The following is a 115,343-nucleotide window of genomic DNA, read 5'->3' on the forward strand; positions in this document are numbered from 1 at the left end:
ACTGTCCATTGATCTCAGTCAACAATTTCATAAGCTTGCGGAAGAACGGGGGCTGCAGCTCGATGCCGAGACTCCCGAAATCGTAGTCTCCATCGGCGGAGACGGCACCATGCTTCATGCCTTCCATACCTTTATCGACCGGATTCCCGAGCTCGCCTTCGTCGGCGTCCATACCGGCCATCTCGGTTTCTATGCGGACTGGCAGTGCGAGGAACTCTCCACTCTGGTCGATTATATGTGCGGAAAAGGCGATCCTTCGCCGCATAAGCCGCGAATCGTCAAATATCCGCTCGTTGAGCTGGAAATCCATAGGAAATCGGGGACTACTTCGCATATCGCCCTTAATGAGTTTACTCTTAAAGGGGTTGAAGGCACGGTGGTTCTTCAGATCGACATTAACGACGAGACCTTCGAGATGTTCCGCGGCGACGGCATCTGTATTTCTACCCCTTCCGGGAGCACAGCCTATAATAAAAGTCTCGGAGGCGCGATGGTTCATCCTTCGATTGAGGCGCTGCAGATTGCGGAAATCGCGTCAATTAACAATCGGGTGTTCCGGACGATGGGCTCCCCGCTGCTCCTGCCCAAACATCATCACTGCGATATTTTCTCCCGGAGAGAGCAGAGGCTGATGCTGACCGTTGACCATACCAACTATCCTATCGATGATTTGATCTCTGTCAGATGCCAGGTGTCGGAGAAAAAGGTCAGCTTCGCCCGTTACCGTCCGTTTCCGTTCTGGAAGCGCGTGCGTTCCTCATTCCTGGTGTAGCATTCTCGTACATACAGCCGGTGCCCGCCCGTGCCCCGGCTGCCGCCGCATGGGCTTTACTTTTGCTTATCGATCTAGCAGGCCCTTTATCAAATTGATAGACAGAGAGAGAAACGGAATGGTATAATGAGACTATTTTACAAATAGTTACATATAGAAGGGGAGAAATTTGTTGAAAAAATGGTTCATTATGCTGGGGGTCTTGTTATTGTCCCTGGCTCCTGCGGTCCCTGCGTTCGCCGCGCCCGTGACTGCTCCCGCGCCGATCAAGGTTTATATTGACGGTGTCAAGCTTTCCTTTTCCTCTGGCTCTCCCTATTTACAGAACGGCTCCGTCATGGTTCCATTCCGGGCCGTGTTCGAGAAGCTCGGCTTGAAGGTGGGCTGGGACCCCGTCGGCCGCGTAGTAACCGGTACAAGCCCGGAGCTAAGCTTGAAGCTGACCATCGGCAGCAGCCGCGCCGCAGTCAACAGCGTGGTCCGCAAGCTGCCGGCCGCTCCCGTCGAGTCCGGCGGAACCGCTTATGTGCCGCTGCGTTTTGTCGGCGAAGCCACCGGCGGCGGCGTAGTCTGGAACGCGTCCTCAAGAAGCGTTCAAATTACGAGACCTGTATCCAAGAGCCGGGATAAAGCGGACATTGTCTCCCTGATGAGCAAGCTGACGAGCTATTTTAACTCGGAGAATACAGCGGGGATTACCTCTTTGTCCCAGGCAGGCTCGGACTTTGCTCTGAGTATCAGCGCCCTTGAATTTTCATTCCGCAATTACGATTTGAAGAGCGAAATCAAAAGCGTCGATATCGTTAGCCTTGAGGCGAACGAAGCTACGGTGGCTACAGTAGAGACCTCCACCCGCATCGGAGGAGCCTATATTCCGGACACGCAGGACGAGTATATCTATACCCTTGTCCGTAACGGATCATGGAAGGTATCGAATATACAGAATCAGAAATCGACCCTTCTCTTGACGCGAGACCAAGGCATGAAGCCCGCTGAAATGCCGCAAAGTGCCGATACGGCCATTCAGGAATTGCTCAAGCGCTATTATCAGAGCCTGAACGACAAAAATGTGGCCGGAATGCTATCCACCTTAACTTTCCATGACGAGGATAATGACAAGGCGCAGAAAGCGGCCTTAGAGGATTTCTTCAAGACGTATAATCTAAGCTATGCCCTATCCGCTTCGAATGTCTTTTACTACAGCGACAATGAAGCAGCCGTCTATGTCGAGCAGCAGATTACCGATAAGAATGAATCGTCGTCTTCCAACAAGACTCTCATTCTGGTTCTGAACAAGTCAGCAGAAGGCACCTGGACCATCAGTAACAGCTACACCGTCTCCGATACAATGGAAGACGGATCAAATAATCCGTAAAGGATGTTTTTATGATGAGATCATTCAAAAAATTAACGGCCGCAGCCGCCGGAAGCTGTCTGGCTTTATCGCTGATTCTATCTCCCGCCGCTTTTGCCGCTGATAGCAGTGAGGCCGCCAGCAAGACTTCTTCGGAAACCGAATTGATTAATGAGGTTATGCAGTACATAGAGAGCTACAACTTGACCGGTGCTGACAGGGATGCCCTGATCCGCGCCGCGATCGACGGTATGGTAAACTCGCTTGACGATCCTTACAGCCAGTATTTCAGCGGCGAGGAGAGTAAAGAGCTGCAAAATCAGTTGGCCTTGGATTATGTGGGTATCGGGGTACAATTGGTCTATACGGGTAACGAGCTGTATATCGAACAGGTCATGCCCGGATCGCCTGCGGAAAGTGCAGGGCTAAAGCGCGGGGATACAATCCTAAAGATTAACGGTGTGAAAATCAGCGAGATCAAGAGCGATCCGATCAGCGGAAAAGCGGGGACCAAAGTCACGCTGCTCATCCAGCGCGGCGGCGCGGTCAAGACTTACACCGTAAAGCGCAGCGAGATCAATTATCCATCCGTTACCGGCAAAATCGTCGGGCCGAAGATCGCCTACATTTCGCTGAACGGCTTCACACAGGATTCGGATGAAGAATTTGCAGCCGTACTCAAAAATATGCGCGCGGCGGGAATGAAATCCATGGTCCTCGATCTCCGGAACAATGGGGGCGGGTACATGGATTCCGCCTATAACATCGCATCTCAATTCATCGACAAGGGAATCATGATGTACACTGCGGACAACACAGGCGAGCTTACTCCGGTAACGATTACGGACGGCTCCAAAATGAATGTGCCCGTGGTTATTCTAACGAACGAATATACCGCCAGCGCCTCCGAAGCACTGACCGGGGCGCTGCATGACAATCATCTGGCCACCGTTGTCGGTACCAAATCCTTCGGAAAAGCGCGGATTCAAAGCCTGCTGGACCTCTCCGACGGCGGCCTGCTCAAGCTGACCACGGAACGGTATCTGACTCCAAGCAAAGCCGATTTCAACCATATCGGGCTCTCGCCGGATATTGAGGTAAAAGGCGAGGCGGCTCAGATCATTACCGCCCTTCAGCTTGCGGGCATGAAATCGATTGAAGCCGCGGGCGACAATCACATTCTGGACGTTGGCGGCACCGCCTTTGCCGGTAATGTCGGTCTGGTGAAACAGGGCGGCAGAATCTACGCCTCAGCCCGCGTGCTCTCCGCACTTGTAGAAAGCGATCTGACATGGGACGCCAAAAATAAGAGAGTCATTGTAACCACCGGCTCCGGCAAAGCATCCAGCTTTACCGTTGCGTCCAAAGAAGCGCTCTCCCAAAACGGGGAAACCTTCATTGCACTGGGTGCCTTCAAGAAGAAATTTCCGGCCCTGGCCTGGACCTATAACCAGACGCAAAATCGTCTGACGCTATCCGTAAAATAAGGGCAATCATTATCCGCTATCTTGGCCTAAAACAATAAAGGTGCCGCCGACGTTCAGCCTGAACGTCGGCGGCACCTTTATTAATGGTATCGGCCCCTAAGCCGGTGGCTTCGATGGCGTTATTGCTGGCCCGCAGGACCTTGGGGCGGCTTCTGCCGAGTGTCCCTGGCTTTGGCTTCCCGGTTCTGGTAATCCCTGTTTTGGTTCCCCCGCGCCTGATTTTCCCGGCCCTGATTCTCCAAGCCCTGAGCTTCGCGCGCCTGAAACTCACGCGATCCGCTTTTTTTGCCCTGATATTCCTTGTTCCTGTTATCTCTGCTGCGTTCCTTGAACGGTCTCTCCTTGGGAGTAAATTCTTTAACCGGCTGCTCTCGGGAAACCGCCGTCTCCGCCTGGAACTTCCTGGAGGATAATTGCGGAATGGCTTCCTTCTTGACGGAAGTCTCCTGGGAAGCGGCCTCCTTGACAAAGACTTCCTTCGGAGCCTCGCCCGGCTCCTTGATCAGAATATCCTTGGCATTCGGGTCCTTCGGAGTATCCTTCAGCTTGCGGAGGACGAAATAGGCACAGCCGAAATTGCAATATTCATTGATATAATCGACCAATCCGCAAATCGCCGTGTCCCGGTTCACTTTTGGATGATTATCCCGGTAAAATCCTTTCAAACGCAGTTGGTTGTAGCCCCAATCGCCGACAATATAGTCGTAGCGGTCAAGCACCTCGCTGTACCTTCCACGGAAGCTTTCCGGATTCCAGCCTTCTTTATGATTCACCATGAGCTCATAGCTTTTGCCGCCTATAATGATCAAGCAAGACTCGCCTGCCTTTCACAAAAAATATGTTGCGCCGGCGGTCAGTTTGCCGCCATGCGATCCTCGCGGGTCTTCGCGGCCGATTCGACCTGCTCATGCGCATGATAAGAGCTGCGCACGAGCGGCCCAGACTCCACGTGGCTGAAGCCCCGCTTCAATCCCTCTTCCTTCAGCCGTACAAACTCCTCCGGCGTATAGTATTTAACGACGTCCAGATGCTGCGGAGAAGGCTGCAGATATTGGCCCATCGTGAGGATATCGCAGTCCGCCTCCCGCAAGTCGTCCATCGCCTGCAAAATCTCATCCCATTCCTCGCCAACGCCCAGCATAATACTGGACTTGGTCGGAATGTTCGGCTTCATTTCCTTAGCCCGGCGCAATAGCTCCAGGGAGCGGCGGTACCTCGCCTTAGCCCGCACCCGGTCGGACATGCGCTCGACGGTCTCGATATTATGATTCAGAATGTCGGGATTGCTGTCCATTACAATCTGGAGACTGCCCTGGTCGCCGAGGAAATCGGGAATGAGCACCTCCACGCTGCACAGCGGCAGGCGTCTGCGGATCGCGGCTACCGTCTCGGCAAAAATCTTCGCTCCGCCGTCCTTCAAATCGTCGCGTGCCACACTCGTTACGACACAGTGCCGCAGATTCATGCCTTCCGCAGCTTCGGCCACCCGTTCCGGCTCCTGAAGATCCAGTTCGGTAGGCATCCCGGTGTTAACCGCACAGAAGCGGCAGGCACGGGTGCAAATATCGCCCAGGATCATAAAAGTAGCGGTACGGTTCGCCCAACATTCGTAAATGTTCGGGCAGCGCGCCTCTTCGCAGACGGTATGTAAAGTTTTGGAACGCATCATTCCTTTAATATCCTGATAATTCTCGCCGGTCGTCAGCTTAATCCGAATCCAATCCGGCTTGGGTTGTTTGGCAATTTCTTTTCTAGTCATGGTAGTAAACCCCTCTTCCGACTGAATATGAAAAGCTTTAAAGTTACTGCCTTACATTATAACATGCACGGTAGGGAAATGCCTGCTTTTGTGAAAGAAGAGTGACAAAATCAATAGCGCGGCCGGAAACCTTCGGAATAAAATGCGCCGATTTGTTCAATCTAAGGTAAAACGTTAGTTCATACGGGAATGAAAGGAGAACTATTACTGTGCCGTTATGGAGCGTAAATACGAGACGGGCACTGCTGTCTCTGTCTGCGGCGGCCCTGCTGTGGGGAAGCCTTGACAATCCGGCGGCGAATGCCGGGCTTGCCGACCCCACGAATACGAAGACCACAGCTGCCCCGAAAAAAAAAGATAAGGCGGCGGGTAGACCGCAAGCCGCTAAAAGCGGCAGTCCTGCTGCCGGTTCACGGAACAACCTCCGTTCTGTCGGCGCCGGAAACGTCTTTGCCGTCCGCCAGGCGCTATACGATCAAATGAGCACGGTCACAGGCATTCCTTGGTTCCGTTTTGCCGCCATTGACCAATATGAGCGAACCCTTACCAAAAAAAGCAAAGACGGGAGCAGCGCGCCTGAGCGCCTCACCGGAATTCATATCCCGGCGCCGCTATGGTGCGGACCGCTGAATCCCAACCAGGAGGATACTTCCCCGGCTACGATCACCTTCTTTGGCGGCATTGGCCGCGACGGCTCAGGAGACGGCAAAGCCGATCCGGAGAACGATCTTGACGCGCTGTACACGATGGCCCGCCACCTGATGAAATACGGCCTTTCCGCCAGCGACTTCGGCATTGGCGTCTGGGAGTATTACCATAACCCCCGCGCCTCCCAGCGCATCGCCCAATTCGCAAAGCTGTACGATCATTTCGGCCGCCTGGATTTATCGGGCAGCGCCTTTCCGCTCCCGCTCGGCAGCACCTATTCCTACAACAGCACCTGGGGAAGCGGAAGAAGCTGGGGCGGCGCGCGGATACATGAAGGCACCGACCTGTTCACTCCCCACGGCGTTACTGTGCGAAGCACCTGCTACGGCATTATAGAGACCAAGGGCTGGAACCGATTTGGCGGCTGGCGGATCGGCATCCGCGACATCGAGAATCGCTACCATTATTATGCCCACCTGTCCGGCTTCGATAAATCGCTGTCCGCCGGCGATATCGTCATTCCCGGACAGCAGCTCGGCTGGGCCGGCAGCTCCGGGTACGGCAAGCCGGGCACTCAGGGGAAATTCCCGCCGCATCTGCATTACGGTATATATAAAGACCGCGGGCTCACAGAATGGGCCTTTGATCCTTATCCGCTGCTGAAGCAGTGGGAGAATGCCGAACGGAAGGCGCTGCATAAGAACAAAAAGGGCAGCTTTGGTAAGTCATGATTCATCTCTGCCAATGCCGTATTCCGCCAGTTTGCGGTACAAGGTCGACTTGCCGATATTCAGCATCCGGGCGGCCCCGACAACATTGCCGCCGCTTGCGGCCAGCGCGCGGCGGATGCTCTCTATCTCGCTCTGCTGCATACTCTTGACAATACAAGGATCGGCAGGTGCGGACGCATGGGCGAGCGTAGGTCGCGGGTCCGGGAGGCCGCTTTCCTTCTGCCCGGACGGAATCTGAACGGCATCCGATTCGGAAATACAATCCGAGCCGCATAGATAGTAGGCGCGCTGTACCGCGTTTTGCAGTTCACGCGCGTTCCCTCTCCACTGCCGGTCCTGCAGTCTTTCCAGAAATGCGGAGTCAAACCGTTTGGCCGGCCCGGGATTATCCCGGTTGCACTTGCGCAGGAAGAGCTGGGCGAGCGGCGCGAGATCCTCGGTACGCTCCCGCAGCGGCAGCAGCTTGAGGTTAATGACATTGAGCCGGTAATACAAATCGCTGCGGTAAGCCTTCTGCGAAATTTCCTCCAGCAGATCGCGGTTGGTGGCCGCAATGACCCTGACGTTAAGCTCGCGTTCATGCTTGCCGCCGATCCGCCGGACCTTGTGGTTATCGAGCACCCGCAGCAGTTTGGCTTGAATCTCCAGCGACAATTCCCCGATTTCGTCTAGAAATAGGGTTCCGCTATTCGCCAGCTCGAACTTTCCGGGATTGCCTTCACGCAGGGCACCGGTAAAAGAGCCTTTTTCATACCCGAACAGTTCACTTTCTACCAATTCTCTCGGAAGCGCCGCGCAATTAATAGCGATAAACGGTCCGTCCGCGCGCGAGCTGGCGTTATGAATGGACTGGGCAAACAGTTCCTTGCCGGTGCCGCTCTCTCCTTCGATCAGAACCGTGCAGTTCGTTCGGGCGATTTTCCTTGCAAAATCGATCTGTTCCCGCATATAAGGATTATGGGTTACGATATCCTCAAACCGGTAGTTCGCCTTGAAGCCGGCAAGCTGATTGACCTCTCTGCGCACCTGCCTGGCTTCCCGGATCGTAAGCGACGCCCCGATGACCCGATCGCCAAAGGAGTATGGAAAGATATTGGCCATGCAATCGATCTTTTTTCCATTTACTGTAAGCGTGCAATCCGCATAACTGATGCGCCGCTTGTTCCGGAACACGCCGTCCAGATCGACATCCTGCAGCAGTTCCTTAATATCCAGCCTCCGAACCTCATCCATCCCCAGCATAAAAATGGAGGCCAGCCGTTCATTAAACTGCCTGATTCGGTAATCCGTATCAATGACCAGCAGTCCGTCCTGCATCGACTGAAATACGGCATTCATCAGCTGGTTCGTCTCCAGTACGTTAAGCTGTTCTTCGATGCTGCTTACGGCCGATACGGCGATGCCGAAGGTGTGGGGATGCACATCCTCCGCTTTGCCCGACAGATCCAGACATCCGATCACTCTCCCGGAGCTATCATGAATAGGGGCTGCCGAGCAGGTCCACGCGTGATGCGATTCGCAGTAATGCTCGCCCCCGAGCACCTGCAAGGGCATGTCGATGGCCAACGCGGTTCCGACGGCGTTGGTGCCGACGCTGAGCTCATCCCATTTTGCCCCCTCGATAAAATTCACCTTCGCGCACTCCGGCTCAATCTCCTTGTTAAGCAGGGTGCTGAGCAGCACTCCGTCCTGGTCGGTCAGAACGATGGCGTAAACGGTATCCTTGATCACCTGATAGATGCTGTTCATAATCGGTTTGGCTACGGAAATGAGCAGGCTCTTCTCTTCCAGCCGCCGCGCCAGCTCCTCCTTGGATACCTGCACTCCTGTTCCCTGCTGAGGGTTAACCCCGGCCATCCGGCATCTCCTCCATGAAGCGAGTATAACAGGCCGTATTCCTTCTGGAATCTCCCCATGTGCTTCAAAAGCATCCCAGCTTCTCACCGTATTCGGATAACTGATCATAATTAGCCGCCTCCCCCTTGTCTTTGCATGCTTTTGACGCTTCCCGCGCAGTAGATACTCGCTTCCGCCCTTAAGAATCGGCGTTACCCGATTGCCAATACGTTCCCACCGCGCTGACGGCCGCGAATTTGTTTTGTATGCGCTTACACTTATGCTTTATTATAAGGGGCCAGTTGGAAGCTGATACATGCAAAAAAACGGATAAGGTGAACTTCTCATGACAATTTCCCAATATGGGAAAAGGCAGCGTCCGTTCATCTTATCCGCAGGCGGAAGCAGGGAGGCTTCGCTTAATGCGAATGGATCGCGCGGTGATTCACGGCAAGCGCCGCTTCGAGCAAAGCTTCGGATACGGTCGGATGCGCATGCACCGTCGTTTCGATCTCATCCACCGTCGCTTCCAGCCGAAGCGCCAGCGCGCCGGCCGCGATCATATCCGTGGCCCTTGGACCGGCAATATGAAGTCCGAGAACTTCACCGGTCCGCGCATCGGTTACATATTTGACCAAACCATTGGTTTCGCCCATAATCATGGATTTACCGTTGGCCTGAAGCGGAAAGCTTCCCGTCTTCACTTCCAATCCTTGTTCCCGGGCACCGTCTTCGGTCAACCCGACCGAAGCCAGCTCCGGCCTTGTGTACACGCAGGACGGCACCGTCCGGAAATCCACTGGGGCCTGCTTCCCCATGATATGCTCCACCGCAACAATGCCTTCCGCCGAGGCGACATGCGCCAGCATAATTCCGCCGACGCAGTCGCCGATAGCGTAAATGGACGGCACCGCTGTCTGCATGTTGCGGTCGACCTCTATGGCGTCCTTCTTCATAGACACGCCGAGAATCTCCAGCCCGAGCCCCGACGTCAGCGGACGGCGGCCAATGGATAGGAGCACTTTCTCCGCTTCGATGGTGATCGGGCCGGAAGGCGCGACCGCCGTTATGGACAGGCCCTTCGGCGTTTGTTCGATCCGCTCAACCCGGGTTTCCGTGTGAACGTCCACGCCGGCGGCAGCGAATTCTTTCCGCAGGCAATGGACGATGTCCCGGTCCATCACGGCGATCAGCTCCGGCAGCATCTCGATAATCGTTACCTTGCAGCCCAGGCTGCTGTATATGCTGGCGAACTCGCAGCCGATTACTCCTCCGCCGATAATGCAGAGGCTGCCTGGCACCTCAGGCAGCGACAGGGCCTCGTCGCTCGTAATCACGTCGGAAAGCTCCGTCCCTGGAATCGGCACCCTGGACGGCACCGAACCGGTAGCGACGATGGCGCGGTCAAAGCTGATCGTCTGCATGCTGCCGTCTTCCTTGCTTACTTCCAGCTCGTGCACGCCGGTAAATCGGCCGGTGCCGATAATTTTGGTCACTTTGTTCTTCTTCAGCAGCGCGTCGATTCCGCCGGTGTTGATCCGGATAACCTTGTCCTTACGCTTTTGCAGCCTCTTCCAGTCCACCGCAAGCTGCGGAACGTCAAGGCCGATTTCGGCTGATTCACGCTTAAGCGCCGTGTAGAGCTCCGATGTATGCAGCAGCACTTTGGTCGGAATACAGCCGACATTGAGGCAGGTTCCGCCCAAAGCTTTTTTTTCCACAAGGGTCACTTCGGCTCCCAACTGGGCAGCCCTTATCGCGGCAACGTAACCGCCCGGTCCGCCTCCCAGTACCACAATTTTCATCCCGCATTCTCCTTTCACAGCAGCAGCAGCGCCGGATTCTCCACGTACGCCTTGATTCTCTGCATAAACTGCGCCGCAACCGCGCCGTCCACCGCCCGGTGATCCGCCGTCAGGCTGAGATTCATCAGCGGCTTGATAATGACTTCGCCATTCACGGCAACCGGCGTATCAACGATGGCATTTACGCCGAGTATCGCCACTTCGGGCTGATTGATAATCGGGGAGAAGGATTCCATACCATACATCCCGAGATTGGTTATGGTAAAAGTGCCGCCGGTCATGTCTTCCGGGGTCAGACTATTGTTTCTCGCGCCTTCGGCAAGGAAGCGCACTTCATCCGAGATTTCGCCCAGACCTTTCAGATGGGCGTTACGGACAACCGGCACGACCAAACCGCTCTCCAGGCCGACAGCCACGCCAATGTGAACCGCGTTTCTCATAACGAGGTCGTTGCCTTCGATGGAGCAATTAAGCAGCGGGAATTCGAGCAGCGCTTTGGCGGTAATCGCGACCAGCAGATCGGTGTAAGTGATCTTCCGCAAATCTTTCAGCTGCCGTCTAAGGGCGGCGAGCGCGGAGGTATCCACCCGCATGTTGTAGGTGACGGTTGGTGAAATATCAACGCTTTCGCGCATCCGTTTGGCAATCACCTTCCGCATGGCGCTCATCGGAACCCGCGACACGGCCTGCTCCTCCGCAGCCGTATTCCGTGCCGAAGCCGCTGACCGGGAGCCGGATACGGAGGCGGGAGCCTGGCCTGCGCTTTCGGAGATAGCCTCTCCCGTAGCGGCAAAAGCGCGGACATCCGCCTTCATAATTCTGCCGTCCTTGTGGATGTCAGCGGGATTTACGCCAAGCGCCGCCGCTTCCTTCGCCGCAGCCGGGGAAATCTTGACCTTCGGCGACCCGTGCTTGCCGCTCTCGGCATAACGCCGCACGTCGCCGTCCGTTATCCGGCCCTGCGGCCCCGTACCTTTTACCGCAGACAGCTCCACGCCCAGTTCCTTCGCCGTCCGCCGCGCCAGCGGCGATGCCTTGATCCGGCCGCCGCTGTGCTGCGCCCATCCGTCCTCCGCAGCTGCGGCATCCGCATCGGAAGCGGCAAGGCCGGATGCTCCGTCGCCGGAAGACGCCGCTTCTCCTTCTGGCGGCTTGCCGGAGGCGCCCGCCGGGAGCAGCGCGGATATATCCTCGCCCGCGTCCGCAATAATCGCCAGCGGATGAAACACCTCCACCGTTCCTTCCTCGACCAGAATCTCCCTTAGTACTCCGCTGGTCTTGGCTTCGATTTCATTGGATATTTTATCGGTCTCCACATCGAACAGAATGTCACCCTGCTCTACGCGGTCTCCCTTGGCCTTTCGCCAATTGGAGACGGTTCCCTCCGTCATTGTCAGCCCGAGCTTGGGCAATACGACAAGTTCAGCCATGACACACCTCCATCATTTAGAACATCTCTTTGCAGCCTTTGACAATATCCGCCACACTTGGAAGCACCAGCGACTCTAATACCTGGGAGTATGGAACCGGAGAATCCAGCGCGCCGATCCGCACAACAGGAGCGTCCAGCTCATCGAAGCACTGCTCCGAAATGAGCGCCGACAGCTCGCCGCCATAGCCGCCGCGCTTCACTTCCTCCGTCACGACCAGCGCCCGGTGCGTCTTGGCGACGGACCCAAAGATCGTCTCTTTATCCAGCGGATAGAGCGACCGGAGGTCTATCACCTCGGCCTCGATGCCGTCTTTGGCGAGCGCGGCCGCCGCCTTCAGCGCGTCATGAACCTGCTTGCCATAGGTGATGATCGAGACATCGGCGCCTTCCCGCGCAATAGCCGCCGAGCCAAAAGGTACCTTGGTCACCTTATCCGGCACTTCACTTTTTTGCGAGTACAGCACCTTGCTCTCGATATAGACCACGGGATTGTCGTCGTCGATGGCGGTCAGCATCAGGCCCCACGCATCCGCAGCATTAGACGGATACACAACCTTGAGCCCGGGCACATGCGTCACCCACGCCTCAAGGGAACCGGAGTGCTGCGCTCCGGCGCTGATGCCGCCGCCTGCGGGGAGACGCAGCACGAGCGGAACGGAGATTTTGCCGCCGAACATATATCTCATCTTGGCCGCCTGGTTTACCAGCCCATCCATGCCGAAGGTTAGAAAATCAATGAACATCAGCTCCGCCACCGGCCGGAGTCCCGTTGCCGCAGCACCCACCGAAGCGCCGACAATAATCCCTTCCGAAATCGGTGTGTCGCGCACCCGCTCTTCGCCGAACTGCTCCCACAGCCCTTTCGTGACGCCGAAGGTGCCGCCGTAAGGGCCGACATCCTCGCCCAGCAGAACGACGTTCTTGTTCTCCAGCATTTTCTCCCGCAGGGCTTCGCGGATGCCCTCGCCATAGGTTATTTTTCTCATCTGATTCGCGCCTCCTCAATCAAATCGGAGTAAATGTCCTGCACGGAAGACTCCGGAGCGGGATGGGGGCTAGCATCGGCGAACTCCAGCGCTTCCCGGATTTCTTCATCCACCTCGCTGCGGACCGTCTCAAGCTCCTCCTCCGTCAGGATACCGCTTCCTAGCAGATGGCTTTCGAATCTTGGAATCGGGTCCTTTTGCAGCCATGCCTCTACTTCCTCCTTAGGCCGGTAAGCGCCCGGATCGCCTTCAAAATGGCCATGCTGTCTGTACGTTTTAAATTCCAGCAGCGTCGGTCCTTCGCCCGCACGCGCCCGGCTCACCGCTTCGCCCACCTGCTCATAGACCGTGAGCACATCGTTGCCGTCCGCCGAGAGCGCAGGCATGCCGTACCCGATCGCCCGCTGCGAAATGTCCTTAATATTCTGGTGTCTCGCCTGGCTGACGGAGATGCCATACAAATTGTTCTCGCAGACGAAAATAACCGGAAGCTTCCACAGACTGGCTAGATTCATCGCCTCGTGGAAGGTGCTTTGATTGGTGGAAGCGTCTCCAAAAAAGCATACGCTCACCTGGTCGGTGCCTCTGTACTGCGCGCTCCAGGCCGACCCCGTAGCGATCAGATGTCCGGCCCCGACGATGCCGTTAGCGCCAAGGATGCCCAGTTCCGCGTCGGCAATGTGCATGGACCCTCCTTTTCCTTTACAGTAACCCGTCTCTTTGCCGAACAATTCCGCCATCATGTACTTCAAATTGCCGCCTTTAGCGACGATATGCCCATGCCCCCGGTGGGTGCTGGTAATATAATCGTCGTCTCTTAAGTTCGCGCAAGCGCCGACCGCAATGGCCTCTTCACCGATATATAAATGCACAAAGCCCGGAATCTTGCCTTCCGCGAAGAACACCGAGGCCGTCTTTTCAAACTTGCGAATTCTCAGCATTTTCCGGTACATCTCACTCAACAATTCTTTTGAAATGCTCAAGTGAATCCCTCCCGTTTCTGAATGTACTGCCATGCTCCCCCCCAATGAAACCTCCTTCTGATTGATTTGCCTTTCACTTAAAATATAGTTGCAATTTCCGTGCCAATATTTAGCGCCTGTATAAGATGAACTTGAAAAATGACATCAGAGTAAGGAGTAACGGAGGGGGAAGCAACGAAATACCCGAAGCAAGAAGCGAAGTGCGAAAAAGCCCTTCCCATAATGGGAAAGACTTAGTGAAATTATTCCCATATCGGGAAGAGGCGGGAAAGATGGGAATCAGGAAGCGCCGCGGATGAATTGGAGAACCTCATCCATGACCTTGTCCTTCTCCTCGCAGTAGCACAGCATATGGCCGCTGCGTTCGACCAGCAGAACTTCCTTGACGGGAGAAGCGATATGCCGCTCCAAATAGGCCGCACTCTTGGTTTTGACGAGATGGTCTCTCGTTCCCTGCACAATGAGCGTCGGCGCCTCGATCTGCGGGAACAGGTCAAAGCTCTCCCGGACAATATGGTTAAATTCGCGGTTGGCATGAATCGGCGTCGAGCCGAACTTGCTCACATAATTCTTCAGCATCGAAAGGCTTCCTAGCGTCTTTACAATCTCGCCCGGATTCAGCGGGAAGACCGGCGCGGCGAGCAGGGTCAGCGATTGGACGAGGCTTTTGTAGCGGACGGCCAGACGGGAAGCGATTAACGCCCCCATCGAAAAGCCGATGATATGCACGCCCTCCCCGCTCTCCGCAAACTGCTCCAGCTCGCCCCCGGCCTGATGGTACCAATCCTCTCGGGTGGCCCGCCGCATATCGGCCCTTCGGCCGGTGTGCCCTTTTAGCGTGAACGTTCGGGTTAGATATTGATGCTGGTTCAAATATTCCGACAGAGGCTCGATTTCAAAAATACCCCCGGTAAATCCGTGGATAAACAGACAGCGTTCCATGATCATTCCTCTTTTCGCGGCGGTTCGGTGGTGCAATGCCTTCATTATACGCCTGCGGCGGAGGGGATACCAAATCTCTGAAACATAAAGCTGCGGCAAAAAACCTTTCCCATTCCGGGAAAGGCCAATAAGGACGCTCCCCATTTCGGGAAGGACAGGGAAAAATAGTCTCTCTTTTCCTGCCTTTGCATCATATCGCTACACTTTCAGCCGCTGCAGCCTGAGCGCGTTCAGCACGACGGAAATGGAGCTGAATGCCATCGCCGCCCCGGCAATCCATGGAGCGATGAGGCCTGCTGCGGCAACCGGTATGCCGAGCGTATTGTATCCAAGCGCCCAGAACAGGTTTTGCCGAATATTAAGCATCGTTTTGCGGCTCATAAATATAGCGTCGGGAATACTGGTGAACTCTCCCCCACTTAGCTTACACAAGAAGTGGGGGCTTCTGTTGGCATCGATACAGGGTTGCACACGCTGTGAGCTTCATAATTGAAGGCTCAACGCCTGTTGCACCCTAATGAGGGAAGCCAACGTCCAATACGTTCGTTTTGCCAATGAAGGGTCTTTTGCCTCCAAGGACAACCACATCTTTTCAGATGTGGCTTTGTGTATATTGCGCAGCACGTATCGTGCGCCGATGTTATATGAGGCATTAAGGTCCGCGTGATACGTTTTGCCTGTTTGGAATACAGCAACATCCCGCTTCGTGTTGCGTTGTACAAATCCACTGCCGTCAAAAGCAAGTGCGCTGGTATTTGCAGGGTTGACCATGGAAACCCGCATCCCCAGGAAATGCGCCATTTCGATCACTTTCGTCTGGATGCGCCGTTTGGCCCAAAACTGGAGTTTGGCACGAAGCCGCTTGGCTCCCCATGTTCCTTTAGGCAGACGCATCTTGCCTAAATACTCCATGACAATAACATCTGCGCGGTGCTTTTGGGCAAAGGCGAGGATTTGATGTGCGGTATCGTGGACGATATGCGTCTGTAAGCCGTTCATCCGCCGCCAGAAATTCGGTTTTACGCCTATACCGGATTGACGCTGGGCTTGTTTCAGTTTGCCTGTGATTTGACGCATCCGATCTTTTTCTTTGGCTTGGTTGATAAAGGTCCTCGCCAAGACAGTGCCGCTTGCGTCCATCACGGAACAGACTGCGGAATTCGTTAATCCCAAATCCACGGCACACATCCGCTGCTTGGAATGTTCCGCCTGAGTTAACTTCACTTCCCCCTCATAGGCGATATGAAGGGAATAGCGATTTCCTTTCCGAACCAATGTTGGGTTGCATTCTTTCATGCTCCACACGTTGCGTTTGAATAGGTCCTGCCCCTTAAAGGTAATAGGGAGCCAGACCCAATCGCCTTGATGAAATACCTTGATGTTGGCTGCCCTATCGGAGGTTCGTATGAACATATTGCCTTTGTAGAAGCAAGGGAACGCCTGAGGCTGATCTTGGAGTGTCGGTGGTTTCTTCGAAAAGCGTTTCCCTTCTTGCTGGGCGTGTTGCCGCTCGGCTTGCCAAAGCTCAAAACGGGAATGATGACTTTTCACAATGCCAAACGCTTCGGCAATGGCGCTTCTGCGGAAGTACGAAGGAAACTTATAAAAGCGTTGATCGAATTCGGTGTAGGGCGGATTCGGATTATGCTTGGTACGGTGAGTCAGCCGTTCTACCGCCGTCACCACCGCTTGGGTGGATAACGGTGCCAAGGCGATAAACTGCTCTTGAATTACCGTAATTAAGAAGGACAGTGCTTCTTGATACACATGGAGAGTCGCATCCAGCATGCGGTGGTGAGACGTAATCGGATGTTTGAGTGTTTTGACCACCTTCATGAGATACGCCTCCATCGCATGTTTGATGGATCTAGCATAACACAAGAACGTATGTTTGGTAAAGCAGACGTGTCTAACCCCCGCCTTCGCTGTTGGCTTAGAGTTGGGGGACTGCGACACTAAATCTGTTCAAGGAATGATGAACGGGCTGTCCAATCGATTGCAAAGTCAAATACAGACTGTAAAAATAAGCGGCTGACGTGCCGAGAGCAATCAGAACGTCCATATTCGCGCTTTTGTTTCGAAGCGCTTTATAGGCATGCACATAAAACTTGCCGCCGATGATAAATTGAACCGGTGTTGCAAGCGCCAGCTGAAACCACGGGTTCATAAATATGGCCGGACTCCAAATCCATGACGTAAAGGAGAAGTACCCGACCATGGACCAAAATAGAGGAAAACTGAGCAGTGCCGCGCATATCAATTTGATTTTGTCCGTGCGAATCTGCTGATCGCGATCTTCCCCGGCACTTTCTTTCTCATCTACCAGTGCAGCCGTGAACCCGAGCTGATTGACCTTTTTGATGAGGTCTGAGACGCCGATCTGTGCCCCCGAATACTCAATATGCGCTGTTTCGAGCGTTAGATTGACGCTTGCGGACGAAACCCCCGAAAGCTTGTTCAACCCTTTTTCGATTCGTGCAGCACAAGCTGCGCAGGTCATCCCGCCAATTTGAAAGTCCACGGTATCTCTCACGGTTCCAAAGCCGAGGCTTTCGATTTTCTTCTCGATTTGGGAACCGTTAACTTGACCCGGATCATAGGAGACGGTCGCCTGCTCCAAAGTAAAATTGACCGAGGCTTGCCGTACACCGTCCATTTTGTTTAATCCTTTTTCAATCCGTGCAGCGCAGGCAGCGCATGACATTCCCGTTATTCTTAACGTATCTAGCTGTTCGGCAGGTTTAACCAGCTGGTGCAATTTCGATCACCTCATTCTGTCTTCATATCGCCGAGTTAATTTTTGCCGATCAGTTCCTTGATTTCAGCGGCATACTTGTCATCCATTTCCCTAAGGAACGATACAATATCCTTATCGGAGGTCATGAAATCGCTAGTGCTGTTGTCAATAAAGTCCGGTCCGCTGTAGATAATATTAGGTCCGTACACGGAATATTCGGGCAACTTGGCCGTCACTTGCGTAAACGGAGCGGTCAGATTGAACGTTTTTCCGGTTTTCTCCAGTTGAGATGCGCCGAATTGGGAAATGGTTTCCTGATTTTTCGTCACCGGCACGAACCCGTCGCGGGAGCGAACCAATTGCCCTTCTTCCGAAGCGAGGTAAGCCACTACCGCCCATGCTGCGTCTTTATGTTTACTGTACTTGCTGATGTTGAGCGCCTGCGGCGGAGCTGTCGGAGCGACGTTCGGATGGTCGGCCCATACCGGAACGGTTACCAGATCGAAGTTCAGTCCTTCCACATTCGTGTAAGGTTCAATGAGTTCAATCGGCATAATGGTCATCGCGATATTTTATTCGGTATCGAAGCTGTATTCCGTATCGCTCGTATCAATCATGCCCGGAATGTGCTTATACTTGTCCATCATCTCGAAGTATTGCCTGAACGCCGGCTCTTTCGAGAACAGCACTTCGCCCGTCTTAGGATCGGTGCCGCTAACGCCAAACTGGGTGAACATGAATGAATAGAACGGAATAGTCAGTCCTTTATATTTCACTCCGTCCCGCTCGCCGGTCACTTTCTGAGCCAGTTCCAGCGTCTGGTCGATCGTCATGCCGTCTTTCGGATATTCGGCGCCAAACTTATCGAAGATGCTTTTATTGTAAAAGAGGCCGTACCTTTTTTCCGAGATCGGCAGGCCGTACAGTTGATTCTTCCCTTCCGGATCGCGGGAACGAAGATTATCGATAATGCCATCGCGGTAGATGGACAAGTCGTATTTGCTGGCGGCAATTTTGTCATCTATCGGCTCGGTCATATCAAAGTTTTTGGCCAGTTGATAATCCTGAGCGACAAATAGGTCAAGGGATTCGCCCTTGGCAAACAATTCTTCCAAATTCTTGGAGTTATAGCGCTGCTTCGTTTGTTCGACTTTAATATTCGGGAATTTGTCTTCGATGCTTTTGCGGATCAATTCCCACCATTCGGGAGCTGCCCCGTACATGATTTTAAGCGTAACCGGTTCGCCCGTATAAGTGATCGGGTCCGCAGCGGCAGTATCCGCCGCCGGAGTAGTTTGCGCTTGCGGGCTGGCTGTCGGATTCGTATCCGAAGCTGTGTTCGCAGCCCTGTTCGAGCCGCTCGAGGAGCAGGCGGACAATAATACCATCAATAAAACTAACACTGGAATAACGCCTTTATTTATCTTGTTCATTTCCAATCCTCCCGTTAAGTTGCACTTGAAAGCGAATTAAACGACGTCAAAACCTTTGTCTTCGATAGCTGCCTTCAGCGCATCGACCGTTACTTTTCCTTCTTCGTACGAAATCGTAACGGATTTGGCAGCCAGATCTACTTTTCCTTCTGCGCCCAGATCTTTAATCGCGCCTTCCACTTTGCTTGCGCATCCCCCGCAGGACATTCCTTCAACATTTAGCGTAATCGTTGGCATAATCATCGAACCCCTTTTCACAAGTTAAAGTATGCATACTCTTTTATCCCATTCAGTCATTTGTTTGGCCGCCGCTACATTGTACTCACCCCTTTCATCAATCTTCCGGCGCTCCTCACGTTAATCAATAAAGCCTGACCGCTCGACGCTCTTCACGAAATACCGCTGCGCCAGGAAAAAAATAATAAGCGGCGGCAGGATAACCAGGAAACTCGCGGCCATCTTGATCCCCTCCATGAGCAGAAGCAGCATTTCCTCGCTGTCCAGTATCGTTTTCAAGTCTTCATCCATCCTCGCCATCTGCAGGGCCAGCGGAACGTTGTCCGTGACCGACAAAAAGATGTTCGGATAATACGTGTCATTCCACGTCCAGATGAACGAGAAGATGGAAACGACGAAGATGGACGGTTTCGCGAGCGGGAACATAATTTTCCAATAAAACTTGAACGCCCCCGCACCGTCGATTTTGGCCGCCTCCTCCATTTCCACCGGTTGGGTCATATAGAATTGCCGGAAAATAATGACGAACAGCGACCCTTTAATGCCGAAACCGAACACCGAAGGAAGGATGAGCGAAATGAGATGATTTTGTAATCCAAGCTTCGTGTACATGATAATGAGCGGCAATACGGTCACTTGCGGCGGAATGATGAAGGCCAGCACGAGCATGACCAGCAGGACGCTTTTTCCGGGAAAATTCATTCTCGCTAGAGAGTAGCCCATCATGCCGCATGTAATGACATGAAACAGCGCCACGACTGCGGACACCGTAATGCTGATCAGAACGGACTTGCCGTACATAAGCGATTGCGCGGCATCGGCCAGGTGTCCCCAATAGATTTCGCGCGGAATCCACTCCACCGCCGGGTCCAGCATGTCATCCTTGCTCATGACCATCTTGACCAGCATTTTCAGAATCGGGTTCAGGTAAATATAGGCCGTTATGACGAGCACCCAATAAATGAGCAGCTTAAACAGCAGCCCCCGGTTAATTTCCCGTCCGAAAAAGAGGTAGCGGATATCGGTCACCTTCAAACGGGACAATCGGTCCCAAATTCGGCCGCCCTTGCTGCGTTTATTCAGCCAAAGCTTGCTTTCCGTACGCATAAATCCACCTCCCAATCCGCTCAGAACTTCCAGGCTCTGGCCGCGTTTTTATTAACCCGCGAATACAAGAGCAGCATGATGCCCAGAAAGATGACAATAATGAAAAAGTAAATTAACGCCAGCGCGCTGTTGTATCCGTAATTGCCCGTCGTAATCAGTTGAATGATCGGATTGTACGGGAAGGTAAACATATCCACGACCGAGTAAATCAGATTCAGCAAAATGAAGGGCGACATCGCCGGCAGCGTGATTTTCCAGAATACTTCCCAGGGCGACGCCCCGTCGATCCGCGCCGATTCGTAAGCCGATTTGGAGATCGTCTGGCGTCCGGCCAGGAAGATCAGAATTTGCACCCCGGAATACCAGAGCACAAGCACGAACCGGTTCAGCACATCTTTCACCGGGCCTGCCCAGGAACTGTTCCCTAGAAAAAGGTCCAGATAGCCGCCTACCTCAAAGCGATCCATAAATCCGAGCGATCCTTGGCCCTGGTTGACGAACTCGGTCAGAATCGAGCCGGAGGTGAAGATGATCGGGAGGAAAAACACGACACGGAATAGGACACGGCCCGGAAATTCCTGATTGAGCAGAATCGCAATGAACAACGAGAAGACGAGAATGACCGGTACCATAATCGCGATCTCCTGGAAGAATGGAATCAGCTCGTCGTATAAGGCAGAGCTGCCGAACAGGATTTCCTTGTAATAACGGAGTCCGAGAAACTCGTACTTGAATCTCGTCGGCAGAACGGATACTTTATGGAAGCTCATGTAGACCGAGAAGCCGATCGGGAACGCCATAAAGAGCAGAAAACCGAGCACCCACGGGCCAACGAACGGCAGCGCTTCAAAGTTGCGGGGCCGCTTCATCGTTCTGTTTTTCATCATTCGGGTTCCCTCCCTTCCGTAACAGCAAAACTGCCAGGGCCGACATGAATGCCGTTGTTCTCATAAGGCTCATCGTTAAAATTGACGATAATCCGTTTGCCGCCTGAGTACGTCGTCTCGGTCACTCCGGCTTGCAGGGCGCGCATGCCAACGATGAACTGGTTCTGCACATCGCCCAGAGCTTCGTTGAAGCGCTGGTACTGCTTCGCAATTTCGCCCGACCAGTCTTTGTAGCAGGTGCTATAGGACTCTTCCGACGACTTCGTGCCGATTAATTTTTGCGACGGCTCATACGTGAGCAGGTAAGCGGGCACCTCCCCGTAAGCAATCGCCTGCAGCAGCGTCTTGTTGTAATTGTCGCTCAGATTCGCGTAGCCGGATGAGTACGGAATAAGTCCATGCAGGGCAATTTGGGCAAAAGGAACCGTCTCGTCGACGAACAGATCAAATGAATATTCATGCGACAGACCGAACACGTGAGCCGCTTGTTTCAGGGCGTAGAAGTTCGCCAGCGACACGTCCGCCGCTCCCAGAACCGATACCGTCTGCCCGATAATGCTCTCCTGAATCTGCTTGGATTCCGTGCGCGATACCGGACTCCTCTCGTTATAGTCGCTGTTCAGCTGCTGCCCGATGCCGCTGCCGAAAGCGAGGCCGTCTACACCAAGCTTCTTGAGGCTTTCCAGATCGCTCAGAATCGTTCTCTCCATAAATTTCGGGCCAGCGATCGTAAGGCCGCTGTAATCAATGACGTAAGAGCCGAGATCCCGCAAGCCGTCGCGGTTTTTGCGAAATCCGTCCTCTCCGTTGTTGTTATAGGAATAGATCGAACCGTCCAGCATAACCGTGAAGCCTTTGGAATGAGCCAGCTCCGCAAATTCCCGCATTCCCTCATCCCCGCCAATCCGCGGGTCAACGGGCAGAGCGCCGCCGAATTCGCTTATTCCGCCCTGCTGCCAGCCTTTGTACGTGATCCGCATTTGCGAAGCACCCATGCTGCTCAATTGGCTGATCATTTCCTTCGCCTGGGACGTCGTCGTGAAAGTCTCGTAGCTGTCTTTTATGAAGCCCTTCTTCGTATCGGCGCCGAGCAAATCGATCTTGAAGCTGATGCCGCTTGTTTTATTTCCGAGCGGCTTCATTCCCTGCTCTTCTATCAGATGCTGGCGGTAACGGCCCGCCATGCCGACATAATCGGCCTGGTCATGGACAAGAAAGTAATAACGGACGCTCCGGTCCGTGCCTGCCCGTGAACGGCTGTACGTCATAATGCCGGTCGTCTTCTGCGAGTTCGTCGGCTGAAAAAACTTGAAGCGGTAGCCGTTGTCTACGGTCGCCCAGTTATACGAGCTGAACGCCCTGGAAGGAGCTGCCGTAATGCTTCCGTATTCCGCGCCGCTGCCGACTACAGCCAGAACGGCGCTGTCCCCCGATTTGATGCCGAAGACCGGCATTCGCACCGCCTGGCGGGTCGATAACGGATTGTTATGGCTGTAAGACCAATCCTCCCCGTAGATGCGTTCGGTATAAATGGAATTTCCTACGCTCGCCTGCTCGGTTTGGAAATTGAGCAGCGCGCCCGGACCGTCCGGAATGAACAGATAGCCCTGCTGCCGCCCCGATGTCTCCGCTCCAAGGAACGGATATAAGCGAATGGAAGCGATGCGGGCATTCGGGTCTTTCTGGCCTTTGCGCACAGCCGCTGCCAGCGCCGTTTCCTCTGCCGTCTTCCCGTCCTTCAAGCCGTGATCTTGAATCGTCGTCTCCACATAGTCATCCTTCAACCTGACGCTCACCGGAATGGTAAAGCCCAGCTTCGGCATCAAGTACGAAAGGGTAAAGCCGTCTCCCGTCAGTTTAAAATCGCCGATAAGCCCTTGCTGGTCCAGCATGTTCGTATCTTTAAGCAGATGCTGCTTCAAGTTGAACTCCACATAACGGACCGAGACCGGCGAGCGGAGCTGGGACTTTAGCGCCCCCGCATTGTCGGCGTTTGTCCATCCTTGCGGATTCGGGTACGAACGCCACACCGTTCCGGTTTCCTTGTTCACGACGATAAAATGCCCGCTGCCCGGATGCACCTTTAGCTGTAATACATTGTTCTCGGCTGCAAGCCGAAACTCGCTGGCGGCGGGGAACAGCTCCTGTGTGCCAAGGTCAAACTTCGTCGTTGTCACCGGAGCGGCAGGAGCCGCCGGGGCTGAGGGGGCCGCTGGTTTGTTCGCCGCAGCCACTTGGCCTGTTGTTGGTTTCATTATGATGAAGGCTGTTGCAATCGAAGCTGCGATAAGAATGGCACCCACAATCAGGAAGCGTTGGTAGGCAGGATTAAACTTCACATCGAGACCTCCTGATAGATAGAATAGACAAACCCCCGGAGTTCGGACGTAAGACCGACAACGATGGAGATAAGCACCCACATAATGACCATCGCCACCGCCGTAAGAACAATGCTCACAATCGTCTCGCCCACGCTGTAATTTTGCACCTCCTGGATGTTCCAGAAGAACAGCAGCGCGCACCAGATGTACACCGACGAATCGAAGAAGCTGTAAATCGACAGCTCGTTCAACGTCATCACGTTGGACAGTAAAGCCAGGGGCAGTCCCAGCAGCACAACCGGGAACAGACAGTAGCTGTTGCCGATGAACACATCCTTGAAGCGGGCTTCGCCCTGCTTGATCGTCCCAATCAGGTAATTGCAGACAACCCAGGACAGCCAGGTGAACAAAAACACATATACGAATGTGCTGCTGCGCCACTCCGCAGGCACCGGCAGGAAGGAGAAGCTGGTCCCGTACTGCTTGACCAGCAGCACGCCGGCCGTCAGCGTCAATAAGATGAACGCACTGACATAGCTGCCTTTGTTCTTGTATCTGAGATCGCCGAATCCGTCAATCGGATGCTTGATCATATAAACGGCGTGCCATAATTGGCCTAGCAGCACATTGCGCTTCCACCAGCGCCCCGGCCTGTCCGGCCTCGGGCCGCGATGCTTCTTCCTCAGCCTGGAGATCAGCCAAAGGGCCAGCCCTAAGCCGACAATCGAATTGGCGATGAACGAGAAATTGGACTGAAACCATTTCAAGCGGATTTGCCAGAAGGAATCCGAGTATCCGCCTGCATCGCCTGCCATTTTGTACAGCTCCATCGCTTTGGTGTAATCGCCCTTGTTATACGCAATCTGTGCAAGCTCCTGATAAGCGGGAGAATAGAGGGCGTTCTGCCGCAATACGTCCTTCCAGCGGGCTTCGCTCTCCTCATATTTGCCTTCCCGGGTCAAGCTTGCCGCCGTGCCGATGGCAGCGCCAAATTCGGTAGGCTTCAGCACATGTATCAGGTTTTGCGAATCGTCCAGCACGTACAGCTCCTTTTTCGAGTTGGAGGCGATGGATACCGGGCTTTGGCTGATGCCAAGCTGCGGCTGGCCTGCAACAATCCGGCCGCTCCATGCAAATTGCAGCTCGCCGTCCGCGCTGTACTGGCTGACGGTATTGGACGTCTTGTCAATGGCAATGACGCTGCCGTCTGGGCTAACGGTTATGTCCGTCAGCTGCGATTTTGCTGCCGAACCGGTGCCGTCGTCGGCGCTGCCGGTCTGGCTGCCTATCCGGTTCGAGAAGTTTTTGTTTTTCCATGCATTTTCTCCACGAATATTCAGCTTCTTGACCTGTTCTCTCTCCGTGCCGGACACGGTATAGATGAAGCCTTCATCGTCAATGAAGATGTTGCGGATCGCCGCCGGCAGCGTCCGTACCTGCCTGCTCAGTTGTTCTTGCGAATAGAACGTTCTGCGGATGATATCCATCAGGCTCACTTCGGTCGTATTCGTGCCGTAGAATCCGAACCAATTGCCCTGCGGGTCCAATTGAACGACGCCTTGGTAGCTGCCGCTTGAAATGATGTACAGAAATCCGCGTTTATCGACAACCATATTAATCGGCTCAAACAGGAAGGAGTCGTTCATGTAGCTTGACTTCGGACGCCCGAACACTTGCAGCAGCCGGCCGTCCTCATCCAGCTTCACCACCCGCTTGTTGCCGGTATCTGCAATATAAATGGTTCCTTCCGCCGTTACGAATACCCCTTGCGGCTTGTTAAGCGGACTTTTCGGTACGGTGATCGCTCTAACAAAAGCGCCCTTCGCATCCAGATGCACAATCCGGTTATTGTCGGTATCGGCAATGTAGATTTGATCGTGCTTGTCAATGAACAGATCCTGCGGCCTTCGAAGAGGCGAATACGTTCGCGTTACAATGCCTTTCTCTTCCTTAATGACATTAATATCGTCAGCGATAACTTTCTCCGGGTAATACGCCGCCGGAGTCCGGATGATATGACCGTAACCGTCCAAGCTGTACGTTTCGTAGGGCGGCTGTGCATGGGCATCAGGCGAGAGCCAAACCGCGATCATTACGGCCAGTCCAAGAAACAGCGATAACTTAATTCTTGCAGCCTTTCTCATTGCTCGACCTCCGTTTGATGCACCTACTTGATGCCCGAATGTGCCATCGTCTGGATGACCTTGCGCTGCGAAATCAGAAAGATAATCAGATTAGGAATAAACAGAATCAGCGCAGCCGCCGCAGCCGCCCCTTGCCGGGCTACATTGTTCGCCAGATTCGTCGTCAGTGAACCGACAAAATACGGCCACGACTTCATCGCTTCGTCCTGCATGAACAGTTGGCTCGTCTCCGTATTCCCCCATGCCGTCTGAAAAGCCAATATGATCAAGGTGGCAACAGCCGGCGACACAACCGGCAGCACGATAGCGGTGAATACTCTGAACTCGGAAGCCCCGTCAATCTTGGCCGCTTCGATCAGCTCGTCCGGCATCTGGTCCATGAATTGCTTGAGCAGAAATACACCGAGCGGCAGCGCAAGGATAGGCAGAATATGTCCCCAATACGTATTCATAATGTCGAGCTGCCTCACGACGAGGTAACGGGGAATCCCCATCGCTTCCACCGAAACCATCAGCGACACGAGAATGAGGCCGAATATGAGTTTGCGTCCCGGGAACGGATGCTTGGATAACGGATAGGCGCACAGTGCTCCGAATACGACCATGCCGATCGTCGACACAGCCGATATGATCAGGCTGTTCAGAATATACCGGGTCATCGGTATAAATGATTGATCGGAGAAGCTGAACAGCTCTGTGAAGTTGTCCAGCGTCGGCTGATGAACAAAAAATGTCGGCGGGAACAAAAACAGCTCCTGCAGCGGCTTGAAGGCATGGTTGAAAACATAAACGATGGGCAGAAGCATGAACACCCCCAGCAGGGTAAGCAGCACGATAAGAAAACGCTGAGTATGGTCCAGGCTTCGGAGCGTGCTCCAGAAAATGCCCCCTGCGGCCAACCGGTGTCGTCCGGCCGTTCTCCTCTTCATGTTATTCTCCCTCCTTTGGTCCGAGCAGGGACCATACCATTCTGCTGAACAGAATCGTAATGCCCAGCAGCACGATCGAAATTGAGCACGCATAGCCAAGCTCCAGACGAGTAAATGCGTAATCCCGGATATGGTCGTTGAACAATTGCCCCGCATAATTCGGCGTCGGACTGAGACCGGACAAGTCCGTACCGATCTGGCCGGATTTGAGCGTGTTGGCAATCGCCATGACGGCGGCAAACAGCATTTGCGGCTTCATCATCGGAATCGTAATGTACCAGATTTCCTGAAGCCGGCTTCCCATACCGTCGATTTTGGCCGCTTCATACAGCTGCCGGTCGATATTCAGAATGCCGGCCAGAATGGCGAGGAAGCCCAGTCCCATGCTCGCCCACGTTGTGACGATAATCATGACCGGCATCAAATAATCGGGGTCGATTGTAAACGGAATCGGCTGCTGGATAATATTCCATTTCAACAGGAGATTGTTCAAGTAGCCGGTGCGGTCGCCGGTGAAGAGAACCTGCCACACGACGACGACCGCTACCCCGCCGGTCAGCGAGGGCGCATAGATGGCCAGCGCGTACCAGTTGCGAAGCGCCCCCGGGAGCTGGGCGATCAGCCAAGCGAGCAGAAAAGCCAGCACATAGCCGACAGGCCCGACAAACAGCGCGAACTTGAACGAATTCGGTATAACATGCTTCAGAAAGATGACGTCCTGGGATAACAGATTCTGATAATTCAGCCATCCGTTCCATTTCGGGAATTCAATCGAGTTGAAATACGTAAAGCTGAGCACAACACCCGACAACACCGGGATCATGATGAACAGTGTAAATACGATCAGAAACGGCGCCATAAACAGGTAAGACAACCGATACTTCCATATCTGCCGGAATGTCCTCTTGAGCGCCGGCTGCAGTTTGGATGTCATCTTGGATTGCCGCCCGGCAACCGGATGATTCAATAATTCTTGTACGCTATCGGACAATCTGACCGACTCCTTTCCACGGCGAGTTGACTTGCGGAAGATCCAGCGTTACGTTCCCTTCACCGCCTTCGCCGATGAGGTTGAACTCGGTCAGCTTGCGCTTAAGCTCGCGGTTAATTTCCTTAATGGATTGCTCCAGCGACATTCTCGGGCTGTCTCCGCTCACAACGACACGGTTCCAGGCGAACTGTAATTCCCGGTCCAGCATATAGCCGCCCGGAACACTCGGAATTTCCTCCGTCCATTTCCACTGCTCCAGAATGACGTTCAAGTCTTCTTCCTTCCACGGCAGACTGGCAAAAGCCTGAATGTTCGAGGAGTTCCAGCGGAACTGTTCTCCGTAATACTGCTCCAGATTCAACCCGAATTCAGTCTGTACCGCAGGGGACATATACCACCTCAGGAACTCCCACGCCTGCTGCTGCCGTTCGGTTGATTTCGTTTTGAACAGCATCGCATTCGACGGGTTGGAGCCGCCGGACCATCTTTCGATCGTACCGTCAGCCGCCTTCGTTCCCGGGATCGGGGCGATTCCCCAGTTGCCCGCAATTTCGGGCGCCGCCACCAGAAGCTGCATGTACTGGTTGAAATCCGAAATGCCCATCGGCATGTCGCCCCGCCTGAAGTTGTTGTAGAAGCTCTGCACGACGCGATCAAGACCTTGCACCGTATAGAAGTCGGTCCACATCTTGAACGCCTTGAACGCCTCGGGACTGTTCAGCCCGGTCTCAAGCCCGTTTGGGGCATACAAATTCACGTGATTCTGGAAGAAGATCGCCGTAAAGTCCTTCGGGTCCATGTAGAAGCTGTACTGGTTCTGCATCAATGTCGGAAGCGCCTCAAGCACATCATCCCATGTATCAGGAACGTCCAAATTCAAGCTCTTCAGAATATCTTTGCGATAAAACAGTACCTTGAAGTTAATCGTCTCCGGCACGGCATAATAGCCTCCCTTCCAATAGAAAGGCTGAAGCACCCCCGGGCTGAATTGCGTAAAAAACTGGTCCGCTCCGGGCATTTCGCTTAAGTTAAGCGTTGCATTTCGGAGCGCCATATCAAAGGGAAGCCCCTGCGGCACGCCCAATGCAACATCGGGCATAATCCCCGCGGCATTGGCCATCGTCAGCACATCCGCATTTTGAATGAGATTGACCTTGACCTTAATGCCCGTCTCCGGTGTGAACTGCTGATCGGCCAAACTTTGCAGTTCATCGATGTAGTCCCTTCCCATCATCATCCACACATTCAGTTCCCCGGTCTCATTGTCCAGCTTCTCGCGGTTCTTGAACGAAGCGGCGAGCGAGGTGAAGCTGCCCCGGACGTTCTCGAAGAAGCTCGATTTCATGCGCGGCAGCTTGCTATCTGCTTCGGCAACGTATATTTTGTCAAGCAGCAAGGAGCTGTTCTTTAAGGTAGGCACAATGGCGTCGATCGACTGCTGAATGGCGGCAATGCGGGTTTGCGAATTCGGAATGCTGTCCGGCTTCTTGAGCAGACTATCCAAATCCTTGATACTGTTGCGGAACGCCTGCGTCACATCGTTCGTCAGCGGATTGATGCTCTTCATCTCCGCCGCAAGACGGATAAATTGCTGCTCAAGCGCCTGCAGCCGTTCGGTCATTCCCGGCATATCGCGGCTTACGTCCCAGACGCGGTATTTGTCTTCCCGGTTGCCCGTAATCGTACGGATTTCCAGCAAAATGTTCCGCACTTCATGCGACGTTTGCTCAATCCCCATAATAATTGGCATATAAGGAGCGTACGTCGCCTCCATCGTCAGCATGTGCGTTCCCTTCGTCAAATAAAATTCAAACGGCTTCCCTTGCCCGTCCGACAGCGTTACCCCTTTGAACTCGGAGTTGTAAGGAAACTTGTAGCTGAGCAGCTCCTGGAATGGAACTTGACCGTCGATGGAAATCGTGCGGAATACCGCCTGGTTTTTCTTGTTGGACGCTTTGGCCCGCAGCGCGATTTTGTACAGCCCGTCCTCGGGTACATCCAGCGTCCACGATACGGCTTGGCCACCGGTTGACCAGTTGAAGCCTCCTAGCGCATTCATCGCCACTTTGGACATCGATTCCGGCGTCGTAAGCGGATCGCGATTATACTGGTTAAGGATGGAGGTCGAATTTTTCTGCGCGTACTTCTCGGCCTCAAGTTCAATCAGCGTTCCCTTGGCCGCCTGCGAAGGCGGATAGGACGCCCGGACCTGGCTGTAAGCCGGAACCGTCAAGGCGGGCCGGAGCGTAATCGATTCAAGCGCGGCCGTCTCTTTCAGCGCTCCAATGCGCAGTATATTGGCCCCTTGCTTGAATTTCCATACAAACGGCGTCGCATAGGCGCCGCCTTCGGACAGCTTCTTCGTCTTCCAGCCTGAAATCTCCTCAGCTTTGCTACGCGTGACAATGGCCTCCGGCGCATTTCTGTCCTTGCTGAGCATCCTCGAACTCCCGCTCGAACAGCAGCGAACGCGCTTCGCGGAACTGGAACCCGCCGTTGATTTGCAGCGACAGCGCCAGCGGCTGGCGTCCTCCGCCTTCCTCTCCCGGCAGCGGATAATATTGAAGCGCCAGCTCATACAGCCCGGCCTGCGGCACGTCAACGTTGTACTCCACCCATCCGCGCTGGCTCGTCCACTTGAGCACGTTGTCTTTGCCCGCGTAGGGGCCTGTTATCACGCCTGCATCCGGCGACTTGTTAACCGGATGCGCGGCGGGAATGGCAATGCTTCCGGCTCCGTTCGGCAGGCCCTGTTCCTTCCATGCTGCAAGAGCCTGTGAGAAGTACGGTTCCACCGCCGGGTCGGAGGTGCCGAGTGCGCCGGCGGCGGGAGAGCCCGTCTCCAGGAGTGCGCTCCCGGAACCGGCCGAAACGCCGCTCGGGGCAAACAGCCTGTAGCCGCCCGCTGCGCCGGCAAGCAGCACGCACACTATGATAACAACCCATTTGACCCGCATTTGTTTAATAGCCACATCCAGTTGCACCTCTCATTCGGTCAACAGCATCTCGGTATCCTTGTTAAAAAACAGCGCCTTCTCCATATCTATTGCCATCGTTACCCGTTCGCCTTCTTCACGGAGGCATTGACTGCGTGCGATCAATAATTTGCCGCTGCGGATATCCATATGGTAGAAACGGTCAGACCCGACAAATTCGTTAAACATCGTGAAGCCGGTCATTAAAGAATGGGGATTCGCTTCGATAGCCGCCTCGTCAAAACTGATATGTTCCGCGCGAATCCCCATCGTGATATCCCGGTTGATCAGCCGGCTTTTCCTAAGCCGGGCAGCCTGTCCCGCAGTTAAACGCAATGAACCGCGATTTGTACAAAAATCCAGATACCCGTCATTTTCTCTCAGTTTTCCCTCAATGAAATTCATTGGCAGATTGCCGATAAAGCTGGCGACAAACATATTAACCGGCCGCTCATAGATTCGTTCCGGCGTATCGACTTGTTGAATAACCCCTTTGTTCATGACGACAACCCGATCGCCCATCGTCATCGCTTCGATCTGATCATGCGTCACATAAATCGTCGTAACCCCGATCTTCTTATGAAGCCGGATAATTTCTGATCGCATTTGCACGCGAAGCTTTGCATCAAGATTGGATAGCGGCTCGTCCATCAGAAACACTTCCGGCGTGCGCACGATTGCGCGTCCAAGCGCAACTCTCTGTCTCTGTCCCCCGGAAAGATCGCTTGGCTTCCGGTCCAAAAAACTTTCAATTTCCAGCACCCTCGCCGCCCGTTTAACAGAAAGGTCAATTTCATGTTTCGGAACTTTACGCACCCGAAGACCGAATGCAATGTTCTCATACACGGTCAGATTCGGATAGAGAGCATAATTTTGGAACACCATGGAAATATTCCGGTTTTTGGGGGGCTCATGGTTAACAAGCTTATCGCCAATATAAATTTCACCTTCGGAAATATCCTCAAGTCCCGCGAGCATGCGCAGCGTTGTCGATTTTCCGCATCCGGAGGGCCCTACAAATACGAGAAATTCCTGATCGTTCACGGCAAGATTAAAGTCGTTTACCACAACTTCTTTATACTTCCCATATCGTTTATAAACGTGATTAAACAGAATGCCAGCCATACCGCCAAATCCCTCCGCAAACGCTCAATTCAATGTCCGAGCAGCTTGATTTGCTCCAGTATTGTTTCGCTATATAAAATGAACTTGAGATTTTCCCATTTGGGTATCGTTCGTAACTTCGAGGAATGTTTGGACTTCCGGCCGCTGTTGTTTCCAGATTTCTTGATAATTAACCGCTCTTCGCGGATGAAATCCGGAGACAGCCTATGCTTTCGAAGCGAGCTTTCCTCCGGAAAGCTTTCGGGCGGTCGCTATCGCTCCTACAGTTCCAAACTTCCCCTTCGTTACTCCTTACCCTGATGTCATTTTTTCAAGTTCATTTTATATAATGTAAAAATAGCAAAGCTGGTGTGAATGTAGTGTGAATATTTTGGTTACCCCATTAATTTACTTGGTTATTACGGACACACATTCGTTCGGCAACGACTCAGATCGTCATGATTTCCCCCTGTGTTTTCGTTCGATTCGCGGAATGGACACTACAAACGTCGAGCCTGCGCCAAACCTGCTGTTCACCTCAATGCTTCCCCCATGAGCGTCCACCAATGCTTTTACAATGCTTAGGCCTACTCCCAGACCGCCACTGCTGCGCGAGCGTGATTTATCTACCCGATAAAAGCGGTTAAATATGTACCCCAGATCCTCTTTCTTCATGCCGATCCCGTTATCCAAGCAATAAATGGTAATCGAATCGTCCGATGCGGTAATACCGATCTCAACCTTGCCGCCGGACGGCGAATATTTGAACGCATTCGAGATCAGATTGGACAACACCTGGATCATGCGATCCGGATCGGCTTCCACGATGCACGGCGCATGCAGCGGATGCAAAATAAACGAAATGTCTTTTTCCTTGGCTATAAACAAAAAGCTTTCATACACATCATTCACGAGCTGTGAAAGATTAACCGGCCGCATATTTAATTGAAAGCGGGCCGCTTCGGCCTCTGACAATTTCTGCATATCGTTGACCATCCGGTACAGCCGGTCTATCTCGGCGTATATTTTATTGAAGTTCTCTTCGGATGCGGGGTAAACTCCATCAATGAGCGCTTCCAATCTGGAGAGCACTGAAGTAAGCGGCGTCCGCAGTTCATGCGTCAAATCCTGCATGAGCTGTTTCCTCCATTCTTCCTGACGGTTAAACTCAAGCACCAAATGATTGATCGTATGAACAAGCTGTGCAACCTCGGCGGGCCTCTTCGGCCCAACGATGACATCGCGGCTGCCTGAGACGATGCTCTCCGCCGACCTGCTTACCGGTTTCAACGGTTTTGCCAGTTTACGCGCCAAATAATAGTTGAGCCCCAAAACAAGACAAAGGAAGATTGCGAACAAAAAGTTATTTCTCCGCTTCATGTTTCGTTGAAGCTCGCTAAGAAAGGGGAGCGCGGTATTCCGGCTTAAGTCATAATACGCATGCAGGTTTCCGGTCAGCTGCCCATTGACATACATGGGGATCTGCACGGCAAAAGGCTCGGCGAATGGTTCCCCTGATTGAAAAGAGTCGAACCATAACGTTTCACCATCCGGAGAAAAATAACGCACTTCGGCTGAAAACTGCCGCGCGCTTGCCGCAATCCTTTCGGCTTGCAGGTCCGAGAGCGGTTCTTCCGTCAATTTGTCGCGTATCGTAAATGCCAGCTTATAGCTCTGATCTTCCAGGTACTGTTTTTTGTACTGGGCCAGAGATGAATCGGAAATAGACAACACGGTAAAATAAAACACGATGAAGAGAATCATAGCCAGACAGGAAAAGGCCGCAAACAAAACAAATTCTGTTTTGCTTACGAACCTTTGTTTTGCAATCATATCTCATCATCCGGCCGCAAATTGAATTTATAGCCGGCGCCTATTTTCGTTACGATATACACAGGGTTCTTCGGATCTTCCTCGATCTTTCTTCTTATGTTCTTGATATGCGCATCCGTCGCACGTCCGTCCCCGATTGACCGGTACCCCATCACTTCATACGATAAGTCGTGCCTGCTGTAAATTTTACCGGATTTCTTTACGAGAATGCTGAGCATCTTGAACTCCGTAAGGGTCAGGTTGACCGAATTTCCATTAATGAACACTTCCATCGTGTCGAAGTTGATGACAAACTTGCGGTTATTGAATGACATCAAATTGGAGGTGCCGGCCGTAATCATTCTCATTCTCCTGTTAAAGGCATGGATGCGGGCGATCACTTCTTTCATGCGAAACGGCTTCGTGATGTATTCATCCGCCCCCAGATTGAGCCCGTTGATCGTGTCGCTTTCAAATGCTTTGGAGGTAAGCATAAACAAAGGCACGTTAGAAATTTGCCGCGTACGACGGCACACTTCTTCACCGGGCAATCCGGGAATCATCAAATCGAGAATAATCAGATCCAGCTTATGCGTCTGAACAAGCCTTAACGCTTCAAGCCCGTTTGATAACGTGTAAACCGTCCATCCCTCTTTAACCAAATAGGATTTCAGGACCTCTCGGATAGACTCTTCGTCTTCAACAATTAATATATTCATCGCTGCATTTCACCTCATTTCTTACCTGCTTCTTGCAAGCAACGCAAAAAATTGTTACCGCAAAAGAAATGAAACACCGGACATGCGGAAAGTAACGTTGCGCAATTTCGAATATTTGGAACGGGGGGAGGTGGGGGGCAATATAGGGGATACAAGCGAGTGGCCGCCCATATCAATATTTATTGAAAAGTACGGATATAATATATGATAAATCCAATATAAATACTAGGTTTATTAGATTAAAATGACCTTAACATGACATCGGATTAATTGTCAATCCTAATTATCGAGCCAAATATGAGGGAATGGCCTTGGGTTTTGCTTCCATGACCATTCCTCTTTTCGCGGCGGTTCGCCCGCTCCGGGCAGCTTCACAGATGATCGCCGTCCTTCATCCGGTATCCCACGCCCACCTCCGTGACGATGTATTTAGGCTCCGCCGGATTGGCTTCAATCTTTCTGCGGATATTGGCCATATTCACCCTCAGCGTCTGATTCTCGTTCGTATAAGGCCCCCATATTTCCCGAATCAGAAAATCATGGGTCAGCACCTTCCCGGCATGCCTTGCGAGTAGCGTAATAATCTTATATTCGATTGGCGTAAAATGAATCTCCCGGCCCTCGACGGTTACCGTTCGTTTCTCGTAATCAATCGACATCTGGCCGATGCTGATCTTCTCCTGCGCCGGGCTGCCCTCGCCCTGCCGGTTATGGCGGATGGCGGTCCGGATACGGGCGAGCAGCTCCGAAGTGCCAAAAGGCTTTGTAATATAATCGTCCGCGCCAAGATCGAGCGCCTCCACCTTCTCCCGCTCATGACCGCGCGCCGAGACGACGACGATGGGCATGCTGCTCCACTCACGGACCCGCCGCAGCACCTCAATGCCGTCGATATCCGGCAAGCCGAGATCGAGCAGCATGAGATCGGGATGATGCGAGGCTGCCAAGGAGACGGCTTCCTCCCCTTTATCCGTCCGGAGTACGGCATAGTCGTTCGAGTTCAATACGGTCGAAATATAGGTGCTGATTCCCGCCTCATCCTCGACGACCAGAATCAGGATTTTTCCATTCATCGGATACCTCCTCCAGCGGCAGTATGACGCGGAACACCGCTCCGCCGCTTCGTTTGTTCTCTGCCTCCAGTTTACCCCGGTGGGCTTTAACGATGGACATACAGATGGACAGGCCGATTCCCATTCCCCGCGAGGAATCAGGGCTTCTGCCGCCGGATGCGGCATAGCTGTCGAACAGATGTGGCAGCTCCCGCTCGTCGATGCCCTCCCCGTTGTCGCTCACCTCCAGCACCGCGTTATTGCCTTTTCTCATTAAGGTGACCTCGACCAGCGTATTCTCCCCGGAATGCTTGATCGCATTCTCCACAAGATTGATAATAACCTGCTCGATCAGCGTGCCGTCCATCGGCACCATCAGCAGCTCATCGGGCACCTTGACGTTAATGTTCCGGTCCTTGAACCGGCTTCGGATTCGGCTGATGGCCTCAGCGACAATTTCCTCCGCTGCTTCCGCCGTTTTGCTGACATCGACGCTGCCTTCCTTGATCCGCGTGACCGAAAGCAAATTTTCCACCATTCGGATCAGCCACTGGGAATCTTCCTTAATATGCTGAAGAAGCTGCCCTTTGACCTCCTGGTTCAATGCATCGCCGCTCTCCAGCATCGCCGAGCTTGCCCCAAGTATGCCCGTCAGCGGTGTACGCAGGTCATGCGAGATCGCCCGCAGCAGATTACTGCGCATTTTTTCCTTCTCGGAGTCAAGCAGGATGCGGCGCTGTTCGTCGGACAGGCGCTGCCGCTCGAGTGCCATCGCCACCTGAGAGGCGATCATCCGCAAGAATGACCGTTGGCCGGGTCCCAGCAAAGCCCCACCAAAGCAGGAGATGCCGATGACGCCCAGCACGCGGCTCTGGGAAATGACCGGCATATAAAATCCGCCTGCGCCCTGCAGCGTATCCGTTCCCGCTCCGGCGCGCTTCTGGTTGGCGAACACCCAATGAGCCACCGCCGCCTCCTCGGAGGTTTGCAGGAGGGAAGCATCCTCGCCTTCTACCGCCAGCAGGCTTCCTGCCTTTCCGTCCGCCGGATCGCTCGTATAAAAAATAACGGAACGGCCAAACAGCTTAACGATATAGCTGCTTGTCAGCGTAACGATCTGCTCCAACTCGCGGGTAATCAGCAGCTTTTTATTGATTTCGTACAGCACCTCGGTCCGCCGCTCCCGCTCCACCGCCACGCGCGTCTGCATCCGGTTGCGAACCGTCAACGCGCTGGTTGTCAGGGCCACGACGAGCATTATCGCGAATGTCAGCGGATACCCCGCTTGAACCGCCGAGAATGAAAAATACGGATAAGTGAACAGAAAGTTGAACATTAAGACGCTGAGCACGGAAGCGGCCACGCCGTAGGCATAGCCGGTCGTGATCCGCGAGATAATCAGCACCGATAAAATATAGACCATGATAATATTCTGGTCGCCGACATCAATCCTGTGCAGCCCGAAAGAACAAAGGGTAGCCGCGGCCAGAATGCCCAGCGCCTTCAGCGTGTCAGCCCGGGAAAAATACAAGCGGTCGGCTGGCAAGCGGACTTTCGGCTTTCGGTACGGCTTCAGCGCGGCGCTGTCGGGAATGATATGAATTTCCGTCTGAGGCAGCCTCGACAGCAGCTTATCCTCCAGGGCCATCTCAAACCGGCGGCCGAAGCGCTTCTTGGTCCGGCTCTTACCAATGACGATATTCGTAATATCCGACAGCTTGGCGTATTCCGTTATGGAGGAAGCCACATCGTATCCGCTCAACGTAACAACCTCGGCGCCAAGCCGCTCCGCAAGCTCCATATTATCGCGGATGCTCTTATCCGGGAAGCCGCCCCCTTGTTCGGTGTCCGCGCGTTCCACATAGACCGCCGTCCATGGGGCGTGAAACGCTTCGGCCGTACGGGCCGTCCACCGGATACACTTGGCGGAGGTTGGCGACGGGCTGATGCAGACCAGCCATTTGATGCCCGCAGACTTCCCGGGAGTCCGGCGCTCGGACAAATTGTCGTGGCTGATCCGGTCCGCCGCCTTCCTCATTGCGATTTCACGCAGCAGTCTAAGATTGCTATTGGTGAAAAAATGATCCATCGCCGCCGCCGCACGCTCGGGGCGATAGATTTTACCCTCGGTAAAGCGTTTGAGCAGCTCATCCGGGTCGATATCGATCAGCTTGACCTTGTCCGCGCCGTCAAACACATAATCGGGAATCGTCTCCCGCACAACGATCTTTGTAATTCCCTGGACCACATCGTTCAAGCTCTCGATATGCTGGACGTTAACCGTTGTATATACGTCGATTCCCGCCTGAAGCAGCTCCTCAATATCCTGGTAGCGCTTCTTGTTCCGCACGCCGTCCGCATTGGAATGCGCAAGCTCGTCAACGAGGATAAGCTCCGGCTTACGCTCCAGCGCCTGATCCAGATCGAACTCGCGCAGACGGATATGCTTATGTTCCACGACTTTGGGGGGCAGCGTCGGGAGCCCTTCGAGCAACTGCAGCGTTTCCGGGCGGGTATGGGGCTCAACATATCCGACCAGCACGTCGACCCCGCGCTGCAATTGCTCCCTGGCATCGTCCAGCATGGCGTACGTCTTCCCGACACCGGCGGCATAACCGAAGAAGATTTTGAGCTTGCCGGTCCTTGTGCCCGGCTCGGAAGGCATATCCTTCAACAGTTCATCGGGGTCCGGGCGTTCGTCCTGATAAGATAACATGGTACACCGCCTTTAGAAGAAACGGCTGCGCCGTCCTCTAAAAGAGGACGGCATACGGATAGAGGCCTTCACCGTTTCCCGCAGATTTTAGAAGAGCCGCAGGCTTTAAGCTGCCCTCGTCAATCAGATCAGAGCAGACCGTCCAGCGCCAGATTAACCTTCAGCACATTTACCGCCGGTTCGCCAAAGACGCCGAGAAAGCGGGCCGTTGTATACTTGTCGATCATTTCATTCACCGTCTTCACGGGGATGCCTCTTGCCCGGGCGATGCGGGCGGCCTGATACTTAGCGGCTGCCGGCGACAGGTTGGGATCGACGCCGCTGCCGGACGCGGTCACAAGTTCGGCGGGAATATCCTGCTTATTCACCGGGTCGAGACTGCCCCACCAGGCCGCTCTCTCCCGAACCTTGCCCTGCTGCTCGCCGCTTGTCGGCGACAGGTTGCTGACGCCCATCGGTCTGCCGATTAAATACCGGACTTCCGTGAAGGGCTGACCGATCAGCGCCGAGCCCAACGTACGGGAGGCGCCGTCTTTTAATTTTACCGTGATCAGACTGCCGTTCGCCTGGCTTGGCATAAGCGACTGAGACAAAGCCGTAATGACTCCAGGATAAATTATACCGCATAGCACGGTCATAACAATGAAGCTTAACAGGGCGGGACGCAATATTTTGAAGCTGCGTTTCATATTCATTCACCTCATGCGAGACCGCAAGCGGTCAGAAGTAGATCAATCAGCTTAATGGCGGCGAACGGCGCGGCTATACCTCCGAGACCGTAGATCCAAATATTTCGTTGCAGCAGTTTCCGGGCGGGCATTTCCTTGTACTTGACCCCTTTGAGGGAAAGGGGAATAAGCAGGATGATAATAACCGCATTATAGATAATGGCTGATAAAATGGAGCTTTTAGCGCTGCTAAGCCCCATGACGTTCAGCGCCGTAAGCTGCGGATAGATGCCGAAGAACAGCACGGGAATAATGGCAAAATATTTGGCGACGTCATTGGCTACGCTGAAGGTGGTCAGCGCCCCCCGGGTCATGAGAAGCTGCTTGCCTATCCGCACAATCTCAATCAGCTTGGTCGGATTGGAATCGAGATCGACCATATTCCCGGCCTCCTTGGCCGCCTGCGTTCCCGTATTCATGGCAACCGCGACATCCGCCTGGGCGAGCGCTGGCGCATCGTTGGTTCCATCCCCGGTCATTGCCACCAGATGGCCCTTGGACTGATAATCGCGGATCAGCGCAAGCTTCGCTTCCGGCGTAGCCTCGGCCAGAAAATCATCCACGCCCGCCTCGGCTGCGATGGCGGCGGCCGTCATCGGATTGTCGCCGGTAATCATGATCGTCTTGATGCCCATCTTCCGCAGGTCGTCAAAGCGTTCTTTGACGCCGTTCTTGACGATGTCCTTCAAATGAACGACGCCGAGCACCCTGCCGTTCCGGGCCACAACCAGCGGAGTGCCTCCGGCGGTCGCCACCTGTTTTACAATCTCTTCACATTCCTGCGGGTAAACCCCGCCTTTCGCTTGAACGTAAGCCTTGACGGCGTCCGCCGCCCCTTTGCGAATCTCACTGCCCTGGTAATCGATGCCGCTCATTCTCGTCTTGGCCGTGAACTCCACGAATGTCGCGTTAAGCTTCGCCAAATCCCGGCCCCGTATGCCGAATCTCTCCTTAGCCAGAATGACGATGCTCCGTCCTTCCGGCGTCTCGTCCGCGAGCGAGGAAAGCTGGGCCGAATCGGCCAGCTCCTCTTCGGTCACGCCGGGGACCGGGATGAATTCGCTGGCCTGCCGGTTGCCAAGCGTAATCGTGCCCGTCTTGTCAAGCAGCAGCACGTCGACGTCACCGGCCGCTTCAATCGCCCGGCCGCTCATCGCCAGCACATTGGCCCGGTTCAACCGGCTCATGCCCGCGATCCCGATGGACGACAGCAGCGCGCCAATCGTGGTCGGCGCCAGACAAACGAGCAGCGCGATGATGTTGGTCAGCGATACGGGCGCGCCCGTTCCCGCCTGGCGGCTGGCGAAGGATGAGAACGGCAGCAGGGAAGCGCAGACGACCAGGAATATGATCGTCAAGCTGACGAGCAGGATTTGCAAGGCGATTTCATTCGGTGTTTTTTTGCGGGAGGCGCCTTCGACCATGGCGATCATTTTGTCCAGAAAGCTGTTCCCCGCTTCCGCCGTCACCCGGATGATGAGCCAGTCGGACACGACCGTCGTTCCGCCGGTTACCGCGCTGCGGTCGCCCCCGGATTCACGGATAACAGGCGCGGATTCGCCGGTGATCGCGCTCTCGTCAACCGAAGCCGCTCCCTCAATGACCTCACCGTCCATTGGAATTTGCTCCCCGGCTTCCACCAAGACGATATCGCCTTTCAGCAGCTTGTCGGACAGCACCTCCGTATATTCTTCGCGGTTTGCGGCGGACTTCAATTTCTTGGCTTTGACCTCTTTCCTTGCGCTGCGCAGGCTGTCTGCCTGCGCCCGGCCTCTCCCTTCCGCGATCGCCTCGGCAAAATTGGCGAACAGGACGGTAAACCAGAGAATCAGCGCAATCGCCAGCGTGTACCCGGCGGCTTCATCCCGAATCCCGGCAAAAGCCAGCAGATACAACAGTGTTGTAAACCAGGCTCCGGCGTAAACGACCAGCATCACCGGGTTTTTCACCTGAATGCGCGGCGACAGCTTCACGAAGGATTGACGGAGCGCATCATATAAAATAGACGGTTGTTTATTATTTTCTCCCATTGTTATCACACCTCTATATCAGCTTAAACCGCGGTTCGTAAAGTAATCGGCAATCGGTCCGAGTGCAAGTGCAGGCAAAAAACTGAGCGCGCCGATCAGCAAAATGATCGCAATCAGCAAAAAGGCAAACATTGCGCTGCTCGTGGACAGCGTGCCTTCGCCCGCCGCCACACTTTTCTTGCCGGACAGGCTGCCCGCCAGATAGATCACTCCCACCATCGGAATGTAGCGCACCATCAGCATAACGAGCCCGCCGACGATGTTGGTGAACGCATTATTCGCCGCATAGCCGCCGAAGGCGCTGCCGTTGTTGTTCCCAAGCGAAGTGAAGGCATACAGGATTTCCGAAAAGCCATGCGCGCCCGAATTGGTCAGCCACGTTCCTGCCTGCGGCATCAGCACGGCGGCTGCGGTTCCAAACAGCGTCAGCAGCGGCGGCGCCAGCACGATCAGGCAGACCATTTTCATCTCGAACGGCGCAATTTTTTTGCCCAGATACTCCGGCGTCCGCCCGACCATCAGCCCCGCGATAAATACGGTCAGAATCACGAAGGCGAGCATGCCGTACAGCCCGCTGCCCACGCCGCCGAACACGATTTCTCCCAGCTGCATCAGGAACAGCAGCAAGCCGCCCGCCAGCGGAGTAAAGCTGTCGTGCATCGCATTGACCGATCCGTTGGATGCCGCCGTAGTCGCCGCCGCCCAGAGTGCCGACGTTCCGACGCCGTGAACAACTTCTTTTCCCTCCATATTCCCTGAAGAGGCTACCCCATGTATCAAGGGCGCTCCGTACCATTCGCTGGCCGTAATTCCAACAAGACACAGGATGAACAGAATCAGCATTGCCGCGTAAATGACACGGCCCTGTCCCCGGTCCTTGACCGCCCTCCCGAACGACACGCATAACGAGGCGGGAATCAGCAAAATGGACAGCAGTTGAAGCAGGTTGGAGAACGCGGTCGGATTCTCAAGCGGAAACGCCGAGTTCATTCCGAAAAAGCCGCCGCCGTTCGTGCCGAGCTGCTTAATGGCGATCTGGCTTGCCGCCGGACCAAGCGGCACGATGCTTGCGGCACTGTTCTCCAGGTTCGTAACATGCGCATAAGGGGAGAGAGTCTGCACAACCCCTTGAGATACCAGCAGCAGCGCAAGGATAGCGGAAAGCGGAATCAGCACGTAGATATGAATGCGGACCATGTCTTTCCAGAAGTTCCCGACCGTCCCTTGAGATTTGCGGATAAAGCCCCGGATGAGAGCGAACAGCACCGCGATGCCCATCCCGGCAGACACAAAATTTTGCACCGTGAGCCCCAAGCTCTGTGTCAGATACGACAAAGCCGACTCGCCGGAATACGCCTGCCAGTTCGTATTGGTAACGAAGCTGACCGCCGTGTTGAACGCCAGATCCCAGCTCATGGCCTTCTGATGCTCCGGATTAAGCGGAAGCAGGCCCTGCGCCATCAGAAGCAGGAACAAAGCGATCAGACCGATTCCGCTAAAAATAAGCACCGCGCCCGTATATTGGCCCGGGCTCATATCATCGTCCTCTCTAACCCCGATGATCCGGTAAATCCCCCGCTCCACCGGCTGCATAACTCGGGACAAGAATACCTTTTCTCCCATCATCACCTTGTAAATATACACGCCGAGCGGAACGGACAGCCCCACTAGCAGTACGAGAAACAGCAGATCCTGAAGCATCGCCTCTCTCATTTCCCATCACCCCAGAATAAGACATAGAGCAAATACCCAAACATTGCGGCTGCGGCCAGCCCTGCGATTATCACTACCGTCGCCATTTCCGCTCCTCCATTTCGCTTCTCTTTACGAGTTTCATATTACCAGCGGGCGTATAAATACAGTGTTAAGAAACCCGGACGCCGTATAAAGATTTCGTTAAGACTTGGCGGATCGGATCGTCGCGCCGCCAGAGGGTATCGTAGATACCAGTCCTCCCGCCTGGTTCACAGCATGCAGCATATCGGCTTTTCGGCCAGTGTGGCCCTCCATTGGTATCTGTGATAGGCGTCTATGATGGGGGATTGCTGTTCATGACTGGGGTATGGGGGGGATTAAACAGCGAGAGCATGTACAACGGTCCTGATCGTGGCCAAACGGCGAAGGTTCACGAGGAAATTCGACACTTCTTCTCCTTTCCGTAATTGCAGAACTGCATTATAATGGGGCTATGACGAAGAACGTCCCGTTTCACTCAACCGAGTGAGCCGGGGCGTTTTTTATTTTGGGGAGGAAAAAATGGACTTTAACGAAGCCTACCAGCAGTTTATTCATTATCATCTTGCACACCGGACAGGAGAACGCCAATCCAGGTTGAAAAGGGGGCATCTGCGCGCTGAATCGCTGTTTCTGGAAAAGGTCTGGTGGCCTTTGATGGGCCATATGAATAATCTGCATCCGGAGTATGAAGTGTTGGATTGGCGGGGCAGGTCTTATTTTGCCGATTTTGCCTGGCTCCCGGGATACACCAAGCTGATTATAGAAATCAAAGGATTTGGCCCGCATGTGCGCGATATGGACCGAATGAAGTATTGCAATGAATTGAACCGGGAGACCTTTCTGCACGCTATGGGATACCAGGTGATTTCCTTTGCCTATGACGATATCGAACAGCGTCCGCAGTTATGCGTCACCTTGCTGCGCATGGTGCTGAGCCGCTACCGGCCATCGGCTGCTCCCGTCTCCAGAGCGGTGCTTGCCGAAAAAGAGGTACTCCGGCTTGCCATTCACGCCGCCAAACCTCTACGGCCGGTGGATGTCGCCCGGCATTTTGAAGTAGACTCCAAGACGGCTGTTCAAATTCTCAAAAAGCTGTGCGCCAAAGGCTTACTGAACCCTGTCCGTCGTGGCAAAAGTGAACGGGCAGTCAGCTATGAACTGTCTAATGGCGTTCTTGACTATTACCTGTAACGGAAATTCTCCGGCTTAATTCTCATATTTCATCCAAAAAAGTACATTAAGGCGGAAAAACTCCAGCTTATTCTTTCCCCTGCCCCGTAAAGTAGACAAAATAGAGAAATAAACAGGAGTTTTTCCAGTTATTCGAAAATTCTAAAGATTTCCGGCTTATAAACGGGAGAAATTCCCGTTCAATAAGGAAATCTTCGGCCGGTCTCCTACCCGCCGCCCGCGTCCGGCTGCGCTGGATACGGCGCACCGCCGCTTCCGGTGACGCCGCTGCCGTTCGCGCCGCTCCCCGCCGGACCGCCCCAGCCGCAGCGCGCCTCTCTACCGACCGCCCGCGTCCGGCTGCGCTGGATACGGCACGCCGCCGCTTCCAGTGACGCCGCTGCCGTTCGCACCGCTCCCCGCCGGACCGCCCGCCGCCGGGCCGCTCTGCGCCCCCGGCCCCTGCGTGCCGCTCCCGCCCTGGACCGCACCGCCGCTAGAGCCCTGCGTGCTTACCCCGCCGCCGGAGGACGGAGCGGGCAGCGCAATACTCGGCGCGCCGGCGCTTCCCTCGCCTACCGGTCTGCCCTGGTTGTCGTAATAATACATCGGGACATCCCCGACGACCATCAGATAAGAGACGGGAATTTCCGTATCGACCACCTGCGGCTCCATATCAAACGGAACGACGACCGCCACCTCGGTTACGATATGGATGTAGACTTCAACCAGGATCATATTGATACCTGCATTCTGCTGGCGGGTATTCAGTTCGACCTTGACCGCGCCCTGCGGCTCGATCTTGATCGGAATATCCGGACCGAAGGAAGCGATCAGCGGACTATCCAGCGCCTGGCCGAGCGGAATATGTTCGGTCTGATTATGCAGGCCGTCCAGGATGGTTTGAATGACCTCCGTCGCCTGCGAAGTAATGCGCATATGCTCCGTATAGTTGAGCATAAAGCCGGAGATTTTGCCTGCGCCGTCCGTCTTCCAGTCGATCAGCTTCTCGGCGCTGCTGCCGCTTGCCACCTGGGAGGCGATGGCCTTGTTAATCGCCTCGGTCGCGACCTGCTTCACCCGGATTTGCGCCAGATGGACGATCGGCGGCGTCAGATGCCGCTCCACATAGCCGAGGCCGAACAGCACGGCGCTGAGCAGCAGCAGGAACGTCAGCAGCCAGAACCTGCGGCGGCTTCGCGGTCTGCGGCGCCGTCCGTCGGCCGCTTGCCCCAGCCGCTCGCCGCTTTCCGGCCGTCTGCTCCAGAAACCCGCAGGGCGCGAAGCCCTGGCGGGTCTGGACTTGAAACGCGCCCCGCCGGAACGCAGCGGCGTCCAGCCCCCATCCCCGAATCCGCTGCTCCCCGAGCTCCGTTTTACAGGACGAAAAATGCCGGAGCCCCCGGACTTGAACGGGCTTTTTCGGACAGGCGGCGTCCAGCTGATCCGCGGCAGGCGCAAGGCGGATGGAAGCTGCAGCCGCCGGTTTCCCCATTTTTTAATTCTGCCCATAGCGCTCTCCCCTCCCGCCACTTCCGGCGGTCAAGCCGCCTTCTACTGTATCGTATTCGCCGCCCGCCCAAAAAAGAAGAACGCTTAATCCGGCGCGGCGCACCGGACAAGCGTTCTATTTTTTAGAGACAAATCAAATCACCCGCTCCCGCTTATCCTCCTGCAGATGGCCCCAATGCTTCCAGATGAAGAGAGCAAGCAGCACGATGATGAACATGGCGTAACCGGTCAGATAAACACCCCATTCCTCTCTCGGAACAATAAGCGAAGAACTGATCGTACCGAACAGCCAGATATAGGACAGATTTCCAAGCGCCGTTCCCCAGATAAAAGCCGGGAGGGGCAGAGGAGACACCGCGGACATAATATTAATCACATTATTGGGAATAATCGGTATCGTCCGGAGCAGCACCAGCGTCCAGATGCCGTAACGGTTCAAATATCGCTGCCATTTGTCATATCGTTTCAGCTTTCTGCCCCATTTCCGGTCAAACCAGTGAAACAAAAATCTCCGGGACAGATAAAATATGAACAGCCCTCCCAGGTTACAGACCAGCCAACTGATCAGCATCCCGCCGATGACATCGAATACCGAGACATGCAGCACGATCAATATAACGAATGGGAAAAATCCGAACAGGCTCTGAAGAAGCGCGAGCGGGATCGTAACCAAGAGTATTGCGGGTCCGCTAAGGCCCAGCACCTGCAGCAGCCCATCAATCCAGGCGTTTACCAAGTCTGTCATGCGTGCTCTCCTCTCACGTACTCCTTACCCAGCAGCCCTGCTTCTGATCATATTCATATATTTTGAAAGAAAACACCCCGTACGGGGTGTTTTTGTAACAAAACTCATTGCAGTCTATCATTTAATGAGTCTTTTTATCATAGCATACTTATTATTTCACTGTAAGATGCTAGCGGCGCATATAAGAAAAATCAATCGTTTTCCCGGTCTGCCGCGTCCATTCCAGAGGAATTTCGTACTCGAAGAGGCGTTTGAACCTCCGCCCAGCAGGGGATTCATACGTTTATTTCCCTCAGGCGCTTTATATCTTGTATAGGTGAAAAACCAAACATTCGGGAATATTCACGGCTGAATTGCGACGGACTTTCATAGCCTACCCGGAATGCGACATCCGCAGCATCTGTTGACTCGGATAATAACAGACGCCGTGCTTCCTGCAGCCTCAGTTGTTTTTGAAACTGAATAGGGCTCATAGCGGTTACCTCTTTAAAGTGTCTATGAAGCGAAGAAACACTCATATTCGCTATTTCCGAAAGCTCCTCAATCCGAAAAGACCTATCATAGTTATGCATGATATGTTCGATAACGTCTCTGATTCGTTTGGTGCTGCTTCCTTCTATTGCAATTTGTTCCAGCATAACCCCATGCTGTCCTTGCAGAACCCTATAGAGAATTTCCTTCGTGATGAGGGGAGCAAGTACCGGGATATCCTTAGGATTGTCTAGCAAACGAACTAGCCTGATTACCGCATCCAACAAAGATAATTCCATCCGGTTGACAAACATACCTCGCTTAGTGTTTTCTTTCGGGTCAACTCGAATTTCAGAATCACTTAAAATTTCTAAGATTTGACCCGGGCTAAATTCGAGTTTGAGAGACAAATACGGAACTTGGGAGGAGGCTTCCATGACTTGTCCGGTAACCGGCAAATCAACGGATGCAACAAGGTAATCGGTAGGACTGTAAATAAAGTGCTCTTGTCCCAGCAATACCTCCTTCACACCCTGAACGACAATGCAAAAGGAAGGATTGTAAACTCCAAAATTTGATCCAGTAACCTTAGATCGACGAGTGAAAAATAAAGACGGAATAGCAGTCGCGTGAACACCGTCCCGGCCTGAATAGCGCTCAATGAGTTTGGCAAGCTCATCCTGCTGTTTATATATTCGTTCAGACATAAGATCCTCCTCGTTCCTCCATCCTTGATAGTTCCATCATAATTCATATTCGTACGTAACGTAAATGATTGTGAGAGGATTAGGCAATCATTTGAGCAAAATGGGATAACGTTCGTCTTTTCATTTGTTGCATAATAAGGATGCCAAAGCTGATCCATAATAGTATTATGATTGCAATATAGGTTAGGGGTCAGTATGCCAAGTGAAAGGGGAAGATTAATATGGGTACACAAGGAAAATATACAGTTATTACCGGAGCAAGCGCTGGTATTGGTTACGCGACAGCTAAGGCTTTCGCAAAACGCAAGAAAAATATCATACTTGTTGCTCGCCGTGAACACAATCTGAACGAACTGAAAAGAGAAATTTTGCAGGAAGCTCCTGAGCTGGATATTGTGATAAAAGCAGTGGATGTATCTGTCAGTGAAAACGTCCATCAACTCTATCGAGAGTTAAATTCGTATCAAATCGAAACATGGATTAATAATGCAGGTTTCGGTAACTATGAGAGTGTGTCCGGTCAAGACTTGGACAAGATTGAAACCATGCTGCGCCTAAACGTGGAAGCCCTAACTATCTTTTCGTCCTTGTATGTACGTGATTATAAAGATGTAGATGGCGCACAATTAATCAATATATCTTCAGCTGGTGGATACACAATCGTGCCAACGGCCGTTACCTACTGTGCTACCAAGTTTTATGTCAGTGCATTTACTGAAGGGTTGGCCCATGAACTGAAAGCCGCCAATGCAAAATTACAAGCTAAAGTATTGGCACCAGCGGCTACCAAAACCGAATTTGGACAAGTGGCCAACAATACGAGCGAGTATGACTATGACAACGTGTTTAGTAAATACCATACAAGCGATGAAATGGCCCATTTTCTTTTGCAACTTTATGACAGCAACATGACTGTTGGCAGAGTTGACAGAGAAGACTTTGAATTCAAACTTAGCGAACCACTTTTTGATTATGCAGGCAATTCCAAGAATAACCAAAAAGTCCAACTGAAAGATTAACACAGCCCACCTGGCCGACGATAATAACCGGCAGCTCGCGTCGCAGGCGGAAAGCATTCTCGTCTCGACCCATCGGGTACCGCATCGTGCAAGCCCGAGGCGATATTGCGCCGCGTCCATTTTGCGGGTGGTGCCACGTTCGCTGGTTCCACCCCATGCCCATCAAGCCAAGATGAAACTATACCCTAATATGGAAAAATGAGCTATCCTTCAAAAAATCAAAATTGGCATTACCGAACCGATCTGGCATCTATCCCCATGTATAAAGAGGAACTGGTGATGCTGCTTCCCAAGAAAGAGGATGTAATGTTTACGGATTCGTATACCGATTACCCCAGACTGTTAGACATAACTTGCTTCTTGTTCTACACGTGCTCTCCGATCCGGAAGCTTACAGATCCTGTACTTATTCAACTGCTGGGAGAGATGCTGAATCTTATCTGCATGGGGCTTGGCTACACCCTCATCCCCAGTTCGTTCATTTATGATACAATGAGTCTTTTTCATTCGTTATACGGATATGGTAACCTGCCCTCCATCTTGTCCCACGAATCCGTTCCTTTTCAAATTCGGCGATTGGGACAGACGGTTCCGGGCAGGATGATTCATGTGGTTTACTCTACTTCCTCTCCGCTGGCGCGACAGCTCCGCACGTTATCGGAGCAATTAGTCCGGCCTTTTTCTGGTAGTGCGGTTCCTGTGAATTAACTTATGTGTTTTTATGGACGCAAGTTCCATCGATACGAGAAGAAAACGGTGTTTGACATCCTGGGTGTGGTCTATGAGGGTCATATTCCGTACAAAAAAGAAGGATGTCCCGCAGCCGGTTCACACGGCTTTTTGGAACATCCCCTTCTATTTAACAGCCTTCCATCTTGTCGCCGGGCATCCCGTCAGACAAGCTTACTCTATACCCTTCGTCCATTCATTCACTTTGTCCGGGTTGGCATCTACCCAAGCCTTGGCCGCTTCCTCCGGAGACTGTCCGCCCTGAATGGCTACCATGACCTTCGCCATATCCTCTGGCGTCCACTGGAACTGGTCCAGGAACCGGTGAACGTCCGGCTGATCGTCATTCAGACCTTTACGGACCAATGTGTGAATCTGTTCATCACTGCCGTATACGCCTTTGGGATCGTTCAGATATTTAAGGTCCATATTTGCGAACATCCAGTGCGGCGTCCAGCCGGTGACGACAATCGGCTTGTTGGCGTCATAGGCCTTTTGCAGCTCCTGCGCCATCGGCGCCGACGAGCTTTCCACCAGCGTATAGCCGTCCAGCTTGTAATCCTTCAGCGCTTTTTCCGTGGCCGACATAATGCCGGCGCCCGGCTCGATGCCGATAATTTTATGGTCCAGCGAATCTGCGACCGCTGTGTCAGTCAGATCTTCAATCGAATCCACTTTCATATAAGCCGGAACCGTCAGTCCAATTTTTGTTCCGTCAAGATTCACGCCCAAATCTTCCAGGTCTTTTCCGTATTTCTCAATATAGGAAGCATGCGTGCTCGGCAGCCAGGCCGCAACCATCGCGTCAGCGCTTCCTCCCGCTACCCCGGCGAACATCGGACCGGCGTCAACCTGAAGCAGCTCAACCGTCTTGTTCAGCTTCGACTCCAGCACTTCCTTGACGACATAGGTGCTGGCAATTTCGGAATCCCAGGCCACGTAAGCCAGCTTGACGGTTTGCGAGCCGCTCCCCGAGGACGAGCAGCCTGCCAGCATAACGGCGGCCAGCAGGAGCAAAGGCAGAGTAATGGACATAATCTTTCGGCGATTTCTCATCTTCATTAATGTAAATCCTCCTATTTATGCTTAATTTTAAGCGCGTTCTGCGTCATGCGGTCCAGCAGGATGGCGAGTACGACAATCGCAAGTCCCGCCTCGAAGCCGGCACCGGTGTTGGCCTGCGACACGGCGCGGTACACATAGGCACCGACTCCCTGCGCGCCGATCATGGACGAGATGACGACCATCGACAAAGACAGCATGATCGTCTGATTGATCCCGGCCATAATGGTCGGCATGGCAATCGGAAGCTGCAGCTTGAACAGCTTTTGTTTCGGTGTCGAGCCGAATGCGTCGGCGGCCTCAACCAGCTCCGCAGAGACCTGGCGGATGCCGAGATTCGTCAGGCGAATCGTCGGCGGAATCGCGAATATAATTGAAGCGATCACACCCGGAACGACGCCCAGCGAGAAAAAAGACACCGCCGGAAGCAAATAGACGAAGGCGGGCATCGTCTGCATGAAGTCCAGAACAGGCGTGACGATATTTTTTACTTTCCCGCTCTGCGCGCATAGAATGCCGATGGGCACGCCGATCAGTACGGCCAGCACGGATGCCGCCAGCACGAGCGCCAATGACTGCATCGATGGCCCCCACAGCCCGAGATTATCGATGAGCAGCAGCCCGATCAGCGCGAACAGCGCAAGCCGCCATTTTCCAATCCAATAAGCAAGCGCCGTTATTAGCAGAATAACAACCAGTGCGGGTAGAAAGGTAAGGAGCGTTTCAATCCCCTCTACCATCCCTCCGATCACGGAATGGATGAAATCAAAGACCGGACCGAAATACAGCGTCAGCCATTCCTCCAGCTTCTCCACCATTCTGCCGAGCGGCAGTTTCGGAATATTCATCAGGCAAGCCCTCCTTCCGGCACCGCGTTGCCCGCAAGGGCGGACAGCACAGCTCCCTTAATCACAATACCTTTCAGCCGGTCATGTTCATCGACCACGGCGAGCGGCAAGTGCGACTCCGCCATAAGCTCGAATAATTCATTCAGCAGCGCCTCAGGTCGAACCTGCGGGATTTCCCGCCGCATCACATCCGCAATCGGCTGCTGCTCTTTAATCGCCCGCGCGGCGTCATCGGCGGTAATCACGCCCAGCAGCTTCATCTCCTTGTCGGCCACATACAGGCTGGACACGCCGCTGTCGCGCATCAGCTGCAGCGCCACGCGCGGTCCGCGTTCGGGCCGGATCATTTCCGGCTGCTTCATCACATGGGCTGCTGTCAGCACCTTCGACAAGTCCACATCCTCCACGAACCGCTCCACATATTTGTTGGCGGGCTGGATCAGAATTTCCTCCGGCGTGCCGATCTGCACAATAACGCCGTCCTTCATCAGGGCGATCCGGTCGCCGATCCGCAGCGCTTCGTCCAAATCATGCGTAATGAAGACAATCGTCTTCTTCACCCGGTCCTGCAGCTCCAGAAGCTCCTGCTGCATATCCTTGCGGATCAGCGGATCAAGCGCGCTGAACGCCTCATCCATCAGCAGAATGTCCGGATCATTCGCAAGGCCCCGGGCCAGCCCGACCCGCTGCTGCATCCCGCCGCTGAGCTGATCGGGACGATGGTTCTCCCAGCCGCCGAGGCCGACCAGCTCCAGCGCCTGCTGCGCCAGCTCTCTGCGTTTCTTTTTATCGACACCTTGCACCTCCAGGCCGTATTCGGCATTCCCGAGCACCGTCCGGTGCGGGAACAAGCCGAATTTCTGGAACACCATACCGATATTTTTGCGGCGGAACTGACGAAGCTCTTCAGGATTCATCTTGACCACATCTCGCCCCCGGAACAAGACTTGCCCCGCCGTTGGATCGATCAGCCGGTTCAGCAGCCGGACAAGCGTCGACTTGCCGCTGCCCGACAAACCCATAATGACGAAAATTTCTCCTTCTTTAATATGAAAATCAGCCTGATTCACTCCAACCGTCAGCTTGGCTTCCTTCGCGATTTTTTCCTTGGACCAGCCCTGCTCCAGCAGCGTAAGCCCTTTGCGGGCGTCCTGACCGAATATTTTCGTAAGCTGCTTCACTTCAAGTATAGGCATATGGACCTCCTTCTCCCGTATTTTTCCGGGTCAATTCACTCGTTATAGTCTAACGGACGACATGAAGGAGAAGCAAAGCGCATATACCGTTATAATTTAACGTACAGTTTTTACTTTACGTACTTTTCATAAAGAATACTCTGTTTTACTCCAAATTCCGTTCCGAACCAGGTTCTTTACTTCATAAGGGGGAGTGATTACAATACACTAGGAGAGATTGTAAAGTTTAAAGCTTCCTGCAGGAGGAGACGGCATGAATGATTTAGAAGGGCTCGCGCCCGAGCAAATAGAGAGAATCAGCAAGGCCCGCGAGCGCGTCATCGATTCCATCGGCAAGAACATGGATCTGTACGGCGTGACTCTGTCCATCGGCCATTTGTACGGATATATGTATTTCAAGCAGGGTCCGGTTACGCTGGACGAGCTGAGCAAATCGATGGGCATGAGCAAGACGTCCATGAGCACCGGTGTGCGGACGCTGCTTGATCTGAAAATGATTGATAAGGTATGGGAGAAAGGAACGCGGAAAGATTTATTCGAGGCCTCATCCGATTGGTACCAGAATTTCAGTGATTATTTCTCGATTAAGTGGAGAAAAGCGGTGGAAAGCAACATGAACGCTCTAGCCAAATCTCTGAACGAGATCCGGGCGATTAAAGAAGAGTACGCCGGGGATGAAGCGCTGGCTGCTCTGCTTACTAAGGACGAGAACAAAATCGGGGACGCGATGAAATATTACCGCTGGCTGCTGAAGCTGATCGTGGCTCTCGAAACCGGTGAAATTTTCGAACTGATTCCGAAGGAAGAATAGGATTCCCTTTTGGACGGAGGCGATGGTGCTTGCTTGGACGCGAGGCTGCCATCGTCTTTATTTTTGCCGCACAGGCTGCTCGCCCGCCCCTAGCTGTTCCTCTGCGGGCAAGCGCTGGCGAGGGCAGCCTAATAGCTTCGCTTGTTTCCTTTTTTTACATATTCCCAGTCCTGTTCCACGTTCCGCCTTACCCTCTTCAGGAGCTTGTACAGCGTCTCGATTTCCTCGCCGGACAAGCCCGCCAGGGCTGTTTGGTCGGAATAGTCGGCTTCTCTTTTCAAAAAAGGATACACTTCTTCCCCTTTAGCGGTTGGGTACAGCTTCTTGATTTTCCGGTTGTCCGGATCGCTGCGCTTCTCGATCAACCCTTGAAGCTCCAGCTTGGCAATGGCGCGCGCCGCAGTCGTCCGGTCCACCTTGATCATCTCGGCCAGCTTCTCCTGGATGATCCCGGGCTGCTCGCAGATGCGGACCAGATACAAATATTGCCCCTTTGTCAGCTCCAATTCCTTGAATTCGATATTACTGATCGAGTCGAACGCTCTGGCAATCATCCCGATCTCACGTAAAACCTCGCTCATTTCAACGCTCCTATTTCTGATATTTTGTTGTAAATACAACAAAATAGTTTTATACTAATAGACATTAAGACATCCTTGGTTCCATTATGACCCGATCCGAAGCGGAAAGCCAGAAGCGGATGCGGCAATTTTTGAACTGCGGCCTGAAATCCCAAGACTTTACGAGGTGAGCGTTGATGAACTGGCATCTGAAAGCATTTGACGAGCTGTCCAATCTCGAGCTGTACAATATTTTGAAAGCAAGAACCAATATTTTCGTCGTTGAACAGAACTGCCCCTATTCCGAAGTGGACGGCAAGGACCCGGCCTGCCATCATCTGTTCCTGGAGGATCAAGGCGAGATCGTCGCCTACCTCCGGATTCTGCCCCCGGGCGTTGCTTATCCTGAAGCGTCAGTCGGCCGGTTCATCGTCGATCCGAAGCTCCGGGGAACGGGCCTCGGACGCGAGCTGTTTGGCAGGGGGCTCGCTTTTGTCAGAGACAGCCTGCAGGAAACCCGCGTCAAGATCCATGCGCAGGCTTACCTTCAAGACTTCTACGCCTCCTTCGGCTTCGAGCCGGTGTCGGACGTCTACCTGGAAGACGGAATTCCGCATATCGAAATGCTTCTTTCGCCGGAAGAATAAACCGTTTGGTCTGTCAGTCCGGCGGATAACTAACCCGATTACGACTTTCTGTATCCATTTCCCTACAAAGGAGTGTTGGTATTGGGACGCATTGTTGTGCTGTATGGTCCATCCGCTTCCGGCAAAACCGAAATTCAGCGGCAGCTCACGAATCCCGGGTTCCCCAGAATCATCACGGCGACCACCCGCCCGGCGCGGGCGAATGAAATTGACGGTGTACATTACCTGTTCATGGACAAAGAGAGTTTCCGGGAGAAAATGGCGCGCGGCGAGCTGATCGAGTGGACCGAGTATAACGGAGAATGGTACGGAACGCTGCGTTCGAGCATCGAGGAAGCCATAAACGGTCCGGCGGACGCCAATATCATCCTGGATCTTGCCGGTGTGCTTGCGCTGAAAGAGCGCTACCAAGAGCATATCCTCGCGATCTACATCGGCGCGGACCTTGCCTCTCTGACCAGAAGGCTGGCCGAAAGAGGCGGGGACTCGGCCGAAACGGCAAACAGACTGCGCAAGGCCCGTGAGCAGGAGCTCACCGAAGCCTATATGCAGCCTGCGGACGCCGTCCTGTGGAATAACGGCGGCACGGATTTCGCGGAGACGCTGAAGCGCGTCCGGGAAATCATTGCTTCCCATCGGCGGGAGGCGTAACGGCAACCGTGCTTATCCGTGCGGATTTGAGCGCTTTGGTAAACATCTTGATGGCAGACAGAATCAGTATGAAGCCCAGCACCAATTTCAGCAGGCTGGAAGAGATGTAAGCGATTAAGAGCCCGCCGATGAACGAACCCAAAATCGAACCGAGCCCCATGGGAACTACCAGTTCCTTCCATTCTTTTTTCTCTGCATAAGCCCCGTTGGAAGCATGCCTGATCATCCCGATCACCACCGTCGGCAGGCTAATCAGGACGCTGGCGGTCCCCGCTATCTTGATATCCACCCCGAACACAAGCAGCAGAGTTGGGATAATCAGTTCCCCTCCGGCAACCCCGAGCAAGCTGCTTACAATCCCGATGCCTATCCCAAAAGCAATCCCCACCAGCACGGCAACCGGCAGCGGCATCGCAATTCCGCTGGAGACAACCGGCGAGATGCCTTCCGCGACAAGAAGTACGCCAATGGAAACGAGCAGAATGAGAATGACTTTCTCAAGCGTCCGTTCGGACAGCCGCTTCGAGTAGTTCGCCCCCGTGTAAGCGCCAATCATCCCCCCGGCAATAAAAGAGGCAATGATCGGCAAGATGGCCGTCAGTTCCTTAATCGGAGCCTGAGGAAGACGAAAAGCCAGCGAGGAGATCAGGGTGATCAAGCTGACGGCCAGATTGAAAGCAACCGCCTGCCGCGTCGAATATTTAAACAATCCTACCAGCACTGGAAGGCGGAATTCCGCCCCGCCGAGTCCGATTAACCCGCCCAGACAGCCGATTGGCGCTCCTGTTAATACGGCGAGCAGTGATTTTTTCCCTTTTTCATTCATTAATAACGGCTCCTCTCCCACAAAACCGAACAAAACGCCACGAAACATAACAAAACCAGATTTAAAAAAAGTGTATCCTAGCCTATAATGATTGACAAGAGCAAGATATGAACGAATATTGACGAGGTGATGTATTCCACATGTCCGATAACACACTTTCCTATTCACCCGAAGAGGTATCCAAAATCCTTAAAATATCCAAAGGCACCGTATACGACCTGATCAAACGGGGAGAGCTTCCGTCTTACCGGATCGGAAAAAAGCTGCGGGTTACCCCCGCCGACCTGGAGGCCTATACCCGCCCGTCCAGTGCTGCTCCAAAGCATCAGCCCGAAGCGCCGGCGATTTCCATGGAGAAGCTTATTCTGGATAATCACGGACTCATCATATGCGGACAGGATATTGTCCTTGACGTGCTTTCCCGGCATATTGAAAAAAGAAATCCCTCCATCCGCTCCCTCCGTTCCTATGTGGGCAGTCTTGACGGACTTCTCTCCCTTTACCGGGGGACTGCGAATCTCGCTGCCGCTCATTTATGGGACGCAGAGACCGACGAATTCAATACTCCTTATGTCCGCAGACTGCTGCCCGGGCACCGGTGCGTCATCGTTAATCTGGTGTTCCGCAATCAGGGATTCTATGTCGCTCCCGGCAACCCGAAGAATATGCGCTCCTGGGAGAGTCTATTGGAACCGGGAATCGTCATGGCCAATCGGGAAAAAGGTTCGGGAACCCGCATCATGCTGGACGAATGGCTGCGCAGTATGAACGCGGATGCCCATTCCATTCAGGGCTACAGGCATGAAGAGATGAGCCATATCGCCGTGGCCAGCGCCGTCGCGAGGGGAATTGCCGATGTGGGGATCGGAACGGAGAAAGCGGCGCAGCAGGTGTCCGGCGTCGATTTCATTCCGCTCAAGAAGGAGCGGTACGATCTCGTCTTTTACAAGGAGGATATGGACAAGCCGCATTTCCAGGCGCTTCTCGCGACTCTGCGGTCGCCCGAATTCCAGCATGAAGTAAGCGGGCTCGGCGGGTATGATCTTTCAAGCTGCGGAGAGATTGTCGGGGAAGTGTGACCGGGAGAATCAGGAACTTGAACAAGACCGGGATTCCCGGGGCGGGGAATTTAAAAAGGACAAGCCCGGTGAAATACCAAGGGCTTGTCCTTCATTTTTATCTATTCACTAATCATCTTAGAATAACTCTGCTCATCAACCACCCGGCGGGCGGTAACATAACGGTCTTGATAATATGCATCCGACAGCTTGCTTATTCTTACGCCCTTGCGGCTGGAGGAATGAGCAAATTGACCATCACCTATGTAGATTCCTGCGTGGGAAATCCCTCTGCCAAATGTATTAAAAAACACCAAATCACCGGCACGCAGATCTTCTTTGGCTACTGAAGTTCCTACCTGAGCTTGAGACTGGGAAGTGCGCGGCAGATCATCAACATCAAATTTCTTTAATACATACAGGATGAATCCGGAACAATCGAACCCTGAAGTAGTAGTCCCTCCATAAAGGTAAGGTGTCCCCACGACTTGGTTTACGACACTTTCAAGTTTAACTTCACTTGCATATGTACTGGGTGCGGCGGAAGTAAAGATAGCAGCGGCTGCTAACAGCGATACGATGACTTTCTTCAGAGTTGTTCTCCCTTTCAGTGCCTACGGAGTTAGCTGAGGGTTCGGTTAAAGGTTCCCTATACTCCCTTGCTTGCAAGAATAATTCACCCGGAATGGTTCCCCCGTTTTCTAAAACGAAATTCGGCAACTAGTTAATATTTTGTAACTATTAATACTTTAATATATGAAAAAGAAGGCTGTCAATCCTATTTATAAATTTTGTTTTTTATATGTAAATCACATAGTTTCTCCATACTTTTATCTTGTACTACCTACTAATAATGGAAAAATAAGTAGAAACAAAATTGTAAACTATATCTCCCTAATCCCAGGATGTGGAACTCTATTGCGAGATTGTGACGAAAATGTGCTTATTTAAAATCACTATTATTAATTCCGGAAGTAATTGAGGTTAATCTTATTGACATAAAGAAAGCACTAAAGTTATCATGTTGCTAATTGAGAATAATAATCATTATCTAGGGGGATGTTTGGAAATGGTGAAGCGTAAATTCTTTGCTCCATTGCTTACGGGAGTACTTGCTGCCGGTCTGTTGGCCGGATGCGGAGCGGACAAGGCGAGTGAAGCCGGTGGTGCGGCGAATACAGAAGCGACGGCTAAGCCGAGCGCACAGGCTGCGGAGCAAGTGGTCAATATTTATTCCGCACGGAGCTATGATGTGGACGCGCTGCTGTATAAGAAATTCACGGAAGAAACCGGAATCAAAGTCAACGTGATTGACGGCAAAGCGGAAGAACTGATTGAGCGCCTGAAGCGTGAAGGCGAAAGCACGCAGGCCGACCTGTTCCTTACGGTAGACGGCGGCGTGTTGAACAATGCCAAGCAGGCTGGACTGCTTCAGCCGGTCACTTCGGCAACGATCGACCAGAATGTTCCGAAAGAACTCCGCGACCCGGAAAATCAGTGGATTGGACTCTCCACCCGCGCCCGCGTCATTGTCTACTCTAAGGATCGCGTAAAGCCGGAGCAGCTCTCGACCTACGAAGACCTGACCAGCCCGGCCTGGAAAGGCAAAGTGCTTGTCCGTCCATCCTCCAGCTTGTACAACCAGTCCCTGCTGTCCTCGTTCATTGAATTGAACGGCGAAGCGAAAGCGGAAGAATGGTCTAAAGGATTTGTCGCGAACCTGGCTCGTACTCCGGAAGGAAACGACCGCGATCAAGCCAAAGCGATTGTCGCCGGTGTGGGGGACGTGGCATTGATGAACAGTTATTACGTGGGCCTGCTGATGAATTCGGATGATCCGGAAGAAGCGAAGGTCGGCAAAAGCATCGGCGTCTTCTTCCCGAACCAGGAAACAACAGGCACCCATGTGAATATCAGCGGCGCAGGCGTAACCAAGTACAGCAAGAACAAGGAAAACGCCGTCAAGTTGATTGAATTCCTGACCGGCACCGAAGCGCAGACGATGGTTACCAATGAAAACTTCGAGTTCCCTGTGAATGCCACAGCCGAGCTGCCCGAGCTGCTCAAATCCTGGGGAACGTTCAAAACGCAGCAAATCGATTTCAACAAACTGGGCGTTCATAATGCCAAAGCGATTGAAATCATGAACAAAACAGGCTGGAAATAACATATGCATCTAAACACAGTTAAGGTACAGATAAAAAGACGCCTTAGCGGTTGGCGAATCGTAAGCTTGGCGGGGGCGGCAGTTATTTTGCTGCCCATTCTTTTTGTACTGCTCTCGATCTTTAATCCGCCGAATGACAATTGGGTTCAAATCAGGCAGTACCTCGTAAAAGATTATATCGCCCAGACGGTTCAGCTGACGCTGACGGTTGCCGTGCTGACAGCATTGCTCGGGGTAACGCTGGCCTGGCTTACGGCGGTCTATGATTTTCCGGGAAAACGGTTCTTTAGGTGGGCGCTGATTCTTCCTTTAGCCATTCCACCATACATCGCCGCCTTTACATACAGCACGATGTTCAGCTACACCGGCATTGTCCAGACCACTCTTCGGAACCGGTTCGGAATTGTTCCCAATCAGGAACTTATTACCGTCTCCTCCATGCGGGGCGCGGTCCTTGTATTCACCTTGTTTTTATTTCCTTATGTATATCTGATTACCAAATCGTTTCTGGAAAAACAGAGCGCCTCATATATTGAGAACGCCCGGCTGCTCGGAAGGAACGGCCTGTCGATATTCCTGCGGATCGCGCTTCCTTTGTCCCGGCCGGCCATTGCGGGCAGTATCAGCCTCGTCATCTTTGAGGTGTTGAGCGATTACGGGGTCACAAGCTATTTTGGCATACAGACCGTCTCCACGGCGATCTTCCAGACCTGGTTCGGGATGTATGACGCCGATTCGGCGATGCGCCTTGCCGCCTGGCTGATGATGATTGTCCTCGGCTTGTTCCTGGTCGAAATGCTGCTGCGCAAACGCCGCGCTTACAGCTCGACGACGAGTAAATCGAGGCCGCTTGTACCGAGGCGCTTAACGGGAGTTCGCGGGTGGACGGCTAGCCTGTTCTGTATGATCGTTTGGTGCGCGGCGTTTTTGTTCCCGCTTCTGCAATTAATCGTATGGGCGGGCTGGACCTTTGACAGCATGTGGAACGCAGGATTGTTCCGGCTGATCTATCAAACCTTGTTCGTGGCTGTCATCTCCACCTTGATCATCATGATTTTTTCGCTGATTGCCGCCGGGGCGAACCGGACGCGTTCCACAGCTTCATTTGTCCTTTCCAAGGCGGTAACCGCCGGATATTCGATGCCCGGGGCTATCATCGCCATCGGTGTGCTGGTCGTTTTTTTGAAGCTGGATAAAGTCTGGGCGGCCTTCCATCATCAGCTCACGCTCGGGGGAATCCCTCTGGTGCTCAGTCTAACGATCGCGATGCTGATCGCGGGGTACGTGATCCGGTTTATGGCTACGGGGTACAACGCCGTGGAAGTCGGGTTTGAGAAAATCGGCCGGAAATATACGGAAGCGTCCCGACTGCTGGGGCACGGAATGACCGCAACCTTTTTCAAGGTGGATCTGCCTTTAATTAAGGGAGCGGTGATGAGCGGGTGCCTCTTGACCTTTGTGGAGATCTGCAAGGAGCTGCCGCTGGCCTTGATCCTTAGACCCTTCAATTTCGAGACTTTGGCGACAAAAGCTTACCGTTATGCGAGCGATGAACAGATTTTTGAGGCGTCCATTCCCTCTTTGCTGATCATTGGCATCAGCTTGATCTCGGTTTATGTTATGCATTATTTAGACAGGAGGTGGGAGCAATGAGTATCGTAGACATCCGTAATTTATCCTTCTCTTATGGACGGGGCAAGTCCCCGGTGATCGACCGGTTCTCCTGTTCCATTGAAAAAGGGGATATCGTCGGAATCGTAGGCGCAAGCGGAAACGGAAAAAGCACGCTGCTGCGGCTGATTGCGGGTCTGGAGATCCCTTCGGACGGCGAGATTCAGATCAACGGGGCTCCCGTTGTGAATGAGGGCTGCTACATCCAGCCGGAGCGGCGGGGCGTCGGTATGGTGTTTCAGGACTACGCCCTGTTCCCTCATATGACCGTCCGCAAAAATATCGAGTTCGCCCTGCACCGTCTCCCCCGCAAAGAACGGGCCAAGCGGCTGGAGGACATGCTTGATCTTGTCCAGCTGGGCGAATTCAAGGATCGTTACCCGCATGAGCTGAGCGGCGGACAGCAGCAGAGGGTGGCGCTCGCCCGGGCGCTGGCGCAGAAGCCGGAGGTTCTGCTGATGGACGAACCCTTTAGCAACCTGGATGCAGGGCTGAAGGACGCGATCCGCTCCGAACTGCGGGCCATTCTAAAGAAAGCGCAGATGACCTGCCTGTTCGTCACCCATGACCATCAGGATGTGGAGGCGATCAGCGACCGGTCAATTCATCTGGGTCCGGAGTCTGATTTAACCGAACGGAAATTTGCTACTCCATAAAAATAAAGCCTTAACCTCGCTAGGGCTGTATTTCATAAGCTGCTTGTTCCGGTTCCAGACTTTCCTGGCAGCCTGAAGCCGGTCAAGGATGAACCCCTTGACCGGCCTCGTTTGAAATCCATAAAATCTTTAATTTCCGCTTCGTTTATTCGTGGTGTCTGCCTTCATAATCGTCCTTCACTTGCTGCACTTGTTTACCGCTTAAGTCAATAGAATCAGGGGTTGTTCCATTAAAAGCAGACAGCTGGAGGTCCAGGCTTGCAGTCAATGTATGGGGTACTCCCTGGGCATCCTGGCCGGTAAATGTGATGTCAAATTGTTGGCGCTGAATTTCATTAGCTGGATTAACCACCGCATTCAGGTTGATGCTTTGAATTTGCACACCATCCGTCAGAGCAATGTCCTTGGCGTTAAACAGACTTTGGTGAAACAGCTCTCCCGGATCGCTTTCCTTCGCTGCCGTCCCGTTGTCGCCAGGGCGAGTCCACTGTGACTGATTCGATAGATGTTTGAAGGCAACTGGTGCGAGGGCTTGCACAACAGCCGGAATTTGTGCGCTCTCAAGCTGAAGCGAAATTTTCTTGGAGCCGTCACTTTCTGAGGTGGAAGTGATTTCATTCTTTAAATTTCCGATCAGCGCATCAATTACTGTCTCTTCCTGACTGCTAAGCCAAGCCGCATCCTTTGTCTCTTTACCTGCTTCCTGATCATTCTTCTCTGCCTTATCCTGCTTCACATAATAAATATCCGAAGCATCGCTTTTCCAGACTATTCCGTCAGGCTGACTGTAGACGCTGATGTTCTGCGAACCAACCTTTCCGTTAATCTTGACTGTTCCACTCACTGCTTCATTTTTCAGGCTTGCCTTCAAATTGCTCTGTGCCTGGCTAAGCAGGGTGCCGTTGTCCTTGAGGACAGCATCAGCCTGTACAGTAACACTTTCCAGATTCTGTGCAGTATTCTTTAGCGCAGCCTTATAATCTTCATAACCTGAGGTTCCCGCAAACGCTGTAAGACCGGTGGCTAACATAATAGCACCGCTAATTCCAACTGCGCTTCCACTCAACAGCCACTTCTTCTTCATCCTTGCATCTTCCCTTCACTCTAGTTTTATCTTACAAGCTAATCCTAAGTGATAATCCTAAATTTACCATGAAGTGACTATTAAAAAAATCTTAAGTTACATTAACTTAAAGAGTGAATGGAATCTTACAGCAATTCCCTGCTAAACCTCCTTCCGATCAAAGAAGATATAGCCCAGCGTTAAAAACATAATCAAACCGGATAGCAGGAACAGGGATGTGGTGGCGAGTCTGCCTGTGGAGACGGTATGGCTTAACCATAATGAATACCAATCTGTATATGATGTTATGGAAAAAAAGGAGAAGCCGTTTATAAAGTAAGGAACCGTTTTGGCCCCGGTGTATAACAGAATGGAAAATACCAGAAATCCGCCGGCGCTGCGAAAAAATTGAGCGATGAATATGAACAAGGCTGCAAGCGACAGCATAGACAGGAAAGCTGCTGCGTAAGCTTTTAGCAATCCGAAGATGTCTATACTTCCCGTACCCGGAATTCCGAATAAAATATTGCACAGTGTGCTTACCGTCCCCAAGAGCAGCAGCAATGCGCCGATTGCCACACCGAGGGCAAGAAATTTAGCCAAATAAGCGCCTAATCTCGTTATAGGCCGCAGCAGCGCCAGTTTCAATGTGCGTGATGAAATTTCCTGCGGAAATAAATCGGCAATCTCCACAAACATGAACAAGGGAATTAAGAATACCGTGTAGATCTCCAGCATTTGAACCGGATAGGAAGGACTGACCGCAATCAGCCCCAGAACAGGGTGAAGAGCATGGAATAACAAGATTAGCAGAACTGGAATTAAGACGGAAACTAGGAAGAAGAACATTGTTTTTTTGCGATAAATCATAAGCTGCAATTCGTTTTTAAGGCCTGCTCTCAAGCCGTCCATTTTCCATCAGCTCCTTTCCTTTTTGTAGTTCGGCAATGTAATACTGTTCCAGGGATATATTGTCCGTCAGCAGTTCCTGCACATTTCCTTCACGAACCAGAACGCCTTGATGCAAAATGCCTACTCTGTTGCAAAGCTGCTCCAATTCATGAATCATGTGGCTGGAAATCAGGAAGGTGATCCCCTGTTCAGCCGATAATTGTTTAACCAGACCGCGAAAATGAACCACTCCTTCGACATCCAGTCCGTTTGTCGGCTCATCCCAGATCACGAGTTCCGGGTTATGCAGGATGGACGAGGCCATTGCAAGCTTTTGCTTCATGCCGGTGGAGTAGTGCCTTATTTTTTCTTTGGCAAAAGAGGCAAGACCAACCGCCTCAAGCACCTCAGCAATCCGCTGCGGCCGGATATCCGGATAAAAGTTGGCATTCAGCTTCAGATATTGGCCCGCTGTAACATAATCGTAAAAATCAGCCGATTCGATCATGCAGCCTACCTTCCTCATACTCGATGAAAAAGATTGCCCGAGATCTTCTCCAAACAATGAAATGCTTCCAAAGCTCGGAGAAATCAGGCCGGTCAGCATTTTCAGAAGTGTTGTTTTGCCGGCACCATTGGGTCCAAGCAATCCGTATATATCACCTTTTTGCAGCATCAAATCCACACCGCTAATGCCCCTGCCGTTTCGGAATTCTTTACTCACTCCAGTTAGCTTGGCTATGCTTTCCATGCCTTCTCCCCCTTGGCGTTGACTTAAGACCTTTTTACAAAATTCAGGAACGAAAACGATATCCGGCACCCCAAAGAGTCTCAATGTATAACGGATTGGCTGAATCCTCTTCGATTTTTTCCCGGAGCTTGCGGATGTGCACGGTTACCGTCTGAGTATCTCCCAAAGAGTCAACCCCCCATAATCTTTCAAAGAGCTGATCCTTGCTGAATACATGATTGGGGTGCAGCGCCAGAAAATAAAGCAGATCAAATTCCTTGGTTGTCAGCGTAACCTCCACATCCCTGATAAAAGCACGGCGGGAGTCAGGATTAAGCCTTAATCCCCTGATTTCCAGTTCATTCGTGGATGATCCACGCCCCTTCAGACGGTCATAACGAGACAAATGGGCTTTTACTCTGGCGACCAGTTCCGCGGGCTTAAAGGGTTTGGTCATATAATCATCCGCACCAAGACCCAGCCCGCGCACAATGTCAATATCCTCCCGTCTGGCGGTAACCATAAGGATGGGAATATCCAACTCGTCGCGAATTCTTTTACATACCTCGAAGCCATTCAGCTTGGGCAGCATGACATCCAGCACGATTAACTCGAATTTGCCGCTAAGACCAAGCTCCAAGCCGTGTTCTCCATTTATGGCGATTTCAGTTTGATATCCGTTCATCTCCAGGTAATCCCGCTGGAGCTCGGCAATTGAAGGCTCATCTTCTACAATCAGTATCGTTCGCTTCATTCTCCTGCGCCTCCTTCCTCAATCGGTAAAACAATACGAATCACCGTTCCCTCGCCTTCCTTGGTGTCCGCATAGATAGCTCCTCCATGCTCCGTAATGATCTGCTTAGCGATGGCAAGACCGAGGCCGCTGCCGCCGGTATTCGTATTTCTGGACTGCTCTGCCCGGTAAAATCGTTCGAAAATATGCTCGGCCGCTTCCGGAGGAATACCCGGTCCGTTATCTCCAATGGCCAGTGTGAAGTTTTGCGCCTCTATCCAGGTATGGATGGTGATTCTCCTTTCAGGCTTATCCATATACTTCAGACTGTTCTGAATGATATTGCCAAGCACACGTTTAAACGAATCGCGGTCTACAGATACCCGAGCTGCCTCCTCGCCATTCATCGCGATGTGCAGATCTACCTTCTGCTTTTCCAGATCCAACTTCAGCTCCTCCACCCAATCATTCAGGAAAGGCAGAATAGGTACAGACTCAAAAGAAAACGGCAGCTTCTGCATGTCCAGCTTCGAGTACAGAAACAATTCATCAATCAGGTGATCCATTTCACCGGCCTTAGCGGCAATCGTACGCATGTATTTTTCATTTTTTTCCGGCGAATCAGCCACACCTTCCAATATCCCATCCACATAGCCTTTAATAGCAGTGATTGGCGTCTTTAAATCATGGGAAATATTCGTGATCAGCTCTTTGCGGTTCGTTTCATATTGCTGCTGGACAAGAATAGACTGCTGAAGTTTGGACCTCATCTCTTCAAAGGCCATCCCAAGCTGTCCCAGTTCATCTTTGCCGCTAATCTTCACCTGGAAATTCAAATCCCCCTCGGTCACCCGCTTCGCCGCTTTTCGCAGTTCAAGCAAAGGACGGATAATTGTTCTCGACATATAGGTAGTAAGCAGAATATGCGTCAGCAAGAGAACGACTACTGTGGACTGAGACAAAATTGGAAAAAAAGTCCTCAAGGAATAAACCAACGGATCAATTTTGCTCACTAGGAAAATACTTACCGGTCCTAAATCATTGGATAATAAATCAAATTGGGCGATCTGATACCATTCATTGTTGTATTTCTGTTGAAAAGGTTCATAATGAGATCCCGCTTGTTTGAAACCCGGAAAATTATCGGTTAACCCCTGTTTAAGCAGAAGATCGTCTGAGGCATATAGTACCGTGTTCTCAGAGCGGATATATAGAGAGGTATTTTTTTTGAGCAGATCTGCCGATAAATCGTTCAGAAAAACGGTATCCGTGAGTAAATCTGTATTTTGCATGAAGGTATGTTTGATGAGATTGCTTGTTTCGTGCTCTTCTAATCGTTCAAATTTACTCTCATAAATACTTTTAAGGCTTTGCACATCTCCCTGATAGACGACTGTCATTAGCATGGCTGTTATAATAAGCAGAAGCAATGGTACCACCAGCATTGCCGCGTACGACAGCAGAAATTTCAAACGAATGGACATATATGATCAATCACCCTACCTCTTTTTGTTTCCAGGACGTTCTTATCATAAGATAATGTAGTACAAAACAAAGCTGATTACCACGCCTAGCACCAGTCCGACCAGCACTTCAAGAGGACGATGCCCAAGAAGCTCCTTGAGATGTGCCGCCGGTGTCTTATCCCTCGTTATCTGCGAAAGGTTTTGAGTTATACGGTTTAATAGAGCGGCATGCAGCCCTGCATGACGCCGAATACCTGCTGCGTCGTACATTGTAATCGCACACACGACCGCGGCAATGGCAAATAGAGAGGAATCCAATCCATTCATAATTCCTATAGACGTCGCCAGAGAAGCGGCAGCCGCAGAATGCGAGCTGGGCATTCCTCCTGTACTAAAAGCCAGCGCCGGATTCCAGGTTCTGCCAAGGAACAGATTCAAGGGAACCTTGATAACTTGGGCTAAGATCATAGAGATTAGGGCGGAAACAAGGGGGAAATTATAAATATTATGCAATATCGGTAAGCCTCCTGTTATCAACTTGGTCCGTCTACTCCAATGTAAGGCCCAAGTATAAACTGGTCATGAATCAATTCTTAACGAATTATTAATTTACGCCGGTTGATTTAGCAAGTGGCTATACGGCAGCCCACGTGAAAAATCCGCCAGCGTGCAATGCTGGCGGAAAGAGGCACAGGGTAAAGCAATTAGAATAAACAAGCTGCTTGGGTATTCAGGAGACTCAGCTTGAATGGCTGCCGTATTTGTTTTTATAATATTTATGCCCTTGACGTTCTCCTCCATGACGGTAGTCCGAGGAAGAACTCCCTTTGAACCTCGGCTTGGCACTGCTGGAATAGCGGCTCGAATGCTCCCTCCGGTCGGAGCGGAGATACTCGGCATCCTCCCTTCTTCCTCGGTTACTGCTCGAATTCCGGCGATGGACATGCTCGCTTTTGGATTGCTCAATGGAATGAGTCACTTTTCTCAATAGTTTCTTAAACATTCAGTCTCCTCCTCTATCATTTGAAGCTGTACCGCAAAAGCCCCGAAGGTTTAACCCGCTTTAATATGCCATGGTTCTACTTGCTAGTCGTTCATGCTCGGGTTCCACATGAATTAATACTTGGCATTCACAGATAGCTCTGTTTCACTTTGCTTGACAACCCGTCTTTTTATAAATATTACCAAATGAATGCTGAGTGGGTCTATAGCAATCTTTTTGCCAGCTAGCAGTAAATTAGCGCTTGATTTCGTTGGAATTGCAAAAACGATTTTATTATCCGATACAAAGGGGAAGAGAATCATAAAGGTATAGATAATTACTTAAGGACGATATTTTTGTGGCAGAGGTATCGTTCTTCCAGAGGGGTAAGAGCAAGCCAACTATAAGAAGAATAAGCATGGCTGGACCATTTTAAAGAAAGCGCAGATGGCCTGCTTGTTCGTCACCCACGACCGGCAGGATGTGGAGACGATCAGGACCGTTCGATTCATATGGGGTCAGAGTTCTTAAACCAATTTTAAACTTAACCCACCCGAAGAATTAACCTTGATTCGTTATTATTATTGCAAACAGAAAGAATCGAGGAGATTTAAGCGATGCGTGTGTTGGAAATGATCCTGACAGCCATTGATTTGCTGGTATTGTTGTATTCTGTGTTTTGTAAACCAATCTCAGAAAAAAAAGTAATGGGCATGCTGCTTGGTACTGGATTGTTAGCATTCCTGGTCTTACAACTGTTTCTGGAAGGCTACCGGTGGCAGCTGGTTCCCCTTTATATCGTCACTTTTATCCTGTCGGCAAGCATTCTGGTTAGACTGTTCAGACCGATTCCGGCGGTAAAAAAACGGCGTTTTCTCAAATACATAAACTGTTTTTTACTATGTGTGCTGCTTATTATCTCTACCGTTCTTGCTGTAAGCTTGCCGGTATTTGATTTACCAAAGCCAGGCGGAGCAGACACAGTTGGGACGGCTACCTTTGATTGGATCGACGGGAACCGCGAGGAAACACTCACAGCCGATCCGGGAGATAAGCGCGAGCTCGTAGTCCAAGTATGGTATCCGGCGGAGAAGACGGACGGCCCGCCGCAGTTTCTTTTTCCCCAGGACGCGCAAATCTTTCACAATTACATCGCTGCTTTTGCCGAGGGGCTTCATCTGCCTGCATTCGCCCTGGATTACTGGAAGTATTCACGCAGCCATTCCTTTCAAGATGCACCCGTCTTATCTTCTGCCAAGCCGTATCCCTTGGTTATCATAAACCATGGAATGGGCACCAGCACAATTCTGCATGCCTCACAAGCCGAAAATCTGGCAAGCCACGGGTATATCGTAGCCGCCATCGACCATACGTACAGCACGGCGGCAACGGCATTTTCGGACGGCCGGATAACGGGGTTCACAACGGAACTGTCTGCCAAGGATGTCCATGATAAGGCCCGCGCTATCGGAGAGATATGGACTCAGGATGTGGAGTTTGTGCTAAGCCGATTGGAAGCATTAAATGCAGGACGGATTGAGAGCGATTTTAAAGGCAAAATCGATTTGGACAACGTTGGCATTATGGGCCATTCGTTTGGTGGGGCAACCGCATATAACGCGGCCTATACGATGGACAAAATTAAAGCCGGGATTAATATGGATGGGACACTGCTCGAATTGGACCGGGATCAAATAAACAAGCCGTTCATGTTCTTACAATCCGATGATTCCGCGAAAATGATTGAAGCCTTGGATGATCCCGCTGTTCCGGAGGAGATAAAAGAACGGATCGCCAAAGAGATAAAAATTACCCGCCATGTGATTGAACGCGGAGGCAAGAGTATTCATATCAAGGGAACTGCCCATTATAATTTTACGGATCTGCAATTCTATTCGCCGCTAATTAAATATATGGGAATGACCGGCAGTATTGAAGGACACCGTGGGGCATTCCTTGTAAGCCGGTACGTTTTGGATTTTTTCGACAAATATTTAAAGGACGGCGCTGGCGCACTGATCAACGGACCTGATGCGAATGATCCGGAGGTGGAATTTCAGACGCTGTAAGTTCACCATGTTTTGAAACACCGATTCTTATCATAGAAATATGGAAACTGTCGCCCTCGTAAGAGTTCGGCAGTTTTTTGTTATGATTCCAGCCGGACTGAACCTAAAATTGAAAGAATGGTATGTATTGTGACAAATTTATTAATTTTTAGTAAAAACATAACACAATAATTGCCAGATCAATTGGTAAGTTTTATAATAAAAAATGTTTAAATACACAAAATTGAATTGAAAGGATTGGTAATCATGACATCATTTGTACGTTCCATCACTTCACCTAAAAAATTCATTTGCGGACATGGCTTGCTTGCCCATTTGAATGAGCACATCCATGCTTTCGGCGACAACGCTTATGTCATTTGCGACGAGTTCATCCTGGAGCGCGCAAAGAACGAAGCAGGCGCCTCCATCGCCGCAGCGGGAAATAAGGCGACGTTTGAAAAATTCAATTATGAATGCACCAAGGAAGAAATTGAGCTTCATCGTGAGCTGTCCCGCAAAGCCGGAGCCAATATTATCGTCGGAATCGGCGGAGGGAAAACGCTGGATACCGCAAAAGCAACGGCCTATTACGAGAAATTGCCGGTTGTTATTTTTCCTACTCTGGCATCGACAGACGCCCCTTGTACTGCCCTGTCCGTCATTTACAAGAAAGACGGCTCCTTTGACGAATACCTCTTTTTGCCGAGCAATCCGGATATTGTGCTTGCCGATACAGGCATCCTGGCTGCCGCGCCGGCACGGTTCTTTGCCGCAGGCATCGGCGATGCGCTCGCAACCTATTTTGAAGCCCGGGCTTGCTATGCCGCAAATGGCGATAACCTCGTGCTGATGAAGCCTTCAACAACAGGGCTTGGCATCGCAAAAATGTGCTATGAAACGCTGCTTCAACATGCAGTTAAGGCACAACGCGCTGTCGAGCAAAAGGTGTATACCCGCGCGGTTGCAGAAACGATCGAAGCAACGATTTATTTGAGCGGAGTCGGAGCGGAATCCGGCGGCCTGGCGGCCGCACATGCTATCCATAACGGGATGACAGCAGTGCATTCACTACATAGAGCCCAGCATGGAGAGAAAGTAACCTTTGGCCTGCTGGCCCAACTGGTGCTTGAAAATGCGCCGCTCGATGAGCTCGAAACGGTCATTAAGCTGGTCAAGGATGTAGGTCTGCCTTTGACGCTCGAAGATCTGGGATGCACGGAATTCATCGAGTCCGAGTGGCGCCAGGTAGCGGAAACCGCTTGCGCGGAAGGGGACACCATGGGCAATATGCCATTCCCGGTTGAACCGGAGGATGTCTATAACGCCATTGTCACAGCCAACGCTATTGCAAAAACGTATAAATAAGAACTGAATGATACGTCCAAAAGAGGCCCTTCCAGCCATTTGACCGGCTTTAAGGGCCTCTTTCAACGTTCTTTTTTCTTCCGAATCCAATTTACCAGTAGAAATATAAATGCGATTAGCAATACAGCGCAGATTAAGAACGTTTTGATGTAACCGCCATAATGCATTAGAGCATCGCTTTGGTAAGATAGCGCAGGTATGGTCATGCACATTAAACCCATTCCTATGAACAGAATGGCAATCAGCCACTCTATTTTTTTCATGTGCTCTCCTCCCCACACCCTGATTGCAGGGCAAACCGGATTTCAAAGCGGGTTCCTTCTCCTGCTTTACTGGAAACTTGTATTTGTCCTTCCTGCAGCTCTACCAATTTCTTCACGATCGATAATCCTAATCCGGTGCCTCCAAATTGACGGGAGCGAGACTTTTCCACTCTATAAAACCGTTCAAAAATATAGGGGAGTTCATCTTCAGGAATACCTATTCCGGTATCCTCTACAATTAACGTTACAGCAGCGGCTTCATATACCAGATATACCTTAATGCCTCCCTGCTCTGTATAACGAATGGCATTTTCAAGCAAGTTCAGTACAATCTGCTCCATCCGTTTACCATCCGCCCATACGCATGAAGCCGTTCCGGATTTCAGAATCAATAAACTTAAATTTTTTTCTCTGGCCTTCAGTTCAACCTTCCGGACCGCATGTTCTGCCAGCTCAGATAAATCAACCCATTCAAGAACAAGTGTGATTTTCCCTTCTTCCATTTTTGCCAGGTCAAACAAATCATCGACCAGATGCTGAAGCCGGACCGATTCTTCGTAGATAATATCAAGGTATTGATTTTTCTCCGCTTCGGTCTCATATAGCTCATCCTTCACTACTCGGGAATAACCCTCCAGATAAGTGATCGGAGTACGCAGCTCATGAGATATATTAGCAAAAAATTCCTGACGTGTATCCCGGTAACGCTGAAGATCAACCGCTAAATCATTGATTGCTTCGGCTAAGGCGCCCATTTCATCCCGGCTTTTGAGTTCCAGTCTCGTTTCCAGCTCACCGGCGGCAATTTTGCGGGTCGCCTGCTGCATTTGCAGAAGCGGACGGGAGAGAAATTGGGCGATAATCCACGTGATTCCAAGAGCCAGTAAGAATGCGCCCATTCCGGAGAGGATCAGTAAATTCCGCACACCGGACAACGATTGCTCCATCTGTTCCGTAGATGACATTACATAAAGAGCGGAAGCTACACCTTCGCCTCCATGAATGGGTTGTCCCGACACAAAATAACGGTGTCCTGCAGTATCCCCGTATAGTAAGTTCACCTTTTTCCCGGAAAAAATCTTCTTTAGATCGGAGGTCCGGATAAAGGTTCTGTCTGATGGATCATGCACTCCCGAATGAAGAATCACCGCTCCATCCTGCCGAATATTAAAAATACTGACATTTGAGAACTCGGCAAACGTCTTCATTGTTTGCTCAGACGTTGCATCGGTGGAGTCGGCCATTACCGTAAAGTGGGAAGTAAGCTCCTCCGTTTCGGTCTGCATGCGGGCATAATAATAATTAGTAAACATGCGGTCAATGGAGAACCCCAGAAATACCAGCACGATTAAGAATAAGGTGATGATAATCAGGCCAAGTTTCAATCCGATCCGGTTGTTCCTCATTCCTGTTCCCCGGAAACATAAAACTTATAGCCAACTCCCCACACCGTTTGAATAGGATTGTAGGTCATTCCCGCTTTGTGCAATTTTTCACGTATATTCTTGATATGGGTATCCACCACACGGACTTCACCCTCATAATCATATCCCCATAACCTTTCGACGAGCTCCTCCCTGCTGAAGGCGCGCTGCCTGCTTTGGGCTAATACAGCCAGCAGATCAAACTCCTTCGGAGTAAATTCAATCAACTCATCTTGAATCCGAACCTCCCGCGCGTCGGGGAATATGGTCATTTGCGGAAATTCAAGCACCAACTGCTGAGGCAGCGAAGTCTGTGTAATCGTTGATCTGCGGATTAGCGAATATATTCGGGCCAGGAGCTCTTCTGAATCAAATGGCTTGGTTAAATAATCGTCAGCGCCTATCCCCAATCCATGAATCTTATCCTTGGTTTCAGTACGCGCCGTAAGCATTAATATCGGAACCGTTTCCGTTTCTCTGATCGCCTTGCATACTTGCCAGCCATCCATATCAGGCATCATGACATCGAGTAAAATAATATCAAAGGAATGCTTCTTGACCATGGATAACGCCTCAAGTCCCGTAGACGCCTCCTTTATCTGGAATCCTTCCTTCATCAAATAAATCCGGAGCAAGTTCCTCATATTCCATTCATCATCCACAATTAACACTTGAAGCTTCGGCACTATGCCCACCTTCTTCGTTCCCTTAGTTTTATTTAATATATAAAAAGCATTTCATTTCTATAATCATGGGCACTTTGCTCAATGCTTTTTGTTTCGCATTATTAGAGGCATTAATACTAAATGGGAAAGGGGACAAAGCAGAAGCAGGCTGTATGTCAGTACCGTACCGGATGTTCCTTCTACAGAATTGACTAGAAGTAAAATGGCTACTAGTACAATTGGAACAATACAGCATAACTTCATCATTAAGCTATGTTGCTTACTGTTTCCTTGATCATCATTTTTGTTCCCGCAGCAATTCATCGCCATTACCTCTTCTCATTTTCATGATTTTAAGCCCTGTATTTCTTTGCGCATCAGCTCATTTTGTGCCTTCAATTCCGTCAGTTCTTCCTGAAGCTGTTCTGTCGTCACTTGTTTCTTATGGCTTCCATGATGATGTCCCCCACGCATTCCAAACATCATAAATATCATCATTAACGGGCAAATCAGCGTTAGCAGCCAAGACCAATTCATACTAAATACCTCCCATACGCTTTGTTATTTATACTCTTATTGTAAGGAGTGATTATGGAGAAAATATGTTGAAAAAATGAGGTATCCATGTACTTGGGATAGGCTTGTACTAATTATTTATTTAAAAAAACAAGCTGACGATCCGTCCACTACCGGTGTCAGCTTGTTCATTCACAGCATATGATCAGACATTATATTATTTTATCTAAAAGCCGAGAAGACTCCTTCCTCTATAGGGAGGAGATGAATCGGCGTTTTTTTTGCCTTAAAGCGAACATATGTGCTATTATGAAACTATCCTGTACGAAAGGAGGCTTTGTGGCATGATGGTGCATAAAGCTTACAAATATCGCATCTATCCCAACCCGGAACAACGACAACTCATCCATCAAATGTTTGGCTGTTGCCGTTTTGTCTTCAATCATTTCTTGGTCAAATGGAACGAAACCTATGCGGCAACCGGTAAAGGGTTGTCCTATAACACCTGTGCCACACAGCTTCCTGCACTCAAACAGCAATTTGAATGGTTGAAATCGGTAGATAGCATTGCTTTGCAATCGGCGGTCCGATACGTGGCAGACAGCTTTGAACGATTCTTCAAGAAACAAAATCAGGCTCCACGTTTCAAAAGCCGCAAGCATCCTGTGCAAAGCTACACCACCAAATACACTAATGATAACATTGCTATTGATGGAAACCGACTTAAACTTCCGAAGCTTAGCTGGCTTCGCTTTGCCAACTCCAGAGCGTGTGAAGGTCGCATTCTTTCGGCTACCCTGCGGCGAAATGCGGCAGGCAAGTATTTTGTATCCATCCTCTGCGAAGTGGAAATGAATCCTCTGCCGCAGACCGATAAGGAGATCGGCATTGACCTTGGACTCAAGGAATTAGCGGTCTGCTCTGATGGGTTGCGGGTTGCCAATCCCAAAGTGTTTCGCAAATATGAACAAAAACTTGCATTTTGGCAACGCCGCATGGCTCGCCGTAACAAAGGAGGCACCAATTGGCAAAAAGCCAAACAGAAGGTTGCCCAAATCCATGAGAAGATCGTCGACAGCCGCCATGATGTTTTGCATCAACTCACCACGAAGCTGATTCGTGAAAACCAAACGATCAGCATCGAAAATCTGAGCGTGGCGAACATGCTCAAAAATCACCGGCTGGCCAAATCCATCGCCGATGCGTCCTGGGGTGAATTTGCCCGTCAGATTTTGTATAAAGCGGAATGGTATGGACGTACGGTGAAGGTGGCTGATACGTTCGCCCCAACGAGCCAAAGGTGTCATGTATGCGGCACTATCCATTCCGAAGTAAAGAAATTGTCTGTGCGGCAATGGGAATGTCCATCGTGCCATACCCTTCATGATCGAGATGAAAATGCCGCACAGAACATCAAGAGCCTTGCTGTTTTAACGTCAGGCCCCTCTTTCCTTTAGATATTTTGCCAGGGCAAAAATCTTAAAACTGTGGGAAGATCGGTACAGATGTTCCTTTGGAAAACTGCGGGAACCGCAGGGATCGCTTGGTCTACGATTTTTCGTGAGAAAATATCGATATGAATTCCCCTCAGTAGAAGGGATTACCCAAGAATCCCCCACTTCAAGTGTTAGCTAAGTGGGGGAGTGTTCAATTCGTCATGTTGTGCATGAGCATCATGATTCATGTTGCTCATGTTCGTATCCTTCATCATGTTGCTCATGTCCGTATCCTTCATCATGTTGCTCATGTTCGTATCCTCCATCATGTTGCTCATGTCGCCGGATTGATGCATATCAAGTAACTGCTCCTGGGATAGACCAGGGTGCATTTCCTTCATGAACGGCAGCATGTCCTTAAAATTCGCTGTTTTATTTCCGGCTGCATACACTGCCGTCCCAATCCCCATGGCTAATACGAGAGTGCCAAGACCCATCCACAATTTCTTTTTCATTTGCTATCGCCTCCTCATAATTATCCTACCGGATAAAATTGTGGAAACCGTGCAGCTTCTATGAATTCCCTGTGGAGTTATTCCCGATTTGGCTAAGTTGAACTTAAAACTAAAAAAGTCAGGCATGTAACTTGACCCAAGGCTCATACGATACAATATAAACAAGCAGGGGGTTGTACTCATGTCCAACTGGATCATCGCAGCTATCTTCTATACTTTTATTATTGGTTGGTCGTTTGGCTTTATTTATCGCTTCCGTTCCGCCGTAACGGGCACAATTGCAATGATCTCACCAATGGCAAGCGGGATGATTACCGGCTTTGGCAGCGGGACGATCATTGGCGCGGGGTTTTCATCGAACATTTTCCTATCAATGTTATACAGTGTGCTAATAGGCATTCTCGCAGGAGGGATCATCGGCTCTGTTATCCATATCGGGGCATTTCTGAACGGGGCATTATCCGGCATGATGGCCGGTTTGATGGGGGCGATGCTCATTGTTATGCTGCCTTCGTCCGAGTGGAATCGAGTGATTTTTATGGTTATGGCCGCCTGCGGTTTCCTTCAATTTGTTCATACGCTGATGCTCCAAGGTCAGATCGAGGAATCTGTTCTGAAACGCTCCGCTTGGATCTTTCGTACTCCATCACTTATGTTTCTGGCTATTGCTGCTTTCATTTTTCTTTACTCCACCGGCAATTCTCACGATACTATAACTCCTAGCCCTAAGCATCCAAACCATTCTATGATGAACATGAAATAACCTTTGGCGCCTTCAAGTACATATTTTTATACTTCTACTAAAAATCTACATAGATTCAACATATTTATATGGTAAATTTAGTATAAAAATTATGGGGGATTATTGAATGAACAGTGACTCCTTATTTGCGGATTCCATTGCCTTTGTTTTTCTCCTATTCATACTGCTTACGTTGGTAACGGTTACTTTAGGAATATTGAGGTTTCTCCAGTTGTATGCCCATGCTTCAAGCCAGAACCATCCGACCCATCTCTCCTCTGAAAATACTAATACTATCCCGCCCCAAGACCGTCCTGTTGAGAATAACGAAAGCAGCAGCCTCGCACTCGACTATGTGAAACGGAACTTTTTTGGTGACACTGCCGACACTTTAGAAAATAAGGCTTAAGCCAGGCTAATAAGGGAGGAAATTGTCATGAGTATCAGACAGGCCGCAGTAGATATTGGCAACGACGCGTTAAAAGCCTATGTTCAAGGACTGGATCATGAAATTTATATTCCAAATGTTATCGCCGAAATCGGCCCATCCCGTGATATAGTGGAATTTGAGAAGTATCCCCTGGATGGTCTCCATGTCGAGATCCTCTCCGGTGCGCTAAAACGCGGTCAAGGAACTTATGCTGTCGGTAATCTGGCCGGAGGATACACCCATAATGACGAACTCACAGCGGTGAGCGAAAAATCGGAAGCCGATCAGCCCGTGGTTTTGCTGCTGACCGCATTAGCTTATGACGCCGCCCAATCGTTAGGCGAAAAAGAAGGAGTCATCGAAGCGACTTATTATCTTTCGACAGGTCTGCCTTTAAGCGAAGCTAAGCGGGGTAAACGCAAGACCTTTAAAGCTAAGCTAAAAGAAAATACTCATGAAGTACGATTCAAAACCACTCCGGAAATCGGCGGCAAGGTGGTACGATTGAAATTTGAAGAAGTGTTGGTTAATATTGAAGGTCATGTCGCGTTAATTGATCTGACGACGAAAGAGGATGGAACGGTCCGCAATGAGGAACTGACGCACATGACTGTGCTCATTAATGATATTGGCGGGCTGTCTACCGATGCGGCGATTATTCATGAGGATGGGACCGTGGACAATATTTATTCGGATGGAATTAAGGAGGGAGTATCCCCCTATCTGGATGAAATTATCGAACGGGTTCAGCACGAAATCGGATACCGGTTTTTGAACAGACAACAGTTAGTGGAAGTCATTACTTCGGTAAACAAAGAGGAACGCAATTATATCTGGTTCAGAGGGAAACGAATCAGCATCCAGTCCATAGTCGATGAAGTATTGGTCAAAATCGCCCGTGAAGAATATAAACTGATCCGAAGCTCTTGGAGCAAGGTTCCCAGCATCCGCGTCTCCTACCAAATCGGCGGGGGCTCCCTGCTGCTTAAACCTTACCTTGAGAAGATTAACGAACAGGAAGAGGGCTATCCGCTTCGATTTGTCGGAACGAAGGATTCGATTTGGATGATTGCAAGGGCATATTACAAATTGCTGGCTGTCTACCTTCAGTATAAAAATGAACAAGTGGCCGCAACTACAGAGTAGGTGGTCCGTGAATGGGCTCATCATCATCAAAATTCCATACGATCACCATTACTTTGCCTGAAAATACCCCGCAGGCGGTTCTTGCTTATTTGGAACAGTTAAAGCAAACAGGCGATCGAACCTTTACTAACAAGATTGCGAAGTTATTGATCGAATCGCTAAATCAGGCATGCCTACAGGAAAAACCGCATGTTCTCATTCCTCTGCCGGAGCATCTTACCGAGGAACAGCGGGATTGGTTCAATCATCCTTTTACGAAGCAACTGTTAATGAACTGGATTTCCCAATTAGCCGGGGGCGCGATGCCCCTACCCTTTTCAAATCGTCTGACGCCATCGCCATCTCCACCTGTGCCATCGTCACCCGAACTGTCGCAGCCTGAAATCCATGAAATCCCCGAGGGCACGGAACCGGAGCATACGGAGGCTCCATCTAACCATGATTCCTTTCGGATCAGCACTTCCTACCATAATAAACTCGTAGGATTCTTTCTTGACGAGGACTAGGAGGAATCATGAAGCATGAATGAAAATAGAACAGACACTATTAGAAAACGGTATGACCGGATATCAGGGATCTTTGATCTAATGGACCGGATGATCAAAAAAGAATGGCGGACTGAGTTGCTTAATGGTGTGGACGGTGAGGTATTGGAGGTAGGCGTGGGAACCGGAGCCAATTTGTCCTATTACCCGGTTCACACAGCGGGCGTTACCGGTATTGATTTCAGTCCGGGCATGCTTCGCTATGCCAAACCAAAAGCAATCAACGCTCCATTTCCGGTAACCCTTTTGGAGATGGACACCCAGCATATGACTTTCCCCGATAATTCTTTTGATTATGTCATTGCGACCTGCGTCTTTTGTTCCGTGCCTGATCCTGTAGCCGGTTTACTGGAAATCCGAAGAGTGTGCAAGCCGGGCGGGAAAGTGCTTCTGCTGGAGCATATGCGCAGCGAGCAGCCGTTTATAGGATTATTAATGGATGTACTCAATCCAATTACAGTCAGACTCTGGGGAGCCAATATCAACCGCAGAACACTGCAAAATATTGAAAAAGCAGGCTTTATCATTGAGGAGAACGTATCCTTGATGGGTTCCATCATGCGAAGACTCGTGTTGAATCCGAATAAGCCGAGCGATTAAAAACGCTGCTTGAGACAAGAAACCGAAGGCTACATGGCCTTCGGTTTTTGTCTTCCTCTATTCCGGTTTGTTCGCTGCATTAGTCGGGGGAGTGTAGCTGGATTTATAATCGGTGTATACCAATTGTTGCGCCATTCCTCCCGCAGCATGGTGAAGCTCATGGCAGTGAATCATCCAGTTTCCGGGATTATCAGCCTTAAAGGCGACAACGATCTTCTCGCCGGGCTTAACTAGAACGGTATCCTTCATGACCGTACTTTCCACCTTCACCCCGTTTTTCTCAAGGACTTGGAAAAAGTGGCCGTGCACATGCATCGGATGATCCACCGCACTTTTATTCTCAAACGTCAGCTTTACATAATCGCCGGTTTTCACCTGAAGAGCCGGGAGTTCTGAAAAGACTTTATCGTTGATCGTATACACTAGTTGGTTCCCATTCATCTTGGAATTCAACACGGCTGTATACTCCAGTGCAAATTTTTGGACCTTGCTTAATTCGGATTCGGCAGGCTTCCCGTACTTTAAAAGATCAAACGCGGTTAATTGATCATGCTGTACTTCCATCTTTTCGCCGTTGCTTCCCGATACCTTAACCGGAATAACCAATTGATCGTTATATTTATTGTTATCATGCGCGTCAATTGTAAAATCCTTTTGCGAGTCAATTGTCAACTCCACATCATAACGTTCCCCGGGAGCGATGGTTACAATCTGATCTTTAAGTACGGCCGGCTCCGCTATATCCTGTCCATCCGTACTGACTACCCGGAATTCTCCGGGAATGTGGATTCCATGGGAACGATATCCGGCGTTAATGAAACGCAAGCGAACGGTGTCTCCGGGTTTAGTTTCCAGAGGCGTAATCAGCGAACCGGATTTACCGTTAACCGTATAAATGTTGTACATGGCAGCCATCATTTCTTCATCGCTCATGCCCGCTGATCCGTGAGCACTGTGAGCGTCGCCGCCTGCATTCATCCATTCATCCAGAATTAAGGTAAAGTCTTTGTCCGGCTGCTCGGATGATTTCGGCTCCACGATAAGAGCACCGTAGAGTCCCTTGTCTACCTGCGCGGAGCTTTCCTGGTGGGAATGGTACCAATAGGTTCCCGCCACATCGGCTGAGAACCCGTAAGTATAGGTTTCACCCGGCTTAACCGCATCTTGTGTAAGTCCGGGCACACCATCCGATCCATCAGGTACAGGATAACCATGCCAATGAATAGTAACGGGTACACTAAGTTCATTTTTAAGCGTAATCCTTACAAAATCCCCTTGAGTAACACGGATTTCCTGACCAGGGACCGTGCCGTTGTAAGTCCAGACCGCTTGGGTCACACCCGGTGCTAATTTCCAATTGCTTTCCGTAGCAATCAGAGTAAACCCTTTTACCGGCTGCCCGGCTTTAGGCTGCGGCAAAGTCGCCGTTCCCTCTTGAACAGTATCCGCTGCTGCTTCAGGGGAAGGGGACGGACTGGGAGGGATTGCTCCCTCCGTACTGCCAGGTACCGCTGTATTGGTCATGACATGGGAACTATGATTCATCGGTTGGTTTGCTGCGTTGGTTTCTTCTTGAACTGTGTTTCCCGCAGCCGGCGAACCTTTGGAACCCGAAGTTTCAGTTATAAAGATACCGGCTGCCGTCCCGCCGATGATCAAGGCCAAGAAGAACAATACAATAAGAGTTTTATTGCTCAAGCCTCATTCCTCCAGTTACATCATTCCCATGCTGCCGCTGCTGCCGCCGCTATTCATATTGTTCATGCCGCCGCCGTTGTTCATGTTACTGCCGCCGCCGTTGTTCATGTTACTGCCGCCGCCGTTGTTCATGTTACTGCCGCCGCCCATATTCATCATGTCCATGTCATCATCCATCATGCTGCCCGAGCCGCCCATGTTACCGGACGATCCCATGCTGCCCGAATTGCCCATATTCATATTGGACTGCCCGCCGCTCATGTACTGCTGCTGCATCCGCATCATATCCTGCTGCAACTGGTTCATACGCTGCATCATTTCATTCATTTGATCCATCGATCCGGCGCCGCTCATTGTCCCCTGCATGGTCGCTCCGACTCCGGCCGTTCCGTTAACGTGAGCGTTATGCAGATTATTCGTTGACGTAGCTGTACCGGAGTTTGCAGGATTCGTTACATTAAGCAGTACTACAGAGATAATTAAACCGACGAACGAAAAAATCGCCAACTTTAACCAGCCATTTGTTTTCATTATTAATATTCCTCCAATTGTGCCCGTTGTTTTACTTCCTTTTTGTTCGCTTGCACCGCTAATATAGCCATACGTTTTTTTTAACAGATAATAAACCGTAAAGAGCAAACCAACGACGAGAAGAATCAGCAGAGATGCCATATACAAGTTTCCAAAGGCTCCGAGAACATTCAATTTGTCTTCCTCCATTTGCTTGAGTTCGGCCATACGATGGCAAGAAATAAGGTCCCTGCTAGAATTACAGGCAATGTAAACAGAAGTAATCCTGTTGCTATCAGATGAATGGCATATAGTCTCCCTGATTGGTCATGGTGACCAGCATGCTCGCCATTGCCTGATAATGCTTCCGGACTCTCCATTGTACCGACTGTGAACAGATCGGGAATGGTCGCAGAACCCAAAGTCTCATTACTCATCATGTCTGCCATGGAAGCATCCATTTGCGCTGCACTTTCTGTCCGATTGCTCCAGGAAAGCGCCAGCACAAGCATGATGATGACTGCAAATACGAAGCTGAGCTGCCAGAACGGCCGTTTTTGTTTGTTGAACATGGGTTACACCTTTCTTCTGCACCGTACGTAGACGCCGCCTGCAATGCTGATCGCTAATAGAGGGAATGCGAATTGAACGCTCTCATACACTAACCTTTGTATATTTGCATCTTCCTTCACTTGCATTGACAATCCCATCAGGGAGGTTTCCATGGCCTTCATCATCCCCATCATGAAGCTCATAGCCTCCTGCTCCGTCGGTCCGAAGCGGAACATCGAGATCAATATTGCGCCAAAAGCAAAGAAAAATGAGATAGTCACATACCAGACAAACAGCTTAAACCATTTTTTCTGCATCCACATGACAAAGGCCCCTCCCTTCTTCTATTATCTGGCCTTCCGTTCCTTGTTCTTAGGCCACTTTAATGCATGGGACTTCATATAGATGTGCCAGATCACGCTCGCTGCCGCCAGATAAGTCAATTTTTCATGAATCCATAGTGTAAAAGCCGTTGCGGCATGGTTGCTATCCATGAAGAGCCAGATAACAGCCCCGGTAATGATAAAAACCAGAGTGGTAATGAAGGTAAAGAGTCCATAACCGGATGGGCCGAACACAAGCCATGGCTTTTTGGTCTTATCCCGTCTTAGGATACGAATGATTTCGTAGAAGATGATAATCACAGTCAGCAAGACATACACAACCGCAGCTAAGCGATGTACGATATCCGCCGTCGCAATATCATACTGCATCACCCAACCATATTTCGCCCCTGCCATTGCAATTCCGCTCAGTGCCAAGATAGAGAACACAAGCGCCCATAACCAGTGAAGGATAAAATCAAACTTCATTACCTGCATCAACCTCAATCCGTTTTAGTCTTTGTTCGTTTCCGGTTCATCTACATTTGCCGTAGCGGCACTTGGCGTTTCCTCGTTGTGATTGGATTTCACTTCATTTCCTGCTGGAAGTGCTGCCCCATTGGAAGAGGCGACAGGAGTCTTATTGATATTGTGCTTCACATAACTGTACAAGAACGCGATCAACGCTACAACAAACAGAACGGTCAGCAGTTTTACAAAGAAGGTCAATATTCCCGCAACGCTCCAAGCGGATACAAATCCGATCCGGTTCGGGTTAAATCCGCCGTTCATTAAAATGCCCAGCAGATACAAAATGATGATTACGCCGATAAAAGTGGATGCCAGCACAAAAATCGTTTTCAACATCGGATCATTGCTAATCACCTGTTTTCCTTTGTTATAGGACTCTTTGAAGTACTTGTTCTTAAGCCATACGGCAAGTCCGACAACAATACTGATGATCAAAGCCACCAACAGCAGTTGAGTTACAGCCGAGAGTATTCCGCTGATGACACTCCCTGTACCTCCATAAGTCCCCATATTCATTGAGCCTTGAACATTTCCGGACATATCCATATCCATATCCATCATTTCTTGTTTCTCCTCCTTCTAAGTTAAATGTTCTCTTCCGAGTTAGCCGGTTCCGGCCGGGGTACGGCCAGACTTCGAATCATTCCAATGATTCCGACCGCCAGCAAAATAATGAAGAATACGGCAATCGACGTCATAAGCCCAGGAATTTGAATACCCTTAATGCTGAATCCACTGGATTGGCTTTGGGAAACTGCATTGGATGCTTCTGCGGCAGAAAGATTCCGGGCCTGTACAACGGTTTGTTCCATTTCATTGTCGACCCACCGGTTCAGGCTATCCATTTCCATAACGGTTTGTGCCATTTGATAAATGGCCTTGTTCGCCTGCTGGATATCTCCTAGCCCGCTATAAGCTGATGCCTGGGCTCCTGAGGCGTTGGACAGGAACAAATCTTTGGCATCATTGAGCTTAAGATATACGCTGTTAAGCGTCTTTCGGCTCTGAACCAGCAAATTGTAGCGGTTAACATACGTCTGATACGTTGGACTGGCTGATTCGGTCAATCCGGTCTGAGATTTTAACGTTTGGTCCAGCTGATTTAACAGATATACACTTTCAGACAGAAGATAAATGCCTCTCTGTCCGTTTTGAACCTGTACCGGATGCTGTACTCCTTCCTGACCGCCGGTTCCGCCTGATCCGCTGCTGCCATAGGTAGCTGCGCTAGCCGGAATAGCATAAGGGTATTCCGACATCAAATCCGCCATTTGCTTAACCGTTTGATTCGCGCCCGATACTTTCTCCTGCAGCGCATCCAGAGGATTCGGATTCACATTCATACTCGAAGCTGTCTCCGATTGCTGCATGGCAGCGTGCTGGCTGTGCGCGCTTGTTTCATTTGCCGCGGCTCCAAAGTCATTCCAAGATATGAGACCGCTCTTTGAAGCGAACCATCCGATATAGCCAAGGCCGGATAAAATAATGATGACGAGAACGAAACCAATGATGCTGCGAACTGTTTTCAAAACATGCTCACCTCCTTTTTATGAAGAGTACATCGATGTCTTGTTTGCAGCTCAAGAATACCAATTCACTTTGGGGAAAGTATGAAGAAACAATGAGGAAAGAATGTTTTTCAAGATTATTAAAACGCACAGCCGCCGCGCATGTTCCGCATTATAATTCGGAGTATGGTTTTTCAAGTCTCATAGTGGAGGAAAATGTAAACATGGTTTTGAATATCGAACAGCATATCAAGGAATATAAATCGGACCCGGAATCCGTGTATCATACATGGTTTCTAAATAACAGTGATCGATTAAAGGCTTTTCGTACAATAAAGAGCGGACTAAACGATGTAATACAAACCATTGAGTCAAGGACATTCGGAAATGATTTTAAAGGGTCTCCGCTTGAATTTGTACTGGCGGCGATATGTGAACAGAAGCAAGTATTTGAAGGAGCGGCTCACGCCTTTTACTGGAAGCCGAAGATGCGTATTCCCGATATCTATGAAAATGAAGAGAATCAGCTTGCTTTTGGAAGGTTCTTGAAGTCTGTTTCACAGACAACCCAGGAAAAAAATGTCCTAATGGAAATATTGGACTTAGACAGTTTACAAATAAAGGGGCTGGGACCGGCTGTAGCCAACATCCTATATTTTCTTCACCCTACCTTGTTTCCACCGTTCAATACGGCAATTGTCAACGGATTTAACCAGCTGCTTGGGCGTAAGATCAAGCTTGGATCATGGCCGGCTTATTTGGAGATGCGGGAAGAGCTAATAGAAATGAATGAAGCCTATCGTTCGGTCTTTTCAAAAGACTTAGGGGCAATCGCGGGGTTCATGTTTGAAATCGGGGCAGGGCGTATCATTATTAGCGAAAATGCAGAGAAATATCTGAAGTCAGAAGCTGCCAAACGGGAAAAGACCAAGCTCAAGAGGCATTTGGACGTAACCAATGATATTAAAGAGAAAAATGAGCACAGTGAAATGCAGTATCATCTGGCCAGACTCGGAAATGCGCTGGGCTACCAGGTGTGGATCGCTCAGAACGATCATAAACGTAAATGGAACCAGCATGTTCTTGGGGAATTTTCAGTCTCTTCTCTGCCATCACTGGATGTTCCGAAATCCGTGGCTGAGACAATATCCTTTATCGATGTGATCTGGCTGGATGATCAGAACAACATCATTTCCGCTTTTGAAGTTGAAAAAAGCACCTCCATTTATTCGGGGATTCTAAGGCTGCATGATTTATCGTTATCGCTCGGTAATCACGATTGCCGGCTTTACCTGATTTGCCCCGATAACCGGGAAAAGGAAGTCCAAGCTCAGCTGCTCCGCCCATCACTGCGACAGGAGAACGTCCATCCCATTTCCTATATTTTGTTCTCTGATCTACGCTGTGATTGTGACGCAATGTGTAAATACGGCAGCTCCTCCGACGTTCTCAACCACATATCAAAGGTTTGCGCTGCCCCATAGTTGCCGCTGAAAGAGCACAATGGGAAAGTCAATTATCTTTCCTCAATATTGATTGCATTCAGCTATTAAACAAATTCATCATAGATAATGTTTTAGGCGCAAATGCTGCTTGCATATTTGCTACTACTATCACCATCATTAACAAAGTAAGAACAACCGTGGCAATTCCAAAAACAAAGTAGGCTTTTTCCTTAAATTTCCATTTTGAATCATTTGATTTAGCCCTTTTTATTAATGCGTTCCAAATATACACACTAAGTCCCATAAATAGGATCAACAATATCCCACATACAATAGCTTTTGTAGTATGAAACTCGATGCGTTTATTAAACTTTTCCTGAATAATAGACGGGATATTTTCATTACCTGATTGTATCCAATCATTAAACGCATAGCGTAATTCGTCCTTATATGTTGCTCCATTGGATATTTTAAACGAAACATCAAGCAATGAAAACCCATGCAACGGATTCAATGCATTTGTCAGATTTGCTACAACAATCAAAATCATCAATAAAGCGACGCTACTACTCAAAAGCCCGAAAGAAAAGTATGCTTTTCTTTCAAATCCCCATTTTAACTTGCTTATCTTAGGTGATCTTTTAAATTTAGTCCAAAAAATTATACTAAGCAATGCGAATATGAGTACTAAGCATCCACCAACAATAACGAGTACAGCATGATACTTAGCGTAATCACTAATGAGTGCATTCACGGCGGGGTTAGATTGTGAACCTGATTCAATTATCTCACTTAACGTACGTTGTAACTCGTCATTCATTTTAACTGCCTCCGAAATTTCATTTGTGCTTTGTACATTACGAAGAAAACGAGCAGACCCCGTCTAGCAAAACGAATTCGCTCCTTCTCCCAGTCTGCCCCTATGGGGGGCTAAAGTTTGTATATTCATTTTGAAGTATAGTATTTGCTCCACCCTGATCAGAATCAGCTCAAGTCTAGTCTTTTTCCTAGACCTAGGCCCTGTAAGGATTGGCATATTGTTGAACATTCAGCAAACGGCAGCCGATCGATTTGACCGGCTACCGGAGAGAAATTGTTTGTTAAGTTGGTGATTTCGTTTATCATACCGGATCGCCCCCTAGTACTCGTACGACCTCGCGCAGCAAGTAAGGCCTGCTTACTGGCATTCGAGCGGGCTAACCGATTACCACGCCGACCGCAGCTTCCAGACATCCAGCGACGCGAGACTCACACTGCCACCGCTTGCGAAGACTTCCACTATCACACTGGCCGGTTCCGGGTAGATATTATTGGTCATGGCGGTACGGTAATCATCGGTATAAACCTCTACTGCACAGGTATCGACAAAAATATGCAGCCTCAGCGGCTCATCCCCCGTTCTTTCCAGTACTGCCGACCGGACGCCCTCGCTCCAGCCATCGGATCGGGTCCGGTCAAAGCGTAAGACGCCGGTCTTCGTATTATAGACGAGCAGCGTCTGCTGCGAGCCGTCCTCTGCGCCCCGCAGCACGAACCCGATTTCTTCGGCCGTGCAGCCGGACATTTCGAACTCCGCCTTGATCTCCAGGCAGTCGCTGCCCACATATTTAGGGATCACCGGAACTCCCGGCGCGACCTCGGTCTGCTCGATATGGTAATGCTCCCTGCGCAGAACCTCCAGTTCCTTAACGGGCTCAAATTTTAGCCGGCCGTCACTGTCCAGCTCCACAGTGCGCGGAGCCGACATAGCCCCGCACCAGTGATTAGCAGCGGTCGGTCCGAAGTCCTTGAACCACGGCATCCAGTCCCAGGCATTCAGCCAAGCGATGATGATCCTTCTGTCTTGACCGTCTAGGAAGGACTGCGGAGCGTAGTATTCGAAGCCGTGATCCACATCGCCCATCGTGTCCCAGGTGAACCTTCCGGTTCCATAGTCCATGTCTCCGACCAGATAGATGGTTTTGCGTTCCCCCATGCCCATCGGCGAGAACATGAGCACATAGCGGCCATCTAAAGGAAAGAAATCCGGGCATTCCCACATCGTCCCCATCGTTCCGTCGCTTTCGGCCAGCACGCCGACGTAGTTCCATTCGCGAAGATCCGGCGATTTGTAAAGCAGCGCTTTTCCAATTCCGTCCTTGCCCGAGCCGACCACCATGTACCATGTCCCGTCATGCTTCCACACTTTCGGGTCGCGGAAATCGGCGGAGCCGTCCTTCGGCGGATCGGGAATGACCGGGTTGCCCTCGTACTTCTCAAAGGTGATCCCGTCCTGGCTGGTGGCGAGACATTGGGACTGGATCAGAGCGCCGTCTTTGATAATCGTCCCCGTATAGAGCACGGAGAGAACGCCATTGTCGTCTACTGCGCTGCCCGAAAATACGCCTCCCCGTTCATCCTGATCATAAGGCTCGCTTGGGGCGAGCGCGATCGGCAGATGCTCCCAGTGGACGAGATCCTTGCTTTTAGCATGGCCCCAGTGCATGGCTCCCCATTTGGCGGCGTAAGGATAATGCTGATAGAACAGATGATATTCGCCTTTGTAAAAAATCAGGCCATTCGGATCGTTAATCCAATAGGCCGGGGCCATAAAATGATATTTCAGCCGGCCGGGGTCCTTGCCGACAATGTCCTTGATCCTGGAAATGGACTGTTCCGCTTTTAATAACGCTTCCCGATGCAGCAACGCTCCTTGTGTTGGCAGCTCCACCTTTTTCCCTCCCAATTGGTAAGTCTGGAGCCTGCAAAGGCTCCGCCCAACCTCTCTTTTATTTAGACAAGAACGAATCGCGCACGCTTTTGCTTTGCAGGATATTGCCTTCGGAATGCCAGGACACCCGGGCTGCTTTTTTCTGAACCTGCTCTTCGCGCCCTTTGGCATAACCGTCCATTCGTTCTTCGGCCAGCCTGTAGGACTCCTCCATCTCTTCGTTCAGGACAGCCTTCTTAAGCTCGCCGGGGCTCGGGAATTGTGGCATCCGCTGAATTCGCTCCTCCACCGGCAGAATGCCGAACGGCTTGGACGGAAGCGTCTGATACCAATATGCGGTCGATGACCAGTCGTCCGACAGGTGGTTGGCATGGCCGTGCTCGATTGTCACCTTAAGGCTCTCCGAGAAATGAACCGGATCGGTGATATGGAACCGGTAAGAGACCTGATAGCCCGGAACATCGCTCTCATGCACAATGGAGCCGTGGAACGGGAACGCATTCTTCTGCATCCCCCAGGCATGGTTGAAATAATCCTCGGCGCCCGTGCCGACGATGCTCGGCAGCTTCTCTCCGTCAATGAAGATCATATCGTCCCCCTCGCCCCACCAGCTTCCCTGGAAATGGGTAACCGAAAGGTTGCAGCCGATATAGTGGCCTTTGCCTTCCGCTTCCAGAATAACGTAGTTGCCCTCACCGTCCAGATTGGCGACCCGGTTGACTTCCGGCGTATTCACCTGAAGATCCGGCCCCCAGCCGTCGCATGGATTCTCGCGGCGCCACTGCGCATGGAAATAAGCGGTATCACCCCCAAGAGGCTGCTTGTACAGCTCATAATCGATATGGAAGTACAAGCCGAACGGCACATCGTTCTCGTTAATGATCTCAATCTTGGCCCGTTTGTTGAACGGCATCGGCAGATAGCAGTTGACCGAAGCCACGCCGCCGAATTTGAACTGCTCCTCCGGTTTCACCGACACGGTGAACGGAAGGGAGGCGAAGTTGCCGGGCATGGAATGGCCGATGCAAAAGAAGTCGCCGTACGGCACAAGCACGCTGGGATGGGCTTGGTCGTCCCAGGTCATGCGGATCAGCACCTTGCGGTACCAGGCCGGATCGGCCGATTCCCAGGTGACGCCGAGCGCGTTGTGAATTTCGTTGACAGGCGCGATATTGCCGCCCCACTCGGGATTCATTACGCTTGGACCGTGCACCCGGCGGCAGAATGAGGTCATCCAGATATGGTTGATGCTACCCGGACCTTCCATATCGCCAAGCACGACGGTGCCGCCAGCCGGAATCATCCAATAGTCCTGATTTCGCCCGTCCTGATCCCAACTGGATACGCGGGCTGAGCGCACCTCCTTCACCTGGGTTAAATTTCCGAGTAAGTTCAACGATTGAGTATGCATGCGTAATTTCTCCTTTGCGATAAATAATTTTTCTATTTAAAATGAGTTATTGCCGCAGGTTGTCGGCACGTACCCGTCAGGCTGCCGGTTAGCCCTTCACGGCCCCGGCCGTCATGCCTTCGATAATGAATCTTTGAAAGACGGCGAAGAACACCAGCTGCGGGATAATGAGCAGCGTGCTTGCCGCAATGATGCCGCCGTAATCAATGTTGAAGCGGCCCTTGAACTGGGAAATGCCAAGCGAGATCGTGGTCATCGTCTCATCGCTGATTAAGGTGACCGCAAACGGGAACTCATTCCAGATATACAGCATGTTAAAAATGAACACCGTGGCGACCACCGGCATAATAATCGGGAATACGACCGACCTGCCTAGCGTAAAGAGACCGCAGCCGTCGATAATCGCCGCTTCCTCGACCTCTCTTGGAAATCCGCGGAGAAAGCCGGTAAACAGCAGCGTATTGAAAGAAATCGAAGTCGCTATATAGGGAATGATCAGCGAAGCGTACGTATTGAGCAGCCCGAAGGATAGGGTCAGCCGGTATACCGGGAACAGCAGGATGAACGCAGGGATGGCTAATCCCGCCAGCAGCAGCGCGGTCAAGGACCGTCTCAATCGTTCGGAACGGAATACCATACGCGTCAAGGCATAGGAGCTCATAAACGTAATCAAGACTTCAATCACGATGGTGATGACGGCAATAATGAACGTATTTTTATACAGCAGTCCCATATTCAGCGTCGTAAGCGCCCGCTCATAATTGTCAAAGCTCAGCGTCTCGGGCAGGCTGAACGGATTATTTAGAATGTCGCTGTTCGTCTTGAACGACAGCAGAATCATCCACAGGAAAGGAAACAACACCAGCAGGGTGATGATGTAAGCCAATATCGTAATGCCCGCATTGCCGCTTAAACGCCCCTTTTTCATACGTTTCGCTTCCTTTACAACAGAGCTTGCCGTAGCACCGGATATAGAATTCATCTGGCTCTCCCCCTATTCCTCAATGCTCTTTCTGCTCAAGCTCATGTAGACCAGGGAAAAGATCAAGGTCAGCAGAAAGGTAACGGTGGCGATGGCCATGCCGTAGCCATACTCGCCCGAGGTAAAGGTTACATTGTACATGTAGGTAACCATGACCTCGGATAGATGGTTGGGTCCTCCGTTCGTCAGCAGCAGCACAGTTTCAAAGATTTTGAATACGCCTGTAATAATCAGAATGACATTAATTTTGACTGTTTCGTTCATCATCGGAATGGTGATCCGGAACATCTGCTGGACCTTGTTCGCTCCGTCCATGGAGCTGGATTCGTAGACATCCCTTGGAATCATCTTGAGTCCGGCCAGGAAGATGGTTGCCAGAAATCCGATCATCTGCCAAGTAAATACAATACCGATGGAATATGGAGTTAAGGTCTTCCCCCCAATCCACGACTGAGCCAACTGCCCGAGTCCCAGCTTGGTCAAAATCACGTTGATCATCCCCATCTGCGGGTCGAGAATAAACACCCAGATAAGGCCCACCAGGATCGGAGCGACAATGCTGGGGGCAAAATTCAGCGCTTTTACAGCGTTGCCTCCTTTAACCTTTACGTTAAGCAGCAAGGCGAGCAGGAAAGCTCCCGGCAGGAGCAGCAGCATGGCGACAGCCAGAACAATCAGCGTATTCTTTAGCGATATCCAGAACAGAGAATCATTCAAAAGCCTGTTGAAATTATCCAATCCGATAAATCTCGCCGCGCCGATTCCCGTATACTCAGTCAGACTATAATAGAAGGAAATCAGTACGGGCATGATGATGTATCCCAGATAGACAATCAGTGTGGGGATCAGCATGAAAAAAATGGTTCTTCGTTTGCTAAGCCAGATCATTTCTTTCTCCCCCAAACCTGTAAAATGGCCTCGGATCGCATGGAGCTTGCCGCTGCAAGAAGCAAGAGGATCAGCGTACCGAGAGCAAAGCTTCCAATCATGATAACAACCGCCTTTCCGAAGGTTTGGATTGGCTGCCGCCCAACACCTGAGTACCTGGCGGCAGCCGATGCTTCCTGTTACTTCGCCACTTTCTGGTCGATCAGATCCAGCGCTTGTTCCGGTTTGTAAATGCCGTTGATGACGCCATAAATGCTGTCGTTAAGCTGATTGGCTACCGCCTCGCTCACTACCAGGTCGGGCTGCGCCTTTGCCCGCTCCCAGCCCGGCTCATTCAGCTTATTGATCACTTCCGCGTATACCGGATATTTCGCCTTGTCCACAGTTCCCGTATACTTCACGACCGGCGGCGCCTCGTTCTCGGCCATCACCGCTGCGCCCTCCTGGCTGTAAAAGAAAGCGAAGAACTTCTGAACCGCGTCATACTTGGCCGGGTCATCCTTCACTTTCGCGCTTGCAACTAGCGGAGCCGCGGCGACTGCCATGGCAATCTTCTGGTTGCCGACGCCGTTGGAGAAGGTTGGGCCCCAGGAGAAGCCGGCCGTCTTGGCAATCGGACTGCCTTCAATCTTCTTCGTTTCCCACACGCCTGCATCCAGCATCGCCGCTTTCCCCGCCGTGAACATTTCGACCGCCTGAAAATACGACAGCGTCGAGACATTTTCCGGGAATGCCCCGTTCACCCGCAGCTCGTCAATCTTGTTGAACAGCTTCAAAAAGTCGGGATTGTTGAATTTTTCTTTACCGCTCTCAATGTCGGCGATTTTGTCAAAGAATCCATACCGGGTCAGCATGCCGAGGAAAGCCCATGTGCTGAACGTATCCTTTGAGCCCTTCGCAATGGTAACGACGTTGTTCGCTTTGAACACTTTTGCCGCCGCCAGCAGTTCCTCATACGTCTCCGGTACTTTGACTTTGTATTGATCGAACAACGCCTTGTTGTACCATAACCCGGTTACAAGCGCTTGGTAAGGTAGTCCGAACTGCTTGCCCCCATCCTGGTAATCGCTCACCATTTGGGAATCAATGCCTGCGGTAATCTCCGGATTGCTCTTCAGGAAATCGGTCAAGTCGAGCAGCAATCCCGCCTGATTCATTTCCTTGGCCGGAGCCGGCAGCATCCAGAAAATGTCCGGAAGATTACCCGACTGGGACATCATTTTCATTTTCTTGACATGCTCCTGAGTTTCCGCACCCGTAAGATCGATCTTGATATCAGGGTATTTCTCCTGGAACTTTTGAATGATGCCATACATATAAGGCTCTTGTTCCTTGACGTTGGCTACGTGCATGGCGATCGATAAAGTGACCGGACCCGTCTCGGATGAAGCGTTTTCATTTTTAGGGGCGTTATTGCTGCCGCAAGCTGCCAAACTGAGAATCAACAAACATGCCATCAGAATAATCGAAAATCTGTTCTTCATGGTTTGCATGTCCCCCTCTGTATCGTTATTCTTCAAGATGGCAAATATTGCTTATGCCTTTGAAGTACATCTTTATCGTAACCCTATTTTTAGGCCGCGTATTTAGCATAGCTTATTTTTTATTTATCATTTCTTGCTTTTGTGATACGCTTTCATTATAGGGGAAAGGAGTTGATCATCATGATTCTGCACCAAATTTCGCCTTACATTCGTGTAGCGATGGATAATATTGTCGAAGGTTCCTGGGTTATCAAAGAGAGGCAATTGTTCGATTATGAGCTGCTGTACATTATGGAGGGCAAGGTGATCGTAACGATCGAGGATGCGGTCTATGAAGGCGTTCGCGGCGACATTTTTCTGTTCCGGCCGAAGCAGCGGCATAAAATCAAGAAGGTCGGCAAACAGCGCCTCCGCCAGCCCCATATCCATTTTGACTTCTTTTATACGGAGGACAGCGAGAAGGTGAAGGTGTCGTTCCGGCCGATTGAAGAAATCGAGCCCGAGGAATTGGCTTATTTCCGCCCGGATATTATCGATGAGATGCCCGTTCCTTTATCCAGCCACCTCCGGCTGAAGAATCCGGTGTTTATTGAAAAAATGCTGCTCGACATCATCTACGAATATGAAACGAAAATGCCTTTTTACGAGTTCAAAGTCAAAGGATTGTTCATTCAGCTGTGGACTCAACTGCTGCGCGAAAATTACTGGAGCCTGAACTCCCATGTCGAAACCAACATGCATGCCCTGATGCATATTAAACAATATCTAATGCACAATACGAACCGCAAAGTCAGCCTGGATGAAATCGCAAGAATGTCCGGAATCAGCAAGCACTATCTGGTCCGCCTGTTTCAGCAGGCTTTCGGCATGAGTCCCATCCAGTATCATCAGCTCATGCGCGCGCACGCGGCCCGGCATATGATCCAGTTCACCGCTGACCCGCTGACCATCATCGCCGAGAACATGGGATTTTCCAGCATTCACGCGTTCAGCCGATTTTTCAAAACCGTCGAAGGCAAGAGCCCTTCTTATTACCGGCGGAAAGGCTAGTACTGTCATCGTTGTTTTTGGGAAGTGTTACATTTTTCGCTAACTTTCAATCAATTTAGTGAAAAAACTGATAGAACAGATCGAAATATGCTATAATAAATGGAATTTAATCACTATTTTTCTTGTGAAAATAAGCTATTCTATTATCTAGGAGGCCCTTTTTGTGCAGTCCCCGCTAAATGAATTTGTCAATACACCTGTGCTTCACAAGCAGCTACCCCTGCTTCTCTTCAAGCAGCTCCGTCCCAACCAGTGGACCAAAAACCTGCTAGTGTTCGCCGCCCCCCTGTTCTCTTTCGAAACGGTCACTCCCGCAGTCATGATCAACAGTCTTGCCGGCTTCTTGCTCCTATGCTTCGTGTCAGGATGCGTATATATCGTGAATGACTACATCGACAGGGACGCTGACCGGAACCACCCCGTCAAGCGTTACCGTCCGATGGCTTCCGGAGAACTGCATCCGCAAATGGCTCTAGCCTTCGGAGCGCTGATTATGGCCGGTTCGCTCGCACTGTCTTACTTGTTGAATCCTTTGTTTACGCTTCTGCTCGCTATTTACTTTGGCATAAATGTTGCTTATTCCATCCGGCTCAAGCATGTCGTCATCATTGATATCATGATTATTGCGGCAGGATTTGTATTGCGCGCCATTGCGGGCGGATTGGTTATACACGTCCCGTTCACCCCCTGGTTTCTGCTATGTACGATGCTCCTCTCTCTGTTCCTCGCTATCGGGAAAAGACGGCATGAGCTTTTTTTGCTGCAAAATGACAAGGGGTCTCACCGTAAGGTGTTGGAGCGGTATTCCTACGAACTGCTGGATCAATTAAGCGGCATCGTGACGACGGCCACCATTATCAGCTATTCGCTATTTACGTTTACGTCCGGTCGCACCATTCATCTCATGTGGACGATTCCGCTTGTCATCTACGGCATGTTCCGGTACTTGTATCTGATCCACGTGGAGAAAAAAGGCGGGGCCCCCGACAAGGTACTATTTGAGGACCGCCACATTCTGATCACGGTCATTCTCTATGTGGTCAGCATCGTCGCCATTCTGGCTTACTTTGAATAATATTAGGTTGCGAGGGATGTACATGGAGTTTCTGAAGACGGGAAATTCCCGGCACATCGGCAAATGGCTCATGATTGTTTCCGCTTGTTTAACGGCAACCGGACAACTGTTCTGGAAGTGGGGACACAGCGACATTCTCTTTATGGCTCTGGGCTTTGCCTGCTACGGGCTCGGGGCGGTCTTCATGATTCAATCGTTGGCGCGGGTAAAGCTGTCTGTGGCCTATCCGCTTATGAGCATTAGCTATATTGTCGCGTTAATTTACGGGGATATGTTTCTGGGCGAACCGATTACGCTAAGGAAGTTGGCGGCCGTCATACTTCTCGGGATCGGGGTGACTTTAACCTCCTATGAAAAATGAACCGCTGCTCTATGTGCTCCTCCTAGTGATGACGCTGTTCGGTTCGCTCGGCAGTGTGTTCTTCAAAGGATTCACTTCAAGGAAGCGCTATTCCCTGATGTTCTTTGGCTTCGCTTCATACGGGATCGGCGCACTCCTGAACATTTACTTGCTGGGCAAGCTTCAATATACACTTGTCATGCCGGCCAACGCTCTTACCTTTCTTTGGGCGCTTCTGTTTGCAAAGGTCTTTTTCAAAGAGACGATCAGCATCCTGAAAATTGCCGGCGTCGTCTTTATTATTTCCGGCCTGCTTCTCCTCCTGTGGTAAAAAATAATACGTGTCGAGATTGGTGGTTGAATATGTCTTTTTACAGCTATTATTTTCGCAACAAGAAGGATAACCGCATAGCAGCGGCCCTTTGGCTCGTTTTTTTTGTGGGGTACATACTTGTTAATATGCCTTACGTTCAGTACATAAAAGAGAATGCCGATATGCTGGGTGCCGTCAGTCCATTTTACAGCGCTCCCTTTACTCTGAACTTGTTTAACTTTGACCCTTCCATGGAATACGGCAGCTCCGCGGCATCCGTCATTCACCCTTTATACAACTTCCTGACCGCTCCGTTCACCGATTTGTCCGCCCATTGGCTCGGAAATTCCCTTTTCCTCCTGCTGCAATCGGCCATAAATGCGTTCACCGCTGTTCTTATTTTTTTTATTCTGCGTAAAAGCGGAGCAAATCTATGGATATCCATTCTTTTTTCCGTTTTTTTCGGCGTTAGCTCATACAGCCTCTTTTCTGCGTTCATTCCGGATTCTTATCCCTATGCCCAGCTCGTGATTGTATTATCTGCCGCCTATTTGCAGAAAGGGCGTGACTTGGCCTCATTCCCGGTATTGACCGGAGCCTTCCTGACGCTGATTAACTTCGGGATCACGGCCACAAATCTGATTACCTTCACCGGTGCGCTGTTTATCAGTATGTTTAATCCCGGACACATGAAAAAGACTTTAACGCGGTTTGCGCTCATTATGGCCGGTTCCCTGCTGCTGCTCATTGCATTCACAGGTCTGCAGTATGTTGTATTTTCCGGAAAAACATGGATATCAGACCTTGCTGGAGGTATGTCAAACGGGGCATTGCGTTATGTCGCGCCTTTTTCATTCGCCCAGAACTCTGGCGTATTTCACATGCTGGCGGTCAACCCGGTGCTTACGCCGAATATCACCTTGATTGATCCCGGAATCGTCGCCTTTGGCACGGACGTAAACAAGCCTTATCCGCTTTATGTCCATGCTGCGGGCCTCGGACTGATCGCCCTGGCTGTACTCGGTTGGATTAGAGGCATCCGCACCCGGGAGGCGTGGTCTTTGGCCGTATATATTCTTTTTGCCTTTTGGCTGCACATCATCCGCGGCTTCGGCCTGGCTACGTACAAGTATGACTTGTATTTGTATGCCGGTCATTTTCTGTTTGCTTTCTTTCTTCTAGCAGCCGGATTTGTGAGAGACGCAGTGAACCGTACCTTACAAACGATACTAATCGTTCTCGTCAGCCTACTGGTTCTTACGACACTGGTTAACAATATCGTGAAGCATCTTTCCGCTTTGGATTACATCCAATCGGCTTATACCGAAGTTATAACCACATCCGGCAAATAATAGCAAAAGGCCGTGTTCAGCAGCATAACTGCATGGAACACGGCCTCTACCGTCTATCGTTTATTTTTTCGTAGCTCTGTCATAACCGTCCTGTTTGATCTTCAGCCATTCATCCAAACCGAGGCGTTTCAGTTCTTTCTGGTAATCTCCCCACTGCTCATTCACTTTGCCGTTCTGGTACCATTCTGTACGCATTCTGAGGACATAGGCGAACAGGTCGGCTTCAATCGTCGTGAGGCGGTCAAGCTCTTCAATCGAGTTGAATACGCTTGGCATTACGTTTTCCTCTTTCATGTGCGGGGCCATGATCTTCTTGATGATATCCATTCGGCCTTTGGCGTCATCCGGCACGGTCGTGTACTTGCCATAGTAGGAATTAAGAACAGCCAGCGGTCCGCCGATGCTCGTTTTTTCGCGAAGTTCAACGGGAGCCGCGCCTTCGAGCGGTAGATGCTTCAGCATGCCTTTGGCTTCATCAAATTCAAAGATGTTCTGCTGCTTGGTGTCCCCATAGGTTCCCCAGTTGTCCTGCACGGACTGAACCGGATCATACAGCTGATCGACCCATTTTGCAGTCGCTTCCAGGTTTTTATTCGCGCTTGTAACAACCATTTTGCCACGGGCAAGACCAAGACCGTTGGTACGGGCTACGTTAATTTGACCATCGGGTCCTGCGAGCGGCGGCAATACTTGATAAGACTCGGTTGCTCCGGAGATGTTGGCTTTATCCCAAGAGAAGTAAAGACCGTATCTCTGCGCCTTCCCTTTAGCCAGGTAAGTGCTCCAATCCTGTGTATACGCTTCCACATCAATCAGGCCTTCTTTATACAGCTCATTGATATAGGAAACACCGTTTTTATAGCCTTCATCCGCCGGCGCAAAGATCACTTTGCCATCATTGCTTACAATCGCATGGTCCGGATTCTCGCCTTCTCCGAAAGCGGCAAAGAGGTAAGTCAGATCCTCCGCACCCGGCTTGTTAATAAAGGACAACGGAATTTCATCCGCCTGACCGTTGCCGTTCGGGTCTTGTGTCTTGAACGCGATCAGTACTTTCTTCAGTTCTTCCGTTGTTGTCGGCATTTTCAGCCCAAGCTTCTTGAGCCAATCCACATTGATCCAAGGCATGCTGTCTACAGCTTGAATTCGTTCTTTGCCTTCACCCAGCTCTTCAATCCATGGAAATCCATAAATGTTGCCGTCCGGCGCCGTAATCATGGCCTTGTATTCAGGGGCTTCTTCCAGCACTTTTTTTAAGTTGGGCATATGCTTGTCGATCAGATCATTCAGCGGAATGAGGGTGCCGTTTTTAGCGAGCTTGAGCAGCTCGTAATCGCTGTAGTCCGCATTGAAAATCGCATCGGGAAGATCGCCGCCTGCAACCGCCAGATTTCTTTTTTCCACAAACACATCTTTGGTGAAGTTTTTCCAATTAATATGAACATTTGTTTTTTCTTCGAGACGTTTATTGATCAGCTTTTCATTGGGATCGGCTGGTGCAAGTGGTGAGCTTTGCGTAATAAAATTCAGGGTTATTTTACCGTTGGGATCTTGTTTTTCACTCGCCGCACTCCCTCCCCCTCCGCTGCTGCATGCAGTAAGGATTACGAGAGAAGCAAGTACAGAGACGGAAGCTGCTTTTGCTAAAACTTTTGATTTTTTTAATCTTTTCATAGCATATGACCTCCAAATTAGGATGAATGAAAATATTCCATCTATGTGCAGTTCGTTTCCTATTTAAGGGAACCGACCATGACACCCTTTTCAAAATACTTTTGAAAGAACGGATACATCACCAGGAGAGGCAAACTGGACACAACAATCGCCGCATACTTGATGATTTCAGACAATTTTTTCATTTCCGCCATGGCGAGCTGATCACTGATCATGCTTGGATCTACCTGATTCTGAATCAGGATGGAACGCAGAACGAGCTGCAGCGGGTGAAGGCTCGGATTATCTAAATAGATCATGGCATCAAAGTAGGAATTCCACTGGCCGACAAAGGCATACAGAGCAAGTACGAAGATGATGGGTTTGGAGAGCGGTAGCACAACGCTGAGGAATATCTTCATCTCCGACGCCCCGTCCACATTGGCTGCTTCCCTCAGTTCTTTGGGTACTCCTTTGAAGAAGGTTCTGGACAAAATAATGTTCCATATGTTGACCGCTCCGGGGATAATCACAGCCCACACCGTATTAAGCAGCCCCAGATTCTTGACCAGCAGGTATGTTGGAACAAGTCCTCCTCCAAAAAACATCGTAATGAGGAACAATGTCATAAATAAGCTTCTTCCCTTTAGCCTGTCATCCGACAAGGCATATCCTGCGCAAATAGAGACCATAACGGTAAGAATAGCAAATGCAGAGGCGTAAAATACAGCGTTTCCAAAACCTCGTATCATGGCTGGATTGGTCAGAATCTTTTTGTATCCCTCCAATGACCAGTCCGAGATGTTAAACGATAATCCATGGTTGAGCAGTACCGACGGGTCCATGAAGGAAGCGATGACCACATAAATGAGCGGAAGAACGACCATCAGTACGGCCAGAATCAAAAAGGTAGAGTTCAGCGCGAGAATAAGACGGTCCAGCCGGGAATGTTTGATGAACATGACTTGTGACTCCTTTCTTAGTAAAGACCTTCACCCTCATTTAGTTTCTTCACAATAAAGTTAACCGTGACGAGCAAGATAACGTTGATAACTGAGTTAAACAACCCTACTGCGGATGAGTATGCGTAGTCGCCGGCCTGTAAACCGATCTTGTAAACGTAAGTCGGAATAATCTCCGCTGTCGGCAGGTTCGTTGCCGTTTGCATTAAGTAAGCCTTTTCAAAACCAATCGACATAATGTTGCCCGCTGCAAGGATAAATACAATGGCCATAATCGGGCGAATGATTGGGAGATCAATATGACGGATTCTTTGAAGAAGATTAGCGCCATCCAGATTTGCCGCATTATGCAGCTCGGGATCAACGTTGGCAAGAGCGGCTACATAGATAATTGAAGCCCAGCCCGCACCCGTCCAAATATCCGAAAGAATATAAATCCAGCGGAAATACTCCGGTTTGGACATGAACATAATCGGTTCATTGGTAATCAAGCTAAACAGCTGGTTGATCGGTCCTGTCGGGGACAAGAAGATAAACAGCATCCCAACCACAACGACAACGGAAATGAAATTAGGGGCATACAATAACAATTGAATGTTCTTTTTGACTCCAGCCCTACGCACCTGATTCAACATCAAAGCAAGCAGGATGGGGACGGGAAAGCCCAAAATCAAACCAAAAAGACTTAATTTAAGCGTATTCATAAATATAACTGTAAAATTAGGAGAAGATAGGAATTTCTCGAAGTTATGCAAACCTACCCATTCACTTCCCATAATTCCTTTGATCGGGCTGAAATCTTTAAAGGCGATAATTGCTCCATACATAGGACCGTATTTAAAAATCAGGGTCAGGATTAGAGCCGGTGCGAGCATTAAATAAAGAAAGTAATGCTTCTTCAAATATTCAAACGTGTTGCTCTTTTGTCTTATCACCGTTTTTTTTCTGTAATCCACTTGTACTGAGTTCTGCATTGCCTTTACCTCCATTCTTGTACAATTTTATATTTCAATGCAGTAAGAGAACAAAAGAAAGGGCTTTCATTAACACTTATTTCCTTCTGCATTTACAATTTATCAAAGACTTCAGCGTGCGTCAATACATTTTGTAAAAAATAAATTGTTCATTTGCCAATTAAAACGTTTATTAAAAAGCGCAATTTTCTTCGTTAAAATGCAAAAAATGCAATATTTTATCTAAATTAATCTATTAAATCCTCTTGGTATCTCCGAAACTAGCAGAAAAAATAAGAATGTTTTGCACACTAAAACGAAATAAAATGTAAACTAAATTGTGCATTTGTGAAATTCAAAATCTCCGGTTAATAAGCCCGATAAAATAACCTGCCGCACCACATGGCTTAGCCTTCTTACGGCATTCACGCTTGCAGTTTGCAGCAGGTTATTGTTAACCCGGATTCTTGAGTTCCGAGCCATTGTTATATTCATTGTTCAAATACGGACGGATCGCCGATTCCAATTCGTTTTCATTGTCCAATGACAAGCTTGCATTTCCAATCAATTTCCAACTTTCCGTATGCGATACCGTCTCCCGCGGCGCTACGATCTTTAATTCACCCAGCGTCTCCAATTCCAGAAAAAGATGATTCGTACAGCATTCAAACGAAACTCCATAATCCGGATAAACCGCATGAACGTTGTGCTGGTAGCTTTTGATAAATAAATGGCCCTTGTTGTAATAGGCGGCCCAGCCCTCATCATTATTGGTTCCGAATTTAAAAGGTTTCGCTGTTGCATCCTGCTGCAGCAGGATATAATGCTCCCCCCAATAGACACGGTGGTCATTCATTTGACTTTTGGGCCATAAAGCGAGCACACGATTTGGAAGTTCGAGCGTCTCTCGTTTCGCCTGGGGAATGATCGCTTTACCGCCCTCAGCCATGACCGACAAGGCCCAGGGAGCAAAGGTGACCGGCCAGGCCCCCGTATTGGTAATACGATGATTAATCGTAACTTCGCCGCTTTCGGGATTCATCTGCACCTCAATCTCTTTTTGCACATGGGTCCAGGTTTCCGCATCAGGGGTCAGCACAATGCCATTTCCGGCCGTTCGCCACCGCACGGGTCCATTATCCGGGTATGTCGTTCGGGGGACAGACTCCGGGCTCGTCCACAGCCGGTGTCCTCCGTAAATATGCCATTCGCCTCCGCCGACAACCGAGAAATCCCCGCCTGCTTCTTTAAACTGCCGCTCGGTATCTTCAAAGAATACATTACCGCCGCCAGTAAAGCCGAAGCGGATAATTCTCGGTCCGAACTCTACCGTTGCGACGAGGCTTATCGTGCCGTTTGTAACTTCCACACATTTTCCATAGTTCCTATAAATAATGGGCCGCACGCATAGCTCTGCCATTTTGAACCCCTCGCAAGTTATTCCTCAGTAATAGCCTTCGAATTCCGCTGCGCAAACAGTCTGCTGCCCGCGATCGCGATCAAGCATAACGAAAATAAGACGATCAACGTATAGACCGCATTAATCTGCGGCGAATAGCCGTGACGGATCATGGACCAGATGAGCATAGGCAGGGTATTGTCCGTTCCAATCAGAAAGAAGGATACAACTACTTCGTCAAATGAAATCGTCAGCCCGAGCAGCGCTCCGGCCAGCACCGCGCTTCTGATATTCGGGAGTGTAATGAGCAGAAAGGTCCGCATCGGCGAGGCACCCAGATCCATAGATGCAAACTCCAGATTCCGATCAAATCTTTTCAAACGGTCCATAACCAGAAACATTACAACTGGTGTAATAAACGTGATATGCCCGATAATGACAGTCATCAGAGAAGCATCCACCTTCAGAAACTTGAACAGCAGATTGAGTGATGTCCCAATAATAATTCCCGGTAAAATGTACGGAAGAAGAATCAAAAATTGCAGGAATGTTCCCCCGCGTATCCGGTACCGCTGAAACAAGTAGGCCGCCAGTGTACCAAAGACAATTGCGCACAACGTGGCAGGCAGGCTAACTATTAAACTGTTTTTCGCGGCAACCCAGAGCTCCGTATTCGAGAACAACCCCCTGTACCAATCGAATGTCAGCTTCTTGATCGGCAGAACCTGGACTTTCGATTCATTGAAGGAGAACAGGATCGTCACCAGAATCGGAAGATACAAGAAGGTGTATACGATGAACGCAAACAATAGCGCTCCCACATATTTCAAATACTTCATGAACAGCCTCCCTACTCCTCAAAGATAGCCTGTACGTTCCCGATTTTGCGCGCTGCCGCAATTACCGCCAATATGAACAGCAGCATAATCATCGAAAGCGCCGCGCCGAGCGGCCAGTTATAACTGTTGCCGAATTGCGTTTGAATCATGTTTCCATACATAATTCCCGATGTGCCTCCGACCAGCGAGGGTGTCATGTAGTCGCCGAACGAGGTGATGAAGGCGAACATAAACCCCGTCACGACACCCGGCATACTGAGGGGAAAGACAACTGTCCAGAATGCCCTTGATCCGCCTGCTCCCAAATCTGCCGCGGCCTGCAGCAGATTGCCGGGAATTTTCTCGATGGCACTATAGATCGGGATAAAAGTGAACGGTATCGAAATGCACAGCATCGTGATGACGACTGCGGAGCTGTTGAACAATAGCGACGAGGAAGGCTGTTTTAAGATCCCCGTCAATACCAAGAGCGAGTTAATGAACCCGGACTCTCCCAAAATCGACCTCCAGGAATAGATCCGCACCAAATAACCCACCCACAAAGGAGCCAATACCCCAAGAAACAGGATCGTCTTCAAGGTTCCTCTCCGGTGATTGACGAACAATGCCAACGGATAGCTGATGAGCACCGACAGCGCCGCGACAATCAAAGCCAGCTTGATCGTTTTCCAAAGCAACGACAAGTATATCGGATCTTGGAAAATTTTTGAATAATTTTGAATACTAAAGCTGTGAATGACCTGGAAATTATCAATGCTCCAGAAGCTGAACAGCAGCATCGCAGAAACAGGCAGGACGATGAACAAGAGTACCCACACGGAAATCATAATCAGCATCAGGTTTTTCCCGTACATCTTAACTCCTCCACTCTTTGACGATAATCGCATCCTCCGGACGGAAGAACAGATTCACGCTCTCTCCCGCAGAGAATTTCACATTCCCGTCGTCCTTCTGCTGCTTCATCAGAATATGTGTTCCTCCAGCCTCTCTGAACGTCAACTCTCTATCCGCGCCATAATAGGTTTCTTCCACGAAGACCGCGCTGAGACGGTTAACATACCGTTCATCGTCTTTGGAGGTCCGGAGCTTCTCAGGACGGACCGAAATGTAAACATGCGGCTCTCCCGAGAGATTCGAAGCCTCATTTGTCATCGCTTGAAGCCCGGCGTCACTCACAAAGCGGGTTGGCCCTTCCATTCTTCCTTTAATCAGATTGGATTTTCCGATAAAACCGGCAACGAAGCTCGTTTGGGGCATTTCGTAAATCTCCTCTGGCGAACCCACTTGATGCAGCACGCCGTTCTTCATTACGGCAATACGGTCCGACAGGCTCAGCGCTTCCCCCTGATCGTGCGTGATGTACACGAAAGTGATGTCCACTTCCCTTTGCAGATGCTTCAGCACCCGCTGCATTTCTTGCCTTAGGTGAAAATCGAGCGCGGAAAGCGGCTCATCCAGCAGCAGAACTTCCGGTTTGGAAATGAGTGCCCGGGCTAACGCGACACGCTGCTTCTGTCCGCCGCTGAGCTGATTCGGAGAACGGTCGAGAAATGGGTCCATACTTACCATCTTCAAGCTTTCGATCACTCTGGAACGAATCTCATTCTTCGGCACCTTCCTGAGTTTCAGAGGATAGGCCACGTTGTCATAGACTGTCATATGGGGAAAAAGGGCATAGTTTTGAAACACGGTGTTCACATTCCGCTTGTAGGGAGGAATATGGTTAGCCGAGGTTCCGGATAGATATACCGCCCCCTCGGTCGCATGATCGAATCCCGCTATCATTTTCAGCGTCGTCGTTTTACCGCAACCGCTCGGTCCCACAATGGAAAAAAATTCCCCTCTTCTGATCGACAAGTTTAAATTTTTGATTGCCTCGTAATTGCCAAATCGTTTCGTCACCTGACGCAGCTCCACTACAGCCTGTTCTTGATTGATCATGGGGTCTCTCCTTTCCAAAGCAAGGCTGCGGCCGTAAAGCCGCACCCTTTCATGCAGATGAATCGGTTATTGGGCCGCTTTAACTTCATTCCACAACTTCACGCGTTTTTCAAAGCTTTCCGGGAAAGCTACGTACACAAGGTTGTTGAAATAATTCGGATCATCCATATGCGAAACCTTTTTCTCCTCGTCGGTCAGCTTGTTTGCCGAATCGGCATTCACCCCGCCGTAGCTCGTCTTCTTGATCAGCTGCGCCTGAACTTCCGACGAAATCAGATAATCGATATATACGTGGACCAGTTCGGGATCTTTGGCATCCTTGCCGATGACCGCATTGTCAATCCACACCAAAGCCCCTTCTTTCGGAATCACTTCTACGACATTCTTGCCTTCTTTTTGAAGATCTGTGATCATTGTCGGTCCCATAGAGAAGCCGATCCAGCCTTCGTCGCTTGCCATCAGATTTTTTCCGTCTTCAAAGCCGGCGTAATAGGTACGAACCAGCGGTTTCTGTTCGAGCAATTTGCTCTTCACTTGATCCAGCTGCTCGTCCGTCAGGTTATACGGATCTTTGAAGCCAAGAAGCATCGCTGTCATTGCCGTTTGATTAGCCGCATCGTCCAGGGTAACGATTTTTCCGCTGTACTTCGGATCCCACAATGCGTTCCAAGAGTCAATCGGTTCTTTGATTTTATCCGTGTTGACCATCATAGGCAGCGAACCCCAGGCAAACGGAACCGCATAGGTCTTTCCGTCCTTTACTACGTGCTTATCGTTGAGCGACTTCATATTTGCGATTAGCTGATTTGTATTCGGGAGCTTCGCCAAGTCAATCGGTTGAATCAAATTCATTTTGTAGTATCGGTTCACGGACCCGCCATCCATGAAAATCAGGTCGTACTTTACAGAACCGGACGCTGCTTTGGCGAACATTTCATCAACGCTGCCGGCATAAGTGACTTTAACGGTTACGCCGTATTTTTGTTCAAAAGGCTTCACCCATTCATCTTCCTGATATCCTTCCCAGGACAGCACATTAATCGTTTCACCTTTGAACTTCGCCACATCCTCGCCGCCATTTGCGGGAGCAGCAGAGCTTGCCGTTCCGGCGCCTGAATTTGTGGAGCTTGCGTTGCCGCCACATCCGCTGAGCCCAACCAGAATGACTACAGACATCAGAACAATCAGTACATGTTTCAGTTTCATGTTCTTCCTCCCTTAATTAATCTGCCCAAGAAATGATTGTCTTTAGACCGTTAAGGTTGCCGGCAAGCAGAATCTCTTTCGCCTCTTCCGGAGATACCACCCGTTCTACCAATGGATTCAACTCGATTTGATTACGCGCCACACATTCGATCGCCCTGGACCAGACGGCAGGGGAATTGGTCCGACCGAAAATACGGATGCCTTTAAAAATGATTTCTCTGTGCGGAAAATGATCGGTATGACTATCATTAAAACCGTACAAGATAATCCTGCCGCCTGTGCTGGCATATCGAACCGCATCTTTGACGGTATCCGACAAACCGACGGCGTCGATGACCAACTGAAAGCCACCCCTGTCACGTATGCTCGGATGCTCTTTGAGTGCGGCGGACTGCACATCGAATGGGATCAGGTCGTCTGCTCCGAATCTTTGAAGTAATTCCGCGCGCTCCGGAAGTTTGTAAACGACGCAGATGCGTCCGGCTCCCATCATTTTGGCGATTTGCGTAAAATACAAGGCGGCGGGGCCGTCTCCGTAAATGAGCACATGCTCCCCGGGCAGGAGGCCTGCATTATCCACAGCTCCAAAGGGACAAGCCATAGGTTCGAAAATCGCAGCCGAAACATCGCTCATTTCAACCGGAATTTTGTGTGCGCTTTTTGCCGGAACCCTGACATAATCGGCCCATCCGCCGTTTTCGTTGATCCCAAGCTCACAATAATTCGCGCAAAATTCCGGCTGTGAAGCTTTGCAAAAAAAACATTCGCCGCAAGGCACCCCCGGATCAATTACGACCCTGTCTCCCTCTTTCAATTCTTTGACATTACCGCCCGTCTCAATTACTTTCCCGGTTATTTCATGACCTAATATATAAGGCGGGGAATAGGGGAACTTGCCCTTTATGATTTCAACATCCGTGGCGCAGACACCGGTATAGCTTACACGAACCAGTACCTCGGTGGGACGAATCTCGGGAATCGGGACCTCTCTTAGAGCCAGAATCCCGTCCCCTTCCCATATAAGTGCTCTCATCATGCCCGCCATTATATCTCCTCCATTGGCATTCTGGCTTTCAATTGACGGTTTTACGGAAATAAGCCCCTGGTTCTATCGGTCACAGCGGTATTTCTCCAGCGCCTCTTCATTCAACTCAACGCCCAAACCGGGCTTGTCGGTAACTTCGGCATACCCGTCCTTGACGGTAACGTCGCTAAGCAGCATTTCCAGACGGATTGGCGTCTCGGCTACACAGTATTCCAGCAAAGCGCCGTTCGGTATGGCCGTGACCAAATGCAGGGAGGCGGCCACAACGATTCCGCTGCTCCAGGCATGGGGCACACAGGTAATATGGTGCGCATGGGCAAGCTGGGCAATTCTCTTCGCTTCGCTGAGTCCTCCGCAGCGGGTCACATCCGGCTGGACAATATCGACTCCGCCTTGCTCGATCAGCTCTTTGAAGCCGTAGCGCGTCGTTTCATTTTCTCCGCCGGCGATGCGGATGGAGGTTGATTCCGCCAATTTGCGGTATCCTTCGTAATCGTCGGCAAAGAGCGGTTCTTCGATCCAGTAAGGAGCGAAAGGCTCAAGCTCTTTGACGAGCGCCATACGCGAGGCGGCGTCGATCGGGTGGTCGTCGGACGGGATAAAGCCGAGATCGAACAACAAATCAATGTTCGGCCCCGCCGCTTCGCGGGACGCTTTTACCAATTCCACAATCTCCCGGTTACCCTGCTCGAATCCGCCCCAGCCCAGTTTGATCGCCGTATAGCCTTGCTCGGCCCACTTCTTCGTTTCGTCATAGGCCTCCTGCGGGGTATAAGGCATCAAGGTGCTTGCATACGCCCGAACCTTGCCGCGCTGCGCGCCTCCAAGCAGCTTGTACACCGGCAGATTCAGTGCCTTGCCCATAATATCCCACAGTGCGATATCAATCCCGCTGATGGCATGGATGACGACTCCCCTTCTGCCATAGAACGTGCTTCCAACATACAGCTTCTCCCAGATGCGTTCGATTTCGAAAGGATTCTCTCCAATAAGCATTTCCCCAAGCCCTCGGCAAATGCGGTGGGAGGAAGGCGTATCAATAATGGATTTGACTACCCACGGAGCCGAATCCACTTCGCCAATCCCGGTAATTCCTTCATCCGTATGCACCTTAATAATGATTCCATCCTGGGCACTGTCATTGATTAATTCAATCGTACTGCTTTGTCTTACAGGGATTGCTTCGACTTTTGTGATTTTCACGTCATATCTCCTCCTGCCGGGTGTAATGTTTCATGACAATAATATAGAGTGTCATTTGTAGATTGTCAACAATCTATTTTGGTGTATAATATGCTTATCACTGCTCACAGGGTAATTAATCTCGTTGACAGTATTTTATTGAAGCAAGTACATTGTTTATTGTAAACAATAATCAGATCGGAGATTCTTATGACAAATCCTAATGATTTGGAAAGCTTTCAGTTTAAAAAAAATGATACCGTTTCTTTGCGTCAATTTGTTTACCAGGAAATTCGCGAAGCCATAATCAAGGGGCATCTCGAACCGGGGGCCCGATTGCGCGAGGTGGAGATCTCCAAGCAGATGAACGTCAGCCGCGGTCCGATTCGCGAGGCAATCCGAATTTTGGAACAAGAAGGCTTGGTCATTTCCCATCCTTACCGGGAGACGGTCGTTGTTGACCTTTCCGAAGAGGAAGTTATTCATTTGCTCGTGCCTACCCGGCGCAATTTCGAATTGTTTGCGGCACAGAAGGCTGTTAGCGTGCTGACAGCCGACGATTTTGCCTTTTTGGACAACATTATTCTGAATATGCAGGAAGCGAGCGACCAGGATGATCTGGACCGTCTCTCGAATCTGGATCTGAAATTTCACGAACGGATTGTAGAACAATGTGTTTCACCTGCCATGTTCCGCATCTGGAACAGCATCTCCGGCAAGCTCCACGCACGTTTTCTCATTCAGGGCTACAGCCATTCCTCCTTGCAAACCGTAGTGGAAGAACATCGTGAGATGCTTCAACTGATTCGCAGTGGAGATAAAGAACGCATCGAACAGCATTTGCAGACACACATCAAGTAGCATAAGGAGGCATGAGTTTAGATGCAGGATGGCAAAAAAATATGGGTTGGTTCCGAAATCTTACATGTTCGGGCGGTAGCTTTCGACAAAGACGGCACCTTGTTCGATTCCGTGAAATTCTGGTCCTACATTGATGAATTGAGAAAGAGCGAATTTACACGTCTTGCAGGTCCCGAATACGGTGATGAGTGGAGCGCCATGATGGGGTTTACACAACCGGATCACATTGACTACACCGGGGTGCTAGCGGTAGCCACGACGCTTGAGGAAATCATTCTGACTGCGGGGCTCCTTTATCGTCTGAAGGGATGGTCCTGGTTCGAATGCAAGCAAAGGGCGCAGCAAATTTTTGCGAACGCCGACCGGCAGCTTCAATTGGAGCATGCTTTCCACTCGACGGATAACGTGCCTGATATATTTCATAATTTGCATTCCCAAGGGATATCTGTCGGGATCATGACATCGGATGCTTACGAACGCACATCACGGCTCATGCAGATGCTGAAAGTCGATCATTTGCTTGATTTTGTCATAACCCCCGAGCAAGTAAGCAAAGGAAAACCGGACCCGGAAATGGTGCATAAAGCTTGCGCAATGCTGAAGATTTCACCTGGGGAGCTGGCCATTGTCGGTGATTCCGTGGCGGACGTCCAAATGGCGAAAGCTGCCGGCAGCGTCGGAATCGGCCTCATTACGTACGAAGGCTCGGAAAAGGATTTGTCTCCGCATGCAGATTTTTTAATCCATTCTCTATCAGAGATTCAAGTGATTTAAAAAAATAAGCGCCTGAACCTGTATAAAGGTAGAGGGCGCTTATTTGTGCTTGATCATATCCTTTCTGCCTTTGGCATCAACCGGCAAGGTTGTAGATTTACTATCAGAAGATCGCCGCTTGATGATCAGAACGGACTTTATTGTGCCAAACGATATTGCAAATCGGCGCCAATCTAAATTACAATTCACAGGCGGGTGCTTTATATGACCTTGAAGAAGAGTTCAACGCGAGAAAAGGAGTTCAGAGAATGAGAAAGAAGATTTTTATAGCTGCGGCTTTGATTGCAGTCGTATTGGGAGCATACATCATCGCAGGCGGGAACAAAACAAAGGAGACTGCAAAGCAGACGGCCCCTGACATCAAACAATTGGTAAATAACTACAGCTCAGGGAAGCTTAACGCTAAATCTGCATCGATTACATCACATCAGCTTACCGTGACTGCGGACAACAATGACAAATCAACCTATACCCTGCCCCAGAACGAATTTTTCGTTTCCATTGCTCCTTATGTCAATAAGACGCATCCCTGTGCCACTCATAGCTTGACGGGCTGTCAGGGAGAAATGACGAATGAGAAATTCAACGTAACCATAACGGATCGGGACGGCAAGGTCGTGATTAAAGATGTACTCCAATCTTTCGACAATGGATTTATCGATTTTTGGCTCCCGCGCGACCAAACCTTCCACGTCAAAATTGAGCATGGCGGCAAAATCAGCGAATCTGACATTTCTACCTTTGAAGACGACAATACCTGTATTTCTACGATGCAATTGACTTAATCCCAGTGATCAGGAAAAAAAACGCCGGTTACAGGAAGTAACCGGACGCTAACTTTGTACATTATGCGGCTGTCAACACTCGAATCGTGATACCGGACTTTATTGTACCTTAAAATCGTCGACGTTCAGATGGCCCCAACCGCCGGTGGCGGTATCGACCAGCTTGATATATACGACTTCACCCAGATACTCGGAAGCGTCCAGCGTCATTCTGCGGTAGGTCTCGTCATCTTCAAAACCGACGTTCGTCGTTTTCAGCAGAACCTGATCATCCGACGCTCTTACCAGGGCGACATACAGGTTCTCATAATCGTTTCCGCCGCCCATCAGGAAGCTGATCTCCCCGCTTCCGGACAGCTTGAAATTGCCCGATTTCAGGATGCCGGTCGCGCCATCGCCGTCCTCTTCCCCATTGTATCCCCAAAGATGATAAGTGCCGCTGTGGTTGAAAGGAAGAACGCCAAAGAATTTCTTCTCCTGCGAGACATGCTTGTCGCTGAACGCATTGCCGCTCACTACCGTCCATCCGGTCAGGTCGCCCGTTTCAAAATCCGGATTAATCAAATCTGTGGTGGTCGTATCAGCTGGCTTCGGAGGATCGGGCTCAAAATCCGTTTTGTTTTTGTAAATGATGTTATCAAAGGCGGTTGTAGAGCCTGATACGCCCAAACCGAAGTATCCGCCCGTGAACGAAGGATCTCTGACCGTGATGATCCGTGCTTTGTCCAGGTAAACCTGGATCAAATCTTTCTCTGTTACTACTTTCAGGTTGTATGTCTTGTTGGCTGTCAGGTTGAGCCCGTCTTCCGCACCATAAACGGCGAGGGACACCGATTGGCCTCCGGCAGATTTGATCAATTTCACTGTGTTCGTCCGGACATCCAATCTTGCCATATACGCGTTCTCGCCCAGCCTGTCGGAACGGAATATCAAATCTCCGGAGCCGACCGGATTCGGAACATAGTCCTGATTCGGGTCATTCGGGTGAGAGTCGGTATCGAGAATCCGGATATCGGCTTCATACGAAGCGTCGCCGCCCGTGTTGCCCGAAATCGTGATGGCGTTCATACCGGCCGTTTCTCCCTGTTTGCCATAGAGGGTATCCGCCCACATGCCGTTGATCGTGGTCCATCCGCTCAGGTTCGTTTTAACCGGGGATTTGCCCCAAATCGATGTCAGCGGGTAAATGTCCAGCGACTTCAGCGTCACATCCCCGCCTTTACTGTACACTTCCAGCCCGGTGCTGCGCGGGTCGGGGAAGACCTGATCGGTAATGGCAGCGGTACCGTTATTGCCGAATACTTCAATCGCGGAGCGATCCACGAAGAGATGCATCTTGACCGTATCGTTCTCCGGCCGCAGCGGCGCCTCATGTTTGCCCTTTACCTGGATACCGTAATTGAAGTTGCCGGATTTCGAGCGGTCTACGAACAGGTTTTGCTTGGCAGTATCGTACCCGACCACCGTCTGTTCAGGAGTGTCTCCGTGCTTGATCGCGCCCTTGTGCACTTTAAAGCCGAATTCAGAAGCCGTCGATTGAGATAGATCAAACTCGGCTATGATTTCATATACATCTGAGGTCTTGGAAATAGCATTTGCGCTTCCGGCTGAAATCACCTGGTTTTCCATCGTGATTTTGCCGCTGTTGTCGCGGATTTTTTCCAGGCTGACCGGCGTTTGCTTGAGCCGAAGGCCGTCTTCGGTCCGGGTCAGCTCCATCTCTCGCGGAAGCGTCAAAGAGCTCCTCCACGTCGTGGTCGGCGTTTTTTTGGCGTACTGCCAATTGCTCATCCAAGCGAGCCAGTATCGCTCCCCGTTTTTCCCTTCTATGTTGTTGAACGGGATACCGGCATAGAAGTCGGCGCCATAGTCTGCCCACAGCACCTGATCCGCCGGATTGTCGTTTACAAACCGCTTGCCGTCAAAATTCCCGATGAAGTACTGCATGCCCGCCCCGCCGCCGATCGAACCGTTTTGCAGACTGACCAGCAGCACCCACTTTTTGTTGCCCGGATTCCCGTCGACCGGAAGGGTAAATAATGCCGGACACTCCCAAACGCCTGCCACCCTGCCGTTCGTCGAAGGAACCCACTCTCCGACGATTCCTTTCCATTCGGTAATCGTAGCGCTTTCGTACTGCTCCGGTTCCTGCGGTTCCCGGGCTTTATTATCGACTGCTGCGGGTATTGTTCCCGTGTTGTAGACATTTACGTCGTCGAGGTTGATATGGCCCCAGCCGCCGGTCGCATTATCGACGACCTTGATGTACAGCACCTCGCCTAAATAGTCTGAAGCGTCCCAGACGAACCGGTGATATTTTTCATCGTCCGCCCAGTATTTGTTCTCTTGACGGATCAGTTCCTTATCGTCGGAAGCTCTCACCAGAGCAACATACCGGGTAGCGATATCATTGCCCCCTCCGATCATCAGGTTGATTTCACCCGAACCGCCCAGCCTGAAAAAGCTGGAATGGAGCTCGCCTGTCAAAGCGTCATAAGGAGGAACCGCCGCTCCCCATAAATGGCTGTTGCCCTGCTGTCCGAAAGGTCCGCCCCAATATTCCGTCGCTCTCGAGACATGCGCGTTCGTAAAAGCGTCTCCTCTTACCACTTTCCAGCCCGTTAAATCGCCTGTCTCAAAATCATGGTTCTCAATCTCGGCAGCTTCCGTGATAATATACTTTGTCTGTAGCACGCCCTGGAATTGGACCGAAGCATCCGAAGCGTGCAGACCGAGCAAGCCTGTGGAGTAGGCTGCATCCTTTGCGTCAATAACCGGCTTGCCATCCAGAAACACTTTAATCGCGCTGCCGGCTGCGCTTGTTTTCAGATGGTACGTTTTGCCTGATTCGACGACCGCCTCTTTCTCCGCGATAACGGTGCTTGCGCCGTTTACCGTTTTGATCAGCCGGACCTTGTCGTTCGCGTCATCGAGTACGGCTTCATAGCCGTTGTTCCCGTCTGCGTCCGCCCGGAATACAAGCGAGCCAAATCCGGAGGCGCCGTTATATTGGGAAATCCTCAAGTCGGTTTCATAACTGAAATCGGAAGCGGTCTCCCCGCTCATAGTGTAGGCATCGCCTGCGGAGCTACCGAGCTTCCCGGAATTGTTGTTCGCCCACGTTCCCGAAACGGGGGTCCAGCCGGAAATATTGGTCACAAAATTTGAGGTGTTGGTAAACTTAACGTTCCGGAAGATCGCGGACGAGTTCCAGGACGACAGTCCGAAGTAGCCGCTTCCGAAAGACGAATCTTGCTGGTCGATAACCAGCTTATCGTCCACATAAATTTTCACCCGTTCGTCAATCGTCTCGACCTTTACATGATACGTCGTGGAAGCACGGAGATCGGCGGGTTTGGAGACAATTTCCGTAATTGAATCGTTTCCAATTTTTCCGAACGTAACTTTATCGGTTTCCGTATTCAGCATGGCGACATAGCCGCTCTTCATTTCCGGGTCCGCCCGGAATACCAGTCCTCCCGCTCCGATCAGCGTATTGTTCTCAATAGGCATCACGTCGGCTTCGTACACAAATGACTGTCCGCGCTGCGTCGATACGGCAAAGGAGTAGCCCCCGGCTTGCCCGGTTCCCTGAATGCCGCCGTCCGGGCCGAATTCGCTCTGGTAGGTCCACTCTTTCAAGTTGGGCGACGTATAAAACATGATTCTGTCTTTGGATGCGAGAGTCATTACCCACTGGTTCGATTCTTCATGCCAGAAGACGTTCGGATCTCGCCAGTCGGGAACGGGCGGATTCGGCATGACAGGGTTGCCTTCATATTTTGTCCATGTCCGGCCTCTGTCCGTGCTGTAGGCTAGACTTTGAACCTGCCTTGGTCCGTTGGCGTGAGTGAAGATGGCGACCATGGCATTTTTGCCGAACCCGGCTGTATTGTTATAATCGATGACCGCACTTCCCGAGAAAATAACACCGTTTTCATCCGGCGCCAGGGCAAATGGCAGCTGCTCCCAATGAATGAGGTCCTTGCTGACCGCGTGTCCCCAATGCATGGGGCCTTGGGTCTTCTGGTAAGGGTCGTATTGGAAAAACTGATGATACTCCCCCTCGAAATAAATCATTCCGTTCGGGTCATTCATCCAATTCGCTTGAGGTGAGAAGTGAAACTGATTTCGGTGAACCTCGTTGTAATAGTCTGAGTCGGCGGCCTGCCCGGAAGCGTTAGCGGTCAAGCCGGCCGGAAATGCCAAGGCGAGCGCCAGTGTTAAAGTGGCTAGCGTTTTTCCCTTTTTACTCAAAATGGAACCAACACCTTTCGCTGCAAATGTGGACATCAACTTTGACACGTTATCATCCTATTCACTGCCGAAATCTTTCATGCGTTGTTGTTGGTGGGTTGATGCCCCCTCTCCTAATTATGTAATCGCTTGCAAATGATTGGGTTAAAGCCCTAGACATGGACTCCCCAACCTATTTTAAAAAAGATTGGAAGCACTTTCAATATGCTATTTGTACTTTATTTCTCACAATGGAGGGGCTGAACGCAACAAGGAGCAGTTGCCTAAGGCAATTGCCCCTTATATATATTGAATCATTTGGAGTTATGTCCACATCGACAGCAACGTTTCGCCGCGGTCCGTCGCAGGTACGGGAGTAACCGAAAGCGAAGAGATTTCATCGCGCCACTCCGGAGTCATGTCCACATCGGCAGCGGCTAGCGAATCCTCAAGCTGCTTCAGGTTTCTTGCCCCGATAATCGGCGCCGTTATCGCAGGATGCGACATCGCCCAGGCGACGGCCAGCGTAGAGGGCTTCACACCACGCTCCGCGGCATAGGCGTTAAACCGGTCGGCTACGACAAAATTCATTTTATCCGCGTAGCGGTCCGTATATCTTTTCTCTTCAACGAGACGTCCTTGCTCCGGCCGTTTGTTCACTCCATATTTGCCTGTAAGAAGTCCGGCTCCGAGCGGGCTGTAGGAAATCACCCCCAGCTGTTCCGAAGCGGCAAGCGGTAAAATTTCGACCTCGGCTTGACGTTTAACCAGGTTATACATCGGCTGGATCAATTCAAACCGGGCAAGCTGCTCTTTTGCGGAAATTCCCAATGCCTTGGCAATCTGCCAGGCCGCCCAGTTGCTTACCGCCG

General features: G+C 50.8%; 104 protein-coding genes, 3 pseudogenes and 1 riboswitch (2 of these 108 only partly in view). Of the genes and pseudogenes, 30 read left to right on the forward strand and 77 right to left on the reverse strand.

Features of this window, described 5'->3' with window-relative positions; all coding sequences use genetic code 11:
* From VK70_RS17995 to VK70_RS18005, 3 genes are all read left to right on the forward strand, one after another.
* On the forward strand, positions 1-772 hold the 3' portion of the coding sequence (locus tag VK70_RS17995) for an NAD kinase (RefSeq protein WP_025699023.1). The gene continues 32 nt to the left of window position 1, outside the view; only the last 772 of its 804 coding nucleotides appear in the window; its start codon lies off the left edge, out of view; it ends in the stop codon at positions 770-772.
* Positions 773-944: 172 nt separating this feature from the next.
* Positions 945-2,147 carry a copper amine oxidase N-terminal domain-containing protein gene (locus VK70_RS26655; RefSeq protein WP_052756013.1) on the forward strand — a complete coding sequence of 401 codons (1,203 nt, stop codon included), beginning with the start codon at positions 945-947 and terminating at the stop codon, positions 2,145-2,147.
* 11 nt (positions 2,148-2,158) lie between these two features.
* A complete protein-coding gene (locus VK70_RS18005; protein WP_081754852.1) occupies positions 2,159-3,613 on the forward strand; it encodes a S41 family peptidase in 1,455 nt (484 codons plus the stop codon).
* A gap of 119 nt (positions 3,614-3,732) precedes the next feature.
* On the opposite strand, the gene VK70_RS27335 is transcribed toward VK70_RS18005, so the two are convergent.
* Together VK70_RS27335 and lipA are read right to left on the reverse strand one after the other, a co-directional pair.
* Entirely contained in the window at positions 3,733-4,422 is a 690-nt protein-coding gene (locus VK70_RS27335; protein WP_025699879.1) for a YutD family protein, read from the reverse strand.
* Between the two features lie 44 nt (positions 4,423-4,466).
* Positions 4,467-5,372, reverse strand: coding sequence for a lipoyl synthase (gene lipA / locus VK70_RS18015; protein WP_025699881.1), 906 nt, complete (start codon positions 5,370-5,372; stop codon positions 4,467-4,469).
* Between the two features lie 209 nt (positions 5,373-5,581).
* On the opposite strand from lipA, the gene VK70_RS18020 reads away from it, so the two are divergent.
* The gene (locus tag VK70_RS18020) at positions 5,582-6,751 is read left to right on the forward strand and encodes a M23 family metallopeptidase (RefSeq protein WP_025699883.1); all 1,170 of its coding nucleotides are present in this window, start codon (positions 5,582-5,584) and stop codon (positions 6,749-6,751) included.
* Here the strand turns inward: VK70_RS18020 and VK70_RS18025 are convergent.
* The 28 genes and pseudogenes from VK70_RS18025 to kdpA all read right to left on the reverse strand — a co-directional run bounded on the left by VK70_RS18025 (position 6,746) and on the right by kdpA (position 42,370).
* Positions 6,746-8,716: a sigma-54-dependent Fis family transcriptional regulator gene (locus tag VK70_RS18025; RefSeq protein WP_025699885.1), complete on the reverse strand. Its 1,971-nt coding sequence runs from the start codon at positions 8,714-8,716 to the stop codon at positions 6,746-6,748. The genes VK70_RS18020 and VK70_RS18025 overlap by 6 nt on opposite strands.
* A gap of 290 nt (positions 8,717-9,006) precedes the next feature.
* Positions 9,007-10,392: a dihydrolipoyl dehydrogenase gene (gene lpdA / locus VK70_RS18030; protein ID WP_025699886.1), complete on the reverse strand. Its 1,386-nt coding sequence runs from the start codon at positions 10,390-10,392 to the stop codon at positions 9,007-9,009.
* 14 nt (positions 10,393-10,406) lie between these two features.
* Positions 10,407-11,822, reverse strand: coding sequence for a dihydrolipoamide acetyltransferase family protein (locus VK70_RS18035; protein ID WP_046723609.1), 1,416 nt, complete (start codon positions 11,820-11,822; stop codon positions 10,407-10,409).
* 16 nt (positions 11,823-11,838) lie between these two features.
* Positions 11,839-12,810, reverse strand: a complete 972-nt coding sequence (locus VK70_RS18040; protein ID WP_025699889.1) for an alpha-ketoacid dehydrogenase subunit beta — start codon at positions 12,808-12,810, stop codon at positions 11,839-11,841.
* Positions 12,807-13,763 carry a thiamine pyrophosphate-dependent dehydrogenase E1 component subunit alpha gene (locus VK70_RS18045; RefSeq protein WP_411431708.1) on the reverse strand — a complete coding sequence of 319 codons (957 nt, stop codon included), beginning with the start codon at positions 13,761-13,763 and terminating at the stop codon, positions 12,807-12,809. Before VK70_RS18045 ends, VK70_RS18040 begins: the two co-directional genes overlap by 4 nt.
* Positions 13,764-14,072: 309 nt before the next feature.
* Positions 14,073-14,735 carry an alpha/beta hydrolase gene (locus VK70_RS18050; RefSeq protein WP_025699892.1) on the reverse strand — a complete coding sequence of 221 codons (663 nt, stop codon included), beginning with the start codon at positions 14,733-14,735 and terminating at the stop codon, positions 14,073-14,075.
* Between the two features lie 198 nt (positions 14,736-14,933).
* Positions 14,934-15,149 (reverse strand): annotated as a pseudogene (locus tag VK70_RS18055) (hypothetical protein); the annotation flags it as partial.
* A gap of 69 nt (positions 15,150-15,218) precedes the next feature.
* Positions 15,219-16,571, reverse strand: coding sequence for an RNA-guided endonuclease TnpB family protein (locus VK70_RS18060; protein WP_046723610.1), 1,353 nt, complete (start codon positions 16,569-16,571; stop codon positions 15,219-15,221).
* 160 nt (positions 16,572-16,731) lie between these two features.
* A pseudogene (locus VK70_RS18065) lies at positions 16,732-17,439 on the reverse strand (heavy-metal-associated domain-containing protein); the annotation flags it as partial.
* A gap of 89 nt (positions 17,440-17,528) precedes the next feature.
* Entirely contained in the window at positions 17,529-18,026 is a 498-nt protein-coding gene (locus VK70_RS18070) for an extracellular solute-binding protein (RefSeq protein WP_158454076.1), read from the reverse strand.
* 18 nt (positions 18,027-18,044) lie between these two features.
* Positions 18,045-18,905 (reverse strand): ABC transporter substrate-binding protein, encoded by an 861-nt coding sequence (locus VK70_RS18075; RefSeq protein WP_046723611.1) that lies wholly within the window; start codon positions 18,903-18,905, stop codon positions 18,045-18,047.
* A 36-nt stretch (positions 18,906-18,941) separates the two neighbouring features.
* The gene (locus tag VK70_RS18080; RefSeq protein WP_025694273.1) at positions 18,942-19,142 is read right to left on the reverse strand and encodes a cation transporter; all 201 of its coding nucleotides are present in this window, start codon (positions 19,140-19,142) and stop codon (positions 18,942-18,944) included.
* A 120-nt stretch (positions 19,143-19,262) separates the two neighbouring features.
* A complete protein-coding gene (locus VK70_RS18085; RefSeq protein WP_025694274.1) occupies positions 19,263-20,249 on the reverse strand; it encodes a carbohydrate ABC transporter permease in 987 nt (328 codons plus the stop codon).
* A gap of 20 nt (positions 20,250-20,269) precedes the next feature.
* Positions 20,270-21,136, reverse strand: a complete 867-nt coding sequence (locus tag VK70_RS18090; protein WP_025694275.1) for a carbohydrate ABC transporter permease — start codon at positions 21,134-21,136, stop codon at positions 20,270-20,272.
* A complete protein-coding gene (locus VK70_RS18095) occupies positions 21,133-23,475 on the reverse strand; it encodes a DUF5696 domain-containing protein (protein ID WP_052756014.1) in 2,343 nt (780 codons plus the stop codon). The genes VK70_RS18090 and VK70_RS18095 overlap by 4 nt, the downstream gene beginning before the upstream one ends.
* Positions 23,472-25,601 carry a YIP1 family protein gene (locus VK70_RS18100; RefSeq protein WP_025694656.1) on the reverse strand — a complete coding sequence of 710 codons (2,130 nt, stop codon included), beginning with the start codon at positions 25,599-25,601 and terminating at the stop codon, positions 23,472-23,474. The genes VK70_RS18095 and VK70_RS18100 overlap by 4 nt, the downstream gene beginning before the upstream one ends.
* 23 nt (positions 25,602-25,624) lie before the next feature.
* Positions 25,625-26,530 carry a carbohydrate ABC transporter permease gene (locus VK70_RS18105; protein WP_025694657.1) on the reverse strand — a complete coding sequence of 302 codons (906 nt, stop codon included), beginning with the start codon at positions 26,528-26,530 and terminating at the stop codon, positions 25,625-25,627.
* Between the two features lies 1 nt (position 26,531).
* Positions 26,532-27,521: a carbohydrate ABC transporter permease gene (locus tag VK70_RS18110; protein ID WP_025694658.1), complete on the reverse strand. Its 990-nt coding sequence runs from the start codon at positions 27,519-27,521 to the stop codon at positions 26,532-26,534.
* The gene (locus VK70_RS18115; RefSeq protein ID WP_051505007.1) at positions 27,511-29,961 is read right to left on the reverse strand and encodes an extracellular solute-binding protein; all 2,451 of its coding nucleotides are present in this window, start codon (positions 29,959-29,961) and stop codon (positions 27,511-27,513) included. Before VK70_RS18115 ends, VK70_RS18110 begins: the two co-directional genes overlap by 11 nt.
* The gene (locus tag VK70_RS28400; protein ID WP_052756015.1) at positions 29,915-30,493 is read right to left on the reverse strand and encodes a carbohydrate-binding protein; all 579 of its coding nucleotides are present in this window, start codon (positions 30,491-30,493) and stop codon (positions 29,915-29,917) included. The genes VK70_RS18115 and VK70_RS28400 overlap by 47 nt, the downstream gene beginning before the upstream one ends.
* A gap of 15 nt (positions 30,494-30,508) precedes the next feature.
* The gene (locus tag VK70_RS18120) at positions 30,509-31,621 is read right to left on the reverse strand and encodes an ABC transporter ATP-binding protein (RefSeq protein ID WP_025693838.1); all 1,113 of its coding nucleotides are present in this window, start codon (positions 31,619-31,621) and stop codon (positions 30,509-30,511) included.
* A gap of 435 nt (positions 31,622-32,056) precedes the next feature.
* Entirely contained in the window at positions 32,057-33,433 is a 1,377-nt protein-coding gene (locus tag VK70_RS18125) for a sensor histidine kinase (RefSeq protein ID WP_025693839.1), read from the reverse strand.
* Positions 33,430-34,131 (reverse strand): response regulator transcription factor, encoded by a 702-nt coding sequence (locus tag VK70_RS18130; RefSeq protein WP_025693840.1) that lies wholly within the window; start codon positions 34,129-34,131, stop codon positions 33,430-33,432. Before VK70_RS18130 ends, VK70_RS18125 begins: the two co-directional genes overlap by 4 nt.
* Before the next feature lie 371 nt (positions 34,132-34,502).
* On the reverse strand, positions 34,503-35,204 hold the full coding sequence (locus tag VK70_RS18135; protein WP_025692879.1) for a response regulator: 702 nt from the start codon (positions 35,202-35,204) through the stop codon (positions 34,503-34,505).
* On the reverse strand, positions 35,167-37,899 hold the full coding sequence (locus VK70_RS18140; RefSeq protein WP_046723612.1) for a sensor histidine kinase: 2,733 nt from the start codon (positions 37,897-37,899) through the stop codon (positions 35,167-35,169). Before VK70_RS18140 ends, VK70_RS18135 begins: the two co-directional genes overlap by 38 nt.
* A 128-nt stretch (positions 37,900-38,027) precedes the next feature.
* Complete coding sequence (kdpC, locus tag VK70_RS18145; RefSeq protein WP_025700144.1) at positions 38,028-38,588, reverse strand: K(+)-transporting ATPase subunit C; 561 nt, start codon at positions 38,586-38,588, stop codon at positions 38,028-38,030.
* Between the two features lie 11 nt (positions 38,589-38,599).
* Positions 38,600-40,657 (reverse strand): potassium-transporting ATPase subunit KdpB, encoded by a 2,058-nt coding sequence (kdpB, locus tag VK70_RS18150; protein WP_046723613.1) that lies wholly within the window; start codon positions 40,655-40,657, stop codon positions 38,600-38,602.
* Positions 40,658-40,675: 18 nt separating this feature from the next.
* A complete protein-coding gene (gene kdpA, locus VK70_RS18155) occupies positions 40,676-42,370 on the reverse strand; it encodes a potassium-transporting ATPase subunit KdpA (RefSeq protein WP_046723614.1) in 1,695 nt (564 codons plus the stop codon).
* Positions 42,371-42,913: 543 nt separating this feature from the next.
* Here kdpA and VK70_RS18160 point away from each other — a divergent pair.
* Positions 42,914-43,585 carry a DUF559 domain-containing protein gene (locus VK70_RS18160; RefSeq protein WP_025697855.1) on the forward strand — a complete coding sequence of 224 codons (672 nt, stop codon included), beginning with the start codon at positions 42,914-42,916 and terminating at the stop codon, positions 43,583-43,585.
* 318 nt (positions 43,586-43,903) lie between these two features.
* Here the strand turns inward: VK70_RS18160 and yunB are convergent, their stop codons facing one another.
* The 3 genes from yunB to VK70_RS18175 all read right to left on the reverse strand — a co-directional run bounded on the left by yunB (position 43,904) and on the right by VK70_RS18175 (position 46,999).
* Positions 43,904-45,076 (reverse strand): sporulation protein YunB, encoded by a 1,173-nt coding sequence (gene yunB / locus VK70_RS18165; protein WP_082210245.1) that lies wholly within the window; start codon positions 45,074-45,076, stop codon positions 43,904-43,906.
* 133 nt (positions 45,077-45,209) lie between these two features.
* A complete protein-coding gene (locus tag VK70_RS18170; protein WP_025699574.1) occupies positions 45,210-45,821 on the reverse strand; it encodes a TVP38/TMEM64 family protein in 612 nt (203 codons plus the stop codon).
* 275 nt (positions 45,822-46,096) lie between these two features.
* Positions 46,097-46,999, reverse strand: coding sequence for an AraC family transcriptional regulator (locus tag VK70_RS18175; RefSeq protein ID WP_025699576.1), 903 nt, complete (start codon positions 46,997-46,999; stop codon positions 46,097-46,099).
* A 221-nt stretch (positions 47,000-47,220) separates the two neighbouring features.
* On the opposite strand from VK70_RS18175, the gene VK70_RS18180 reads away from it, so the two are divergent.
* Complete coding sequence (locus tag VK70_RS18180) at positions 47,221-48,018, forward strand: SDR family NAD(P)-dependent oxidoreductase (protein WP_046723615.1); 798 nt, start codon at positions 47,221-47,223, stop codon at positions 48,016-48,018.
* A 903-nt stretch (positions 48,019-48,921) separates the two neighbouring features.
* On the opposite strand, the gene VK70_RS18190 is transcribed toward VK70_RS18180, so the two are convergent.
* The 3 genes from VK70_RS18190 to VK70_RS18200 are packed head-to-tail and all read right to left on the reverse strand — an operon-like array spanning position 48,922 to position 51,853.
* Positions 48,922-49,803, reverse strand: a complete 882-nt coding sequence (locus tag VK70_RS18190) for a glycine betaine ABC transporter substrate-binding protein (RefSeq protein ID WP_025697892.1) — start codon at positions 49,801-49,803, stop codon at positions 48,922-48,924.
* Positions 49,804-49,823: 20 nt separating this feature from the next.
* Positions 49,824-50,657: an ABC transporter permease gene (locus VK70_RS18195; protein ID WP_025697894.1), complete on the reverse strand. Its 834-nt coding sequence runs from the start codon at positions 50,655-50,657 to the stop codon at positions 49,824-49,826.
* A complete protein-coding gene (locus VK70_RS18200) occupies positions 50,657-51,853 on the reverse strand; it encodes a quaternary amine ABC transporter ATP-binding protein (protein WP_025697896.1) in 1,197 nt (398 codons plus the stop codon). The genes VK70_RS18195 and VK70_RS18200 overlap by 1 nt, the downstream gene beginning before the upstream one ends.
* Positions 51,854-52,106: 253 nt before the next feature.
* Here VK70_RS18200 and VK70_RS18205 point away from each other — a divergent pair, with 253 nt between their 5' ends.
* The gene (locus VK70_RS18205; RefSeq protein ID WP_025697898.1) at positions 52,107-52,664 is read left to right on the forward strand and encodes a GbsR/MarR family transcriptional regulator; all 558 of its coding nucleotides are present in this window, start codon (positions 52,107-52,109) and stop codon (positions 52,662-52,664) included.
* Positions 52,665-52,792: 128 nt separating this feature from the next.
* Here VK70_RS18205 and VK70_RS18210 read toward each other — a convergent pair whose 3' ends face one another.
* A complete protein-coding gene (locus VK70_RS18210; protein WP_025697900.1) occupies positions 52,793-53,245 on the reverse strand; it encodes a MarR family winged helix-turn-helix transcriptional regulator in 453 nt (150 codons plus the stop codon).
* Between the two features lie 176 nt (positions 53,246-53,421).
* Here VK70_RS18210 and VK70_RS18215 point away from each other — a divergent pair, with 176 nt between their 5' ends.
* Both VK70_RS18215 and VK70_RS18220 read left to right on the forward strand, forming a co-directional pair.
* On the forward strand, positions 53,422-53,871 hold the full coding sequence (locus tag VK70_RS18215; protein WP_025697902.1) for a GNAT family N-acetyltransferase: 450 nt from the start codon (positions 53,422-53,424) through the stop codon (positions 53,869-53,871).
* Positions 53,872-53,952: 81 nt separating this feature from the next.
* Positions 53,953-54,522, forward strand: a complete 570-nt coding sequence (locus VK70_RS18220; RefSeq protein WP_025697904.1) for a guanylate kinase — start codon at positions 53,953-53,955, stop codon at positions 54,520-54,522.
* On the opposite strand, the gene VK70_RS18225 is transcribed toward VK70_RS18220, so the two are convergent.
* Positions 54,494-55,348, reverse strand: a complete 855-nt coding sequence (locus tag VK70_RS18225; RefSeq protein ID WP_025697906.1) for a sulfite exporter TauE/SafE family protein — start codon at positions 55,346-55,348, stop codon at positions 54,494-54,496. The two genes, VK70_RS18220 and VK70_RS18225, sit on opposite strands and share 29 nt — an antisense overlap.
* Positions 55,349-55,488: 140 nt before the next feature.
* Here VK70_RS18225 and VK70_RS18230 point away from each other — a divergent pair, with 140 nt between their 5' ends.
* Positions 55,489-56,427: a substrate-binding domain-containing protein gene (locus tag VK70_RS18230; RefSeq protein WP_025697907.1), complete on the forward strand. Its 939-nt coding sequence runs from the start codon at positions 55,489-55,491 to the stop codon at positions 56,425-56,427.
* Between the two features lie 101 nt (positions 56,428-56,528).
* On the opposite strand, the gene VK70_RS27340 is transcribed toward VK70_RS18230, so the two are convergent.
* On the reverse strand, positions 56,529-56,999 hold the full coding sequence (locus tag VK70_RS27340) for a C40 family peptidase (protein ID WP_081754960.1): 471 nt from the start codon (positions 56,997-56,999) through the stop codon (positions 56,529-56,531).
* Positions 57,000-57,001: 2 nt separating this feature from the next.
* Positions 57,002-57,135, reverse strand: a riboswitch (cyclic di-AMP (ydaO/yuaA leader).
* A gap of 340 nt (positions 57,136-57,475) precedes the next feature.
* Here VK70_RS27340 and VK70_RS18240 point away from each other — a divergent pair.
* Genes VK70_RS18240 through VK70_RS18250 form a run of 3 tightly spaced genes read left to right on the forward strand, consistent with a single transcriptional unit; the run spans position 57,476 to position 60,900 of the window.
* Complete coding sequence (locus tag VK70_RS18240; RefSeq protein ID WP_025697911.1) at positions 57,476-58,573, forward strand: Fe(3+) ABC transporter substrate-binding protein; 1,098 nt, start codon at positions 57,476-57,478, stop codon at positions 58,571-58,573.
* A 3-nt stretch (positions 58,574-58,576) separates the two neighbouring features.
* On the forward strand, positions 58,577-60,226 hold the full coding sequence (locus VK70_RS18245) for an ABC transporter permease (protein ID WP_025697913.1): 1,650 nt from the start codon (positions 58,577-58,579) through the stop codon (positions 60,224-60,226).
* On the forward strand, positions 60,223-60,900 hold the full coding sequence (locus tag VK70_RS18250; RefSeq protein WP_025697915.1) for an ABC transporter ATP-binding protein: 678 nt from the start codon (positions 60,223-60,225) through the stop codon (positions 60,898-60,900). Before VK70_RS18245 ends, VK70_RS18250 begins: the two co-directional genes overlap by 4 nt.
* A 145-nt stretch (positions 60,901-61,045) precedes the next feature.
* Here the strand turns inward: VK70_RS18250 and VK70_RS18255 are convergent, their stop codons facing one another.
* The 7 genes from VK70_RS18255 to VK70_RS18285 form a co-directional block, all read right to left on the reverse strand.
* The gene (locus VK70_RS18255; protein WP_025697917.1) at positions 61,046-61,984 is read right to left on the reverse strand and encodes a hypothetical protein; all 939 of its coding nucleotides are present in this window, start codon (positions 61,982-61,984) and stop codon (positions 61,046-61,048) included.
* A gap of 141 nt (positions 61,985-62,125) precedes the next feature.
* Positions 62,126-62,875 carry an ABC transporter permease gene (locus tag VK70_RS18260; protein WP_025697919.1) on the reverse strand — a complete coding sequence of 250 codons (750 nt, stop codon included), beginning with the start codon at positions 62,873-62,875 and terminating at the stop codon, positions 62,126-62,128.
* Entirely contained in the window at positions 62,850-63,605 is a 756-nt protein-coding gene (locus VK70_RS18265; RefSeq protein WP_025697921.1) for an ABC transporter ATP-binding protein, read from the reverse strand. Before VK70_RS18265 ends, VK70_RS18260 begins: the two co-directional genes overlap by 26 nt.
* A 43-nt stretch (positions 63,606-63,648) precedes the next feature.
* Positions 63,649-64,338: a response regulator transcription factor gene (locus VK70_RS18270; protein WP_025697922.1), complete on the reverse strand. Its 690-nt coding sequence runs from the start codon at positions 64,336-64,338 to the stop codon at positions 63,649-63,651.
* Complete coding sequence (locus VK70_RS18275; protein WP_025697923.1) at positions 64,335-65,801, reverse strand: sensor histidine kinase; 1,467 nt, start codon at positions 65,799-65,801, stop codon at positions 64,335-64,337. Before VK70_RS18275 ends, VK70_RS18270 begins: the two co-directional genes overlap by 4 nt.
* 45 nt (positions 65,802-65,846) lie before the next feature.
* The gene (locus VK70_RS18280) at positions 65,847-66,296 is read right to left on the reverse strand and encodes a divergent PAP2 family protein (RefSeq protein ID WP_025697924.1); all 450 of its coding nucleotides are present in this window, start codon (positions 66,294-66,296) and stop codon (positions 65,847-65,849) included.
* Between the two features lie 226 nt (positions 66,297-66,522).
* Positions 66,523-66,786, reverse strand: a complete 264-nt coding sequence (locus tag VK70_RS18285) for a hypothetical protein (protein WP_025697925.1) — start codon at positions 66,784-66,786, stop codon at positions 66,523-66,525.
* 596 nt (positions 66,787-67,382) lie between these two features.
* Between VK70_RS18285 and VK70_RS18290 the strand changes: the two genes are divergently transcribed.
* Both VK70_RS18290 and VK70_RS18295 read left to right on the forward strand, forming a co-directional pair.
* Positions 67,383-68,834 (forward strand): alpha/beta hydrolase family protein, encoded by a 1,452-nt coding sequence (locus VK70_RS18290; protein ID WP_025697926.1) that lies wholly within the window; start codon positions 67,383-67,385, stop codon positions 68,832-68,834.
* A 246-nt stretch (positions 68,835-69,080) separates the two neighbouring features.
* Positions 69,081-70,181, forward strand: coding sequence for a glycerol dehydrogenase (locus VK70_RS18295; RefSeq protein WP_025697927.1), 1,101 nt, complete (start codon positions 69,081-69,083; stop codon positions 70,179-70,181).
* Positions 70,182-70,243: 62 nt separating this feature from the next.
* On the opposite strand, the gene VK70_RS18300 is transcribed toward VK70_RS18295, so the two are convergent.
* From VK70_RS18300 to VK70_RS18315, 4 genes are all read right to left on the reverse strand, one after another.
* On the reverse strand, positions 70,244-70,444 hold the full coding sequence (locus tag VK70_RS18300) for a hypothetical protein (protein WP_025697929.1): 201 nt from the start codon (positions 70,442-70,444) through the stop codon (positions 70,244-70,246).
* A complete protein-coding gene (locus VK70_RS18305; RefSeq protein ID WP_025697931.1) occupies positions 70,441-71,850 on the reverse strand; it encodes a sensor histidine kinase in 1,410 nt (469 codons plus the stop codon). The genes VK70_RS18300 and VK70_RS18305 overlap by 4 nt, the downstream gene beginning before the upstream one ends.
* Positions 71,847-72,554, reverse strand: coding sequence for a response regulator transcription factor (locus VK70_RS18310; RefSeq protein ID WP_025697933.1), 708 nt, complete (start codon positions 72,552-72,554; stop codon positions 71,847-71,849). Before VK70_RS18310 ends, VK70_RS18305 begins: the two co-directional genes overlap by 4 nt.
* 324 nt (positions 72,555-72,878) lie before the next feature.
* Positions 72,879-73,070 (reverse strand): DUF2933 domain-containing protein, encoded by a 192-nt coding sequence (locus tag VK70_RS18315; RefSeq protein WP_025697939.1) that lies wholly within the window; start codon positions 73,068-73,070, stop codon positions 72,879-72,881.
* A gap of 323 nt (positions 73,071-73,393) precedes the next feature.
* Between VK70_RS18315 and tnpB the strand changes: the two genes are divergently transcribed.
* On the forward strand, positions 73,394-74,506 hold the full coding sequence (tnpB, locus tag VK70_RS18320) for an IS200/IS605 family element RNA-guided endonuclease TnpB (protein WP_046723616.1): 1,113 nt from the start codon (positions 73,394-73,396) through the stop codon (positions 74,504-74,506).
* A 170-nt stretch (positions 74,507-74,676) separates the two neighbouring features.
* Here the strand turns inward: tnpB and VK70_RS26670 are convergent, their stop codons facing one another.
* Positions 74,677-75,000: a hypothetical protein gene (locus tag VK70_RS26670; RefSeq protein ID WP_025697359.1), complete on the reverse strand. Its 324-nt coding sequence runs from the start codon at positions 74,998-75,000 to the stop codon at positions 74,677-74,679.
* A 181-nt stretch (positions 75,001-75,181) separates the two neighbouring features.
* Here VK70_RS26670 and VK70_RS18330 point away from each other — a divergent pair, with 181 nt between their 5' ends.
* The 5 genes from VK70_RS18330 to VK70_RS18350 all read left to right on the forward strand — a co-directional run bounded on the left by VK70_RS18330 (position 75,182) and on the right by VK70_RS18350 (position 78,463).
* Positions 75,182-75,763, forward strand: coding sequence for a hypothetical protein (locus VK70_RS18330; RefSeq protein WP_025697360.1), 582 nt, complete (start codon positions 75,182-75,184; stop codon positions 75,761-75,763).
* Positions 75,764-75,869: 106 nt separating this feature from the next.
* Entirely contained in the window at positions 75,870-76,151 is a 282-nt protein-coding gene (locus tag VK70_RS18335) for a hypothetical protein (protein ID WP_025697361.1), read from the forward strand.
* Positions 76,152-76,178: 27 nt separating this feature from the next.
* Positions 76,179-77,318: a ParM/StbA family protein gene (locus VK70_RS18340; RefSeq protein ID WP_025697363.1), complete on the forward strand. Its 1,140-nt coding sequence runs from the start codon at positions 76,179-76,181 to the stop codon at positions 77,316-77,318.
* A gap of 11 nt (positions 77,319-77,329) precedes the next feature.
* Positions 77,330-77,824 (forward strand): hypothetical protein, encoded by a 495-nt coding sequence (locus VK70_RS18345; RefSeq protein WP_025697364.1) that lies wholly within the window; start codon positions 77,330-77,332, stop codon positions 77,822-77,824.
* A gap of 15 nt (positions 77,825-77,839) precedes the next feature.
* Positions 77,840-78,463, forward strand: coding sequence for a class I SAM-dependent methyltransferase (locus VK70_RS18350; RefSeq protein WP_025697366.1), 624 nt, complete (start codon positions 77,840-77,842; stop codon positions 78,461-78,463).
* Positions 78,464-78,520: 57 nt separating this feature from the next.
* Here VK70_RS18350 and VK70_RS18355 read toward each other — a convergent pair whose 3' ends face one another.
* From VK70_RS18355 to VK70_RS18385, 7 genes are all read right to left on the reverse strand, one after another.
* A complete protein-coding gene (locus tag VK70_RS18355; protein WP_052756016.1) occupies positions 78,521-80,161 on the reverse strand; it encodes a multicopper oxidase family protein in 1,641 nt (546 codons plus the stop codon).
* 15 nt (positions 80,162-80,176) lie between these two features.
* Entirely contained in the window at positions 80,177-80,692 is a 516-nt protein-coding gene (locus tag VK70_RS18360; RefSeq protein WP_144415271.1) for a hypothetical protein, read from the reverse strand.
* Between the two features lie 170 nt (positions 80,693-80,862).
* On the reverse strand, positions 80,863-81,243 hold the full coding sequence (locus VK70_RS18365; RefSeq protein ID WP_025696540.1) for a hypothetical protein: 381 nt from the start codon (positions 81,241-81,243) through the stop codon (positions 80,863-80,865).
* 3 nt (positions 81,244-81,246) lie between these two features.
* A complete protein-coding gene (locus tag VK70_RS18370) occupies positions 81,247-81,546 on the reverse strand; it encodes a hypothetical protein (RefSeq protein ID WP_025696542.1) in 300 nt (99 codons plus the stop codon).
* 24 nt (positions 81,547-81,570) lie between these two features.
* Positions 81,571-82,035, reverse strand: coding sequence for a cytochrome b/b6 domain-containing protein (locus VK70_RS18375; RefSeq protein WP_025696544.1), 465 nt, complete (start codon positions 82,033-82,035; stop codon positions 81,571-81,573).
* Between the two features lie 24 nt (positions 82,036-82,059).
* The gene (locus tag VK70_RS18380; protein WP_025696546.1) at positions 82,060-82,638 is read right to left on the reverse strand and encodes a hypothetical protein; all 579 of its coding nucleotides are present in this window, start codon (positions 82,636-82,638) and stop codon (positions 82,060-82,062) included.
* A 23-nt stretch (positions 82,639-82,661) separates the two neighbouring features.
* Positions 82,662-83,606, reverse strand: a complete 945-nt coding sequence (locus tag VK70_RS18385; RefSeq protein WP_025696548.1) for a hypothetical protein — start codon at positions 83,604-83,606, stop codon at positions 82,662-82,664.
* Positions 83,607-83,641: 35 nt separating this feature from the next.
* Here VK70_RS18385 and VK70_RS18390 point away from each other — a divergent pair, with 35 nt between their 5' ends.
* Positions 83,642-85,069: a hypothetical protein gene (locus tag VK70_RS18390; RefSeq protein WP_233277704.1), complete on the forward strand. Its 1,428-nt coding sequence runs from the start codon at positions 83,642-83,644 to the stop codon at positions 85,067-85,069.
* Positions 85,070-85,127: 58 nt separating this feature from the next.
* On the opposite strand, the gene VK70_RS18395 is transcribed toward VK70_RS18390, so the two are convergent.
* The 6 genes from VK70_RS18395 to VK70_RS18420 form a co-directional block, all read right to left on the reverse strand.
* A complete protein-coding gene (locus tag VK70_RS18395; RefSeq protein WP_025696552.1) occupies positions 85,128-85,850 on the reverse strand; it encodes a hypothetical protein in 723 nt (240 codons plus the stop codon).
* A 384-nt stretch (positions 85,851-86,234) separates the two neighbouring features.
* On the reverse strand, positions 86,235-87,740 hold the full coding sequence (locus VK70_RS18400; protein WP_025696554.1) for a glycoside hydrolase family 32 protein: 1,506 nt from the start codon (positions 87,738-87,740) through the stop codon (positions 86,235-86,237).
* 58 nt (positions 87,741-87,798) lie between these two features.
* Positions 87,799-89,151, reverse strand: coding sequence for a glycoside hydrolase family 172 protein (locus tag VK70_RS18405; protein ID WP_025696556.1), 1,353 nt, complete (start codon positions 89,149-89,151; stop codon positions 87,799-87,801).
* An 88-nt stretch (positions 89,152-89,239) separates the two neighbouring features.
* The gene (locus VK70_RS18410) at positions 89,240-90,133 is read right to left on the reverse strand and encodes a carbohydrate ABC transporter permease (RefSeq protein ID WP_025696559.1); all 894 of its coding nucleotides are present in this window, start codon (positions 90,131-90,133) and stop codon (positions 89,240-89,242) included.
* Between the two features lie 12 nt (positions 90,134-90,145).
* Positions 90,146-91,021 carry a carbohydrate ABC transporter permease gene (locus tag VK70_RS18415; RefSeq protein WP_025696560.1) on the reverse strand — a complete coding sequence of 292 codons (876 nt, stop codon included), beginning with the start codon at positions 91,019-91,021 and terminating at the stop codon, positions 90,146-90,148.
* Positions 91,022-91,200: 179 nt separating this feature from the next.
* Positions 91,201-92,505 carry an ABC transporter substrate-binding protein gene (locus VK70_RS18420; RefSeq protein ID WP_025696561.1) on the reverse strand — a complete coding sequence of 435 codons (1,305 nt, stop codon included), beginning with the start codon at positions 92,503-92,505 and terminating at the stop codon, positions 91,201-91,203.
* A gap of 180 nt (positions 92,506-92,685) precedes the next feature.
* On the opposite strand from VK70_RS18420, the gene VK70_RS18425 reads away from it, so the two are divergent.
* From VK70_RS18425 to VK70_RS18445, 5 genes are all read left to right on the forward strand, one after another.
* Entirely contained in the window at positions 92,686-93,555 is an 870-nt protein-coding gene (locus tag VK70_RS18425) for a helix-turn-helix domain-containing protein (RefSeq protein WP_025696562.1), read from the forward strand.
* A 163-nt stretch (positions 93,556-93,718) separates the two neighbouring features.
* The gene (locus tag VK70_RS18430; protein WP_025696564.1) at positions 93,719-94,630 is read left to right on the forward strand and encodes a decaprenyl-phosphate phosphoribosyltransferase; all 912 of its coding nucleotides are present in this window, start codon (positions 93,719-93,721) and stop codon (positions 94,628-94,630) included.
* Positions 94,631-94,652: 22 nt separating this feature from the next.
* A complete protein-coding gene (locus tag VK70_RS18435; RefSeq protein WP_025696565.1) occupies positions 94,653-94,991 on the forward strand; it encodes an EamA family transporter in 339 nt (112 codons plus the stop codon).
* Entirely contained in the window at positions 94,981-95,301 is a 321-nt protein-coding gene (locus VK70_RS18440) for an EamA family transporter (protein ID WP_025696566.1), read from the forward strand. The genes VK70_RS18435 and VK70_RS18440 overlap by 11 nt, the downstream gene beginning before the upstream one ends.
* A 32-nt stretch (positions 95,302-95,333) precedes the next feature.
* Positions 95,334-96,635 carry a DUF6080 domain-containing protein gene (locus VK70_RS18445; RefSeq protein ID WP_025696568.1) on the forward strand — a complete coding sequence of 434 codons (1,302 nt, stop codon included), beginning with the start codon at positions 95,334-95,336 and terminating at the stop codon, positions 96,633-96,635.
* A 60-nt stretch (positions 96,636-96,695) separates the two neighbouring features.
* On the opposite strand, the gene VK70_RS18450 is transcribed toward VK70_RS18445, so the two are convergent.
* From VK70_RS18450 to VK70_RS18495, 10 genes are all read right to left on the reverse strand, one after another.
* Positions 96,696-98,309 carry an ABC transporter substrate-binding protein gene (locus tag VK70_RS18450; RefSeq protein WP_025696569.1) on the reverse strand — a complete coding sequence of 538 codons (1,614 nt, stop codon included), beginning with the start codon at positions 98,307-98,309 and terminating at the stop codon, positions 96,696-96,698.
* Between the two features lie 59 nt (positions 98,310-98,368).
* Complete coding sequence (locus tag VK70_RS18455) at positions 98,369-99,250, reverse strand: carbohydrate ABC transporter permease (protein ID WP_025696570.1); 882 nt, start codon at positions 99,248-99,250, stop codon at positions 98,369-98,371.
* Between the two features lie 17 nt (positions 99,251-99,267).
* Positions 99,268-100,125, reverse strand: a complete 858-nt coding sequence (locus VK70_RS18460; RefSeq protein WP_411431709.1) for an ABC transporter permease — start codon at positions 100,123-100,125, stop codon at positions 99,268-99,270.
* Positions 100,126-100,657: 532 nt separating this feature from the next.
* Positions 100,658-101,623: a hypothetical protein gene (locus VK70_RS18465; protein WP_025696574.1), complete on the reverse strand. Its 966-nt coding sequence runs from the start codon at positions 101,621-101,623 to the stop codon at positions 100,658-100,660.
* 17 nt (positions 101,624-101,640) lie between these two features.
* Positions 101,641-102,441 carry an ABC transporter permease gene (locus VK70_RS18470; protein ID WP_025696576.1) on the reverse strand — a complete coding sequence of 267 codons (801 nt, stop codon included), beginning with the start codon at positions 102,439-102,441 and terminating at the stop codon, positions 101,641-101,643.
* An 11-nt stretch (positions 102,442-102,452) separates the two neighbouring features.
* The gene (locus tag VK70_RS18475; protein WP_025696578.1) at positions 102,453-103,295 is read right to left on the reverse strand and encodes an ABC transporter permease; all 843 of its coding nucleotides are present in this window, start codon (positions 103,293-103,295) and stop codon (positions 102,453-102,455) included.
* A gap of 1 nt (position 103,296) precedes the next feature.
* Positions 103,297-104,382: an ABC transporter ATP-binding protein gene (locus VK70_RS18480; protein WP_036641190.1), complete on the reverse strand. Its 1,086-nt coding sequence runs from the start codon at positions 104,380-104,382 to the stop codon at positions 103,297-103,299.
* Between the two features lie 66 nt (positions 104,383-104,448).
* A complete protein-coding gene (locus VK70_RS18485) occupies positions 104,449-105,588 on the reverse strand; it encodes an ABC transporter substrate-binding protein (RefSeq protein ID WP_025696582.1) in 1,140 nt (379 codons plus the stop codon).
* A 16-nt stretch (positions 105,589-105,604) separates the two neighbouring features.
* On the reverse strand, positions 105,605-106,624 hold the full coding sequence (locus VK70_RS18490; RefSeq protein ID WP_158454077.1) for a zinc-dependent alcohol dehydrogenase: 1,020 nt from the start codon (positions 106,622-106,624) through the stop codon (positions 105,605-105,607).
* Positions 106,625-106,696: 72 nt separating this feature from the next.
* Entirely contained in the window at positions 106,697-107,836 is a 1,140-nt protein-coding gene (locus VK70_RS18495; RefSeq protein ID WP_025696586.1) for a mandelate racemase/muconate lactonizing enzyme family protein, read from the reverse strand.
* A 189-nt stretch (positions 107,837-108,025) separates the two neighbouring features.
* Here VK70_RS18495 and VK70_RS18500 point away from each other — a divergent pair, with 189 nt between their 5' ends.
* From VK70_RS18500 to VK70_RS18510, 3 genes are all read left to right on the forward strand, one after another.
* Positions 108,026-108,676, forward strand: a complete 651-nt coding sequence (locus VK70_RS18500) for a GntR family transcriptional regulator (protein ID WP_025696588.1) — start codon at positions 108,026-108,028, stop codon at positions 108,674-108,676.
* 21 nt (positions 108,677-108,697) lie between these two features.
* A complete protein-coding gene (locus tag VK70_RS18505; protein WP_025696590.1) occupies positions 108,698-109,450 on the forward strand; it encodes an HAD family hydrolase in 753 nt (250 codons plus the stop codon).
* A gap of 248 nt (positions 109,451-109,698) precedes the next feature.
* Positions 109,699-110,235 carry a CueP family metal-binding protein gene (locus tag VK70_RS18510; RefSeq protein ID WP_025696592.1) on the forward strand — a complete coding sequence of 179 codons (537 nt, stop codon included), beginning with the start codon at positions 109,699-109,701 and terminating at the stop codon, positions 110,233-110,235.
* A 99-nt stretch (positions 110,236-110,334) separates the two neighbouring features.
* On the opposite strand, the gene VK70_RS29010 is transcribed toward VK70_RS18510, so the two are convergent.
* The 3 genes and pseudogenes from VK70_RS29010 to VK70_RS18520 form a co-directional block, all read right to left on the reverse strand.
* Complete coding sequence (locus tag VK70_RS29010) at positions 110,335-113,394, reverse strand: glycoside hydrolase family 32 protein (protein WP_324608001.1); 3,060 nt, start codon at positions 113,392-113,394, stop codon at positions 110,335-110,337.
* Between the two features lie 30 nt (positions 113,395-113,424).
* A pseudogene (locus tag VK70_RS29370) lies at positions 113,425-114,495 on the reverse strand (family 16 glycoside hydrolase); the annotation flags it as partial.
* Between the two features lie 300 nt (positions 114,496-114,795).
* Positions 114,796-115,343, reverse strand: partial view of an aldo/keto reductase gene (locus VK70_RS18520; protein ID WP_025696595.1) — the 3' portion only. Its footprint extends 436 nt past the window's final position; 548 of the gene's 984 nt are visible here — the last part of the coding sequence; its start codon lies off the right edge, out of view — the gene reads right to left on this strand; its stop codon occupies positions 114,796-114,798.

This window comes from Paenibacillus durus ATCC 35681, assembly GCF_000993825.1.
GTDB lineage: Bacteria > Bacillota > Bacilli > Paenibacillales > Paenibacillaceae > Paenibacillus_AQ > Paenibacillus_AQ durus_B.

Excerpts from the sequence above, each read along its gene's own strand:
- VK70_RS18005 (WP_081754852.1), top strand. The coding sequence starts at position 2,159 with ATGATGAGATCATTCAAAAAATTAACGGCCGCAGCCGCCGGAAGCTGT.
- VK70_RS18210 (WP_025697900.1), bottom strand. The coding sequence starts at position 53,245 with ATGAGCGAGGTTTTACGTGAGATCGGGATGATTGCCAGAGCGTTCGAC.
- VK70_RS18440 (WP_025696566.1), top strand. The coding sequence starts at position 94,981 with ATGAAAAATGAACCGCTGCTCTATGTGCTCCTCCTAGTGATGACGCTG.
- VK70_RS18350 (WP_025697366.1), top strand. The coding sequence starts at position 77,840 with ATGAATGAAAATAGAACAGACACTATTAGAAAACGGTATGACCGGATA.
- VK70_RS18365 (WP_025696540.1), bottom strand. The coding sequence starts at position 81,243 with ATGTTCAACAAACAAAAACGGCCGTTCTGGCAGCTCAGCTTCGTATTT.
- VK70_RS18040 (WP_025699889.1), bottom strand. The coding sequence starts at position 12,810 with ATGAGAAAAATAACCTATGGCGAGGGCATCCGCGAAGCCCTGCGGGAG.
- lpdA (WP_025699886.1), bottom strand. The coding sequence starts at position 10,392 with ATGAAAATTGTGGTACTGGGAGGCGGACCGGGCGGTTACGTTGCCGCG.
- VK70_RS18180 (WP_046723615.1), top strand. The coding sequence starts at position 47,221 with ATGGGTACACAAGGAAAATATACAGTTATTACCGGAGCAAGCGCTGGT.
- VK70_RS18335 (WP_025697361.1), top strand. The coding sequence starts at position 75,870 with ATGAACAGTGACTCCTTATTTGCGGATTCCATTGCCTTTGTTTTTCTC.
- VK70_RS18200 (WP_025697896.1), bottom strand. The coding sequence starts at position 51,853 with ATGCCTATACTTGAAGTGAAGCAGCTTACGAAAATATTCGGTCAGGAC.
- VK70_RS18390 (WP_233277704.1), top strand. The coding sequence starts at position 83,642 with ATGTCTTGTTTGCAGCTCAAGAATACCAATTCACTTTGGGGAAAGTAT.
- VK70_RS18465 (WP_025696574.1), bottom strand. The coding sequence starts at position 101,623 with ATGGCAGAGCTATGCGTGCGGCCCATTATTTATAGGAACTATGGAAAA.
- VK70_RS18105 (WP_025694657.1), bottom strand. The coding sequence starts at position 26,530 with ATGAAGAGGAGAACGGCCGGACGACACCGGTTGGCCGCAGGGGGCATT.
- VK70_RS18260 (WP_025697919.1), bottom strand. The coding sequence starts at position 62,875 with ATGGACGGCTTGAGAGCAGGCCTTAAAAACGAATTGCAGCTTATGATT.
- VK70_RS18360 (WP_144415271.1), bottom strand. The coding sequence starts at position 80,692 with ATGAAAACAAATGGCTGGTTAAAGTTGGCGATTTTTTCGTTCGTCGGT.
- VK70_RS18085 (WP_025694274.1), bottom strand. The coding sequence starts at position 20,249 with ATGCGTACGGAAAGCAAGCTTTGGCTGAATAAACGCAGCAAGGGCGGC.
- VK70_RS18490 (WP_158454077.1), bottom strand. The coding sequence starts at position 106,624 with ATGATGAGAGCACTTATATGGGAAGGGGACGGGATTCTGGCTCTAAGA.
- VK70_RS18215 (WP_025697902.1), top strand. The coding sequence starts at position 53,422 with ATGAACTGGCATCTGAAAGCATTTGACGAGCTGTCCAATCTCGAGCTG.
- VK70_RS18450 (WP_025696569.1), bottom strand. The coding sequence starts at position 98,309 with ATGAAAAGATTAAAAAAATCAAAAGTTTTAGCAAAAGCAGCTTCCGTC.
- VK70_RS18240 (WP_025697911.1), top strand. The coding sequence starts at position 57,476 with ATGGTGAAGCGTAAATTCTTTGCTCCATTGCTTACGGGAGTACTTGCT.
- VK70_RS18050 (WP_025699892.1), bottom strand. The coding sequence starts at position 14,735 with ATGGAACGCTGTCTGTTTATCCACGGATTTACCGGGGGTATTTTTGAA.
- VK70_RS18285 (WP_025697925.1), bottom strand. The coding sequence starts at position 66,786 with ATGTTTAAGAAACTATTGAGAAAAGTGACTCATTCCATTGAGCAATCC.
- VK70_RS18500 (WP_025696588.1), top strand. The coding sequence starts at position 108,026 with ATGACAAATCCTAATGATTTGGAAAGCTTTCAGTTTAAAAAAAATGAT.
- VK70_RS18420 (WP_025696561.1), bottom strand. The coding sequence starts at position 92,505 with ATGAAGAACAGATTTTCGATTATTCTGATGGCATGTTTGTTGATTCTC.
- VK70_RS18485 (WP_025696582.1), bottom strand. The coding sequence starts at position 105,588 with ATGAAACTGAAACATGTACTGATTGTTCTGATGTCTGTAGTCATTCTG.
- VK70_RS18290 (WP_025697926.1), top strand. The coding sequence starts at position 67,383 with ATGCGTGTGTTGGAAATGATCCTGACAGCCATTGATTTGCTGGTATTG.
- VK70_RS18170 (WP_025699574.1), bottom strand. The coding sequence starts at position 45,821 with ATGACAGACTTGGTAAACGCCTGGATTGATGGGCTGCTGCAGGTGCTG.
- VK70_RS18115 (WP_051505007.1), bottom strand. The coding sequence starts at position 29,961 with ATGCTCAGCAAGGACAGAAATGCGCCGGAGGCCATTGTCACGCGTAGC.
- VK70_RS18125 (WP_025693839.1), bottom strand. The coding sequence starts at position 33,433 with ATGATTGCAAAACAAAGGTTCGTAAGCAAAACAGAATTTGTTTTGTTT.
- VK70_RS18460 (WP_411431709.1), bottom strand. The coding sequence starts at position 100,125 with ATGCTCGCACCGGCTCTAATCCTGACCCTGATTTTTAAATACGGTCCT.
- VK70_RS18205 (WP_025697898.1), top strand. The coding sequence starts at position 52,107 with ATGAATGATTTAGAAGGGCTCGCGCCCGAGCAAATAGAGAGAATCAGC.
- VK70_RS18135 (WP_025692879.1), bottom strand. The coding sequence starts at position 35,204 with ATGAATGGAAAAATCCTGATTCTGGTCGTCGAGGATGAGGCGGGAATC.
- lipA (WP_025699881.1), bottom strand. The coding sequence starts at position 5,372 with ATGACTAGAAAAGAAATTGCCAAACAACCCAAGCCGGATTGGATTCGG.
- kdpB (WP_046723613.1), bottom strand. The coding sequence starts at position 40,657 with ATGGGAGAAAATAATAAACAACCGTCTATTTTATATGATGCGCTCCGT.
- VK70_RS18510 (WP_025696592.1), top strand. The coding sequence starts at position 109,699 with ATGAGAAAGAAGATTTTTATAGCTGCGGCTTTGATTGCAGTCGTATTG.
- VK70_RS18445 (WP_025696568.1), top strand. The coding sequence starts at position 95,334 with ATGTCTTTTTACAGCTATTATTTTCGCAACAAGAAGGATAACCGCATA.
- VK70_RS18245 (WP_025697913.1), top strand. The coding sequence starts at position 58,577 with ATGCATCTAAACACAGTTAAGGTACAGATAAAAAGACGCCTTAGCGGT.
- VK70_RS18340 (WP_025697363.1), top strand. The coding sequence starts at position 76,179 with ATGAGTATCAGACAGGCCGCAGTAGATATTGGCAACGACGCGTTAAAA.
- VK70_RS18275 (WP_025697923.1), bottom strand. The coding sequence starts at position 65,801 with ATGTCCATTCGTTTGAAATTTCTGCTGTCGTACGCGGCAATGCTGGTG.
- VK70_RS18140 (WP_046723612.1), bottom strand. The coding sequence starts at position 37,899 with ATGTTATCTTATCAGGACGAACGCCCGGACCCCGATGAACTGTTGAAG.
- VK70_RS18455 (WP_025696570.1), bottom strand. The coding sequence starts at position 99,250 with ATGTTCATCAAACATTCCCGGCTGGACCGTCTTATTCTCGCGCTGAAC.
- VK70_RS18475 (WP_025696578.1), bottom strand. The coding sequence starts at position 103,295 with ATGTACGGGAAAAACCTGATGCTGATTATGATTTCCGTGTGGGTACTC.
- VK70_RS18480 (WP_036641190.1), bottom strand. The coding sequence starts at position 104,382 with ATGATCAATCAAGAACAGGCTGTAGTGGAGCTGCGTCAGGTGACGAAA.
- VK70_RS18075 (WP_046723611.1), bottom strand. The coding sequence starts at position 18,905 with ATGAACAAGATAAATAAAGGCGTTATTCCAGTGTTAGTTTTATTGATG.
- VK70_RS18090 (WP_025694275.1), bottom strand. The coding sequence starts at position 21,136 with ATGATGAAAAACAGAACGATGAAGCGGCCCCGCAACTTTGAAGCGCTG.
- VK70_RS18375 (WP_025696544.1), bottom strand. The coding sequence starts at position 82,035 with ATGAAGTTTGATTTTATCCTTCACTGGTTATGGGCGCTTGTGTTCTCT.
- VK70_RS18470 (WP_025696576.1), bottom strand. The coding sequence starts at position 102,441 with ATGAAGTATTTGAAATATGTGGGAGCGCTATTGTTTGCGTTCATCGTA.
- VK70_RS18410 (WP_025696559.1), bottom strand. The coding sequence starts at position 90,133 with ATGAATTCTATATCCGGTGCTACGGCAAGCTCTGTTGTAAAGGAAGCG.
- VK70_RS18120 (WP_025693838.1), bottom strand. The coding sequence starts at position 31,621 with ATGGCTGGCATTCTGTTTAATCACGTTTATAAACGATATGGGAAGTAT.
- VK70_RS18370 (WP_025696542.1), bottom strand. The coding sequence starts at position 81,546 with ATGTGGATGCAGAAAAAATGGTTTAAGCTGTTTGTCTGGTATGTGACT.
- VK70_RS26670 (WP_025697359.1), bottom strand. The coding sequence starts at position 75,000 with ATGAAAAAGAAATTGTGGATGGGTCTTGGCACTCTCGTATTAGCCATG.
- VK70_RS18225 (WP_025697906.1), bottom strand. The coding sequence starts at position 55,348 with ATGAATGAAAAAGGGAAAAAATCACTGCTCGCCGTATTAACAGGAGCG.
- VK70_RS18060 (WP_046723610.1), bottom strand. The coding sequence starts at position 16,571 with ATGAAGGTGGTCAAAACACTCAAACATCCGATTACGTCTCACCACCGC.
- VK70_RS18315 (WP_025697939.1), bottom strand. The coding sequence starts at position 73,070 with ATGAATTGGTCTTGGCTGCTAACGCTGATTTGCCCGTTAATGATGATA.
- VK70_RS18265 (WP_025697921.1), bottom strand. The coding sequence starts at position 63,605 with ATGGAAAGCATAGCCAAGCTAACTGGAGTGAGTAAAGAATTCCGAAAC.
- VK70_RS18250 (WP_025697915.1), top strand. The coding sequence starts at position 60,223 with ATGAGTATCGTAGACATCCGTAATTTATCCTTCTCTTATGGACGGGGC.
- VK70_RS18425 (WP_025696562.1), top strand. The coding sequence starts at position 92,686 with ATGATTCTGCACCAAATTTCGCCTTACATTCGTGTAGCGATGGATAAT.
- VK70_RS18415 (WP_025696560.1), bottom strand. The coding sequence starts at position 91,021 with ATGATCTGGCTTAGCAAACGAAGAACCATTTTTTTCATGCTGATCCCC.
- VK70_RS18175 (WP_025699576.1), bottom strand. The coding sequence starts at position 46,999 with ATGTCTGAACGAATATATAAACAGCAGGATGAGCTTGCCAAACTCATT.
- VK70_RS18505 (WP_025696590.1), top strand. The coding sequence starts at position 108,698 with ATGCAGGATGGCAAAAAAATATGGGTTGGTTCCGAAATCTTACATGTT.
- VK70_RS18230 (WP_025697907.1), top strand. The coding sequence starts at position 55,489 with ATGTCCGATAACACACTTTCCTATTCACCCGAAGAGGTATCCAAAATC.
- VK70_RS18100 (WP_025694656.1), bottom strand. The coding sequence starts at position 25,601 with ATGAGAAAGGCTGCAAGAATTAAGTTATCGCTGTTTCTTGGACTGGCC.
- VK70_RS18345 (WP_025697364.1), top strand. The coding sequence starts at position 77,330 with ATGGGCTCATCATCATCAAAATTCCATACGATCACCATTACTTTGCCT.
- VK70_RS18300 (WP_025697929.1), bottom strand. The coding sequence starts at position 70,444 with ATGAAAAAAATAGAGTGGCTGATTGCCATTCTGTTCATAGGAATGGGT.
- VK70_RS18080 (WP_025694273.1), bottom strand. The coding sequence starts at position 19,142 with ATGCCAACGATTACGCTAAATGTTGAAGGAATGTCCTGCGGGGGATGC.
- VK70_RS18305 (WP_025697931.1), bottom strand. The coding sequence starts at position 71,850 with ATGAGGAACAACCGGATCGGATTGAAACTTGGCCTGATTATCATCACC.
- VK70_RS18405 (WP_025696556.1), bottom strand. The coding sequence starts at position 89,151 with ATGCATACTCAATCGTTGAACTTACTCGGAAATTTAACCCAGGTGAAG.
- VK70_RS18070 (WP_158454076.1), bottom strand. The coding sequence starts at position 18,026 with ATGCCGATTGAACTCATTGAACCTTACACGAATGTGGAAGGACTGAAC.
- yunB (WP_082210245.1), bottom strand. The coding sequence starts at position 45,076 with ATGGGCAGAATTAAAAAATGGGGAAACCGGCGGCTGCAGCTTCCATCC.
- VK70_RS18130 (WP_025693840.1), bottom strand. The coding sequence starts at position 34,131 with ATGAATATATTAATTGTTGAAGACGAAGAGTCTATCCGAGAGGTCCTG.
- VK70_RS18255 (WP_025697917.1), bottom strand. The coding sequence starts at position 61,984 with ATGAAGAAGAAGTGGCTGTTGAGTGGAAGCGCAGTTGGAATTAGCGGT.
- VK70_RS18295 (WP_025697927.1), top strand. The coding sequence starts at position 69,081 with ATGACATCATTTGTACGTTCCATCACTTCACCTAAAAAATTCATTTGC.
- VK70_RS18195 (WP_025697894.1), bottom strand. The coding sequence starts at position 50,657 with ATGAATATTCCGAAACTGCCGCTCGGCAGAATGGTGGAGAAGCTGGAG.
- VK70_RS18330 (WP_025697360.1), top strand. The coding sequence starts at position 75,182 with ATGTCCAACTGGATCATCGCAGCTATCTTCTATACTTTTATTATTGGT.
- tnpB (WP_046723616.1), top strand. The coding sequence starts at position 73,394 with ATGATGGTGCATAAAGCTTACAAATATCGCATCTATCCCAACCCGGAA.
- VK70_RS18190 (WP_025697892.1), bottom strand. The coding sequence starts at position 49,803 with ATGAGAAATCGCCGAAAGATTATGTCCATTACTCTGCCTTTGCTCCTG.
- VK70_RS18035 (WP_046723609.1), bottom strand. The coding sequence starts at position 11,822 with ATGGCTGAACTTGTCGTATTGCCCAAGCTCGGGCTGACAATGACGGAG.
- VK70_RS18045 (WP_411431708.1), bottom strand. The coding sequence starts at position 13,763 with ATGTACCGGAAAATGCTGAGAATTCGCAAGTTTGAAAAGACGGCCTCG.
- VK70_RS18380 (WP_025696546.1), bottom strand. The coding sequence starts at position 82,638 with ATGATGGATATGGATATGGATATGTCCGGAAATGTTCAAGGCTCAATG.
- VK70_RS18270 (WP_025697922.1), bottom strand. The coding sequence starts at position 64,338 with ATGAAGCGAACGATACTGATTGTAGAAGATGAGCCTTCAATTGCCGAG.
- VK70_RS18160 (WP_025697855.1), top strand. The coding sequence starts at position 42,914 with ATGGACTTTAACGAAGCCTACCAGCAGTTTATTCATTATCATCTTGCA.
- VK70_RS18435 (WP_025696565.1), top strand. The coding sequence starts at position 94,653 with ATGGAGTTTCTGAAGACGGGAAATTCCCGGCACATCGGCAAATGGCTC.
- kdpA (WP_046723614.1), bottom strand. The coding sequence starts at position 42,370 with ATGAGAGAGGCGATGCTTCAGGATCTGCTGTTTCTCGTACTGCTAGTG.
- VK70_RS18025 (WP_025699885.1), bottom strand. The coding sequence starts at position 8,716 with ATGATCAGTTATCCGAATACGGTGAGAAGCTGGGATGCTTTTGAAGCA.
- kdpC (WP_025700144.1), bottom strand. The coding sequence starts at position 38,588 with ATGAAACGCAGCTTCAAAATATTGCGTCCCGCCCTGTTAAGCTTCATT.
- VK70_RS18395 (WP_025696552.1), bottom strand. The coding sequence starts at position 85,850 with ATGAATGACGAGTTACAACGTACGTTAAGTGAGATAATTGAATCAGGT.